Source organism: Variovorax ginsengisoli (assembly GCF_030811835.1).
GTDB classification, from domain to species: domain Bacteria; phylum Pseudomonadota; class Gammaproteobacteria; order Burkholderiales; family Burkholderiaceae_C; genus Variovorax; species Variovorax ginsengisoli_C.
In genome coordinates this window covers 113,585-227,128 of sequence record NZ_JAUSRO010000009.1, presented here as the reverse complement: position 1 = coordinate 227,128, position 113,544 = coordinate 113,585, and the positions used below count along the sequence as shown (strand labels likewise).

General features: G+C 66.3%; 104 protein-coding genes and 1 riboswitch (2 of these 105 only partly in view). Of the genes, 57 read left to right on the top strand and 47 right to left on the bottom strand.

Annotated features, from left to right (window positions below):
• Window positions 1-151 carry the 3' portion of an alpha/beta fold hydrolase gene (locus J2W36_RS15800; protein WP_307690701.1) on the top strand. The gene continues 884 nt to the left of window position 1, outside the view, so only the last 151 of its 1,035 coding nucleotides appear in the window; its start codon lies off the left edge, out of view; it ends in the stop codon at window positions 149-151.
• Here the strand turns inward: J2W36_RS15800 and J2W36_RS15795 are convergent.
• The 7 genes from J2W36_RS15795 to J2W36_RS15765 all read right to left on the bottom strand — a co-directional run bounded on the left by J2W36_RS15795 (window position 114) and on the right by J2W36_RS15765 (window position 8,834).
• Window positions 114-908, bottom strand: a complete 795-nt coding sequence (locus J2W36_RS15795) for an enoyl-CoA hydratase/isomerase family protein (RefSeq protein WP_307690700.1) — start codon at window positions 906-908, stop codon at window positions 114-116. The two genes, J2W36_RS15800 and J2W36_RS15795, sit on opposite strands and share 38 nt — an antisense overlap.
• 30 nt (window positions 909-938) lie before the next feature.
• Window positions 939-2,930 carry an acetyl/propionyl/methylcrotonyl-CoA carboxylase subunit alpha gene (locus J2W36_RS15790; RefSeq protein WP_307690699.1) on the bottom strand — a complete coding sequence of 664 codons (1,992 nt, stop codon included), beginning with the start codon at window positions 2,928-2,930 and terminating at the stop codon, window positions 939-941.
• Window positions 2,931-3,081: 151 nt separating this feature from the next.
• Window positions 3,082-4,230 carry an acyl-CoA dehydrogenase family protein gene (locus J2W36_RS15785; RefSeq protein ID WP_307690698.1) on the bottom strand — a complete coding sequence of 383 codons (1,149 nt, stop codon included), beginning with the start codon at window positions 4,228-4,230 and terminating at the stop codon, window positions 3,082-3,084.
• Between the two features lie 21 nt (window positions 4,231-4,251).
• A complete protein-coding gene (locus J2W36_RS15780) occupies window positions 4,252-5,874 on the bottom strand; it encodes an acyl-CoA carboxylase subunit beta (RefSeq protein ID WP_307690697.1) in 1,623 nt (540 codons plus the stop codon).
• Between the two features lie 87 nt (window positions 5,875-5,961).
• Window positions 5,962-6,831, bottom strand: coding sequence for a phosphatidylglycerol lysyltransferase domain-containing protein (locus tag J2W36_RS15775; protein WP_307690696.1), 870 nt, complete (start codon window positions 6,829-6,831; stop codon window positions 5,962-5,964).
• Window positions 6,828-7,637 (bottom strand): TIGR03084 family metal-binding protein, encoded by an 810-nt coding sequence (locus J2W36_RS15770; RefSeq protein WP_307690695.1) that lies wholly within the window; start codon window positions 7,635-7,637, stop codon window positions 6,828-6,830. Before J2W36_RS15770 ends, J2W36_RS15775 begins: the two co-directional genes overlap by 4 nt.
• Window positions 7,638-7,658: 21 nt before the next feature.
• Window positions 7,659-8,834 (bottom strand): acyl-CoA dehydrogenase family protein, encoded by a 1,176-nt coding sequence (locus J2W36_RS15765; protein ID WP_307690694.1) that lies wholly within the window; start codon window positions 8,832-8,834, stop codon window positions 7,659-7,661.
• 138 nt (window positions 8,835-8,972) lie between these two features.
• On the opposite strand from J2W36_RS15765, the gene J2W36_RS15760 reads away from it, so the two are divergent.
• The 10 genes from J2W36_RS15760 (at window position 8,973) to J2W36_RS15715 (ending at window position 21,750) form a co-directional block, all read left to right on the top strand.
• On the top strand, window positions 8,973-10,556 hold the full coding sequence (locus J2W36_RS15760) for a class I adenylate-forming enzyme family protein (RefSeq protein ID WP_307690693.1): 1,584 nt from the start codon (window positions 8,973-8,975) through the stop codon (window positions 10,554-10,556).
• Window positions 10,553-12,379, top strand: coding sequence for an acyclic terpene utilization AtuA family protein (locus J2W36_RS15755; RefSeq protein ID WP_307690692.1), 1,827 nt, complete (start codon window positions 10,553-10,555; stop codon window positions 12,377-12,379). Before J2W36_RS15760 ends, J2W36_RS15755 begins: the two co-directional genes overlap by 4 nt.
• A gap of 76 nt (window positions 12,380-12,455) precedes the next feature.
• A complete protein-coding gene (locus tag J2W36_RS15750; protein WP_307690691.1) occupies window positions 12,456-13,382 on the top strand; it encodes a LysR substrate-binding domain-containing protein in 927 nt (308 codons plus the stop codon).
• Window positions 13,383-13,459: 77 nt separating this feature from the next.
• Window positions 13,460-14,884 carry an FAD-dependent tricarballylate dehydrogenase TcuA gene (gene tcuA, locus J2W36_RS15745; protein ID WP_307690690.1) on the top strand — a complete coding sequence of 475 codons (1,425 nt, stop codon included), beginning with the start codon at window positions 13,460-13,462 and terminating at the stop codon, window positions 14,882-14,884.
• Window positions 14,871-16,055 (top strand): tricarballylate utilization 4Fe-4S protein TcuB, encoded by a 1,185-nt coding sequence (gene tcuB, locus J2W36_RS15740; protein WP_307690689.1) that lies wholly within the window; start codon window positions 14,871-14,873, stop codon window positions 16,053-16,055. Before tcuA ends, tcuB begins: the two co-directional genes overlap by 14 nt.
• A gap of 44 nt (window positions 16,056-16,099) precedes the next feature.
• Window positions 16,100-17,086, top strand: coding sequence for a Bug family tripartite tricarboxylate transporter substrate binding protein (locus J2W36_RS15735; protein WP_307690688.1), 987 nt, complete (start codon window positions 16,100-16,102; stop codon window positions 17,084-17,086).
• 130 nt (window positions 17,087-17,216) lie between these two features.
• Entirely contained in the window at window positions 17,217-19,361 is a 2,145-nt protein-coding gene (locus J2W36_RS15730; protein ID WP_307690687.1) for a molybdopterin-containing oxidoreductase family protein, read from the top strand.
• Window positions 19,362-19,500: 139 nt separating this feature from the next.
• Complete coding sequence (locus tag J2W36_RS15725; protein ID WP_307690686.1) at window positions 19,501-19,806, top strand: ferredoxin family protein; 306 nt, start codon at window positions 19,501-19,503, stop codon at window positions 19,804-19,806.
• A gap of 4 nt (window positions 19,807-19,810) precedes the next feature.
• A complete protein-coding gene (locus J2W36_RS15720; RefSeq protein WP_307690685.1) occupies window positions 19,811-21,169 on the top strand; it encodes an FAD-dependent oxidoreductase in 1,359 nt (452 codons plus the stop codon).
• Window positions 21,166-21,750, top strand: a complete 585-nt coding sequence (locus tag J2W36_RS15715) for a nitroreductase family protein (RefSeq protein WP_307690684.1) — start codon at window positions 21,166-21,168, stop codon at window positions 21,748-21,750. The genes J2W36_RS15720 and J2W36_RS15715 overlap by 4 nt, the downstream gene beginning before the upstream one ends.
• A 27-nt stretch (window positions 21,751-21,777) precedes the next feature.
• Here J2W36_RS15715 and J2W36_RS15710 read toward each other — a convergent pair whose 3' ends face one another.
• A complete protein-coding gene (locus J2W36_RS15710; RefSeq protein ID WP_307690683.1) occupies window positions 21,778-22,776 on the bottom strand; it encodes a helix-turn-helix domain-containing protein in 999 nt (332 codons plus the stop codon).
• Window positions 22,777-22,925: 149 nt separating this feature from the next.
• Entirely contained in the window at window positions 22,926-23,942 is a 1,017-nt protein-coding gene (locus J2W36_RS15705) for a helix-turn-helix domain-containing protein (protein ID WP_307690682.1), read from the bottom strand.
• 232 nt (window positions 23,943-24,174) lie between these two features.
• Here J2W36_RS15705 and J2W36_RS15700 point away from each other — a divergent pair, with 232 nt between their 5' ends.
• On the top strand, window positions 24,175-25,167 hold the full coding sequence (locus J2W36_RS15700; protein ID WP_307690681.1) for a SphA family protein: 993 nt from the start codon (window positions 24,175-24,177) through the stop codon (window positions 25,165-25,167).
• 76 nt (window positions 25,168-25,243) lie between these two features.
• Entirely contained in the window at window positions 25,244-26,506 is a 1,263-nt protein-coding gene (locus J2W36_RS15695; RefSeq protein WP_307690680.1) for an MFS transporter, read from the top strand.
• A 19-nt stretch (window positions 26,507-26,525) separates the two neighbouring features.
• On the opposite strand, the gene J2W36_RS15690 is transcribed toward J2W36_RS15695, so the two are convergent.
• The gene (locus tag J2W36_RS15690; RefSeq protein ID WP_307690679.1) at window positions 26,526-27,125 is read right to left on the bottom strand and encodes a TetR/AcrR family transcriptional regulator; all 600 of its coding nucleotides are present in this window, start codon (window positions 27,123-27,125) and stop codon (window positions 26,526-26,528) included.
• A gap of 170 nt (window positions 27,126-27,295) precedes the next feature.
• Between J2W36_RS15690 and J2W36_RS15685 the strand changes: the two genes are divergently transcribed.
• Genes J2W36_RS15685 through J2W36_RS15670 form a run of 4 tightly spaced genes read left to right on the top strand, consistent with a single transcriptional unit; the run spans window position 27,296 to window position 33,686 of the window.
• Entirely contained in the window at window positions 27,296-28,438 is a 1,143-nt protein-coding gene (locus J2W36_RS15685) for an efflux RND transporter periplasmic adaptor subunit (RefSeq protein WP_307690678.1), read from the top strand.
• Between the two features lie 3 nt (window positions 28,439-28,441).
• Window positions 28,442-31,600 (top strand): efflux RND transporter permease subunit, encoded by a 3,159-nt coding sequence (locus J2W36_RS15680; protein WP_307690677.1) that lies wholly within the window; start codon window positions 28,442-28,444, stop codon window positions 31,598-31,600.
• A gap of 2 nt (window positions 31,601-31,602) precedes the next feature.
• The gene (locus J2W36_RS15675) at window positions 31,603-33,015 is read left to right on the top strand and encodes an efflux transporter outer membrane subunit (RefSeq protein WP_307690676.1); all 1,413 of its coding nucleotides are present in this window, start codon (window positions 31,603-31,605) and stop codon (window positions 33,013-33,015) included.
• Window positions 33,016-33,062: 47 nt separating this feature from the next.
• The gene (locus J2W36_RS15670; protein WP_307690675.1) at window positions 33,063-33,686 is read left to right on the top strand and encodes a TetR family transcriptional regulator; all 624 of its coding nucleotides are present in this window, start codon (window positions 33,063-33,065) and stop codon (window positions 33,684-33,686) included.
• A 20-nt stretch (window positions 33,687-33,706) separates the two neighbouring features.
• Here the strand turns inward: J2W36_RS15670 and J2W36_RS15665 are convergent, their stop codons facing one another.
• From J2W36_RS15665 to J2W36_RS15650, 4 genes are all read right to left on the bottom strand, one after another.
• A complete protein-coding gene (locus J2W36_RS15665; protein ID WP_307690674.1) occupies window positions 33,707-34,135 on the bottom strand; it encodes a nuclear transport factor 2 family protein in 429 nt (142 codons plus the stop codon).
• 26 nt (window positions 34,136-34,161) lie between these two features.
• Window positions 34,162-35,655, bottom strand: coding sequence for a carbohydrate porin (locus J2W36_RS15660; protein ID WP_307690673.1), 1,494 nt, complete (start codon window positions 35,653-35,655; stop codon window positions 34,162-34,164).
• Window positions 35,656-35,716: 61 nt separating this feature from the next.
• Complete coding sequence (locus tag J2W36_RS15655; protein ID WP_307690672.1) at window positions 35,717-37,000, bottom strand: MFS transporter; 1,284 nt, start codon at window positions 36,998-37,000, stop codon at window positions 35,717-35,719.
• Between the two features lie 76 nt (window positions 37,001-37,076).
• Window positions 37,077-38,381 carry an acyl-CoA dehydrogenase family protein gene (locus J2W36_RS15650; protein ID WP_307690671.1) on the bottom strand — a complete coding sequence of 435 codons (1,305 nt, stop codon included), beginning with the start codon at window positions 38,379-38,381 and terminating at the stop codon, window positions 37,077-37,079.
• A 228-nt stretch (window positions 38,382-38,609) separates the two neighbouring features.
• Between J2W36_RS15650 and J2W36_RS15645 the strand changes: the two genes are divergently transcribed.
• Window positions 38,610-39,140, top strand: coding sequence for a flavin reductase family protein (locus tag J2W36_RS15645; RefSeq protein WP_307690670.1), 531 nt, complete (start codon window positions 38,610-38,612; stop codon window positions 39,138-39,140).
• Window positions 39,141-39,185: 45 nt separating this feature from the next.
• Here J2W36_RS15645 and J2W36_RS15640 read toward each other — a convergent pair whose 3' ends face one another.
• A complete protein-coding gene (locus J2W36_RS15640; RefSeq protein ID WP_307690669.1) occupies window positions 39,186-40,961 on the bottom strand; it encodes a tetratricopeptide repeat protein in 1,776 nt (591 codons plus the stop codon).
• Between the two features lie 114 nt (window positions 40,962-41,075).
• On the opposite strand from J2W36_RS15640, the gene J2W36_RS15635 reads away from it, so the two are divergent.
• Window positions 41,076-41,669 (top strand): malonic semialdehyde reductase, encoded by a 594-nt coding sequence (locus tag J2W36_RS15635; RefSeq protein WP_307690668.1) that lies wholly within the window; start codon window positions 41,076-41,078, stop codon window positions 41,667-41,669.
• A 32-nt stretch (window positions 41,670-41,701) separates the two neighbouring features.
• Here J2W36_RS15635 and J2W36_RS15630 read toward each other — a convergent pair whose 3' ends face one another.
• The 8 genes from J2W36_RS15630 to J2W36_RS15595 all read right to left on the bottom strand — a co-directional run bounded on the left by J2W36_RS15630 (window position 41,702) and on the right by J2W36_RS15595 (window position 50,045).
• Complete coding sequence (locus J2W36_RS15630) at window positions 41,702-42,088, bottom strand: YybH family protein (protein WP_307690667.1); 387 nt, start codon at window positions 42,086-42,088, stop codon at window positions 41,702-41,704.
• The gene (gene mhpA / locus J2W36_RS15625; protein WP_307690666.1) at window positions 42,085-43,698 is read right to left on the bottom strand and encodes a bifunctional 3-(3-hydroxy-phenyl)propionate/3-hydroxycinnamic acid hydroxylase MhpA; all 1,614 of its coding nucleotides are present in this window, start codon (window positions 43,696-43,698) and stop codon (window positions 42,085-42,087) included. Before mhpA ends, J2W36_RS15630 begins: the two co-directional genes overlap by 4 nt.
• Before the next feature lie 64 nt (window positions 43,699-43,762).
• Window positions 43,763-44,749, bottom strand: a complete 987-nt coding sequence (locus J2W36_RS15620; RefSeq protein WP_307690665.1) for a tripartite tricarboxylate transporter substrate binding protein — start codon at window positions 44,747-44,749, stop codon at window positions 43,763-43,765.
• 14 nt (window positions 44,750-44,763) lie between these two features.
• The gene (locus tag J2W36_RS15615) at window positions 44,764-45,654 is read right to left on the bottom strand and encodes an acetoacetate decarboxylase family protein (RefSeq protein WP_307690664.1); all 891 of its coding nucleotides are present in this window, start codon (window positions 45,652-45,654) and stop codon (window positions 44,764-44,766) included.
• A 23-nt stretch (window positions 45,655-45,677) separates the two neighbouring features.
• The gene (locus J2W36_RS15610) at window positions 45,678-47,132 is read right to left on the bottom strand and encodes an aldehyde dehydrogenase (protein WP_307690663.1); all 1,455 of its coding nucleotides are present in this window, start codon (window positions 47,130-47,132) and stop codon (window positions 45,678-45,680) included.
• A 33-nt stretch (window positions 47,133-47,165) separates the two neighbouring features.
• Window positions 47,166-48,161: a tripartite tricarboxylate transporter substrate binding protein gene (locus J2W36_RS15605; RefSeq protein ID WP_307690662.1), complete on the bottom strand. Its 996-nt coding sequence runs from the start codon at window positions 48,159-48,161 to the stop codon at window positions 47,166-47,168.
• Between the two features lie 34 nt (window positions 48,162-48,195).
• Window positions 48,196-49,068 carry a fumarylacetoacetate hydrolase family protein gene (locus J2W36_RS15600; RefSeq protein WP_307690661.1) on the bottom strand — a complete coding sequence of 291 codons (873 nt, stop codon included), beginning with the start codon at window positions 49,066-49,068 and terminating at the stop codon, window positions 48,196-48,198.
• A gap of 44 nt (window positions 49,069-49,112) precedes the next feature.
• Window positions 49,113-50,045: a VOC family protein gene (locus J2W36_RS15595; RefSeq protein ID WP_307690660.1), complete on the bottom strand. Its 933-nt coding sequence runs from the start codon at window positions 50,043-50,045 to the stop codon at window positions 49,113-49,115.
• A 207-nt stretch (window positions 50,046-50,252) separates the two neighbouring features.
• On the opposite strand from J2W36_RS15595, the gene J2W36_RS15590 reads away from it, so the two are divergent.
• On the top strand, window positions 50,253-51,005 hold the full coding sequence (locus tag J2W36_RS15590; RefSeq protein WP_307690659.1) for a GntR family transcriptional regulator: 753 nt from the start codon (window positions 50,253-50,255) through the stop codon (window positions 51,003-51,005).
• Here J2W36_RS15590 and J2W36_RS15585 read toward each other — a convergent pair.
• Together J2W36_RS15585 and J2W36_RS15580 are read right to left on the bottom strand one after the other, a co-directional pair.
• A complete protein-coding gene (locus J2W36_RS15585; RefSeq protein ID WP_307690658.1) occupies window positions 50,981-52,537 on the bottom strand; it encodes an MFS transporter in 1,557 nt (518 codons plus the stop codon). The genes J2W36_RS15590 and J2W36_RS15585 overlap by 25 nt on opposite strands.
• The gene (locus J2W36_RS15580; protein WP_307690657.1) at window positions 52,534-53,742 is read right to left on the bottom strand and encodes an aspartate transaminase; all 1,209 of its coding nucleotides are present in this window, start codon (window positions 53,740-53,742) and stop codon (window positions 52,534-52,536) included. The genes J2W36_RS15585 and J2W36_RS15580 overlap by 4 nt, the downstream gene beginning before the upstream one ends.
• 172 nt (window positions 53,743-53,914) lie before the next feature.
• Between J2W36_RS15580 and nac the strand changes: the two genes are divergently transcribed.
• From nac to J2W36_RS15520, 12 genes are all read left to right on the top strand, one after another.
• Window positions 53,915-54,847 carry a nitrogen assimilation transcriptional regulator NAC gene (gene nac, locus J2W36_RS15575; protein ID WP_307690656.1) on the top strand — a complete coding sequence of 311 codons (933 nt, stop codon included), beginning with the start codon at window positions 53,915-53,917 and terminating at the stop codon, window positions 54,845-54,847.
• A gap of 68 nt (window positions 54,848-54,915) precedes the next feature.
• Window positions 54,916-55,356: an acetyl-CoA carboxylase biotin carboxyl carrier protein gene (locus tag J2W36_RS15570; protein ID WP_307690655.1), complete on the top strand. Its 441-nt coding sequence runs from the start codon at window positions 54,916-54,918 to the stop codon at window positions 55,354-55,356.
• An 18-nt stretch (window positions 55,357-55,374) separates the two neighbouring features.
• The gene (gene accC, locus J2W36_RS15565) at window positions 55,375-56,739 is read left to right on the top strand and encodes an acetyl-CoA carboxylase biotin carboxylase subunit (RefSeq protein WP_307690654.1); all 1,365 of its coding nucleotides are present in this window, start codon (window positions 55,375-55,377) and stop codon (window positions 56,737-56,739) included.
• Window positions 56,736-57,410: a 5-oxoprolinase subunit PxpB gene (gene pxpB, locus J2W36_RS15560; protein ID WP_307690653.1), complete on the top strand. Its 675-nt coding sequence runs from the start codon at window positions 56,736-56,738 to the stop codon at window positions 57,408-57,410. Before accC ends, pxpB begins: the two co-directional genes overlap by 4 nt.
• Window positions 57,407-58,387: a 5-oxoprolinase subunit C family protein gene (locus J2W36_RS15555; protein WP_307690652.1), complete on the top strand. Its 981-nt coding sequence runs from the start codon at window positions 57,407-57,409 to the stop codon at window positions 58,385-58,387. The genes pxpB and J2W36_RS15555 overlap by 4 nt, the downstream gene beginning before the upstream one ends.
• Window positions 58,388-58,390: 3 nt before the next feature.
• Window positions 58,391-58,816 (top strand): acetyl-CoA carboxylase biotin carboxyl carrier protein subunit, encoded by a 426-nt coding sequence (locus tag J2W36_RS15550; protein WP_307690651.1) that lies wholly within the window; start codon window positions 58,391-58,393, stop codon window positions 58,814-58,816.
• A 20-nt stretch (window positions 58,817-58,836) separates the two neighbouring features.
• A complete protein-coding gene (locus J2W36_RS15545) occupies window positions 58,837-59,604 on the top strand; it encodes a LamB/YcsF family protein (RefSeq protein ID WP_307690650.1) in 768 nt (255 codons plus the stop codon).
• Between the two features lie 166 nt (window positions 59,605-59,770).
• Window positions 59,771-60,523 (top strand): SDR family oxidoreductase, encoded by a 753-nt coding sequence (locus tag J2W36_RS15540; RefSeq protein WP_307690649.1) that lies wholly within the window; start codon window positions 59,771-59,773, stop codon window positions 60,521-60,523.
• 32 nt (window positions 60,524-60,555) lie between these two features.
• A complete protein-coding gene (locus J2W36_RS15535; RefSeq protein ID WP_307690648.1) occupies window positions 60,556-61,257 on the top strand; it encodes an amino acid ABC transporter permease in 702 nt (233 codons plus the stop codon).
• 3 nt (window positions 61,258-61,260) lie between these two features.
• Window positions 61,261-62,013: an amino acid ABC transporter permease gene (locus J2W36_RS15530; protein WP_307690647.1), complete on the top strand. Its 753-nt coding sequence runs from the start codon at window positions 61,261-61,263 to the stop codon at window positions 62,011-62,013.
• Window positions 62,014-62,023: 10 nt separating this feature from the next.
• Window positions 62,024-62,758, top strand: a complete 735-nt coding sequence (locus J2W36_RS15525) for an amino acid ABC transporter ATP-binding protein (RefSeq protein ID WP_307690646.1) — start codon at window positions 62,024-62,026, stop codon at window positions 62,756-62,758.
• Between the two features lie 40 nt (window positions 62,759-62,798).
• A complete protein-coding gene (locus J2W36_RS15520) occupies window positions 62,799-63,641 on the top strand; it encodes an ABC transporter substrate-binding protein (protein ID WP_307690645.1) in 843 nt (280 codons plus the stop codon).
• A gap of 56 nt (window positions 63,642-63,697) precedes the next feature.
• On the opposite strand, the gene J2W36_RS15515 is transcribed toward J2W36_RS15520, so the two are convergent.
• The 10 genes from J2W36_RS15515 to J2W36_RS15470 all read right to left on the bottom strand — a co-directional run bounded on the left by J2W36_RS15515 (window position 63,698) and on the right by J2W36_RS15470 (window position 74,151).
• Window positions 63,698-64,750, bottom strand: a complete 1,053-nt coding sequence (locus tag J2W36_RS15515; protein WP_307690644.1) for a Bug family tripartite tricarboxylate transporter substrate binding protein — start codon at window positions 64,748-64,750, stop codon at window positions 63,698-63,700.
• Window positions 64,751-64,999: 249 nt separating this feature from the next.
• Window positions 65,000-66,439: an aldehyde dehydrogenase family protein gene (locus J2W36_RS15510; RefSeq protein ID WP_307690643.1), complete on the bottom strand. Its 1,440-nt coding sequence runs from the start codon at window positions 66,437-66,439 to the stop codon at window positions 65,000-65,002.
• Window positions 66,433-67,221, bottom strand: a complete 789-nt coding sequence (locus tag J2W36_RS15505) for an SDR family NAD(P)-dependent oxidoreductase (RefSeq protein ID WP_307690642.1) — start codon at window positions 67,219-67,221, stop codon at window positions 66,433-66,435. Before J2W36_RS15505 ends, J2W36_RS15510 begins: the two co-directional genes overlap by 7 nt.
• Window positions 67,222-67,291: 70 nt before the next feature.
• Window positions 67,292-67,882, bottom strand: coding sequence for a hypothetical protein (locus tag J2W36_RS15500; RefSeq protein ID WP_307690641.1), 591 nt, complete (start codon window positions 67,880-67,882; stop codon window positions 67,292-67,294).
• 59 nt (window positions 67,883-67,941) lie between these two features.
• The gene (locus J2W36_RS15495) at window positions 67,942-69,426 is read right to left on the bottom strand and encodes an aspartate aminotransferase family protein (RefSeq protein WP_307690640.1); all 1,485 of its coding nucleotides are present in this window, start codon (window positions 69,424-69,426) and stop codon (window positions 67,942-67,944) included.
• A 27-nt stretch (window positions 69,427-69,453) separates the two neighbouring features.
• On the bottom strand, window positions 69,454-70,107 hold the full coding sequence (locus tag J2W36_RS15490) for a class II aldolase/adducin family protein (protein ID WP_307690639.1): 654 nt from the start codon (window positions 70,105-70,107) through the stop codon (window positions 69,454-69,456).
• A 12-nt stretch (window positions 70,108-70,119) separates the two neighbouring features.
• Window positions 70,120-71,706, bottom strand: a complete 1,587-nt coding sequence (locus J2W36_RS15485; protein WP_307690638.1) for a xylulokinase — start codon at window positions 71,704-71,706, stop codon at window positions 70,120-70,122.
• Window positions 71,707-71,713: 7 nt separating this feature from the next.
• Window positions 71,714-72,595, bottom strand: coding sequence for a TorF family putative porin (locus J2W36_RS15480; protein ID WP_307690637.1), 882 nt, complete (start codon window positions 72,593-72,595; stop codon window positions 71,714-71,716).
• A gap of 38 nt (window positions 72,596-72,633) precedes the next feature.
• Window positions 72,634-73,062: a DUF2147 domain-containing protein gene (locus J2W36_RS15475; protein WP_307690636.1), complete on the bottom strand. Its 429-nt coding sequence runs from the start codon at window positions 73,060-73,062 to the stop codon at window positions 72,634-72,636.
• 114 nt (window positions 73,063-73,176) lie between these two features.
• Window positions 73,177-74,151: an AraC family transcriptional regulator gene (locus tag J2W36_RS15470; protein ID WP_307690635.1), complete on the bottom strand. Its 975-nt coding sequence runs from the start codon at window positions 74,149-74,151 to the stop codon at window positions 73,177-73,179.
• 143 nt (window positions 74,152-74,294) lie between these two features.
• On the opposite strand from J2W36_RS15470, the gene J2W36_RS15465 reads away from it, so the two are divergent.
• The gene (locus J2W36_RS15465; protein ID WP_307690740.1) at window positions 74,295-75,344 is read left to right on the top strand and encodes an NAD-dependent epimerase/dehydratase family protein; all 1,050 of its coding nucleotides are present in this window, start codon (window positions 74,295-74,297) and stop codon (window positions 75,342-75,344) included.
• Here J2W36_RS15465 and J2W36_RS15460 read toward each other — a convergent pair.
• Window positions 75,334-75,645: an Mpo1-like protein gene (locus J2W36_RS15460; protein WP_307690634.1), complete on the bottom strand. Its 312-nt coding sequence runs from the start codon at window positions 75,643-75,645 to the stop codon at window positions 75,334-75,336. The two genes, J2W36_RS15465 and J2W36_RS15460, sit on opposite strands and share 11 nt — an antisense overlap.
• Window positions 75,646-75,650: 5 nt before the next feature.
• Window positions 75,651-76,820, bottom strand: a complete 1,170-nt coding sequence (locus J2W36_RS15455; protein WP_307690633.1) for an MFS transporter — start codon at window positions 76,818-76,820, stop codon at window positions 75,651-75,653.
• Between J2W36_RS15455 and J2W36_RS15450 the strand changes: the two genes are divergently transcribed.
• The 5 genes from J2W36_RS15450 to J2W36_RS15430 all read left to right on the top strand — a co-directional run bounded on the left by J2W36_RS15450 (window position 76,806) and on the right by J2W36_RS15430 (window position 81,117).
• The gene (locus tag J2W36_RS15450; RefSeq protein ID WP_307690739.1) at window positions 76,806-77,585 is read left to right on the top strand and encodes a TetR/AcrR family transcriptional regulator; all 780 of its coding nucleotides are present in this window, start codon (window positions 76,806-76,808) and stop codon (window positions 77,583-77,585) included. The genes J2W36_RS15455 and J2W36_RS15450 overlap by 15 nt on opposite strands.
• Before the next feature lie 124 nt (window positions 77,586-77,709).
• Window positions 77,710-78,741: a purine-nucleoside phosphorylase gene (locus J2W36_RS15445; protein WP_307690632.1), complete on the top strand. Its 1,032-nt coding sequence runs from the start codon at window positions 77,710-77,712 to the stop codon at window positions 78,739-78,741.
• Between the two features lie 34 nt (window positions 78,742-78,775).
• Window positions 78,776-79,384, top strand: a complete 609-nt coding sequence (locus J2W36_RS15440; protein ID WP_307690631.1) for a hypothetical protein — start codon at window positions 78,776-78,778, stop codon at window positions 79,382-79,384.
• 95 nt (window positions 79,385-79,479) lie between these two features.
• Window positions 79,480-79,764 (top strand): helix-turn-helix transcriptional regulator, encoded by a 285-nt coding sequence (locus J2W36_RS15435; RefSeq protein WP_307690630.1) that lies wholly within the window; start codon window positions 79,480-79,482, stop codon window positions 79,762-79,764.
• 3 nt (window positions 79,765-79,767) lie between these two features.
• Window positions 79,768-81,117, top strand: coding sequence for a type II toxin-antitoxin system HipA family toxin (locus J2W36_RS15430; RefSeq protein WP_307690629.1), 1,350 nt, complete (start codon window positions 79,768-79,770; stop codon window positions 81,115-81,117).
• Between the two features lie 100 nt (window positions 81,118-81,217).
• Here the strand turns inward: J2W36_RS15430 and J2W36_RS15425 are convergent, their stop codons facing one another.
• Window positions 81,218-81,598, bottom strand: a complete 381-nt coding sequence (locus J2W36_RS15425) for a carboxymuconolactone decarboxylase family protein (protein WP_307690628.1) — start codon at window positions 81,596-81,598, stop codon at window positions 81,218-81,220.
• Between the two features lie 87 nt (window positions 81,599-81,685).
• On the opposite strand from J2W36_RS15425, the gene J2W36_RS15420 reads away from it, so the two are divergent.
• On the top strand, window positions 81,686-82,585 hold the full coding sequence (locus tag J2W36_RS15420; protein ID WP_307690627.1) for a LysR family transcriptional regulator: 900 nt from the start codon (window positions 81,686-81,688) through the stop codon (window positions 82,583-82,585).
• A gap of 54 nt (window positions 82,586-82,639) precedes the next feature.
• Here J2W36_RS15420 and J2W36_RS15415 read toward each other — a convergent pair whose 3' ends face one another.
• On the bottom strand, window positions 82,640-83,983 hold the full coding sequence (locus tag J2W36_RS15415; protein WP_307690626.1) for a replication initiation protein: 1,344 nt from the start codon (window positions 83,981-83,983) through the stop codon (window positions 82,640-82,642).
• A gap of 456 nt (window positions 83,984-84,439) precedes the next feature.
• On the opposite strand from J2W36_RS15415, the gene J2W36_RS15410 reads away from it, so the two are divergent.
• The 8 genes from J2W36_RS15410 to J2W36_RS15375 all read left to right on the top strand — a co-directional run bounded on the left by J2W36_RS15410 (window position 84,440) and on the right by J2W36_RS15375 (window position 92,546).
• Window positions 84,440-85,720: an AAA family ATPase gene (locus J2W36_RS15410; RefSeq protein WP_307690738.1), complete on the top strand. Its 1,281-nt coding sequence runs from the start codon at window positions 84,440-84,442 to the stop codon at window positions 85,718-85,720.
• A gap of 212 nt (window positions 85,721-85,932) precedes the next feature.
• Window positions 85,933-87,084, top strand: a complete 1,152-nt coding sequence (locus J2W36_RS15405; protein ID WP_307690625.1) for a ParB/RepB/Spo0J family partition protein — start codon at window positions 85,933-85,935, stop codon at window positions 87,082-87,084.
• A 190-nt stretch (window positions 87,085-87,274) separates the two neighbouring features.
• Complete coding sequence (locus tag J2W36_RS15400; RefSeq protein WP_307690624.1) at window positions 87,275-89,053, top strand: site-specific integrase; 1,779 nt, start codon at window positions 87,275-87,277, stop codon at window positions 89,051-89,053.
• 104 nt (window positions 89,054-89,157) lie between these two features.
• Window positions 89,158-89,313: riboswitch (FMN riboswitch) on the top strand.
• A gap of 92 nt (window positions 89,314-89,405) precedes the next feature.
• Window positions 89,406-89,918 (top strand): 6,7-dimethyl-8-ribityllumazine synthase, encoded by a 513-nt coding sequence (locus J2W36_RS15395; protein ID WP_307690623.1) that lies wholly within the window; start codon window positions 89,406-89,408, stop codon window positions 89,916-89,918.
• A 165-nt stretch (window positions 89,919-90,083) separates the two neighbouring features.
• Entirely contained in the window at window positions 90,084-90,503 is a 420-nt protein-coding gene (locus J2W36_RS15390) for a DUF2141 domain-containing protein (protein WP_307690622.1), read from the top strand.
• A gap of 10 nt (window positions 90,504-90,513) precedes the next feature.
• The gene (locus tag J2W36_RS15385; protein WP_370869333.1) at window positions 90,514-92,013 is read left to right on the top strand and encodes a carotenoid oxygenase family protein; all 1,500 of its coding nucleotides are present in this window, start codon (window positions 90,514-90,516) and stop codon (window positions 92,011-92,013) included.
• Between the two features lie 54 nt (window positions 92,014-92,067).
• A complete protein-coding gene (locus J2W36_RS15380; RefSeq protein WP_307690620.1) occupies window positions 92,068-92,337 on the top strand; it encodes a hypothetical protein in 270 nt (89 codons plus the stop codon).
• Window positions 92,334-92,546, top strand: a complete 213-nt coding sequence (locus J2W36_RS15375) for a hypothetical protein (protein ID WP_307690619.1) — start codon at window positions 92,334-92,336, stop codon at window positions 92,544-92,546. The genes J2W36_RS15380 and J2W36_RS15375 overlap by 4 nt, the downstream gene beginning before the upstream one ends.
• A gap of 81 nt (window positions 92,547-92,627) precedes the next feature.
• On the opposite strand, the gene ku is transcribed toward J2W36_RS15375, so the two are convergent.
• Entirely contained in the window at window positions 92,628-93,590 is a 963-nt protein-coding gene (ku, locus tag J2W36_RS15370) for a non-homologous end joining protein Ku (protein ID WP_307690618.1), read from the bottom strand.
• Between the two features lie 165 nt (window positions 93,591-93,755).
• On the opposite strand from ku, the gene J2W36_RS15365 reads away from it, so the two are divergent.
• Window positions 93,756-94,172 (top strand): hypothetical protein, encoded by a 417-nt coding sequence (locus J2W36_RS15365; protein ID WP_307690617.1) that lies wholly within the window; start codon window positions 93,756-93,758, stop codon window positions 94,170-94,172.
• A 7-nt stretch (window positions 94,173-94,179) separates the two neighbouring features.
• On the opposite strand, the gene J2W36_RS15360 is transcribed toward J2W36_RS15365, so the two are convergent.
• The 3 genes from J2W36_RS15360 to J2W36_RS15350 all read right to left on the bottom strand — a co-directional run bounded on the left by J2W36_RS15360 (window position 94,180) and on the right by J2W36_RS15350 (window position 98,161).
• The gene (locus J2W36_RS15360; RefSeq protein WP_307690616.1) at window positions 94,180-95,874 is read right to left on the bottom strand and encodes a methyl-accepting chemotaxis protein; all 1,695 of its coding nucleotides are present in this window, start codon (window positions 95,872-95,874) and stop codon (window positions 94,180-94,182) included.
• A 130-nt stretch (window positions 95,875-96,004) separates the two neighbouring features.
• Entirely contained in the window at window positions 96,005-97,537 is a 1,533-nt protein-coding gene (locus J2W36_RS15355; RefSeq protein ID WP_307690615.1) for a diguanylate cyclase domain-containing protein, read from the bottom strand.
• Between the two features lie 144 nt (window positions 97,538-97,681).
• Complete coding sequence (locus tag J2W36_RS15350) at window positions 97,682-98,161, bottom strand: MarR family winged helix-turn-helix transcriptional regulator (RefSeq protein ID WP_307690614.1); 480 nt, start codon at window positions 98,159-98,161, stop codon at window positions 97,682-97,684.
• A 110-nt stretch (window positions 98,162-98,271) separates the two neighbouring features.
• Between J2W36_RS15350 and J2W36_RS15345 the strand changes: the two genes are divergently transcribed.
• The 6 genes from J2W36_RS15345 to J2W36_RS15320 all read left to right on the top strand — a co-directional run bounded on the left by J2W36_RS15345 (window position 98,272) and on the right by J2W36_RS15320 (window position 104,062).
• Window positions 98,272-99,471 (top strand): 3-hydroxybenzoate 6-monooxygenase, encoded by a 1,200-nt coding sequence (locus tag J2W36_RS15345; RefSeq protein WP_307690613.1) that lies wholly within the window; start codon window positions 98,272-98,274, stop codon window positions 99,469-99,471.
• Between the two features lie 50 nt (window positions 99,472-99,521).
• Entirely contained in the window at window positions 99,522-99,932 is a 411-nt protein-coding gene (locus tag J2W36_RS15340) for a fumarylacetoacetate hydrolase family protein (protein WP_307690612.1), read from the top strand.
• 19 nt (window positions 99,933-99,951) lie between these two features.
• Entirely contained in the window at window positions 99,952-101,085 is a 1,134-nt protein-coding gene (locus J2W36_RS15335; RefSeq protein WP_307690611.1) for a cupin domain-containing protein, read from the top strand.
• 56 nt (window positions 101,086-101,141) lie between these two features.
• Window positions 101,142-102,110 carry a Bug family tripartite tricarboxylate transporter substrate binding protein gene (locus tag J2W36_RS15330; protein WP_307690610.1) on the top strand — a complete coding sequence of 323 codons (969 nt, stop codon included), beginning with the start codon at window positions 101,142-101,144 and terminating at the stop codon, window positions 102,108-102,110.
• A gap of 8 nt (window positions 102,111-102,118) precedes the next feature.
• Window positions 102,119-102,361, top strand: coding sequence for a thioredoxin domain-containing protein (locus J2W36_RS15325; RefSeq protein WP_307690609.1), 243 nt, complete (start codon window positions 102,119-102,121; stop codon window positions 102,359-102,361).
• Between the two features lie 345 nt (window positions 102,362-102,706).
• Window positions 102,707-104,062: a hypothetical protein gene (locus J2W36_RS15320; RefSeq protein WP_307690608.1), complete on the top strand. Its 1,356-nt coding sequence runs from the start codon at window positions 102,707-102,709 to the stop codon at window positions 104,060-104,062.
• A 56-nt stretch (window positions 104,063-104,118) separates the two neighbouring features.
• On the opposite strand, the gene J2W36_RS15315 is transcribed toward J2W36_RS15320, so the two are convergent.
• Window positions 104,119-106,002, bottom strand: coding sequence for an ATP-binding response regulator (locus tag J2W36_RS15315; protein WP_307690607.1), 1,884 nt, complete (start codon window positions 106,000-106,002; stop codon window positions 104,119-104,121).
• Between the two features lie 358 nt (window positions 106,003-106,360).
• On the opposite strand from J2W36_RS15315, the gene J2W36_RS15310 reads away from it, so the two are divergent.
• Both J2W36_RS15310 and J2W36_RS15305 read left to right on the top strand, forming a co-directional pair.
• Window positions 106,361-107,275: an OmpA family protein gene (locus tag J2W36_RS15310; RefSeq protein ID WP_307690606.1), complete on the top strand. Its 915-nt coding sequence runs from the start codon at window positions 106,361-106,363 to the stop codon at window positions 107,273-107,275.
• Between the two features lie 73 nt (window positions 107,276-107,348).
• Window positions 107,349-108,032, top strand: coding sequence for a response regulator (locus J2W36_RS15305; protein ID WP_307690605.1), 684 nt, complete (start codon window positions 107,349-107,351; stop codon window positions 108,030-108,032).
• Between the two features lie 25 nt (window positions 108,033-108,057).
• Here J2W36_RS15305 and J2W36_RS15300 read toward each other — a convergent pair whose 3' ends face one another.
• Window positions 108,058-109,959, bottom strand: coding sequence for an alkaline phosphatase D family protein (locus J2W36_RS15300; protein WP_307690604.1), 1,902 nt, complete (start codon window positions 109,957-109,959; stop codon window positions 108,058-108,060).
• Window positions 109,960-110,103: 144 nt separating this feature from the next.
• Here J2W36_RS15300 and J2W36_RS15295 point away from each other — a divergent pair, with 144 nt between their 5' ends.
• A complete protein-coding gene (locus J2W36_RS15295) occupies window positions 110,104-110,469 on the top strand; it encodes a hypothetical protein (protein ID WP_307690603.1) in 366 nt (121 codons plus the stop codon).
• Between the two features lie 4 nt (window positions 110,470-110,473).
• Here J2W36_RS15295 and ligD read toward each other — a convergent pair whose 3' ends face one another.
• Window positions 110,474-113,032 (bottom strand): DNA ligase D, encoded by a 2,559-nt coding sequence (ligD, locus tag J2W36_RS15290; protein WP_307690602.1) that lies wholly within the window; start codon window positions 113,030-113,032, stop codon window positions 110,474-110,476.
• Between the two features lie 299 nt (window positions 113,033-113,331).
• A protein-coding gene (locus J2W36_RS15285; protein ID WP_307690601.1) for a tripartite tricarboxylate transporter substrate binding protein crosses the window boundary here: on the bottom strand, window positions 113,332-113,544 show its final stretch. Its footprint extends 759 nt past the window's final position; 213 of the gene's 972 nt are visible here — the last part of the coding sequence; its start codon lies beyond the right edge, outside the window; the stop codon is at window positions 113,332-113,334.

Here is a 113,544-nt window from a genome sequence, read left to right as displayed (position 1 = left end):
CGACCTGGAGCGCCACACCCTCAGCGACTGCGGCCACTGGACGCAGCAGGAGCAACCCGAGGCGGTCAATGCGCTGCTGCTCGACTGGCTGGCGCGGCGCATGACGCCGGCGCTCAGCGCCCGGTCCACACCGGCCGGCGCCTCTCGTTGAACGACGCCAGCCCCTCGCGCGCGTCCTCGGTCAGGGCGAGCAGCGCGATCTGGCTCTCGGTGTAGGCGATGCCTTCGTCGAAGGACATCGATGCCATGGCCCGCATCGCGTACTTGCCGCGACGCAGCGCAGTCGGCGACTTGTCGGCCAGGCGATCGACCAGCCATTGCGTCCTGGCGTCGAGTTCGTCGGCGGGCACGGCGTAGTTCAGGAGGCCCGCCTCCTTCGCTTCGGCGGCGCCGAAAGGCTCGCCGGTCAGGCACCACTCGCGCAACGTGCGGCGCGGCACGATCGCCTGCAGCAGGCTCAGCACCTGCATCGGGAACAGACCGATCTTCACCTCGGGCAGGCCGAACTGCACATGGTCGGCCGCAACCGCCATGTCGGTCATGCACAGCAGCCCCACGCCACCGGCCATGCAGACGCCGTTGACGCGCGCGATGCTCGGCAGCGTGGCGTTCTGCACCTCGCGCAGCATGTCGGCGTAGTCGATGTTGGGCTGCGACAGGTCGAACGCGAAGCCTGCGCCGGGCTGCAGGTCACCGCCGGCACAGAAGGCCTTGTCGCCTGCGGCGGTCAGCACGATCACGCGCACGTCGGCATCTGCATGCGCGCGCCGCCAGCCATCACGGATGCCGGCCACCACGTCCTTGTTGATCGCGTTGCGCTTGTCGGGCCGGTTGATCGTGACCCACATCGCGTGGCCACGTTTGTCGATCTGCACCGCCGGTTCACCAGTTTGCTGCGTCTGCGTCATCTGCTTCGTCTCCGGGTTCCTGTCGCGCCGTCAGGCAGGCACGGCTTCTGGCTGCGCAATGTCGATCTCCACCACCACGCGGCTGGCCGCGACCTGGTCGCCAGGCTTCACATGCAGCGCGACGACCGTGCCGGCCACCGCCGCCGCGTGGACGTGCTCCATCTTCATGGCCTCCAGCGTGACGACGGGCTGCCCCGCCGCCACGTGGTCGCCGACCTTCGTCATCACCGCGACGACGCGGCCGTTCATCGACGCGCGCACCTTGCCGTCGCCACCGGCCTCGCCCTGGCGCGCGGTTGCGGCACGGGTCTTGTCCTCGATGCGCGACGACACACCGCGGTACTGCAGCAGCAAGGTGGCGCCGTCGCGATGGAAGGCGGCCTGTTCGCCAAGGCCGTCGCAGACGAAGCGGGCCGTGTGATCGCCCACCTCGTCGAGCGCGACCGCGTGCGTCACCTCGCCGATCGACACCTCGTACCGGCCCTGGCCCACCCGCACGACGGCGGCGCTCAACGCACGGCCGTCGACTTCCAAGCGAAGCGAGATCGGCAGGCTGTGCGCCATGCGGCGCCCGGTCGCGGGCGGTCGTGCGCCGTGGGCGGTCTCATGGAGCAGCACGGCTGCGATGGCAGCGGCGCGCGCACGCACGGTGGTGTCGGACGCCAGCAGCGCGTCCTGGTTCTGCGCGATGAAGGCGGTGGTGGCGCCACCGGCCGCGAACACCGCGTGGTCCAGGCAGCGGTGCAGAAAGGCCTGGTTGGTCGTCACGCCCAGCGCCACGGCGTCTTCCAGACCGGCCATCAGCTTGCGGAGCGCCGCGTCGCGCGTGTCGCCGTGGCTGATGATCTTGGCGATCATCGAGTCGTAGTAAGGCGGGATCTCGCCACCGGAACGCATCGCGTGCTCCACACGCAGCTGCGCCGGCATCTCCCACAGCGCCATGGTGCCGCTCTGCGGCATGAAGCCCTTGTCGGCATCCTCGGCGCACAGGCGCACTTCGATGGCATGCCCGCTGAAACGTACCTCGTCCTGGGTGATCGGCAGCGCCTCGCCGGCGGCCACGCGCAGTTGCAGCGCGACCAGGTCGAGCCCGGTGATGGCTTCTGTCACCGGGTGCTCCACCTGAAGCCGCGTGTTCATCTCCATGAAGTAGAAGTTGCCCTCGGCATCGAGCAGGAACTCCAGCGTGCCGGCGCCTTCGTAGCGGATCGCCTTCACTGCGGCCACGGCCGTGGCGCCCATGCGTGCGCGGAGCGCGGCGTCGACGGCGGGCGACGGTGCCTCCTCGATCAGCTTCTGGTGGCGGCGCTGCACCGAGCAGTCGCGCTCGCCGAGGTGGATCGCGTTGCCGTGACGGTCGGCAAAGACCTGGATCTCGATGTGGCGCGGCTCCACGATGGCGCGCTCGAGAATCACCTCGGGGTCGCCGAAGGCGCTCTGCGCCTCGGAGCGCGCGCTGCGCAGCAGGTCGGCAAACTCGCGGGCCGACGGCACCAGCCGCATGCCGCGCCCGCCTCCGCCGGCGGTGGCCTTGATCATGACCGGGAAGCCGATGCGCACGGCCTCGGCCGCGAGCCGCTCTTCGCTCTGGTCGTCGCCCTGGTAGCCGGGAATGCAGGGCACGCCGGCCGCCTGCATGAGGGTCTTGGCGCCGGCCTTGTTGCCCATCGAGACGATGGCCTCGGCCGAGGGGCCGATGAACACCAGGCCCGCGTCTTGACAGGCCTGGGCGAAGTCCTCGTTCTCAGCCAGGAAGCCGTAGCCGGGGTGCACCGCATCCGCACCGCTGAGCCTGGCGGCGTCGACGATGGCGGGGATGCGCAGGTACGACTGCGCCGGCAGCGGCTCGCCGATGCACACCGCCTGGTCGGCCTCGCGCACGTGGCGCGCGCCCGCGTCGGCGGTGGAATACACGGCGACCGTGCGGTAGCCGAGCGCACGTGCGCTGCGGATGATGCGCAAGGCTATCTCGCCGCGGTTGGCGATCAGGATCTTGCGAAAGGGCGTGCTCAGTGCGGTCATATCAGGGGTTTCATTACGCTGCGCGAGGGCATGCATCCAGTGCGGAAAAGAGGCCAGAACACCGCGGAACCGGCTTCGCCGGGCCGCTGGTGTTGCCCCCGGCAGGGGGTAGCCATAGCGACACGAAGTGCGCGAAGTCCGGGGGCGAGCTTCATCTCGGGAAGGTGCCCATGAACTTGCTGAGGATCTGCAGCATCACTTCGTCGGCGCCGCCACCGATCGAGGTGAGCCGGCCGTCGCGGAAGATGCGGGAGATCGGGCTTTCGTCGACGAAGCCCATGCCGCCCCAGAACTGCAGGCAGCCGTCGGCCACTTCGCGGATCAGGCGGCCGGCCTTGAGCTTGGCCATGGTGGCGGTGCGCGTTGCGTCCTGCCCGGCCACGACTTCCTCGACGCCCAGCCAGCACAGCGCGCGCAGCGCGGCGACCTCGGTCTGCAGCTCGGCCAGCGTGTAGTGGACCCACTGGTTGTCGAGGATCGAACGGCCGAAGGCGTGGCGCTCACGGGTGTAGTCAATGGTCGTGTCGATGGCGCGCTGCGCCATGCCGACGCTGTTGAGCGCGCCCCAGAGCCGCTCGATCTGGAACTGCTCCATCTGGTAGATGAAGCCCATGCCCTCCTCGCCGATCCGGTAGCGCTGCGGCACGCGCACCTCGTCGAAGTGGACCTGGGCGGTGTCGGACGCGTGCATGCCCATCTTGCGTAGCTTGCGCGCGACCTCGACGCCCTTGGTCTTCATCGGCACGACGATGAGCGACTTGTTGCGGTGCGTGGCGCCTTCGGAGGTGTTGGCCAGCACGCAGCAGAAGTCGGCCTGCGTCCCGTTGGTGGTCCACATCTTGCCGCCGTTGATGACGTAGTCGTCGCCGTCCCTGCGGGCCGTGGTCTTGATGGACGCCACGTCGGAACCGCTGCCGACCTCCGACACGCCCAGGCAGGCCACGTAGTCGCCGCGGATCGCCGGCGCCAGGAACTCCTGGCGCAGTTCGGCGCTGCCGCGGCGGGCGAGCGCCGGCGTCGCCATGTCGGTCTGCACGCCGATCGCCATCGGCACGCCGCCGCACTGGATGCGCGCCAGCGTCTCGGCCATCACGGCGCCGTAGGAATAGTCGAGCCCCGAGCCGCCGTCCTCCACTGGCTTGGTCAGGCCCAGCATGCCCAGCTCGCCCAGGCGCTTGAACACCTGGTGCGCCGGGAACATCTCGGCGCGCTCCCATTCGTCGACGTGCGGGTTGATCTCCTTGTCGATGAAGCGCTGGAGGGTGTCGCGCAACGTGTCGTGTTCGGGGGTGAGCTGCATGGGGGTCCTTGTTCGAGCGGCCTAGGGGCGCGCGACGGAAAACTGCATCTTCTGTGGCGCGCGCACCTCGGCGTCGCGGCAGATCGAGAGCACCTGGGCGAGCACCTCGCGCGTGTCGCGCGGGTCGATCACCCCGTCGTCGAGCAGGTGCGCGCTGGTGGTGAACACGCTCATCTGGCTGTCGAAGCGGTCGATGATGCGGCGCTCCATTTCAGCGAGCTTTTCGCGGTCGACCTCGGCGCCCTTGCGCTTCATGGCGGCCTCGGTCACGTTGACCATGGTCTGCGCGGCCTGCTCGCCGCCCATCACCGCGGTCTTGGCGTTGGGCCAGGAGAAGCAGAAGCGCGGATGGAAACCGCGCCCGCACATGCCGTAGTTGCCAGCGCCGAAGGACGCGCCGCAGTAGATCGTGATCTGCGGCACGGTGGCGTTGGTCACGGCCTGGATCATCTTGGAGCCATGCTTGATGATGCCCGCCTCCTCGTAGTCCTTGCCGACCATGAAGCCGGTCGTGTTGTTCAGGTAGAGGATCGGCGTCTTCGACTGGCAGCAGGCCTGGATGAAGTGCGTGGCCTTGGTCGCGCCGGCCGGGTCGATCGGGCCGTTGTTGGTGATCACGCCGAGCGGCATGCCTTCGATCTTGATGTGGCCGACCACCGTGGCGCTGCCGTAGTTCTCGCCGAATTCGAGGAACTCGGAGTCGTCGGCGATGCGCGCGATGACCTGCTTCATGTCGACCGGTCGCTTGTGGTCGATCGGCATCACGCCGAGCAGTTCTTCGGTGTCGTAGCGCGGTGGCTTGAAACGGCGCGCAGGCTCCGTCGACATGCCGCGGTTCCAGTCGATGCTGGCGAGGATCTCTCGCGCCAGCCGGATCGCATCGCGGTCGTCCTCGGCCAGGTAGTCACCCAGGCCCGAGATCGACGTGTGCATCAGCGCGCCGCCGAGTTCCTCTTCTGTCGCGATCTCGCCGGTGGCGGCTTTGAGCAACGGCGGCCCCGCAAGAAAGGCCCGCGAGCGGCCCCGCACCATGATGATGTAGTCGGACAGCCCTGTCTGGTAGGCGCCGCCGGCGGTCGACGAACCGTGGGTCACGGTGACAACGGGCAGGCCCGCCGCCGAGATGCGCGCGATGTTGCGAAACAGGTTGCCTCCGGTCACGAACTCCTCGACCTTGTAGGTCATCAGGTTCGCGCCTGCGCTTTCGACCAGTTGCACGTAGGGCAGCTTGTTCTCCAGCGCCAGCTCCTGCATGCGCAGCTGCTTCGGGATGCCCATGGGCTGCAGCGCGCCCGCATCGATGCCGGAGTCGGACGCGTTGATCATCACGCGCACGCCCGACACCCAGCCGATGCCGCCGATCACGCCGCCGCCGGGCACGCTCTTGTCGAGGTCGGGATTGTCCAGGCCCAGGCCGGCGAGCGAGCCGATCTCCAGGAACGGTGTGCCCGGGTCGAGCAGCAGCGACAGCCGCTCGCGCGGCAGCAGTTGTCCGCGCTTGTCGAAGCGGTCGCGGGACTTGCCCGAAGTGGCAATGCTGCGCTGCTCGTAGCCGCGAACGCGCCCGAGCAGCGCCAGCATGCCGGCGCGATTGGCCTCGAAGGCTTCGCTGCCGGGGGAAACGGTCGATTCGATGATGGCCATGGACTGTGGAGTGTTGGTTGACCGTCAGCTTAGGCAAAGGCCCCGGCAGGGTCTTGCGCGAACTGGCTGTCGCGCTATCCGGGGCGCTCAACCGCTCAGCGTCACGCGCCATTTGGGCAGCAGCGCGCTCGGTCGGTACGAACGCTTGCTGCGGCGAAAGCCCGCCAGCCCCATGTCCTGCTCGAAGTTGAGCCAATGCACCGGCCGCGCAAACTGCCGGCAAAAGTGCTGGAACATGAACGGGTAGACGCCGACATGGCTGTCCAGCCCTTTGGCGAAGCGCACGGCGAACACGCCGGGCTGCAGTTCCTGGGCCAGCAGGAAGGCGATGGGCAGCTTGCCGTCGAAGTGCACGAAGCCCTCCAGCCCAAAGCGCGCCGCATGCGCGATGGCTTCGAGGCAGGCGTGCTGGTCAGCCTCGCCCTCGCCCTTGCGCTTGTGCGTCATCCAGCCGCCGAGCACCTGGCGAGCGGCGTCGGCCAACGACGCGTCGAACGGCACCGCCTGCGGCGCATGGCCGGCGAGAAACTGGCGCACCAGGTTGCGCTTCTTCGCGAGCGGCCGGCCGGGGTAATCGCGAAACGTCGCGGCGGCGTAGAGGTAGTCCGCGTCGTTCTCGGACTGGGTGGCCGCGAAGTCCGTGCGCGACAGCGCCTCGACGTGCCGGCTCGCCACCGGGTAGAGACAGCCATGCGCCGCGATCAGCGCACGCAGCACGTCCACCGGTGCGGTGGCAACGTCGAACAGCGGCATGAAATGGCGTGCGCCGTCGTAGGTGCGCCCGGCCACGCCGGGCCAGGCACCGGGCAGGACGCGGTAGTCGTGCGCCGCGCGGAACAGGTACAGGTTGGAGAAGGCATGGTCGGACAGGCAGCGCTCGCCGCTGCCGCGCCGCACGGCCGCCAGCGCCGCATCGATGCCCGGTTGCAGGGCCAGCGTGACAGCCTGGCCGGTCAATCGAGGTACGCCACCTTGCGCACACCGGGCGCGGGTGCATCGGCCGGCTCGCCCGCGAAGCACTGCGCGATCGACAGCCACGCGCGCGCCGCGCCGTCGCTGTAGACCAGCGCCGTGTCGGCCAGGTTGCGGCGCTGCGTGACGAGCAGGCAGAAATCGAGCGCCGTGCCGCGCACGTGTTCCGGCGAGGCCGGGTCGCCCCACGTCCAGGGCGCGCCGCCGCCGGGGGCCTGCAGCTCGACGTACGGCACCACCTCGGGCACCTTCCGCTGTCGATTGACGAAGCTCCAGCCGAAGGTGGTGACGCCGATGTGCGCAATGTGCCGCAGGCGATCGCTCGCGGCCCGGCGGCGGCGCACCACGTCCCACACGTCCTGGCCGTGCGCCCAGGTCTCCATCAGGCGGGCGCTGGCGAACGAACGTGCGCTCATGGTGGGGCCGTACCAGGGCAGGCGCGCCTTCGGGTCGAGTGCGGCCAGCGCATCGACCAGCCGTGCCGACGTGGGCTCCCAGCGGGCCAGCAGCGCGGCACCGTCGAGAGGCCGGTACTTGTCGCGGGCGATCGCGCTGATCTCCTTGCCGCTTGCAAGCTGTGCGTTGAGCACGGCAGTGTCGCGCGCGAACGCCTCGGGGTCGGTCGCCGCGAGCAGCGCGGTCTCGTCGAAGAAGCACAGGTGGGCGATCTCGTCCCAGGCCGTCCAGCCGTAGAAGGCGCTGCGCTCGGCCCATTGGGTGGGCGTCAGCGTGCGGGCCAGTCCGGCGAGTTCGGCGTACTCGGCGCGCAGGTCGTCGATCGTAGGTTTCATCGTAGGTCGTCTCCGTGGGTCTCAAACACCGAACTGGCGTGCTGCCAGGTCCTTCATCACCTCTTCCGAGCCGCCGCCGATCATCATCACCTTGACCTCGCGGTAGATGCGCTCGCTGCGCGTTCCCCGCATGAAGCCCATGCCGCCGAGCAGCTGCACCGCCTGGTCGGCGCAGAACTGCATCGCCTGGGTGGCCTGCACTTTACAGAGGCAGACGCGCGCCACCAACTGCGACGGCTGCGCCAGCCCGTGCTCGATGCGATAGGCCAGGTCGTACAGCAGCGCCCGTGCCGCGTCGATGCGCAGCGTCATGTCCATGAGCTTGTGGCGCACCACCTGGCGCTCGGCCAGCGTACGGCCGCCGAGCGTGCGCTGGCGCGTCCAGGCCAGCGCTTCCTGCAGGCACACCTCGGCATAGCCGCAGGCCAGCGCGGACATGAACAGGCGTTCGCTGTTGAAGTTGTTCATCAGGATCTTGAAGCCCTTGTTCTCTTCGCCCACGAGGTTCGCGACCGGCACGCGGCAGCGGTCGAAATGCAGGTGTGCGGTGTCGGAGCTCCACCAGCCCATCTTCCGGAGCGCCGTGCGCGTGAGGCCCGGCGTGTCGCCGTCGATCACCAGCACCGAGAGGCCACCGGCACCCTTGACCGACGGGTCGGTACGCACGGCGGTGGTGATGAAGTCGGCGCGCATGCCCGAGGTGATGAAGGTCTTCTCGCCGTTGACGACGTAGTGGTCGCCGTCGCGCACCGCGGTCGTGCGCAGGTTGGCGACGTCCGAACCGCCCGAAGGCTCGGTCACGGCCAGCGCCGCGATCTTCTGCCCGGCGAGCACCGGCGGGATGACCCGGCGCTTGATCGCCTCGCTGCCCGCCTTGAGGATCGGCGGCAGCGCGATGCTGTGCGAGTTGAGGGATGCCTGCACGCCACCACCCCCGCAGCGCGCGAACTCCTCGGCCACGACCAGCTGGTAGAACAGGTCGGCCGGCGTGCCGCCGTATTCCTCGGGGTAGCCGAGTCCGTGTACGCCCAGCTCGGCCACCTGTGCGTACAGCGCACGCGGAAAGGTCTCGGCCTCGTCCCATGCATGGACGTGCGGCGTGATCTCGCGCGCAATGAAGTCGCGCAGGCTGGCGCGGAACTGCACGTGCTCGGGCGTGAAATAGAAGGGCAGCGGCGGCGCGTCGAGAAATTCCATGCAGGTTCCTGGGTGCCATGCAAGGCTAGCGCGGGCGGTGCGGCCGGTCTTGCGGGAACTGGTTGCGGACAGCCACTTCGCGCAAGCCATTCCAGTTCGCTTTTCGTAGGCTGTGGGGCCATTCCCAGCGACCGCGCCATGCCCCACGACACCCCTGCCCCCCACACCGTCGCGCTCGCCGAACCGCTGCGGCTACTGCACGCCGCGCTGCGCGATGCCGCAGCCGCCCACCCGGCGGTCGTCGCCTATATCGATGGCGAGCGGCATTTTTCCTTCGCCGCCATGGACGCCGCCAGCGAGCGCCTGGCCACGGCCTTGCTGGCGCTCGGGCTCGCGCGCGGTGACCGCATCGCGGTGCTCGCGCCCAACCAGATCGAATGGCTGCAACTGTTCTTCGCGGCCGCGCGCATCGGCGTGTCGGTGGTGGCACTCAGCCCGCGCTACCGCGACGCCGAGATCGAATTCATGCTGGCCGACAGCCAGGTGAAGGCCGTATTCACCGCCCGCCAGGTCGATGGCTTCGATTTCCTGCCGATGCTCGAGCGCATTGCCGGCAACGTTCCCGAGCTCCACCACCGGGTGGCGATCGACAGTGACGCCTTCGGGGCGATGGTGGATACCCACGTCGACCCCGATGCGTTGGCAAGGGCCACCGCCGCAATGACGCCGGACGACCTCGCCATGGTGATCTACACCTCCGGCACGACTGGCCGGCCCAAGGGCTGTGCGCTCACGCATGCCAGCCTGCTGGCCGCGGCCAGCGGCCAGGCGCGGCACACGCGCATCCGGCCGGGCGATCTGGTGCAGCTCGCCAACCCGTTCAACCACGTGGGCGGCATCACCTGCGGCATCCTGGCGCAACTGCTGGCGGGCGGAAGTTGCGAGCTGGTGCCGGTGTTCAAGGCAAAGACGGTGCTGGACATGATCCGCCGCCACCCGCCCGCCCTCCTGGTGGGCGTGCCGACAATGCTGACGCTGCTCCTGATGCATCCCGAATCGCCGGAGGTCGACCTGGGCTCGGTGCGGCTCGTCATCACCGGCGGCTCGAACGTGGATGCGACGCTGCTCGCCCAGCTGCAGCGGCGCATGCCGCAGGCGACGATCATGAACCTCTACGGCCTGTCGGAGTCCTCTGGCGCGTTGGTGATGACGCCCTGGCAGTGCAGCGACGACGACCTGATGCAGAGCATCGGCACCACGCTCGACGGTGCGGCGGTCCGCGTCACGGGGCCGGACGGACATGTTCTGGCGCCGGGCGAGATCGGCGAACTCCAGTTCAAGGGCCTCGGCTTGACCGGCGACTACATCGGCGCCGCGGCCGGCCAGCGGGCTTTCGAAGGCGGCTGGCTGCACACGGGCGACCTGGGTGCGGTCGATGCACGGGGATTCATCACGCTCAAGGGGCGCATGAAGGACATGTACATCCAGGGCGGCTTCAACGTGTACCCGGCCGAGGTGGAGGCACTGATCGCCACGCATCCCGCCGTGGTGATGGTGGCCGGCGTCGGCGTGCCCGACCCGGTGCTCGGCGAGGTCGGCCGCTACTACGTGGTGGCGAAGGAAGGCAGCGGGCTCAATGCGACAGATGTGCTGGCGCACTGCGCCGGCCGCATCGCGGACTACAAGCTGCCGCGCGAGGTGGTGCTGCGCACCGAGCTGCCACTGACACCGGCCGGCAAGATTCACAAGGCGCAACTGCGCGCGGAAAGCACGAAACCATGACAGACACATCGAACAACGCAGGTCGCACCGTCCGCATCGGCGGCGCATCGGGATTCTGGGGCGACAGCATGGTCGCCGCACCGCAGCTGGTGAAGGGCGGCCGACTCGACTACCTGGTTTTCGACTACCTGGCCGAGACGACGATGTCGATCCTCGCCGCGGCGCGCGCCAAGAACCCTGAGATGGGCTACGCCACCGACTTCGTCGACATCGCGATGAAGCCCGTGCTCGCCGAGATCAAGCGCCAGGGCATCAAGGTGGTGAGCAACGCGGGTGGCATCAACCCGCACGGCTGCGCGGCCGCACTGCGGGCCGTGGCCGAGGCCCAGGGCATTGGGCTGCGCATCGCGGTGATCGAGGGCGACGACGTCAGCGCGCTGATGCCCGCGCTGCGCGAGCGCGGCGTGCGCGACATGTTCACCGACGAGGCGCTGCCCGAGAAGGTGCTGAGCGCCAACGCCTACCTGGGCGCCGCACCCGTGGCCGCGGCGCTGGCCGCCGGTGCCGAGGTGGTGATCACCGGGCGCTGCGTGGACAGCGCCGTCACGCTCGGCCCGCTGATGCACGAATTCGGCTGGCGCAGCGGCGACCACGACCTGCTCGCCTCCGGCAGCCTGGCCGGCCACATCATCGAATGCGGCTGCCAGGCCACCGGCGGCCTGCACACCGATTGGGAAGACATTCCGGACTGGGCGCACATCGGCTACCCGATCGTCGAATGCCACGCCGACGGCAGCTTCGTCGTGACCAAGCCCGAGGGCACCGGCGGCAAGGTGATCGCCGCCAACGTTGCCGAGCAGATGCTCTACGAGATCGGTGACCCCGGCGCCTACCTGCTGCCCGACGTGAGTTGCGACTTCCGCGACGTGACGATCGTGCAGCAGGGCGACAACCGCGTGCGCGTGAGCCCGGCCAGGGGCCGTGCGCCGACGCCGCACTACAAGGTGTCTGCCACGCAGCTCGACGGCTTCCGCTGCGCGGGCAGCATGGTGATGATCGGCATCGACGCCGAGAAGAAGGCACGGCGCACGGCCGAGGCCATCCTCGAGCGCACCAGCGAGATCCTGCGCGACGGCGGGCTGCCGCCTTTCACGTCCACCTACATCGAGGTCATCGGGTCGGAAACACTCTACGGCCCGCACGCCCGCACGCGCCATGGGCGCGAGGTGATGATGCGCGTGGTGGCAAACCATCCCCAGAAGGCTGCGCTCGCCATGTTCGCGCGCGAGATCGCGCCGTCGGGCACCTCCTGGGCACCGGGCACCACGAGCCCCGGCGGCGGGCGCCCTGCCGTATCGCCGCTGGTCAAACCCTTCTCGTTCCTGCTGGACAAGGATGCGCTCCAGCCCAGCTTCGTTCTGGACGGCACGCGGCACCCGGTCGCGGTCGCACCGGGCTCGCCCGACCAGGCGGTGCCACCGGCCACGCCGCCCGACGCATGGCAGGAAACCGGCGAGCCGACCGAGGACGTCCGCCTGATCGACCTGGCCTATGGTCGCAGCGGCGACAAGGGCAATATCTCCAACATCGGCCTGATCGCCCGGCGCCCCGAGTGGCTGCCGCTGCTGTGGGATCAGCTGCAGCCCGCGGTGGTCGAAGCCTATTTCGCACACCTGCCGGCTGGCAAGGTCACGCGTTTCCACCTGCCCGGCACGGCCTCTATGAACCTGCTGGTGCACGACGCGCTCGACGGCGGCGGCCCCTCCTCCATGCGCATGGACCCACTGGGCAAGGGCATGGCGCAGATGCTGCTGGACATCGACATTCGAGTGCCGCAGCGTGTGGCGCAAGAGGCTCGCGCCCTGGCAGCAAAGCGCGCCTGAGATCCGACATCGCCCGTCCCTTACGATCGGCATCCCAACTGCGATGTCCCGCCGCCGGATCCGGTGCGCGCTCTCCATGGAACTCCGCCAACTCCGCTATTTCGTGAAGGTCTGCGAGCTGCGCAGCATGGGCCGCGCCGCCATCGAGCTCGGCGTGGTGACATCCGCGCTGAGCCAGCAGATCAGCCGTCTGGAGAGCGAGCTCAGCACCCGGCTGCTCCAGCGCAGCAGCACCGGCGTGAGCCCCACCGACGCGGGCGTGGCCTTCCTGCAGCAGGCCCAGCTCACGCTGCGGCATGCCGACGAGGCGGTGCGTGCGGCGCAGCAGGCGCGCCTGTCGGGCCATGTGAGTGTGGGCCTGGCGCCGACCACGGCCTCGGTGCTCGGCCTGCCGCTGATGCAGGCCATGCGCGCGCGCTATCCGGACGTGCGGCTGCATCTGGTGGAGTCGCTGTCGGGCAACCTGGCCAGCATGCTGCAGGCCCGCCAACTCGACCTGGCGGTGCTGTTCGAGACCGCCACGCCGCGCCGCTGGAGCATCGAGCCCCTGCTCGACGAGAAACTGTTCGTGCTTGCCGCCGCCTCGCTGGCGCAGCGGCCGGCCGGCGCCAGGGTGCGGCTGGCCCAGCTGGCCGACGTGCCGTTGATCATGCCGAGCGCCGGGCACGGCCTGCGCGCCACGCTCACCGCCGCCTTCGCCCGTGCGCGCATCGCGCCGCGGATCGTGGCCGAGATCGATGGGCTGGCCCTGCTGATGGATGCCGTGCGCGCCGGGCTCGGCGCGACGATCCAGCCCGGAGCCGCCATCGCGCGGCAAGGTGACGACGGCGTGCACAGCAGCCAGATCACCGACGCCCATGTGGGCCGGCGCAGCCTGCTCGTCAGCCTGTCGGACGACGAACTGTCGCCAGCCGCCCTGGCGACCCGGGTGGTGATGGCAGACACCGCGCGCACGCTGGTGCGCGAGGGCCGTTGGGTCGGCGCGCGTCTTCACGAAAACTGAACACCTGTTGCCCGGCACGTCCTTTCGCCTGAAAGGACGACTGCCTAAAGTCTCCTGACCCACAAGGAGACAAAAGAATGAGCGATGAACAGGTCGACGTCCTGGTCATAGGGGGCGGCAATGCCGCGCTCTGCGCCGCGCTGATGGCGCGCGAGACCGGAGCCAGCGTGCTGCTGCTCGAGGCTGCGCCGAAGGCCTGGCGCGGCGGCAATTCGCAGCACACGCGCAACCTGCGCTGCATGCACGATGCGCCGCAGGACGTCCTCGTCGAGGCGTATCCGGAAGAGGAATACTGGCAGGATCTGCTCAAGGTGACCGGTGGCCTGACGGACGAACACCTGGCCCGGCTGGTGATTCGCGCGTCGTCGAACTGCCGCGACTGGATGCGCAGCCATGGCGTGCACTTCCAGCCGCCGCTGTCGGGCGCGCTGCACGTGGCACGCACCAACGCCTTCTTCATGGGCGGCGGCAAGGCACTGGTCAACGCGTACTACCGCAGCGCCGAACGCCTGGGCGTGCGGATCCGCTACGAGACGCCCGTGGCGTCGGTGGCGCTCGACGGCGATCGCTTCATCGCGGTACGCACCGAGGCCGGCGAACGCATCGCCGCCCGAAGCTGCGTGCTCGCCGCCGGCGGCTTCGAATCGAATCGCGCCTGGCTGCGCGAGGCCTGGGGCCAGAACGAGCGCGGCGAATGGCCGGCCGACAACTTCCTGATCCGCGGCACCCGCTTCAACCAGGGCGTGCTGCTCAAGCAGATGATCGACGCCGGGGCCGACGCCATCGGCGACCCGTCGCAGGGCCACATGGTGGCCATCGACGCGCGCGCGCCGCTCTACGACGGCGGCATCTGCACCCGCATCGACTGCGTGTCCCTGGGCGTGGTGGTCAACCGCGAGGCGCGCCGCTTCTACGACGAGGGCGAGGACTTCTGGCCCAAGCGCTATGCCATCTGGGGCCGGCTGGTGGCGCAGCAGCCGGGCCAGCTGGCCTACTCCATCATCGACCAGAAGGCGGTCGGCCGCTTCATGCCGCCGGTCTTCTCCGGCACGGTCGCCGACACGCTGCCCGCGCTGGCACGCCAGCTCGGGCTGGACGAGGCGACCTTCCTGCGCACCGTTGCCGACTACAACGCGGCCTGCCGCGTCGGCCGCTTCGACCACACCGCGCTGGACGACTGCCACACCGAAGGGCTGACACCCGCCAAGACCCATTGGGCGCGGCCCATCGACACCGCGCCCTTCCACGCGTACCCACTGCGCCCCGGCATCACCTTCACCTACCTGGGCCTGAAGGTGGATGACACCGCCGCCGTGCGCTTCGGCGACCGACCCAGCCCCAACCTCTTCGTGGCTGGCGAAATGATGGCCGGCAACGTGCTCGGCAAGGGCTACACCGCCGGCGTCGGCATGAGCATCGGCACGGCCTTCGGCCGCATCGCCGGCACCCAGGCCGCAGCCGCGGCCCTGCAGCAGAAAGAGTCCCACCATGCAATCGCTTGAAGCCCTGACGCGCGAGGCCGCATCGCTCGCCGACGGGCCGCGCCGCGTCATCCCCATCCTGTCGGCCGCCGAGACCGAGGTCGGCCGGCAGATGCAGATCTGCAATGCCTGCCGCTACTGCGAGGGCTTCTGCGCGGTGTTCCCGGCCATGACGCGCCGGCTCGAATTCGGCAAGGCCGACATCCACTTCCTGGCCAACCTCTGCCACAACTGCGGCGCCTGCCTGCATGCCTGCCAGTACGCGCCGCCGCACGAGTTCGGCGTCAACGTGCCGCAGGCCATGGCCGAGGTGCGGGGCCAGACCTACTTGGACTACGCCTGGCCGCCCGCGCTCGGCGTGCTGTACCAGCGCAACGGGCTGACGCTGTCACTGGCGCTGGCGGCGGCGCTGGCGCTGTTCCTGGTGCTCGCTGCGGCGATGAAGGGCAGCCTGTGGGGCGCGGCGCCCGGCGACAACTTCTACAGCGTGTTCCCGCACAACCTGCTGGTCGGCATGTTCGCGCCGGTGTTCCTGTTCGCCGTGCTCGCGCTCGGCATGGGCGTGCGGCGCTTCTGGCGCGACATCACGCCCGCGACCAGCGGTGCGCCGCTGAACCGGCCCGCCGCGGCCGAAGCCGCCGACGCGGTGCTGCGTCTCAAGTACCTCGACGGTGGCCATGGCGACGGGTGCCACAACGACGACGACGCCTACACGCTGGCACGCCGGCGCTTCCACCATCTGACGTTCTACGGGTTCATGCTGTGCTTCGCCGCTACCACCGTGGCGACGCTGTACCACTACGCCTTCGGCTGGGCAGCGCCTTACGCCTTGCCCAGCCTGCCGAAACTGCTGGGCGTGGTGGGTGGCATCAGCCTGATGGCCGGCACGGCTGGCCTGTGGCGGCTGAACCGCAGGCGCCATCCCTTGCATGGCGACCTGGCGCAGAAGCCGATGGACCTGGGCTTCATCGCCCTGCTCTTCCTCACCAGCGCCAGCGGCCTGGCCTTGTGGCTCGGCCGCGGCACGCCCGCACTGGCCCTGCTGCTGTGCCTGCACCTGGGCGCGGTGATGGCCCTGTTCGCCACCATGCCCTACGGCAAGTTCGGGCACGGCATCTTCCGCACCGCCGCGCTGCTGCGCCATGCCGTCGAGAAGCGCCTGCCCAACCCCATCGGCCTCGGCGCGGACTGACGCACCCACCACACCGGCAACGACACAACCCCAAGGAGACCCCGATGAACAAGCGACGACTTCTGCATGCCACGGCCGCGGCCGCCGTGCTCTGCCTGGCAGGGCATGCCCAGGCCCAGGCCCAGACTCAGGACTTCCCGCCGAAGAAACCCGTGACCCTGGTGGTCGGCTTCGCCCCGGGCGGTGCGGCCGACGCGGCCGCGCGCCTGATCGCCCGGAAGCTTGGCGAGGACGTCGGCCAGACGGTGATCATCGACAACAAGGCCGGGGCCGGTGGCAACATCGCGCACCAGTACGTCGCCCACGGGCCGACCGACGGCTCGATGCTGCTGTTCGGCTCCATCGGCCCGCTGACCATCGCGCCCCATGTGATGAAGGTCGGCTACGACCCGTTCAAGGACCTCGCCGCGGTGTCGGGCGGGGTGAACTTCCCCAACGTGCTGGTGGTCCACAAGGGCCTGGGCGTGAAGACGCTGGCCGAGTTCGTGGCCCTCTCGAAGAAGAAGCCCGGCAGCGTCGACTTCGCATCGACCGGTGCCGGGTCGGCGTCCCACCTGGCCGGGGAACTGTTCAACCAGCGCGCCGGCATCGACATGGTGCACGTGCCCTACAAGGGCGGAGCCCCGGCCCTGCAGGACCTGCTGGGCCAGCGCATCGCCTCATACTTCTCGGCACCGCCGACGGCACTGCCCCATGTCGAAGCCGGCAACGTGATCCCCCTGGCCACCACGGGGCTGACCCGTCCGGCCTACATGCCCAACATCCCGACGGTGGCCGAGTCGGGCTACCCGGGCTTCGAGGCGCTGAACTGGTACGCCTTCGTGGCCCCCGGCAAGACGCCCGTGGCCATCCTGGAGCGTTGGAACCAGGCCATCGTCAAGGTGCTGGCCGACCCCGGCGTGAGGGAGGCGCTGAACAAGCACGGCCTGACGCCGCAACCGACCACCCGCGCCGAACTCACCGACTTCATGAAGCAGGAGGACGCCAAGTGGAGCGCCATCGTGCGCGATCGCAAGATCACCGCCAACTGATCGCCAACTGACCGCCGAAAGCCACTTCCGGCGCATCGCACCGGGCGGCTGAATTTGCCGATTTCGGATAACGCGCCGCCGCAAACGGGTGCAAATTCGGTTTCTCCACAGGTGACCCCGGAGAGACCCCATGAACACTCAAACATCCGCAGAAGGCGAAACCACCATCCTGGGCGCCTGCCCCCATGACTGCCCCGACACCTGCTCGATGCTGGTCAAGGTGAAGGACGGCAAGGTCAAGGCGGTGCAGGGCAACCCGAGCCACCCCTTCACCCAGGGCCGGCTGTGCGCCAAGACCAACCACTACCAGGAGCGCGTCTACCACGCCGAACGGCTGCTCTACCCGATGCGCCGCACCGGTGCCAAGGGCTCGGGTCAGTTCGAGCGCATCACCTGGGACGAGGCGCTGAACGAAATTGCCGCGCGCTGGCGCACGACCATCGCCGAAGCCGGCCCCCGGGCGATCCTGCCCTACAGCTACCTGGGCACCCAGGGCCTGGTTAACGGGCTGACCGTCGGCGACCCGTTCTTCAACAAGCTGGGTGCCACGGTGTCCGAGCGCACCTTCTGCGACTCGGGCGCTTCCACCGCGTACATCATGACGGTGGGCCCCACCCCCGGCATGGACCCGGAAAGCTTCCAGCACTCGAAGCTGATCATTCTCTGGGCCTGCAACATGCTGAGCACCAACGCCCACATGTGGCCCTTCGTGGAGAAGGCGCAGCGCAACGGCGCCAAGCTGATCGTGATCGACCCGGTGCGCACCCGCGGCGCCCAGCAGGCCGACCAGCACATCCGCATCAAGCCGGGCACCGACACCGCGTTGGCGCTGGCGATGATGAACGTCATCGTCAACGAGGACCTGATCGACCACGACTACGTGGCGCAGTACACCACCGGCTTCGACGAGCTGAAGGCGCATGTCCAGCAGTACACGCCCGAGTTCGCGGCTGACGTGACCGGCGTGGAGGCCGAGGTGATCCGCACCCTGGCGCGCGAATACGCCTCGACCCAGCCGGCGGCGATCCGCATCGGCGTGGGCATCGAGCGCTCGGCCGGCGGCGGCCAACTGGTGCGTGCGGTCACGAGCCTGCCGGCGCTGGTCGGCGCCTGGCGCAAGCCCGGCGGCGGCATCCTGCAACTGCCGCTGTGGGCCTTCCCGATCAACTGGGACGGGCTGCACCGCGCCGACCTCATTCCCGAGGGCACGCCGGTCGTCAACCAATGGCACCTGGGCCGCGCGCTGACGCATGACCTGGGCCTGGAGACGCCGATCCGGGATCTCTTCGTCTACAACAGCAATCCGCTGGTGGTCGCGCCCGACCAGGCGCGCCTCATCGAAGGTCTGTCGCGCGAAGACCTGTTCACGGTGGTGAGCGAGCATTTCATGACCGACACGGCGCGCTACGCCGACATCCTGCTGCCCGCCACGACCCAGGTCGAACAGGCCGACCTGATGTTCTCGTGGGGCCATTTCTACCTGACGCTCAACCAGCAGGCGGTCGCCCCGATCGGCGAGGCGGTCACCAACTCGGAGCTGTTCCGCCGGCTGGCGCGCGCCATGGATTTCGAGGACCCGTTCTTCTACCGCAACGACGAAGAACTCATGCAGGCCTCCATGCTCTGGGACCACCCCGCCATGCAGGGCATCACGATGGAAGGCCTGCGCGCCACCGGCTATGCGCGGCTGAACATGCCGTCGTCCGACACCTATGCACCCCATGCGCAGGGCGGCTTTCCGACGCCGTCCGGCAAGGTCGAGCTCAAGGCCTCGATGGCGGCCGGCGGCAACTTCGTGCTGCCGGTGTTCCGCCAGGGCTACAACGGCTTCCAGGACGGTGGCCCGGTCGACGCGTTGCCGACCTTCCACGTGCGCCACGAATCCGCCACCAAGGACCCGGCCCTGGCGGCCCGCTTCCCGCTGTCGATGATGTCGCCCAAGAGCCACGCGTTCCTGAACTCCAACTACGGCAATATGCGTCGCCAGGTGGCGCACCAGGGCGAGCAGTACGTGATGATCAACCCGGTGGATGCCTCGGCGCGGGGCATCCAGCAGGATGCGATCGTCACCGTGCAGAACGGGCGCGGCACCTTCAAGGCCCAGGCGCGCGTCACCGACGACGCGATGGCCGGCGTGGTCATCACGCCGCTGGGCTACTGGGTCGACCGCAGCATCGCAGGCGCCACGCCAGCGGCGCTCAACCCGACCGCGTTCGCCGACCTCGGCCGGGCGCCGACCTTCTCCGACAACCTGGTCGAGGTCACCCTCGACTGAGATGAAAACCCACCCCCGATGCGGCGCACTGCGTGTCGCGGCCTCCCCCTCAAGGGGGCGCACCCTGCGGCCTGGCAAAGCCAGTTCCGCGGGTGCCCTGGCCTCGGCCGTGCCGTTTTAAAAAAAGAAAGATCCCACCATGACCCATGTCGTCACCGACAACTGCGAACAATGCCGCTACACCGAATGCGTGACCGTCTGCCCGGTCGCCTGCTTCCGGGGCGACGGCGAGCGACTCTTCATCGACCCGGACCTGTGCGTGGACTGCGGCGCCTGCGTGCCGATGTGCCCGGTGCATGCCATCGTCGACAGCTTCGACCTGGAGGATGACCAGCAGATCTGGATCGGCGTGAACCAACGCCGGGCCAAGGAACTGCCAACCGTGCGCGATCGCAGCGCGCCGCTCCCGACGGCCCCCGACCGGCGCGCCGCCCTCGGCTACTGACGACATGGACAGCTCGGTGAAACCCGGCCCGGTCGTCGCCATCGTCGGCGCCGGCCCCGCCGGCTTCTACGTGGCCGAGGCGCTGCTGCAATCGCTGCCCGATGCCCAGGTCCACATGTTCGAGCGCACCGCCGCACCCCACGGCCTGGTGCGCTACGGCGTCGCGCCGGACCACCAGAAACTCAAGCAGGTCGCGGCCGTCTTCGAGGGCATCGCCAGCAACGAGCGCTTCAGCCTGTACGCGGGCGTCGATATCGGCCGCGACCTGGGCCTGAGCGAGCTGCGCGCGCGCAGCCACGCCGTCGTGCTGACCACTGGCGCGGCACTGGGCCGCCCGCTCGGCGTGCCGGGCGAGTCGCTGCCGCAGGTGTTCAGCTCGGCCGCCTTCGTCGGCTGGTACAACGGCCATGCCGATCACGCCGGGCTGCGGCCGGACCTGACGGCCGACAGCGCGGTGATCGTCGGCAACGGCAATGTCGCGCTCGACGTATGCCGGCTGATGGTGCGCGCCTTCGACGACCTCGCCGCATCAGACATCCCGCAGCCCATGCTTGCGACCTTCCGCCAGCGCGGCATCCGCGAGGTCCACATGTTGGGCCGCGGCGCGCCAGGCGCGGTGAAGTTCACGTTCAAGGAATTCCGCCAGCTGGCCGACCTGCCCAACGTGCGGATCCGGCTGCCGCAGGCGGCCGATTTCACGCCAGCGATGTGGGAGCAGGCGGCCAGCCCCGACGCCCAACGCGTGCTGCAGTGGCTTCGCGCCGAGCAGGAACGACCGGTGGACGCCGCGGACGACAGGCTCACGGTCAACCTCTGGTTCAACGTGGCGCCGACCGCCTTTGTCGGCGAGCAGACGCTGCAGGAAGTGCGGGTGCGCTCGACCGGGGGCGAGGCGTTCGCCATCCCGGCGGGCATCGCGGTCACCTGCGTCGGCTACGCCTGCCGCCCGATCGCCGATGCGCCCGGCTACGACGCGGCGGGCGCCATGCGCCACCGTGCCGGACAGGTGCTGGCCGAGGACGGCCGTGAAGAGGCCGGCCTGTTCGTGGCGGGCTGGGCCAAGCGTGGCCCCACCGGCATCATCGGCACCAACCGCGCCTGCGGCTACGAAACGGCCGCCACGCTGGTCGCGGCCTTGCCAGCGCTGATCAACGCTGCGCCGACGCTGGCGAGCGACTTCGGCACGCTGCTCGACGCACGGGGCATCGTCAGGCTCGGCCATGCCCACTGGCAGCGGCTCGACGCGCACGAGAAGGAGCGGGGCGCCACACTGGGCAAGCCGCGGGAAAAACTGCTGTCGCTGGACGAGGCGCTGCACGTCCTGTCCACCGTGCCGGCGGTGGCGACCGAGTCCGCCTCATGAACACGCTGGCCGCGCCCGAGCTGCCCGCCTGCGCCCCGGTCAGGCGGGCGAGCACTCCCCTGGCACCCTGGCTGACGCGCCGATCGGTCGGCCCCCGTCGGCTGGCGCTGCCCGGCCCGGACACGTCCGAACTCGCCGCGCTGCTGCAGGCCGCCGTCAACGTGTCCGACCACGGCCGCAAGCGCCCCTGCCGCATCGTCGTCGCAGACGCCGCGCAGCGGGAGCGCTACGCCGACGCCTTCCTGGCCTATGCCGCGTCGGTGCGCGGTCTGGCATCGCCGGACCTGCTGGACGCGGACACGCGCGAACACGAGCGCAGCAAGGCGCTCAACGGGCCCTGCCTGCTGAGCCTGGTGGCGCGCATCGCCACCGACGACCCGGAGGTGCCGCCGCACGAGCAATGGATGAGCGTGGGTGCCTCGCTGGGTGCGCTGCTGGCCGCGGCGAATGCCCTGGGCTATGCAGGCAAGGCGCTCAGCGGCGCCCGCATTCATCACCCGGCGGTGCGTTCGGTCGTTTGCCGCGACGGCGAACTGCTGGCCTGCTTCGTCTATCTGGGCAGCAAGCCCGCCAATGGCTGAAAGCGAATCCCGCCCATGCGATCTGCTCTAAGCGGCACGGGCGGGGCGGTGCGCCGCGAGCGATTCGGAAGGACGCTCGCCGAACATTCGGGCGTATTCCTGCGCGAACCGCGGCAGGTGGCTGAAGCCGACGGCCGCCGCCACCTCCTGCACCGTGGTGCCCGGCATTCCGGACGTGAGTTGCCGGCGCGCCGCCGCCAGCCGCAGGGTGCGCAGATAGGCCACCGGTCCGAGGTCGTAGATGCTTTCGAAGGCGTACTGCAACGACCGCCGGGAGCAGCCCAGCTCGTTGCACAGGTCGGTGACCGACAGCGGCTCGCCCAGCCGCTCGAGCATGGCGGCGCGGGCGCGCCTGGCGATGCGCGGATAGCTGTCGATCCGCAGTTTCTGTCCACCGGTCTGCCCGCGCTCGACCACGCTGCCCAGGTAATCGATGGCGAGTTCGCGCAGGTCGAGCAGATCCGCCGCGCCATCGGCCGGATCGCCTGCCGCGCCCACCTGCTGCAGCAGGTGCATGATGCGCGACTGCAGGTCGAACTTCAGGCGTCCGGTCTCCGACCAGCAGTCGTGGTGCGTGAAGAGCTTCTGCCAGTACTCGGGCGGGCGCTCTGGCGAAAGCGATTGCAGCACCGACGGCGCCAGCGAAATGCCGACGCAGACCGAGCGCATCGGGGTGCGAAGTTCGAATTCGCGGCCCGGCGTGAACGCCACGACCGAATCCTGGTCGATGTGCCGCCCGTTCCAGTAGGCCCGCTCGGACAGCTCGCAGGCGGCGGCGATGGTGATGTGCTGGGTGTCGGACACCCCCGTCTGGAACACGCTCTGGTCGAGTGATTCGCGGAAGACGGTGATGTCGTTCGCACTGATGGCGAAAAGGCTGCCCGAGAAAGCGCCCGTGGACAGTTGCTCGTAGGACTGGTGCAGCAACCCGAAGCTGGACGCCTGCTCCTGCGCATCGCGCGTGTGCACGCACAACCGCGAGGTCGCGTGGGGATCTGTGATCGCTTCGAGAGACCGAGAGGACATGGCAAAGTGGTGAGGCAAGCATGCGCCGCCTGCTTGCAGGCATGCAAGAGTCGTACCCAATCCGAAGCGGCGCCCTTCTCGGCGACTCGCCCGCCACCTGCCCGCACGCGTTGCGCGCGGCTGCGCTCTCACACCCGATGGCGCCAGCGTCAGGAGGCCTCACGCCAAGACTTGCACAATCGATGACTGGCGTTGGCCTTGAACTCCCTGGGCGACATACCGAGGTGGGTTTTGAAGACGCGGCTGAAATGCGATGCGTTGGAGAAACCCCAGGAGAGGGCCACATCGGTGATCGAGCGCGTGGCCTCGGCCGGGCTTCGCAGGACCATCGCACACTGCATCACCCGCCGCTGCCAGATGTAGTTCGACACCGAACCGGCAGGATCGGTGGCAAAAGCGCGGTGGACGCTGCGCGGGGACATGCCGCAGCCGTGCGCGATGGCTTCGACCGACAGGTCTGCATCCGAGAGCCGCGTGTCGATCCAGGCCTTGATGCGTGTGCACTGGATATCCCTCGGCTGGTGGGCCGCGGGCAACTCGAGCTGCTCTCGCAGGCCGTTCCACATGGTTGCAACGATGGCGTTCGCAAGCCCCATGGCGCTGTAGGAAGCCAAGCGGTGCATCTGGCCAAAGCCTTCGCCCACCATCGCGTGAAGGACCCGCCCGACACCGATTTTTCCGTCGCAGCGCCGCGCCATGCCGCGCGCGACGAGGTCGCCCAGATCGGCGTCGCTCGGCCGCCCGATGCGCACGATGATCTGTTCGTTTCCGGCCAGGCTGTTCCACTTGAACGGCCAGCGCGTGTCGAGCACGCACCAATCGCTGGGGCTGAGCACGCCGCTGCGTCCGCACTGCTCGAAGTAGCTTGAATTCCTGACCTGGAGGACCAGGATCAATGGATTGGCTGCAGTCGCGGCGTCCTGACGCAAGGCGCGCTGGAAGCGGTGTGGCGTGACCGTCATGCGGCACACGCGAGTGCCGGCCAGGTCGCCATACTCGATGTGGCCGCTGAAAGCCTGGTCTCCGACGGACTGGGTCTGCATGACGTCCTGATGGCGCAGGTCAACGGACATGCGGCTGATGACCGCATGAATCGCGTCTTCCCACATCTGGACAGAGGAAGTGAGTACTTCGCCTTCGCGGGAAACTGTTGTGCTCTTGGTCACGTCTTGCCTTCTGTTTTCTCGTGCGGAGACCATGGGAAATCTTAAGACGCTTTGTGTCCTGGGGCTCGGCGCGCAGACCGGCTAGGGGTTAGTCCGGAGAACGAAACGTCGCATCCAGTCAAGTGTGGCGTTTGAAGCAAAGTCGGTTCGCGGCTGCGCTTCTAAGCTTCACGCCATCGACTCCCGCCGTGATTCCGCACGGTGGGCAGGTCGCGATGGAGACAGACAAAGAATGAAATCGAATCTTGCGCTGCCGCACGTGTCCCGTGTCGCCGGCCTCGTGCTGCTGCCCCTGATGGCCGGGCATGCCCTGGCCCAATCGCCTTCCGTCAGCCAGCCCGGCGGACTGAACCTGGGGGTGACCAGTTTCTACGACGGGTTTTCCGGTTCCGCTGGCTGGACCTGGCAGTCCACCGTCCGCCATTCGAGCGCCAACAAGATCGTGGATTCCAAGGGCAATGCCAGCACCGTCTTTGCAAGGCCCCGGATCGACAGCACGGTGATCCTCAATCAGCTGTCCTACGCCATGCCCACGACGATCAACGGCTGGCGGCCCGCGTTCATGGTGATCCTGCCCGTCGTCGCACTCCGCAGCAGTTTCGGGCCGGGGCCGGCGCTCAAGGACGGCGGCACCGGTGTGGGCGACATGACGCTCGAGGCCTCCCTGCAGTCCGAGCCGGTCCTGAATGCCGGCGGTGCGCCTCTGTTCATCCAGCGGTTCACCGCAGCGGCCATCCTGCCGACCGGCCGCTACGACGAGCACACCGACATCAACCAGGGCTCCGGCTACGCGTCGTTCAATCCCTACTGGGCCGCGACCTTGTTTCCCGCGCCACGCTGGGAAGTGAGCTGGCGGCTCCACTACCTCTACAACTTCAGGAACGACAAGCCAGCCTCCAGCGCGCCTCGCCCGTTCAATGGGGCGCCGGTCACCACCACCCAGGCCGGCGACGCGGGCTGGGTCAACTTCGGCACGTCCTATGCCGTGACACCCGACGTCAGCCTCGGTATCAATGGCTATTACTTCCAGCAGCTCTCGGACAGCCGGGCCAATGGCACGCGGCTGGCCGACTCCCGCGAGCGCGTGCTGGGCATCGGCCCCGGGCTGATGTGGCGAATCAGCCCGGCGCGGGCCTTGTGGGTCAATGCGTACACCGAAAGCATGGTGCGCAACCGCACCGCCTCTTCGTTGAACCTGCAGGTACGTGCCGTCTTCGCGCTCTGAGCGACGACCTGTCGAACGCCGGAGAAAGCATGACACGCGCCCTCGCAACCCCCACCCCGCATCCAAGGAACAAGGCATGAAACACAACGCCTCGTCGCAATTGCCCGTCAGCCCATCTCCATCGTCTTCGCATGAGTGGGGAACGCTGGGGCTGATGGCTCTGGGCTTCGCGTTGGTGAACCTCGATCGGTTCATCATGTACCCGCTGTTTCCCGTCATGGCGCGGGAACTGGGCCTCGACTACCAGGACATCGGCCTCATCTCCGCGGCGGTGGCGCTGACCTGGGGGCTTTCGTCCATGGTGTTCGGCCGCCTGTCCGATCGCCTCGGACGACGCGGCATCCTGATCACCTCGGTGCTGGTCTTCTCGGTGCTGTGCGGCATGACCGGTCTGGCCATGGGCCTGGGCAGCCTGCTGCTGATCCGCGCGGTGATGGGTGTCTTCGAGGGCGCGTTCGTGCCCGTCAGCATCGCCACCGTGGTCGACGCGAGTCCTGCAGCGCACGTCGGGCGCAACACCGGCCTGCAGCAACTGATGGCGCCCCTGGTCGGCAGCGCGCTGGCGCCGGTGCTGGCCATCCTTCTCTTGCAGCTGCTTCCTTCCTGGCGCTGGGTCTTCATCGTCACCGCCGTGCCCGGGCTCTTGTGCGCCTGGCTCATCTTTCGTCGACTGGTGGAGCCCCGCCGTGTGCAACGAACCGCGTCGGGGCCCGCAGCGGTCGCCCCGCTACCGATTCGCGCCGTGCTGACCTATCCCAATGTGGCGTTGTGCAGCGCAGGCTTCTGCTTCTGGCTGGCGCCCGTGGTGGTCTTCGGCTCCCTGATGCCAAGCTATCTCTCGGACCACCTTCACCTGAAGCTCAGCGACATGGGATGGGTGATGTCCACCCTGGGCATCGGCGGCGCAGCAGGCATGCTCCTGTTTCCGACCCTGTCGGATCGCTGGGGCCGCAAGAAGATGATGATCACCTGCCTGGCCCTGGCCATGGTCCCCACCTGGCTGCTGATGCACACGGGCGCCGACCCGCTGCGCCTGTCGCTGTGGATGTTCCTGGCCGCCTTTTTTGTGTCGGGCGTCATTGCCATGGTGCATTCGGTGACCGCCGACAACGTGCCGGTGCAGCATGTCTCCACCGCCACCGGCTTCATCGTCGGCACCGGGGAGATCGTGGGTGGCGCCATCGCGCCTGCCGTGGCCGGCGCACTGGCCAAGGCCTTGGGCATCACCGCGATCCTGCCCTTTGCATTGGGCTGCATGGCGATCGGACTGGTGTTGGCCCTGATGCTTCGCAGCGCGCAACCCCATGCGGCGCCGCGGGGCACCGCCTTGCACGCCTGATGCGTGCCCGGGAGGGTCGCTACCGCTTGCCGGGCGCCGCAGCATCGCCAGGCAGGAGCCGCTCGATGACCTCGCGGTACAGCGTGGCCAGTGCGGCCGTGTCGGCCTGCTGCGCGGTCAGCCGGCGCACGGCAGCCCCATCGATGAGCACCGCGATGAGCTCGACCCGCGCCGACACATCCGCCGCCTGCAGATGCGGATGGTCGCGCCGCACGACGGCAACCGCGTGGGCATGCAGCCGCTCATCGGCCGTGCGGACCATGGCAGCCACGGCGGGGTTCCGGCTGGCTTCGGCCGTGACTTCGAGCATCAGCGCCTGATCGCCCGCATCCTCGTCGGACAGCGCGCGCCGGGCCAGCATGCTGGGCAGATCCTCATGGCCGCCGGTGCTGCCGATCCATACCAGCCGCCTCGACACGATGTGCTCGACGATGGCATGCACGATCGCCTCCTTGTTGGCGAAGTACCGGTAGATCTGGCCGACGCTCATCTGCGCCTGCGACGCGATCTGCCCCATGCTGGCCGCGTGGAAACCGTGCCGCAGCACACAGGCCTGCGCGGCCGTGACGATCTGAAGGCGACGCAGTTCATCTCGCTCTGACTTGGAGGGACGCCGCACCAACGGTGCGGCAGGAGCCGCGGACGGTTTATTCGTAGAGGTCACGCGTCTTTACAAAGCGGAAACTTGGGCGCCCACATTGTATTGAGAATGAACATTCACATTCAAATCGGCCCTGTATGAAAACGCGCATCTTTTTGCCCCTTGTCTTCGGCTCGATATGCCTTTTGTTGACGGCCTGCAACCAGCAGGACAAGCCACCGCAGCGCGGCCCCGTCGAGGTGGGAATCACCACCCTCCAGACCCAGGCCGTGGCGCTGACGACGGAACTCGCCGGCCGGACCACCGCTTCGCTGTCGTCCGATGTCCGCCCGCAGGTGGCCGGCATCATCAAGGCCCGGCGCTTCGAGGAAGGATCGCTGGTGCGCGCCGGCCAGGTGCTCTACCAGATCGATCCGGCCAGCTACCAGGCCACGGTCGACCAGTACGTCGCCTCCCTGGCCAATGCCCAGGCCTCGGTGTCCTCGGCCAAACTCAAGAGCGAGCGCTACGACGATCTCCTCAAGATCGAAGGGGTGGCCAAGCAGGACGCCGACGACGCGCGCACGTCGTACCAGCAGGCGGTGGCCACGGTCGCCCAGCAGAAAGCGTCGCTGGCCTCGGCCCGCATCAACCTCGAATACACCCAGGTCCGCGCACCGATCTCCGGTCGGATCGGCAAGTCCAGCGTGACCCCGGGCGCCCTGGTGACGGCGAGCCAGACCGATGCGCTGGCCACCATCCGCGCGCTCGACCCGATCTATGTCGACGTGACGCAGTCGAGTGCATCGCTGCTGCGGCTGCGCCGCTTGCTGGCATCGGCCCAGGGCATGCAGGCCGGCAGCACGGAGGTCGGCCTGAAGCTCGAGGATGGCTCGGACTACGCGCGCAAGGGGCGGCTGAAGTTCAGCGAGGTGGCGGTGGACGAGGCCACCGGCTCGGTGACGCTGCGCGCGGAATTCCCCAATCCGGACGGCACGCTGCTGCCCGGCATGTACGTGCGGGCGGTGGTCGACGAGGCGGTGGATCCGCAGGGCCTCCTGGTGCCGCAGCAGGGCATCAGCCGCGACGCCAAGGGCGACGCCACCGCGATGGTGGTCGGCAACGACAACAAGGTGCGCAGCGTGACCGTGACGACGCAGCGTTCGATCGGCGACAAGTGGCTCGTGTCCTCGGGCCTCGCGGCGGGCGATCGCGTGGTGGTCCAGGGCAACAACAAGATCAAGGACGGCGACACGGTCAAGCCGGTCGACGCCCAGTCGGCCAGCGGCTCCTCCGACGCTGCGCCCCGCTCTCAGGGTGCGCAGCCGGCGCCTGCCGCTGGAGGGCGTTGAAGCATGCTCGCCCGTTTTTTCGTCAACCGGCCCATCTTCGCCTGGGTCATCGCCATCGTGATCATGCTGACCGGCGCGCTGGCGATCAATTCCCTGCCGGTGGCGCAGTACCCCGACGTGGCACCGCCGACGGTGAAGATCTCGGCCACCTACACCGGCGCGTCTGCCGAGACGGTGGAGAACAGCGTCACCCAGATCCTGGAGCAGCAGCTCACCGGCCTGGACGGGCTGCTGTACTTCTCGTCGACCAGCAGCTCGGCCGGCAGCGCGAGCATCGACGTCACGTTCCAGCAAGGTACCAACCCTGACACCGCGCAGGTGCAGGTGCAAAACAAGGTCCAGCAGGCGTTGTCGCGGCTGCCGCAGACGGTCCAGAACGTCGGCGTGACGGTCACCAAGTCGCAGTCGGACTACCTGGTCATCCTCGCCCTGTACGACAGCACCGACAAGCACACGGCGACCGACATCGCCGACTACATGGTGAGCAACATCCAGGACCCGATCTCGCGCGTGGACGGCGTGGGCGGCGTGCAGGTGTTCGGCGCGCAATACGCGATGCGCATCTGGATGGACCCGAACAAGCTCGCAGCCTACAAGCTGATGCCCTCGGACATCGAAACCGCACTGGAAGCACAGAACACGCAGGTCTCTGCCGGCAAGATCGGCGGCATGCCCGCGGCGGCCGGACAGCAGCTCAACGCCACGGTGACCGCGCAATCCAAGCTGCAGACGCCCGCACAGTTCGAAGAGATCGTGGTCAAGTACGACAGCGCGGGGGCCACCGTGCGCCTGCGCGACGTGGCCCGTGTGGAGCTGGGCAGCGAGAGCTACAACAACGTCACCCGGCTCAACGGCCATCCGGCTTCGGGGATTGCGGTGCAGCTGGCGCCTGGCGCCAATGCGCTGTCGACGGCCAACCGAGTGAAGAGCACCGTCGCGCAACTGCAGCGCAACATGCCCGACGGCTACAAGATCGCCTACCCGCGCGACAGCACCAAGTTCATCCGGGTCTCGATCGAGGAAGTGGTCAAGACGCTGTTTGAAGCGATCGCGCTGGTGATCGTGGTGATGTTCGTGTTCCTGCAGAACTGGCGCGCCACGCTGATCCCGGCCATCGCGGTTCCGGTGGTCTTGCTCGGCACCTTCGGGGTGCTGTCGATATTCGGCTACTCGATCAACACGCTCACCATGTTCGGCATGGTGCTGTCGATCGGCCTGCTGGTCGACGACGCCATCGTGGTGGTCGAGAACGTCGAGCGCCTGATGCGCGAGGAGCGCCTGTCGGCGCGCGACGCCACGATCAAATCCATGGGCGAGATCACCGGCGCGCTGGTGGGCATTGCCACGGTGCTGTCGGCGGTCTTCCTGCCGATGGCCTTCTTCGCCGGCTCCACGGGCGTGATCTACCGGCAGTTCTCCATCACGATCGTGGCCTCCATGGTGCTCTCGGTGCTGATCGCGCTGACGCTCACGCCCGCACTCTGCGCGACGCTGCTCAAGCCGCATGCGGAGCACGCCGGCACCCGGGGGCTGGCCGGCTGGTTCAATCGCAAGTTCGACAGCATGCTCACGCGCTACGAAGGCCGGGTGGCACGCTTGCTGAAGGCGCCTGTGCGCTGGATGCTGTCCTATGGATTGATCGTGGTCGTGCTGGGCGTGCTCTTCCTGCGTCTGCCGTCGGGCTTCCTGCCGACCGAAGACACCGGCGAGGCAATGGTCCAGATGTCCCTGCCGGTCGGTGCATCGGTGCAACGCACGCTGGAGGTGGCCAAGGACGTCGAGAAGCAATTCCTGACGAACGAGAAGGACAACACCGAAGCCATCTTCACGATCGCCGGCTTCAACTTCGCCGGCAGCGGGCAGAACGCCGGCATGGCTTTCGTCTCGCTCAAGGACTGGTCCGAGCGCAAGGGGGTTGCCAACCGTGCCGACACCATCACCGGCCGTGCAACGGGTGCACTGTCGCGTGTGCGCGATGCCCAGATCTTCGCACTCAGCCCGCCGGCCATCCAGGGCCTGGGGCAATCCAACGGTTTCGAATTCCAGCTGCAAGCAAGCGCCGGTACGGACCGCGCGACCCTCAAGACCATGCGCGACAGCCTGATGGCCGAAGCCACCCAGGACCGCCAGCTGAGCGCGGTGCGCAACGGCGGCCTGGACGACACACCGCAGCTGCGCGTGGACGTCGATCAGGCCAAGGCATTCTCGCTGGGCTTGTCGATGTCCGACGTCAACGACACGCTGAGTTCCGCATGGGCGGGGACCTACGTCAATGACTTCATCGACCGCGCGCGCGTCAAAAAGGTGTACATCCAGGCCGACGCACCCTTCCGCTCGCGCCCCGAGGACCTCAACGACTGGCGTGTGCGGGGCAGCTCGGGCAGCATGACGCCCTTCTCCTCCTTTGCCACCACCCGCTGGATCTATGGCCCGGAGAGCCTCACGCGCTACAACGGCCTGGCTGCGTACACCATCCAGGGTGCCGCGGCGTCGGGGGTGAGTTCGGGCAAGGCGATGGACGAAATGGAAGCGCTCGCCGGCAAACTGCCGCAAGGCAGCGCCTTCGCCTGGAGTGGGCTGTCCTACCAGGAGCGGCTGTCCAGCGGCCAGACCGGCAAGCTCTACGCGATCTCCATCCTGGTCGTGTTCCTCTGCCTGGCCGCACTGTATGAAAGCTGGTCGGTGCCCTTCTCGGTGATCCTGGTGATTCCGCTGGGTGTGGTGGGCGCGGTGCTCGCCGCAACGTTGCGTGGCCTGGAGAACGACGTCTACTTCCAGGTGGCCTTGCTGACCACGGTCGGCCTGTCGGCGAAGAACGCGATCCTGATCGTGGAGTTCGCCGAGGCGGCCTACCTGAGCGGCAAGGGGTTGGTCGAATCGGCGATCGAGGGCGCGCGGCTGCGGCTGCGCCCGATCCTGATGACCTCGCTGGCCTTCATCGCAGGCGTCATGCCGTTGGCCTTGTCGACGGGCGCAGGCGCCAACAGCCGTGTCTCCATCGGCACTGGGATTGTCGGCGGCACGCTCACGGCCACGGTGCTGGCGATCTTCTTCGTGCCGCTCTTCTTCGTGCTGGTGCGCAAGACGTTCAGCCGCTCCGGACGCGGTGGTCCCCCTCGTGGAGATGCGTCTGCACCTTCCGAACTCGCGCCAGGGGCCTGAACATGAACCGAAGACTTCTTCCCCTGGCAATGGCCACCGCACTGCTGAGCGCCTGCTCGTCGATGGCACCGCCTTACCAGCAGCCGGCAGCCCCTGTGCCCACGTCCTGGCCGCAGGGCACCGCCTATGCCCCCACGAGCGAAGGCAGCGCGGCCGACATCCCGTGGCAATCGTTCGTGATGGACGAGCGGCTGCGCCAGGTCATCGCCCAGGCGCTGGCCAACAGCCGCGACCTGCGCGAAACCGTGGCCAGCATCGAGTCCGCCCGCGCCCAGTACCAATCGCAACGGGCGGCTTCCGTCCCGACGGTGAACGCCGGTGTGAGCGGCACCAAGTCGCGAAGCACGACCTCCGACGGCAATGGCGGGCTGACCACCGTGCGCAGCCAGAGCACGAGCGCCGAGCTGAGCATCAGCTCCTACGAACTCGACCTGTTCGGCAAGGTGCGCAGCCAGACCAACGCCGCACTGGAAACCTACCTGAAGAGCGAAGAGGCTTCGCGCGCCACCCGCATCAGCCTGATTGCCGAAACCATCAACGCCTGGATGACACTGGGGTCGGACCGCAGCCTTCTGGCCATCGCACGGCAGACGCAGGAGAGTTCGCAACGTTCGATGGACGTCGCACGAAAGCGCCTCGAGTTGGGCGTCACGTCGCGCGTCGACCTGCGCCAGGCCGAGACCGTCTACCAGCAGGCGCGCGCGGATGTGGCCAGCAGCCTCACCCAGATCGCCCAGGACCGCAATGCGCTCGAACTGCTGACCGGCTCGCCGGTCGCCGATGCGCTGCTGCCGGATGATCTGCCCGAAAGCGCGGTCGTCCTGGCCGACGTGCCCGCCGGCCTGTCGTCGGACGTCCTGCTCCAGCGCCCCGATGTGCTGGAGGCGGAGCACCAGCTCAAGTCGGCCAACGCCAACATCGGCGCGGCGCGCGCGGCGTTTTTCCCCTCGCTGACCCTGACCGCCAGCGGCGGCTTGAGCAGCGCTGCGCTGGCGGGGCTCTTCAGCGGCGGCGCGGCTGGCGTCTGGTCGCTGGCACCGTCCTTGAGCGTGCCCATTTTCGACGGCGGCGCGAATCGCGCCAACCTGGCGTACTACGAGGCGCAGCAGAAATACTATCTTTCGGCCTATGAGCTCGCGATACAGACCGCGTTCAAGGAAGTGGCCGATGCACTCGCGCAACGCGGCACCATGGCCGAGCAATTGGCGGCCCAGGCTGCGCTGGTGGAGGCCTCTTCCGACAGTTACAAGCTGGCCGACGCGCGCTACCGCAGCGGCGTGGACACCTTCCTCAATTCGCTGGATTCGCAACGCACGCTCTACAGCGCGCAGAAGACACTCACCAGCCTGCGGCTGACAGCGCTTGAAAACCGGGTCACGCTCTACCGCGTGCTGGGCGGTGGCATCGCCGGTTGACCGCATGCGCAGGCACCCCGTATCCCCGGCCAAGGGACCCTGACGCCATGCGCCACACGCGGGCCGAGGCCTTGCTCACGCGCGCCCGATTGGTCGACGCCGCTCTGGCGGCGTTCTGCGACAACGGGGTCCACGCCACGACACTGGGCGACGTGGCGATGCGTGCCGGCTTCACCCGTGGCGCGGTGTACTGGCACTTTGCGAACAAGGACGCACTGTTGAACGAGATCATCGCCGGGCTCCAGTGGCCACTGGACATCGGCAGCGACCTGGCGCCCTACCGCACGCACCCACGGCCGCTGGATCGGCTGCGCCGGCAACTCTGGCTGCAGATTCAACGTTGCACACAGGACCCCGCGCAATGGCAACGGGTGCGGCTCATGCTCAGGCATGGCGCAGGCCCCGACTTGCCAGTCGATGCGAGGATGCACATCGAGCACGCCACGTCCGCAGCCATCTCGCGCCTGGTCCAGGTCATGGACATCGCCCATGCCAGAGGACAGCTGCGCCAAGGCCTGGAACCGGCGACCGCTGCGAACTGCCTGCATTCCGTCGGCATCGGGGTGCTGTCCGCGCACGCCGTCGATCCCCTGCAACCCGGCCAGCGATCGACCTGGCCGTTGTGCGTCGATGTTTTCATGGCCGGCCTCTGCGCCGCTCCCAATGGGTAGCGACGCCCACCGCGGTGCGGTCAGCCGTGCTTGGGCGGCGCTATCTTGTTGATGCTGCTCCAGTGCTCGGCCAGACGCCCGTCGCGCACACGGTAGGTGTCGACGATGAAGTAGTCGTAGAACTCGCCCGGCCGGTCCGGGTCGGGCTGGGGCAGGCCGCCGCCGATGGCCACCATGTCCCCTTCGGCGATCAGAAAAGCCGGCGGGTTGGCCATCTCGGGCTGCACCGGCAGCGGTGGCCGGCCGCCCGCGACCCGCGCCACGAACGCCTCCAGGCCGACGCGCCCCTGCGGCATGTGACGGCAGTGCTGGTGATAGTCCTCCAGCACGAAATCTTTCACCGCCGACGGATCGAGGGCGTCGAAGACATGGCGGTAGAAGTCGATGACCAGCTGCTTGTTGGCCTCGGCGCGCTCGAAGCGCTCGTTCAGGTTGTGGGCTGCATCCATGCGTGTTGCTCCAATCAATAACGGTTTCAGAAAATCTTGTCGCCAGGCATGCGGGACAGGCCCGACAGCACGCCGAAGTCGGCTACCAGCATCAGGCTGAACATGTAGCCGTTGCGCGAACGCTGGTAGGTGGCCGGGATCAACGAATTGGGGTTCTTCAGGTACTGGACGCTGGCCTCCAGGAACACGCCGGGCATCAGGCCCACCCGTCCATGCACGTCGAACAGGAACATGTTCCGCGGCACCTGTTCATCGACCACCGCGACGGCACCGCCGGTCATGGCGTTCATTGCCGCCGTGTAGCCAAAGCGGGTCTGCTGCTCGTAGAGTGCGCGGCGCTCGCCCAGGCGCAGGTAGCGCACGTTGAAGCCGACCATCGCCAGCGGATTGCTCTTGGAGAAGCCGCTCCACTCGCTGCCCGCATAGGCTTCGAAGGGGTATTCCTGCGCGGACCCGGCGGTGTACGCGAAGCCACTGTAGGCCGCCAGGTTTTCCGGCACGCCGGGGCGGTCGCCATCGCGGGTCCAGTAGACCTTGCGGCCCTGCGCGTAGAGGCCGGAGCGGCCCTTGTGTTCCAGCGGCGTGCCGCTCGAGTTCTGGACCTTGGAACTGCCGTCGGTGTTGTAAAGCGGGTCGTCGTAGCGCGCCGAGTTGTGATACACGCCGGCTTCCAGCTTGTACGGATACGCCGAGTCCTCGAAGCCCTTGCGCTGGGTGTAGTTCATCATCGCGATGTACCCGTCCGTCTTGCCACGGCCCCAGTCCCAACCGTTGGTGTTCTGCCAGTTGTCGCTGTTGTCCTGCAGCATGGCGAAGCCGACGGTGCGGTCCTTGTCGAGCGAATAGCGCGCCGAACCGCCCCAGACCGACTTGGTCAACCCGGGCTGATTGAGCACCGTGGCCTGGGTGCTCATGATGCAGCCGCTGCACATGTTGCCCACCATGTATTCCTGGGTGAGGTTCATGCGGCCGAACTCCAGCTTGAGCCGGTCGTCCATCGCGCGCTGGCGGATGGTGAAGTTCGCCAGGTCGGTGGCCGTGGTGATCACCGGGTACGGCGTGAAGCCCGACCCGGTCTTGAACAGATAGGTGTCCGTGTTCCTCGAGGGTCGGTTCACGATTTGGGTCAGGTTGATTTCGGTGCCGCGCAGCCCGGCGATCTTCCCCAGGTCCAGTCCGAGGTCGAAGACCATGTTGCCGTAGTTGGCAGAGTTGCCGGGCTGGATGCCGGTCGACGGGTTGCTGAAGTACATGTCGACGAAAGTCATGCCCAGCGAGACGCCGTTGTCGCGCAGACGGTCGCCGACGTCCTTCAGCGGCCCCTGCGGCAACGCGAACTCCGGGCCCACCGGCACCGCCTTGCTGCCCAGGACTTCGCTGCCCAGCACCGCACCGCTGTCCGTGCGGCTGGTGGCCTTGGGCTGGTCCTGCGATGCGGGCGTGGCGCTCTGCGCCGCGGCGCCCAAGGCCACCGACGCCAGGCCGCATGCGGCCCACTTGTGCAGATTGGATTTCTTCATTTCTGTTGTCTCGTTGTCGTTGTGTGTTGGTGTGGTCGCGTTGTCGTCTCGTTTACAGCGCCTACTGCGCCGCTGCATCGCCGCGAGGCGGTGACGCCAGCGCGATCGCCACGGTGGCGAACACGCTGAGCGCCGCGCAGACGTAGAACACGGGGCCGTAGGTATGGATCGCCTCGAAGGTCACACCGGCTCCAGCGGCCAGCGCAGCGGCCGCGGCCGTACCGGCCGCCAGCAGCGCGCCGAAAACCGCGGGAAAGGCGCGCGCACCGAAGTAGTTGCCCAGCATGGCCATCAGGCAGACCTGCGATGCGCCATAGCCGAGGCCCATCGGCAGCGCGAAGAACCACAGGCCATCGGAGCCCTGGGGATGCGCGGCAAGCACCAGCCCGACCGCCATCAGCGCCATGGCGACCACGCCGATGCGGTGCGGTGGAATCCGGTCGCCCAGCGCGCCCGCGGCGAGGTTGCCGACCAACGAGGCACTCACCATCACAGCCACCGCACGGGCGGCCTGTTCGGCGGTGTAGCCCACATCGCGCAGGTGGATCACGCCATGGGCCATGAACAGGATCCAGTCGATCCCCACCGCGGTCGAGAAGACGGCGATGCACCAGAAGGCCGGCGTGCGCACCGCCTGCCTGAAGGTCCATGCACGATGGGTCTTGTGCACGCGGCCCTGCGTCGGGCGCTCGTGAATGGGCGGCGCACCGACGTCCTGGCCACCGTCGCGGCGCAACGTGAAGGTGATCGCCAGCAGACCGACGCCGGCCAGCGCCGCGATCAGCATCCAACCGCTGCGCCAGTCATGGCCGGCCACCACGCCTTCCAGCGCTGGCGCCGCGACGATCCCGCCGATGTCCACGGCCGACAGCACGATGGACACCGCCAGCGCCCGCTTGTCGTGGAACCAGTAGGTGACGGCGGCCTGCGCCGGCAGCACGCCCGCGGTGGCCACGCCGCCACCGATCAGCACACCGAAACACAGCGCGAACTGCCAGCCGTGCTGCACCACCGTGGCGATCAGCAGCGCGCCCGCCAGCACCATGGCACAGCCCGTGAGCATCACCGGCCGCACGCCGAAGCGGCGCACCGCGGCGGCCACCAGCGGACCGGGCACGCCCATCATCATCACGAACACGCCGAAGGCCAGGCCATACACGCCCCGGTCCATCTGCAGTTCCTGAACCATGTGGGCATTGAGCACGCCGCCGCCCACGCTCGGCAGCGCCACCACGACGGCCACCACGAACCACAGCGCGGCCAGCAGCCGCCAGCGGTAGCCCGGCGCGGACCGCGCCACGTCGAGCGCCGGGCGCCCGACCATCCCATGTACTTCAAGGGTCATTTCTTTGTCTCCAACAGGTATTTCTTATGCGGCACGGTTGCGGGCCCGTGCCATGCCCGATGCGCAGGCTGCGGGGTCAGGGGCGCGGCGGCATGCCGGGCATGCCCGGGCCGCCCGGGGGTTGGGTCGCCACATCGGGCAGGCCGCCAGCGAACATGGCGAACGGCGGCAGGCCCAGCAGGTGACGGCCATGCAACTCGGCCGTGGGATCGACGCGCACGGCACCGTGCGTGTTGGCCACCCGGATGTCGCGCACGAAGCGCTGGATCGGGTTGCCCTCGCCCACCGTCGATGAGCCCAGGCACAGCTGCAGCATGCTGACAGCGTCGTCGCAGAGCTGGCGGCCATAGACGGAGTTCATCTGCATCTGCGACTCCTGGTCCAGCGAGAGGCCGGCGCCATCGATCGCCGAGCGGTCGACGATCTCGGCCATCTCGTGCAGCACGGCGCGCGTCAGGTCGATCATGGCGGCGGCCTTGGCCGCCACCATCTGCGTGGACGCGGCATCGGCGATGGTCGGGTACGGCAGGTTGAAGGGCTTGAGCTTCTTGGCCTGCTCGATGAAGCAGTCCAGCGCGCCGCGCGCCATGCCATAGGTCACCGCCATGTTGGTGAGGTTGGTGACCATCATCAGGCCGCGCGCATCGACCCGGTAGGCCAGGCCTTCGTAACGGCCGTTCAGCGCGTCCATGCGGGCGGGAAGCTCGGCCATGTCGACGAAGCGATGCTGCGGCACGAAGGTTTCATCCGTGGTGCGCAGGCTGTTGCTGCAGGTGCCGCGCATGCCCATGACCTTCCAGTCGTCGAGGATCTCGTACTGCTTGCGCTCGAGCAGCACCATGCCACGCCGCGGGCCTTGCGGGCCCATCAGCTCGACACCGACCGCTGCCCACGCCGCATGCTTGCAGCCGCTGCCGAAGTGCCAGGTGCCCTTGACCATCAGACCACCGTCGACGCTGCGCGCCTCGCCCACCTTGGTCGAGAAGATCGATGCACCGACCGCCCAGGGGCCGATGGCGTTGCGGCCAGTCTCGGCCAGCTCCTGCAGCGCCAGCTCCGGGAAGCCCAGCAGGTTGCGCACGCCGCCAGCGACGAAGCCCAGCCAGCCGGCCGCGCCGTCGCCACGGCCCATCTCGGCCACGATGTCGACCACGTCGCGAATGCCCAGCGCATGTCCGCCCAATTCCACCGGCGTCGTCAGCATGAAGGCGCCAGTGGCGTGCAGCGCTTCCAGCGTCTCCTGCGGCATGGCGCCGATGCGCTCGCCTTCGAGCGCATGGCGCCGCATCAGGGGGATCAGCGCGCTCACCTGTTCTCGGATGCGCGCACCCGTCTCGGTCACCAGGGGCACGCCCTTGTAGGTCGGCGTAAAGGAAGTCATCGAGGTGTCTCCAGAATATTCATCGGTCAGGCATATGGAACCCGCCGCCGCGATGCCGGCAGCGATGCGATGGCGGCAGTGTGGAAGCCACGCGGCGCCGCGCGAAGTGACGACACGTCACACGCAACGTCGCGCCGGCCACGCCACGCCGGCCGCAACGTGGCGAGACTTCTGCCGCCGCGACGCCGGGCGCACAGTGCGGCGATCCGTCACTGGCCTGGAGTCCTCGTGCCCATCGCATCCACCCCGTTCATCGCTTCTGCCTCGTCCTTCGATCCGCTCTTCCTGCGCCGTGTACTCGGCAGCTTTGCCACCGGCGTGACCATCGTCACCACGCGCGATGCGCACGGTCGGCCGGTCGGGCTGACGGCCAACAGCTTCAGCTCGGTGTCGCTCACGCCACCCCTGGTGCTGTGGAGCCTGGGCCGCGGCTCCGGCTCGATCGACGCCTTCCGCAACGCCGCGCACTGGGCCGTGCACATCCTCGCGGCCGACCAGCAGCCGCTGTCGGAGCGCTTTGCCCGGCGCAGCGAAGACCGCTTCGCCGGTCTGGACGTGGGGCACGGCGTGGGCGGCGTGCCGCTGCTCGGCGGCTGCGCGGCCGTGCTGCAGTGCAGCGCCGTCGCGCAGCATGTCGGCGGCGACCACCTCATCTTCATCGGCGACATCCAGTCCTGCGACCATCGGCCGGACGCCACGCCCCTGCTCTTCCACGCAGGGCGCTATGCGCAGCTGACGGGCGAAGCCTGCGCAGCATGAAGCCCGCCATGGCCACCTTGGCGACTTCGCCTATCTCACTGGCGCTCAGGCCGCGGCCGGCAGCGCCATGCGCTCGATCAGCTGGACGAAGCGGGCGTCGCGCCGCAGGCCGTCGTAGCGCGGCGCGGAACGCAGCAGCAGCAGGTCGGGCAGGATGCGCTGGCCGACTGCCTGGTTGAGTTCAGCCAGCGCCGCGTCGCGCTCGCCCAGGCCCAGATGGATGTCCGCGATCGCCGCATGCGCGGACGCCTCGCCCACGCAGGTCTGCTGCAGTTCGCCGAGCAGTGTGCGTGCCAGATGCTCGCGCCCGTTGAGCGCATAGGCGTGGCCCAGGCGACCCATGAGCACCGGCCAGCGACCGCTCCAGCTGCGCGCGCGCTGCAGGATGGCGATGCCTTCGTCGAACTGGCCGCCGCTGAGTTCGCTGTCGGCCAACAACACGGCGGCCGGCTCGCAGTGCGCGTCGAGCGACAGGGCGTGCCGCGCGGCGCTGGCCGCCTGCGGGAACCGGTGCTGATGGAAATGCAGCATCCCCAGCGTGGCAAAGGCCAGGGGCGACTGCCCGTCGGTGCGGCAGGCCAGCTCCAGCTCATGCTGTGCGGACACGGCGTCGCCCAGATGCAGCGCACACAGGCCGCGCACCACGCGTGCGTCCGAGCAGTCGGGCTCCGCCAGCACGGCGGCGTCGAGCAGCGCCACGGCGCCGTGCCAGTCGAAGTCGACCATGGAAGCCAGCCCGAGCGCCACCAGGGCATCGACCGAGGGCGATGGCGCGCTCAACAGGTCACGGGCACAGCGCTGGCGCAGCGGCACGAACTCGCTGCGGAAGGCCGGCGCCGCGCAGATGTTCCAGGCCAACAGGGTCGCCAGCTGGGACTTGGCCGCGCCGTCCTCTGGATGGTGCAGCAGCCAGGCCTCGATGCGCCGCACCTGGCGCCTGACGCGCTCGAGGTCACCGGCCATGCGCTCGAAGCCGGAACTGAGGATGCTGCGCGCGAAGCTGCCCCGGATGCCGTCAAAGGGCCGTGGGCGGTTCAGGCCCATCGACACCGCGATGGGGCTGGTGATCAATGCCCGGACGATGTCGCGTGCCAGCACGCGCGGCAGGTCGACCATCTCCTGCGGCCGATGCTCGAAGCCCTGAGACCAGAGCTGCTCCTGCCCGTCGGGGCGCACCAGGTGCACGACCGTGCGCAGCGTGGGGCCCACGAGACGCACGCTGCCGCGCAGCAGCCAGTCGGCCTGGCTGGAAGCGGCGAAGTCCGTGCTCGACGGCACATGGACCAGCCGCAGCGCCGGATGGTCGCTGAGTTCCAGCGCCAGTTCGTCCACCACGCACAGCCCGAGGCCTGCGATGTCCGCACCCCCCTCCGGTGACTCCCTAAAGGCCTGCAGCGCAAGAACGATCTGCGACGCTGGTGCCGAGGCAGGCACCACGACCAGCGTGTCGTCCGCGGGCTTGGCGGCCACGCTGCGCAGCACGGGCACGAAGGTGCGCCGAGGCAGCTCGATGCGGTGCGGATTGCCAGCGCCCTCGCCCATGTAGTAGCGCTGCAGCCGTTCACGCAGTCTCCAGGCCTCGGTACGCACGTTGGTGTCGATCCGGGGATCGAAGTCTTCCGAGCACTTGAGCACCTCCACGCCGATGACGTATTCCTTCAGGCGTGCGCCCCGGCCGGCGAGCGTCTCGTCAACCACGAACTGCAGCAGGGTGCTGATGCGGTTGGCACCAGCGAAACAGTCGCTGTCCAGGATGCGGACCAGCTCGCTGCGCCAGGCGTCGTGCTCGGCGATCTCGGGGGAAGATGTGGGACCGGACATGGTGTGGACACGGGGGCCGCTGGTCACTCAGGGCGCCAGACGAGACGTGACGTGACGTTCCCGGCGAAGGATTCTTTCTACACTGGCGCGGCTTTCCATTCCAGACAGGACTTCATGAACACACCGCTTTCCGACCAGACCCTGGCCCGACTCTTCACCGAAGCCCGGACCTTCTCGACCTTCCTCGATCGCCCGGTTCCGGACGACGTCCTGCATCGTCTGTACGAGACCGCGAAGTGGGGCCCGACCTCGATGAACTGCCAGCCGGCGCGCTGGGTTTTCGTGCGCAGCGAAGCGGAGAAAGCGCGCCTGGTGTCGGTCGTTGCGCCGGGCAACCAGGACAAGGTGCGCGCAGCGCCGGTCACGCTCATCGTCGCCTCCGACCGGCAGTTCCATCGGAAGCTTGCGAGCCAGTTCCCGGTCAACCCGGCCGCCGCGCAGATGTTCGAGAGCAATGCCGATCTCGCGCGCGACACGGCGCTGCGCAACAGTTCGCTGCAGGGCGCCTACCTGATCCTTGCGGCGCGCGCGCTGGGGCTGGATGCGGGCCCGATGAGCGGCTTCAACCCCGCCGCGCTCAACGAGGCCTTCTTCCCGGACGGCCAATGGCAGGCCAACTTCCTGGTCAACCTCGGCTGGGGCGGTGCGGCCTCGCTGCGTCCCCGCCTGCCGCGTCTGGCCGACGAAGAGGTCGTGAAGATCCTCTGAGGCGCGCGCGGCGCCGGTGAGCCGCCGCACCGTCACCCTTGCCCCTGCGCTGGCGCAGGCAGCGCGGTGGACTGGGCATGGACCAGACGCCACGCGCCGCCGACATCGCGCCAGAGTTCGCTGAAATAGGCCCGCGCCTGGATGCTGCGGCCCGGCTCGCGCCGCAGCTGGGCGTCCAGTGTCTGCTCGAAACCGAGGCAGACGAAGCCCTCGCCCGCGGACTCGAAGCGCAGGATGCGCTGCAAGCCGGTGACCTGCAGCACCTCGGCGAAGAAGGCCCGCACCCCTTCCTTGCCCTGCACCAGGCCGGTCGAATGCACATAGACCAGTGCATCGTCCAGCGGCTCGGCCATGCCCGCGAGATTGCCCGCGAGCAGGTGCGCAACACGTCGATCGGACAGTGCCCGCACGTCGTTCATGCCAGCGCCTCCTCGCCAACGGCATAGGTCTCGGCCCACGACGCCATCAGCGCACCGACCAGTTCATCGGCCTCGCCTGCGCCATAGACATAGAAGTCCGGGCGCACGAGCACCGCGCTGCATTGCAGCGCGTCGAACCAGCGCCGGTACGTGCCATCGACGTCCTGCGCCGGGCAACCCGGCCCCACGCCGATGCTGCGGATGCCAAGTTCCTCCAGGAACGCGCGCTGGTCCGGACGCAACCGGCTGGCCGGATCGTGGCCTTGGCCGATCAGCACGAAGCCGTTGCCCAGCAGGTCATCGAAGCGCCCGGTGCGGCCGAAGCAGCGGATGCGCCCCTGCGCGCCCAGGCCTCCGGCGTGGGGGTCGCCCGCACGCAGCAGCGGCGAGTCGCCCAGCCGCGGCGCGGGCATGCCGCCCGGCTCTTCCTTGCGTGTTTCGCGCAGTTGCCGGTCGCGCGCCTGGGCAGCCTGCGGGTCGAGCAGGCAGATGATCTTGCCGAGCTCGACTGCGAACTCGACGAGCGCCCGGGCATGCACGCGGCGTTCGTCCGAGTAGCCATCGAGCAGCGCTTCGTTCGCGCGGCCTCGTAACACCAGGTCGAGCCGCCACGCCAGCGACGCGACGTCGCGCAGCCCGGCGCACAGCCCCTGGGCTGCAAAGGGCGGCGTCAGATGGGCGGCATCGCCGGCGATCATCAGCCGGCCGCGGCGCCAGGTCTGCGCCACGGCGGCGCGGAAGGTGTAGACCGCGTGCCGCTCCAGCACGGCGTTCGACGGATTCCAGCCCAGGGGCGCCAGCAGCGACCAGGCCGCCGCAGCGTTGTTGAAGTCCTCCTTGCGCTCACCTTCGAGCATCATGAATTCGAAGCGGCGACGGCCTGGCCCACCCGAGACCATCGTGGTCGGGCGACGCGGGTCGCAGATCTGGATCAGGTCGTCGTTGCACTGCGAGGCGTCCTTGGGCTGCAGGTCGACCACCAGCCAGTCCGCCGCGAAGGCCAGGTCTTCCATGGTCGTGCCCAAGGCACTGCGCACGACGCTGCCGGCGCCGTCGCAACCGACCACGTAGCGCGCGGCGATGCGTTCGACATCGCCCTCGCCTTCCGGTCCGGCGCCGCGGCGTGTTTCCAGCACGACGTGCCCGGGCCGTTCCTGCAGGCCGACGACCGCGCGCCCTTGCAACAGCCGCACCTGGCCCGCATGCTCGGTGCGCACGCGCTCGTCGAGGATGCGCTCGAGCACCGGCTGGCTGAAGCTCGCGCCTCTCGACCAGCCGGAAATCGCCATTTCATGCAGGCCCGGAAAGGCCAGCAGGACCTCGCCTTGCGCATTGCGCCATTCGTAGACCTTGCTCAGGCTGGTGCGCGGCTCGAACTCGGCCATGATGCCCAGCGCCTGCAGCGTGCGCAGCGCCTCGTGGTCGAGCCCCACGGCCCGTGGCAGGCCGAAGAGCGCGGGCCAGCGCTCGATGACGACGACGCGATGTCCATGCTGCGCCAGCCGCAGCGCCATGGCCTGGCCGACCGGCCCGTAGCCCACGATCGCGACGTCGGCAACCTCGGCGGTCACGCCGCCGAGTTTCGGGTTGATGTCTCCGTGCATCTGCATACGCAGTGGTCTCCCAGTATCTTCTTGAAAAATGAAATGTGTGTCGATGACGCGGCTTTGCCGCTCACTGCGGTTGCAGGGCCAACTCGCGGGCCAGGCCCTGGTACAGACGGGCCTGGCCCGCATAGAACTGTTCCAGCTGTTCGAGCGACATCGCCTCGGCGACGTCAACGCCATTGCTCTGCGAGTAGCTCACGACCTCGGGGTCGCGCAGCACGGTCGCCACAGCCGCATGCAGCCGGCGCGTCGGCGCATCGGGCAACCCGCGCGCCACGAACACCGCGGCCCAGGTGCTGTAGACGAAGTCCGCCAGGCGCTTGTCGCCCTGCTTCACCGTCGGCACGCCGGGCAATCGCGGCGAGACGGTCTCGGCAGTCAGACCATAGGCCTTGACCTTGCCCGTCTCGATCAGGGTGGGGATGTTGCCGCCCAGCGGCAGGAAGCTCAGGTCGATCTGCCCGCCCATCAGGTCCTGCAGCATCGGCGGCAGGCCCTTGTAGGGCACCGGCGTGATGGCCAACGCGCTTTTGCGTGCCCACTGCTCGCCCAGCAGATGGATCATCGAGCCGTAGCCGATGTGCCCCAGGGTCAACTCCTTGCCCGCTGACTGGCGCGCCAGCGCCATCAGCTCGCTCAGGTTGGCCGCGTGAAGACCAGGCCGCCCGACCAGCACATAGGGCGTGGTACCGACCAGCCCGATCATGCGCAGGTCCTCAGGCTTGTAGCGCGCACCGAGCATCGCCAGCGGCGTGAGGATGGGTTCGGTCTGGGAACCGATGAGCAGGGGCGTCGTCTCCGGCGCAGCCGTCAGCAGCCGGCGCACGCCCAGCGAGCCGCCCGCGCCCGGCAGGTTCTCGACGATCAGCGTCGCGCCCAGCTCTTTCTGCATCGCCGGCTGCATCTTGCGTGCCTGGGCATCGGTGGGGTTGCCAGCCGGCTGAGGCACGATGAAGCTGACGGTGGGGCCCGGCTGCGCGCCGGCCAGCCCCGGCAGCAGCGCCAACGCCGCTCCGCCGATCACCAGGTCTCTTCTACGGATCGAGGGGCTCATGTCGCGGCACCCGCTCAAGCCGGTTCCAGCACGCGCTGGCCGTTGGTGGCAACCGCCACGCCCGGCGCGCTGAACTCGATCATCTCGGCGCTCAGGTACTCCAGGATCGGCAGGTCGGCAACACCGTTGACCACATGGAAGGTGGTGGGCAGTTGCTCGAAGCTGGCCCGATTCCACGTGACGGAGCCACCCGTCGCACGCCACTTGCGGTACGTGGCATCACCGAACTTGATGGTCTGGGCGCTGCTTTCGTCGCCTGGCTTCGGATGCGAGCAGGTCACGTAGGTCACGTCGCTGCCGCCCGAGCCGAACGGCCCGGTGCGCGGCATGTACTTGTAGAAGATCGGTCCGCCCTTGGGGCCGAGCAGGCGCTTCTCCTGCACCTCCACTTCTTCGAGGCCGTGCATCTCCAGCTCGAAGAACTTGTGATCGAACCAGGACGCCTGGCCGGCCACCTTGCCCGTCTCGGGCTGCAGGCGGACATCGGGGATGTCGGCAAAGAGCTTCGGAAAACCCAGCTCCTCGCGACCCGTGGTGATCGCATCGGGACGGCCTTCCCAGAGCACCAGGCACAGCGCGCCTTCGATGCGCTGGTCCTTGCCGGTGTAGGTGACCGGCACTTCGACATTGACGATGCCGTAGCCACGGCCGGCCAGCCAGTACAGGTTGCGGAAGAAGCCCAGCGTGACGTGGACTTCCGGTGCGGTCAGCTCGAAACCCGGTGGTAACAGGGCCTCCAGCTTGGTGCGGTCCGATCGGTAGGCGACGGTTGCCCATTGCACATTGGCGGTGCCGCTCTCCTCGGCAGTCCAGGGCGTGCCGTCCGCTTTCTGCCGCGGGCCGGGCGCCGGACCGAAGACCACGGGCATGCGGTAGCGCACATTGGGTTTGAATTCGAATGTCATGAGGGCTCCAGGCTTTCAGGGATTCAGAAGGGATAGTGGCGTTCGGTCGTCTGCACGGTCAGCCAGCGCAGCTCGGTGAACTCATGCACGCCAGCCCGGCCGCCGAAGCGGCCGACGCCGCTGGCCTTGACACCGCCAAAGGGCATCTGGGCTTCGTCATGCACGGTGGGTCCGTTGATGTGGCAAATGCCGGACTCGATGCGCTTGGCGACTTCCATCGCACGCGCGATGTCGCGGCCGAACACGGCCGAGGCCAGGCCGTACGCGTTGTCGTTGGCGCAGGCAATGGCCGCCTCGACGCCGTCCACGCGCACGATGGCCTTGACCGGACCGAAGGATTCCTCGCCATAGATCTTCATCGCAGGCGTCACATGGTCGATCAAGGTCGCGGGGAACAGCGTGTCACTGGCCTTGCCGCCACAGACCAGGGTCGCGCCCTTGGCCAGTGCGTCGTCGATCAGGTCGTTGCAGCGCGCCACGGTGTTCATGTCGACCACCGAGCCCAGCACCACGGGTGCCGGTCCGCGCGGATCGCCGTGCGGCAAGGACTTCGCCTTGACGGCCAGCTTGGCCACGAACGCGTCGGCCACTTTCGTGTCCACGATGATGCGTTCGGTCGACATGCAGATCTGGCCCGAATTCGCGAAGGCGCCGAAGGCGGTGCCGCTGACGGCCGCGTCCAAGTCGGCATCGTCGAGCACCAGCAGCGGCGCCTTGCCGCCCAGCTCGAGCACGGCCGGCTTGAGATGGGTCGCGCACAGCTGCGCGATGATGCGGCCGACGCGGGTCGAGCCGGTGAAGTTCACGCGGCGCACGGCGGGGTGGGCGATCATGGCTTCGACCACCGCGCCGGCATCGGCCGGCGCGTTCGTCACGAAGTTCACGACCCCATCGGGCAGGCCGGCTTCCTGCAGCACTTCGATGATCAGTTGGTGCGTGCGGGGGCACAGCTCCGAGCCCTTGAGCACGACGGTGTTGCCGCAGGCCAGCGGCGTGGCAATCGCGCGCACGCCCAGGATCACCGGCGCATTCCAGGGCGCCATGCCCAGCACCACGCCGGCCGGCTGCCGCACCGCAAGGGCCAGGCTGCCCGGTGTGTCCGAGGGGATGACCTCGCCGCTGATCTGCGTGGTCAGCGAAGCGGCCTCCTGGAACATGCCCACGGCCAGGTGGGTGTTGAAGCCGCCCCACAGACCGGTCGCGCCGGTCTCGGCGGACATTGCCTCGATGAACTCGGGCGTACGGGCTTCCAACACCTCGGCCGCCTTCAGCAGCAGCCCGCGGCGCTCGCTCGGGCCCATCGCTGCCCAGGCAGGGAAAGCCGCAGCAGCCGCATCGACGGCAGCCAGGGCATCGGCCACGGTGGCCGCGGCCGCACGCGACACGACCTGTTCGGACATCGGGTTGCGGCGCTCGAAGGAGGCGCCGCCGGCGGCCGCGCGGGACTGACCACCGATCAATAGTTCAACGTCAAACATGCATCATTCCTTGGATAGAAAAAGAGAGGAAATTCATTGCGGCACCAGCTTGACCGCCTGGGCCACGCGCCGGTAGCGAGCCGTCTGCTCGGTCAACATGCGCTCGCCGTCGTCGAGCGTCATCGGGCTGCCGGCCACAGCACCACCCATGGCCACCTGCTGGCGAAACTCCGCGTCCTGAACGGCCTGGCTGATCGCGCCATTCAGGCGCTGCGCCACGTCCAGCGGCACGGTGCGCGGCACGAACAGTCCGCCCCAGATCTCGTAGACGAAGTCCTTGAAGCCCAGCACTTGGGCAAAGGTCGGCACCGCGGGCAGGCGGTCGAGCCGCCGGGTGTCGGTGACGGCGTAGGCGCGCAGCTTGCCCTGCAGCACCAGGTCGACGACATTGCCCGCGGCGGGAAGGATGGCCAGGTCGACCTGGCCGCCCATCAGGTCCTGCACCAGCGGCGAGACGCCCTTGTAGGGGGCGTGGGTCAATGTCAGCTTCGCGCGGATCGCGAAGTCCTCCATGACCAGGTGGTAGAGCGAGCCCAGGCCGATGCTGCCGTAGGTCAGGCCTGCGGCCTGCGCCCCTTGCGGCTTGCGCGCCAGGGCCACGACATCTTCCAGCCTGGCCGCCGGCAACTGCGGGCCGCTGACCAGGAGCAGGGGGGCCGTCGACGCCAGCCCCAGCATGCGCAGCTGCTCGGGCCGGTGCTTGACCGAGGCCATCGCCAGCGGGCTGAGGATCACGTCGCTGGGCGTGCCCATCAACAGCTGCTGGCCGTCCGGCGGTGCGGCCAGCAGCTTCTGGATGCCGATCGAGCCGCCCGCGCCGGCGACGTTGTCGATCACCAACGTGCGGCCCAGGACCTTGCTCAGCGGCGCTTCCAGTTGGCGCGCGGTCACGTCCGCCGGGCCACCCGCAGGGTACGGGACGATGAAACTCATCGGGCGGGAGGACGCAAACAATCCTTGGGCATGGACCCCGCTGCAGGCCAGTGCGGCGGCACTCAGGAAAATACGACGGTCGATGGGTAGCGTCATGGCAGGCTCCGAAGCTTCTGGGGCGGCGCTCGATTCAGGCGGAGGCCGGCTCCGCCAGCACGCGGTTCTCGATGTGCCCGAGCCCGTCGATGGCCACCTTGACCACGTCGCCCGGCTGCAGGAACTTGTCCAGCGCAATGCCGACATTGGCGCAGGTGCCAGTGGCGATGAGGTCGCCCGGCTCCAGGGTCATGACCTGCGACAGCTCGTGGATCTGCTGCCAGATGTTGTAGATCATCCCGCCGGTGCTCGCGCTCTGGCGCTGCTCGCCGTTGACCCACAGCGTCATCTGCAGCGCATGCGGATCGGCGATCTCGTCGGCCGTCGTGATCCAGGGGCCGATCGGCCCGTGGCTGTCGAAGGACTTGCCCAGGGTATAGGTAGGGCTCTTGAACTGCCAGTCGCGTGCGGTCACGTCGTTGCAGACGAAATAGCCGCCCACCACGCTGGGTGCGTCGGCCTCGCTCACGTAGCGGCAGCGCTTGCCGATGACGACGCCCATCTCTGCCTCGTAGTCCATCTTCTCGGAGACGCGCGGCTTGAAGATCGGATCGAAGGGGCCGGTGATGCAACTGACCTGCTTGTTGAACCAGAGCTGGTTCTTGGGCACCGCGATGCCGGCACGTGCGGCCTCCTCCGCATGGTCGTGGTAGTTCATGCCGATGGCCATGTACTTTTGCGCATCGGGGATCGGTGCTTCGAGCTTGACGTCGGCCAGCGCAATGCCGGGGTGCTGCCGGCGGGCCAGCGCTTCACCCAGGCGCTGGATCAGCGCGGGGCCGGCGGCCAGGACCTCGCGGATGGTGGCTGGCGCGGCGGGGTCGAGCGCGGCAAGCGGGACGATGCGATCGTCGAGGACGGCGCCGATGGCGGTGCGGTGGTCGAGGGTGTAGCGGGCGAGTTTCATGCTGCGATTGCTTGGGTCAGGAGAGAAGGAAGGCGAGGAAAGGCTCAGGCGAAGAATTCGGGGGACAGGGCCGGTGCCCATTGCCGCAGTTCGTCGTTGTTGATCTCTGCCGTACCGACCGGCGTGTGGTCGTTGACCAGGTCGCCATCGGTCCAGTGCTCGATCTTGTTGCCGAAGGGGTCGCGCCAGTAGTCGAAGAGCTGGCTGCCTTGCACGTGGCGGCCGACCCCCCAGGAGTGCTGCCAGCCGCAGGCCTTGAGGTGCTCGCCGCCCTGCACGACGTCGTCCAGGTCGAGCACCTCGAAGGCGCTGTGGTCGAAGCGCGCCGGGCCATCGGGCGAGGCGATCAGTGCCACGGTGTGATGGTCGGTCCACTGCTCGCCCAGACCGCAGTGCATGAAGGCGGCGATGACGTTCTCCTCCCGGCCCGCCCAGTACGTATCGGACACGCGCAGTCCGAGCACATCGCGGTAGAAGGCCAGCGTCCTGGCGAAATCGGGCACGAGCAGGGCCAGATGGCCCAGCCGCATCACCGCGCTCGGCGCCGGCTTCAGGCGGATCGCCTTGCCGAGCCGGCGACGTTCGCTCGCCGAGTTCATCGCGTTCGGCGCGCGTGTGGGCAAGGGGGTGTGCTGCGCCTGGCCATGGATCACATCCACCAGAAAACCGGCAGGATCGGTAAAGCGGACACGCTGCCCGCCGCCCGGCTCGGAATTGTCTTCAACCGGGCGGTTGATCCTTTCTGCAAGGCGCGCGAGATCCTCTGCGCTGGCCACACGCAGCCCAAAACCGACGGTGGCGTTCTCGGCGCCAAGCTCGCTCACGTGCACGTGATGTGCCGGGCCGGCTGCGCGCATGTACAGGGCGGTGGTCGTCCGGGCGGCAACCTGCAGGCCGAAGTCGTTCAGAAAGCGCTCCATCCGCTCCAGGTCCATGACCTGGTATCGGACAAAGGCGATGTCGCTGACGGCAATCATTTAGTGAACACTCCTTCCAAAAACAATGAAACGGCCGAGGTGCCCAGACGGCAAGCCAGACCACTGCTGAAGGCTAACCTCAAAATTATCGATAAAAACTAGTAAAAACCATTATTCATGCAAGCAGCGACCAAGTTTGTTTTCAGCCATCATCTGTCCGTGCCAAGATGGCGGACCGTCGCCCTTACTGCAGCATTGACATCACACATGGATCCCGTCACTACCGCCCCCAGCGCGAAGAGCCTGGCAACCCAGGCCTTCGAACGCCTGCGCTCCGACATCCTCGGGGGACAATTGCGACCCGAGGCACGGCTGCGCATCCAGGCGCTGTCCGAGCGCTATGGCATCGGTGCCACCGCCATCCGAGAGGCCTTGTCTCGCCTGGTGACCGATGGGTTTGTGGAGTTGGAAGACCAAAGAGGTTTCTGCGTTGCCCGCGTGTCCCGCGAGGAACTGATGGACCTCACCCGCACCCGGATCGAGGTGGAATCGCTCGCGCTGCGCAGCGCCATCGAGAGTGGCGACCTGGAATGGGAGTCGGGCATCCTGTCGGCGTTTCACCGACTGTCGAAAACACCGCCCCCGTCCACGCCCGAGTTGCACATCCCGTGGGCCGCGGCGCACCAGCAGTTCCACGAAGCGCTGGTTGCCGGCTGCTCGTCACCCTGGACACGGCGTCTGTGCCGACTGCTCTATGACCAGTCCGAGCGCTACCGCAACCTCGCCGAGCGCTATACCTCGCAGCAAAAGCGCGATCCGGCCATCGAGCACCGCGAGATGATGGATGCAGCCATTGCCCGGCAGGCCGACAAGGCGGTGGCGCTGTTGCACGCCCATTTCTGGGAAACCACGCAGATCATCTTGCAGGCGGTCTTCGGCGACGGTGGGCAGACGCCGGCCAAGCCTGCACGCAAGGCCAGGAAGGCGCCCGATCATCAGGCGCGTGGCGTGGCGGTGTGAAGGTCGACGGTCGGAAGACGGCGCAGGTGCCACAGTGCCAGCAGCGCGAGCACAGCGCACCCTCCGATCCCGATGTCGATGGAGCGCACCAGCGCATCGCGCGCGCCGTCCAGCAGCATCGCCGCATCGTGCCCCGCTGCGGCCATCTGCCGAAGGGGCACCAGGCGTGCCTGGGCGTCGAGCAGCAGGCGCGGATCGGAAAACGCCTGCACATGCGCCTGGGCGCCGTGCACGGAGAACAGGCCTGTCACGGCACTGCGATAGAGCCCGCTCACCAGCGAGCCGGCGATCGCCGTCCCCAGCAACCCGCCGACCAGCCGGAGTGACTGCAGCAGCGCGGTCGCGATGCCCAGGTGGGCGCGCGCAGCCAGCGTCTGCGTGAACAGCGTGAGGTTCATGAAGATGAAGCCAAAGCCCAGGCCACCGCTGAACATCAGCGCCAGCATCCAGCCGAAGGAGGCGTGGCGGCCGCAGGCGGCCAGGCCAAGGCAGGTCAGCAGCAGCAGCGCGAAGCCGATCTGCGGCAGCCGGTTCGGGTTGACCAGCCGCGCCACGATGCGGCCGTTGACGATGGCGCCCAGCGTGATGCACAGCACCAGCGGCGTGATCAGCAGCCCGGCCTCCTTGGGCGAATAGCCGTAGCCGCCCTGGAACAGCAGCGGCAGGTAGAACAGCAGCACGAACATCACCGCGCCCGACAGCACCGAGAGCACGAACAGGCAGCGCAGCGCCGGATCGTGGAACAGCGCAGGCGGCAGCAGCGGATCGGCAATGCGCCGCTCCCACCACCAGAGCCCCGCGAAGGCCGCAAGCGCCAGCGAGCCAATCGCCAGGCTGGCCAAAGCCATGTCGGCATGCGGCAGCCATTCGACAAACAGCTGCAACCCGCCGAGCGCGAGCGCGATCAGCAGCGCACCCGGCCAGTCGAGCCGGCCGTGCAGGCGCTGCGGCGGCTTGAAGTGCGGCAGGTAGCGCCACACGCAGAAGAAGGCGACCGCGCCCAGCGGCAGGTTCAGGTAGAACACCGCGCGCCAGCCCCAGGTCTCGGTCAGCACGCCGCCGAGCGTCGGCCCCGCCGCGTTCACCACGCTGAAGGCGGCCGACAGCAGCATCTGCCAGCGCAGGCGCTGGCGCGTGTCGGGAAAGAGCTCGGGCACGCAGGCGAAGGCGGTGCCGATCAGGATGCCGCCGCCCACGCCCTGCGCGCCGCGGCCGATCACCAGCCAGAGCATGCTCGGCGCTGCGGCACAGAGCAGCGAGGCCAGCGTGAACACGGCGGCCGCCACCAGCACGAAGGGCTTGCGGCCGTAGTAGTCGCCCAGCCGTCCGAAGATCGGGATGGTGACCACCGAGGCCAGCAGGTAGCCGGTGGCGACCCAGGCATAGAGCTCGAAGCCGTGCAGGTCCGCGACGATGCTGGGCAGCGCGTTGCCAATCACCGTCTGGTCCAGCGCCGACAGCATCAGGACCAGCGAGATGCCGAGCATCGCCAGCAGCGACTCGCGCCACGGCCGGTCGGCCGGCGCACTCATTGCAGTGCGGCGACGGCGCGGGCGATGCGGGTGCAGCCCTCCTCCAGGATGTCGATCGAGGTCGCAATCGACATGCGGAAGAAGGGTGACAGGCCATAGGCGGTGCCGGCCACCAGCGCCACACCCTCGCTCTCGAGCAGGTACATCACGAGGTCGCCGTCCTCGGCGAGCGTCCTGCCCTGCGGGGTGGTCTTGCCGATCAGGCCGGCGCAGTTGATGTAGAGGTAGAAGGCGCCGGCCGGCGGCAGGCAGCTCAGGCCGGGGATGGCGTTGATGCGCGCGAGGGTCGCGTCGCGTCGCTGCTTGTAGATCTCGACGCTGTGCGCGACGAAGCTCTGGTCGCCATTGAGCGCTTCCACCGCGGCGGCCTGGCTGATCGAGCAGGGGTTGCCGGTCGACTGCGAGAGCATGGTGTCGAAGGCCTTGATCAGATCGCGCGGGCCGGCCACGTAGCTGATGCGCCAGCCGGTCATCGCATAGGTCTTCGACAGGCTGTTGATGACCAGCGTGCGCTCACGCAGTTCCGGCGCGGCTTCGAGGAAATGCGGCGTGCGCTGGCCATCGTAGCGAATGTGCTCGTAAATATCGTCGGTCATCACCATCACCTGCGGATGCCGCACCAGCACATCGGCCAGCGCGCGGTATTCCTCGACGGTGTAGGCGGCGCCGGTCGGATTGCTTGGCGAATTGAGCAGCAGCCAGCGCGTGCGCGGCGTGATGGCCGCCGCGAGCTGCGCGCCGGTGAGCTTGAAACCGTTGGCTTCCGGGCAGGCGACCGGCACCGGCTGGCCGTCGCAGGCCAGCACCATGTCGGGGTACGACACCCAGTACGGTGCGGGCACGATCACCTCGTCGCCCTGCGCCAGCGTGATGGCGAAAGCGGTGTAGATGGTGTTCTTGCCGCCGGCGGTGGCCATGATCTCGTCGATGGCATAGCTCAGGCGGCTGTCACGCAGCAGCTTGGCCGCGATGGCCTCGCGCAGTTTCACGGTGCCGGCCATCAGCGTGTAGCGGGTCTCGCCCCGGTCCATGGCGGCGGCGGCGGCCTGGCGGATGTGCTGTGGCGTATCGAAGTCGGGTTCGCCCACCACCAGATTCACGATCGACTTGCCCTGACGGCGCAGCTCGTTGGCGCGGTCGGAGGCGGAACTGCTGGGCGAGGGCTTGATGCGCTGTACGCGGGCAGCGATGCGGGAGGTGGTCACTGGGGGTCCTGTGGAGACATCGGAAGAAGGCTCCAAAGGTATGCGCAGGCTCCGGATCGGCCAAGACGACTTCGGTCTGGTTCTATAGGCAACGCTTATGGTGCGCGCGCTGGCGCGGTCGAATGCACGCCGATGGTGCACCGGCTGGCTTGGGACTTGCACTGTGCCCAGGGTGAACCTGCGCCGCCTCAAATACTTCGTGAAGATCGTCGACATCGGCAGCCTGACCCAGGCCGCCGACGTGCTCTATATTGCCCAGCCCGCACTGAGCCAGCAGCTCGCCACGCTCGAAGGCGAGGTGCGCCAACAGCTGCTGGTGCGCACCAAACGCGGCGTGACGCCCACCGAGGCCGGCAAGGCGCTGTACCGCCATGCGCAGATCATCCTGCGCCAGTGCGAGCAGGCGCAAAGCGACATGGACGCGGCAGGACGCGGGCTGTCGGGCCAGGTCTCGGTGGGCCTGGCGCCCGGCACCGCAGCCGCCACGCTGGGCATGCCGTTGCTTCGCACGGTGCGCGCACGCCATCCGGGCGTGCTGCTCTACCTCAACGAGAGCTACGGCACGCTGTTGAGCGAGCTGATCATGAACGGCCGCATGGACATGGCCGTGCTCTACGGCGACAAGAAGGTGCACGGCCTGACCTTCGTGCCGCTGCTGCAGGAGGAGCTGTTCCTGGTCGGCCCATCGAGCCTGCCGCGGCCCGGCGAGTCGGTGCGGCTGGAGGACCTGGCGCGCACCGAGCTGTTCCTGCCGCGCCCCTACAACACGGTGCGCAAGCTGGTGAACGAGGCTTTCCAGCGCGCCGGGCTGGCCGCACCGAACGTGGTGGCCGAGATCGAGTCCGCCATCACGCTGAACGCAGTCGTCGATGGCGGGTTGGGCATGACCATCCTGCCGTCGTCAATGGCACGCGAGATGGTGGGCGCCGGCACCGCCTGGCTGAGCCGCATCGTCGAGCCCGGCATCGAGGCGCCGCTGGCGCTGTGCCAGTCGGACCACCTGCCGCTGTCGGAGCCGGCGCAGGCGGTCAAGGAAATCCTGCTCGAACTGGTCGGCGACCTGCTCGGCCAGGCGCAATCGAGCGACACAGCGGCGCAGCCATAAGGCGCCCTTATCGTGGCACAGCCATTCCGTCTTGGCGTGTGGGGCCGGCTCTGGATACCTTCGAACCCATGGAACCCCAGCTCATCAAGTCCTTCATCGATGCCATGGCGCATTCAGATCTGTCCGAACTCGAGTTCAGCCAGGACGGCTGGACCTTGCGCCTCGCGCGCCACGGCGCCGCCGCATCCACGGTAGCCGCGGCATCCAAGGCGACCGCCGTTGTCGGCGCCGCGCCGCCAACTGCGACTGCGACTGCGGCTGCTGCATCACCCGCACCGAGCGACCTCGTCGCACCGCTGTACGGCGTGGTGCACCTGCGCCCGTCGCCGCAGGAGCCGCTGTTCGCCGAGGCCGGCCAGGCCGTGCGCGCCGGGCAGACGCTGTGCGTGATAGAGGCAATGAAGGTCTTCAACGAAGTGCGGGCCGAACGCGACGCGGCCATCGCAGCGGTGCTCGTGACATCCGGCCAGGAAGTCGACGCTGGCCAGCCGCTGTTCCACTTCGCCTGATCGAACACAGGTCCAACCATGTTCGACAAGGTCCTGATCGCCAATCGCGGCGAAATCGCATTGCGCATCCAGCGCGCCTGCCGAGGCCTCGGCCTGCGCACCGTCGCCGTGTATTCCGAAGCCGACCGCGATGCGGTCTACGTGCAGCAAGCCGACGAAGCGCTGTGCATCGGCCCGGCCTCGCCGGCGCTGAGTTACCTCAACCAGACGGCGCTGCTGTTCGCGGCCGAGCTCAGCGGCGCGCAGGCGATCCATCCGGGCTACGGCTTCCTCTCGGAGAACGCGGGCTTCGCGGCCCGCGTCGAGGACGCCGGCCTGACCTTCATCGGCCCGAGCGCCGCCTGCATCCGCACCATGGGTGACAAGGTCGCTGCCAAGCGCGCGATGCGGTTGGCCGGTGTGCCGTGCGTGCCCGGGCCAGACGACTCGCTGCCTGAGGACGGCGCAGCGATCGAAGCGATCGCTCGCGAGATCGGCTACCCCGTGATCGTGAAGGCGGCCGGCGGTGGCGGCGGTCGTGGCATGCGCGTGGTGCAGGCCGCGCCCGAACTGCTCGATGCGATCGCGCTGACGCGTGAGGAAGCCAGGCGCGCCTTCGGCAATGCCGAGGTCTACATCGAAAAGTTTCTCGGCCATCCGCGGCACATCGAGATCCAGGTGCTGTGCGACAGCCAGGGCCACGCGCTGTGGCTGGGCAGCCGCGACTGCTCGCTGCAGCGACGCCACCAGAAGGTGTTGGAAGAAGCGCCGGCACCAGGCATCGACCCCGCGCTGATCGCGCGCGTCGGCGCGCGTTGCGCCGAGGCGTGCCGGCAGATCGGCTACTGCGGCGTGGGTACCTTCGAGTTCCTCTACGAGGACGGCGAGTTCTTCTTCATCGAGATGAACACGCGGCTGCAGGTCGAGCATCCGGTGACCGAGATGACGTCGGGCATCGACATCGTGCAGCAGCAGATCCGCGTGGCCCGCGGCGAGCGGCTGGCCTTGACGCAGGCCGAGGTCGGCTGCCACGGGCACTCGCTCGAATGCCGCATCAATGCCGAGAACCCCGACACCTTTGCGCCCGCCCCGGGCCGCATCACGCGCTGGCAGGTACCGGGCGGCTTCGGCGTGCGTTTCGATTCCCATGCGAGCGCCGGCTACCGCGTGCCGCCCTACTACGACTCGATGATCGCCAAGCTGATCGTGCATGGCGCCACCCGCGCCGATGCACTGGACCGCATGCGACTGGCGCTGGCCGAGCTGCAGATCGAAGGCATCGCGACCAACGTGCCCCTGCACCGAGCGATCCTGCAGGATACAGGCTTCGCTGCGGGCGGCGTGGACATCCATCACCTCGAGCGCTGGCTGCGGCAGCGCGAAATGCAACGGAGCGCGACATGAACGCGGCCGACACCCTTGCCCGCATCACGCCGCTGGGCACCACCGCCTTGCTGCTGGAGACGCCCGGCGCGCTCGACCTGGCGCCGCAGCAGCGCATCTGGGCCCTCGCGCGCACCGTTCAGCAATGGCCGCAGGTGCGCGAGGCGGTGCCGGGCATGAACAATCTGATGTTGAGCTTCGCGCAACCGCCCGCCGACCAGGCTGCTTGGGACGCGCTCGAAGCGCAACTGCAGGCTGCATGGATCGCGGCCGAACCGCTGGCCCTGAAGGGCCGCGTGGTCGAGCTGCCAGTGGTCTATGGCGGCGGGGACGGCCCGCACATGGCGGACGTCATCGCCCACACCGGGCTCACCATCGACCAGGTGGTCGAACTGCACAGCGCGCCACTCTATCCCGTGTATGCACTGGGCAGCCACCCCGGCTACTGCTACCTGGGCGGCATGGACCCGCGCATCGCGACGCCGCGCCGCCAGGTGCCCGTGCTCAGCGTGCCGGCCGGATCGGTCTCGATCGGCGGGGTGCAGACCGGCGTGTCGGCCTCGGCCGGGCCGAGCGGCTGGCACACCATCGGCCGCACCGGCATGGCGTTCTTCGACCCGCAGCGCGATCCGCCAGCGGTGCTGAGTCCGGGCGACATGATCCGCTTCCGGGTCGAGAAGGTGATCCGATGATCGAACTGCTTTCCACCGCCGCCCTCGCCACCGTGCAGGACCACGGCCGCATGGGCAGCCTGCGCCATGGCGTCGGCACCTCGGGCTGCATGGACCAGCTCGCGCTGGCTGCGGGCAACCTGCTGCTGGGCAACGACGAGAACGCGGCAGGCATCGAGATTCCGGTGTTCCCGTTCCAGGTCCGCTTCACGCACGACTGCGCCTTCGCGCTGACCGGTGCCGATGGCCAGGCCACGCTCGACGGCATGACACTGCCGCCCTGGTGGGTGGCACAGGCACGCGAAGGCCAGGTGCTGAGCCTGGGCCTGCCGGCCGCACGCAGCGGCAGCCGCGCCTATCTCACGCTGGCTGGCGGCGTCGACGTGCCGCAGGTGCTGGGCTCGCGCAGCACCCAGTTGCGCGGCGCCTTCGGCGGCCACGAAGGCAGGTCGCTGCGCCAGGGCGACCGGCTGAACGCAGCCGCGCCAGGTACCTTGCGCACCACCGACTTTGGCCTTGTACCACCCGCGCTGGCGCTCCCGCTCGCGGTCGATGGCTGCGCCGCGATGCGTGTGCTGCCGGCCGCCGAGTACCTGCGCTATCGCGAGGACTCGCGCGCGGCCTTCTGGGCCGGCGAATGGAAGATCACCGCACAAAGCGACCGCTATGGCTATCGGCTGGCCGGCGAGCCATTGGTGCCGATCGCGCCCATGGAGATGCGCTCGCACGGCATCGTGCCCGGCGTGATCCAGGTGCCGCCCGGCGGCCAGCCGATCGTGCAGATGCGCGATGCGCAACCCTCCGGCGGCTATCCGAAGTTCGGCACCGTGATCGAGGCCGACCTGTGGCGCCTCGGCCAGGCGCCGATCGGCAGCCGTGTGCGCTTCATCGAGACGACCTACGACGCTGCCGTGGCGGCGCTGGCCGAACTGCAAGCCTGGCTGCACGAAGCCGCACGGCTTGTGGCATTGCATCGCGCCGCGGCGTGGAGGAACTGAACCATGGACGCATCCCGCATCGACCTGCTCGCCGGCTGGCTCGCCGGAACCGACATCGACCTGCTCGAACTGCGTTCGCCGACCAGGCTGATGCGCCTGCAGCGCGGCGGTGCGAAGGCGGGCGGTGCGCCCGCAGCACCTGCCGCCGTCGCCGAAGCAGCCGCACCTGCGGTGCCGGCAGGCACGAGCGTCACCGCCTGGACGGTGGGCGTCTTCCTCGACCGCCATCCGCTGCGCGCGCAGCCTTTCGTGCAGGCGGGCGAGGCCGTGACCGAAGGCCGGCTGCTCGGCCTGCTGCAGATCGGCTCGCTGCTGCTGCCCGTCGTCGCGCCCTGCGCCGGCATCGCTGGCACATTGCAGGTGGCATCTGGGAGCACCGTCGACTACGGCACGCCGCTGCTGGCCATCGCGCCCTCCGTATCCGCCTGACCACGCCAAGGACTCCCGACATGGACATCGATCTCAACGCGGACCTCGGCGAAGGCTTCGGCCCCTGGCGCATGGGCGAGGACGAGGCCTTGCTCGACGTGCTCTCGTCGGCCAACGTGGCCTGCGGCTTTCACGCCGGCGACCCGGTCATCATGGACCGCACCGTGCGGCAGGCGCTGGCGCGGGGTGTGGACATCGGCGCGCATGTCGGCTTTCCCGATCTGCAGGGCTTCGGCCGCCGTCCCATGCAGATCGACGTGCAGGAACTCGCGGCCCACGTGGTCTACCAGCTCGGCGCGCTGGCTGGCTTGGCGCATGCCGCGGGCCATCGCATGACGCACATGAGCTTCCACGGCGCGCTGGGCAACATGGCAGCGGCCGATGCCGCGCTGGCCGAGCCGCTGGTGGCTGCGGTTGCCGCCTTCGATCCGACACTGATCGTCAGCACCTCGGCCAGCCGGGCCATCGAGGGTGCCGCGACGAAACACAGACTGCGCACCGGCATCACTTTCCTGGCCGACCGCGCCTGCGGCGATGACGGACTGTTGGTGCCGCGCAAGCTGCCCGACGCGGTGATCCACGACAAGGCCCGGGTGCTGGGACGTGTGCGGCAATTGCTGGAGGACGGCACGGTGACCAGCTACAGCGGCCGCAGGCTGCAGATGCGCGTGAACTCCATCCTGCTGCACGGCGATACGCCCGGCGCGCTTGAACTGGCGCGCACGGTGCGTGCAGCGATCCTGGCGAGTTCGGCACGCGTGGTGCCGCTGTCGAGGCAGCTCGCATGAACACACGGACCATCGCAGCGCACCAGGCACAGCGCTGGTGCGCACGGAACGAGGCATAAGTCGCCCTTATCGCCACACAGCCAATCCGTCTTGGCGCTCCCCAGGGCGGCTCGACAGAATCCATTCACACAGGCGCCAGACGCCCGGCTTTCTCCAGGACCCGACCATGCCTTTCTCCGACTACAAGACCGCCCTCGTGACCGGTGCCTCCTCCGGCATCGGCGCTGCCACGGTCGAGCGCCTGTGCCGCGAAGGCCTGCAGGTGCATGCGTTGGCGCGCAGCGCCGCCGGCCTCGATGCGCTGGCCGCACGCACCGGCTGCATCCCGCATGCGATGGATGTGACCGACCTCGAAGGCATCACCCGACTCGCGCAGGAAGTACCCTTCGACGTGTTGGTGAACAATGCCGGCGTCGACCGTCCCGGCTCCATCCTCAAGGCCGATGCCGCAGGCATCGATGCGCTGGTCGACGTGAACCTGCGCGCCGTGCTGCACCTGGTGCGCCTGGTGGTGCCGGGCATGGTGGCACGCGACCGCGGCCACGTGGTGAACATCAGTTCGATCGCCGGCCACTACCACTTCGGCGGCAACACCACCTACCACGCGACCAAGTCGGCGGTCCACATGCTCTCGCGCCAGTTGCGCATCGACGTCTTCGGCAAGCGCGTGCGCGTGACCGAGATCTGCCCGGGCCGCGTGGCGACCGACATCTTCGCCCACGTGCACGGCGATTCCGAAGAGATCCGCCAGCGCTTCATCGAGGGCTTCGAACTGCCGCAGGCGAACGACATCGCCGATGCGATCGCCTTCGCCATCGCGGCGCCGATCGCCGTCAATGTCGGTCTGATGGAAATCATGCCGACATTGCAGGTGCCCGGTGGCCTGTCGACCGCGCGCCCCGAAGCGCCACAGGCCTGACGGGCCGGACGACCTCGACCCCGACGCAGCGCATGAAAGACTTCGACCTCTTGGCCGTCCTGCTCAAGCCCGAGTTCAGCGCCATGCTGCTCAAGGGCATCCAGATGACGCTGGCCGTGGCCGCCGCCGCCTGGTTGCTAGCGATGGCGCTCGCGCTGCTGCTGCTGACCATCCGCCTGACGGCACGCCCGGTCGCCGAGCGCTTCGTGGCAGCCTACGTGTCTTACCACCGCAACGTGCCGACATTGGTGCAGCTGATGCTGTGGTACTTCGGTATCGGCAACCTGCTGCCCGAAGGCCTGCAGGGCTGGCTGTCGGAACACCACGGCGAGGCCGTGTTCGCGGTGCTCTCGCTGGGCCTGTGCCAGGCAGCCTTCTTCTGCGAGGACATGCGCTCGGGCATGCGCTCGATCCCTGCCGGCCAGACCGAGGCGGCCCGCGCCCTCGGCCACAGCTACGTCGGCTCGATGCGCCACGTGATCCTGCCGCAGGCGGTACGCAATGCGGTGCCGGCGCTGGTCAACCACACGGTCTCTCTCTTCAAGAACAGCAGCCTGGCCATGGCCATCGGCGTGGCGGAGCTGACTTACACGGTGCGCGAGGTCGAGAGCCAGAGCTTCCGCACCTTCGAGTCCTACCTGATCGCCACCGTGCTCTACCTCGGCTTCTCGCTGCTACTCATGGGCTGCGGTGCCTGGGTCGGCAAGCGCTACAGCATTGCGATCGCGAGGTAAGCCATGCTCGACATCCTTCACATCCTGCGCGACAACTGGCTGCTGCTGCTGATCGGCCAGTACCCCAATGGGCCGCTGGGCGGCATCGCCTGCACGCTGATCGTGTCGGTGCTCGGCATCGTGCTGGCCTTTCCGCTCAGCGTGCTGTTGGCGCTGGCGCGGCTGTCACCCTGGGCCGTGCTGCGCTGGCCGGTGACGGTGCTGGTCTACGTGACGCGTGGTGTGCCGCTGCTCATGATCATCCTGTGGGTCTACTTCCTGTTGCCGCTGCTGATCGGCCACAACGTGTCGGGTCTGGTCACCATGCTGTGCACGCTGGTACTTTACGAGGCGGCCTACCTGTCGGAGGTGGTACGCGCCGGCATCCAGGCGCTGCCACGCGGCCAGATGGAAGCCGCCCGCGCGCTGGGCCACAGCCACCTGGGTGCAATGCGCCACATCATCCTGCCGCAGGCGCTCTACAACATGCTGCCAAGCATGCTGAGTCAGTTCGTCGCGACCATCCAGGAGACGACGCTGGGCTACGTGATCAACGTGCCGGAACTCACCTTCGCGGCCAACCAGATCAACAACCAGTTGCTGACCAAGCCGTTTCAGGTCTTCTTCATCCTGGCGGCCACCTACTACGTCGTCTGCTTCAGCCTGACCGAGCTCGCCCACTGGCTGGAACGCCGCGTTGCGCGCCGCCGGCGCGGTGCCGCCGGCGGCCCCACCACCGCGGCCGCCAGCAACGTGACGCTCGCCGCCGAGCATTGAGGCACACCCCATGATCCTGTTCAACGACATCAACAAGTGGTACGGCGACTACCAGGCGCTGACCAGCGTCAGCGCCGAAGTGAAGAAGGGTGAGGTCGTCGTGGTCTGCGGCCCCTCGGGCTCGGGCAAGTCGACGTTGATCCGCACCGTGAACCGGCTGGAGGAAATCCAGTCAGGCCAGCTGCTCTTCAACGGCCACGACATCCACGCGCCGATGAGCAGCGTCGAGCTCAACCGGCTGCGCAGCCGCATCGGCTTCGTGTTCCAGAGCTTCAACCTGTTTCCGCACCTCTCGGTTCTCGACAACATCGTGCTGTCGCCGCTGCGCGTGCTCGGCGTCAAACGCAGCGACGCGAAGGAGCGCGCGATGGCGCTGCTCGAACGCGTGGGCTTGCCGCACAAGGCGAGCGCCTTTCCGGCGCAGCTCTCGGGCGGCCAGCAGCAGCGGGTGGCGATCGCGCGCGCACTGGCGATGGAGCCGCCGGCCATGCTGTTCGACGAGCCGACCAGCGCGCTCGACCCCGAGATGGTCGGCGAGGTGCTGGCCGTGATGCGTGGCCTGGCCAACGACGGCATGACCATGATGTGCGTGACGCATGAGATGAACTTCGCACGCGACGTGGCCGACCGCGTTTGGTTCATGGACGCCGGCCAGATCCTCGAGAAGGCCGAGCCGGAGACCTTCTTCCGCAGCCCCCAGCATCCGCGCACGCAGCGCTTCCTCTCGGACCTGCGCTCCCATTGAGTTCGACCCGTTTTCTTCCTATTCACCCTCAGGAGTTTCCATGTCCGCCAAGATCCCTCTGCCCCGCTGGACGGCCCTCGCCGGCCTGATCGCTCTTTCCGTGTGCGCCCATGCCGACCAGTGGCAGGACATGAGCCAGCGCAAGGAACTCAAATGCGGCACCTTCGCCGACGTGCCGCCCTTCGCTGCACCCGACCCGAAAACCCGCGAGATGGTCGGCTTCGACGTGGACCTGTGCGGCGCGCTGGCCAAGGAACTGGGCCTGGCACCGAAGATCACCCCGCTTTCGGTCGAGGCCCGTGTGCCCGAGGTCAAGCTCGGCCGTGTCGACGTGACGGTCGCCAACCTGGCCTACACCAAGAGCCGCGGCGAGCAAATACAGTTCTCCGATCCGTATTACGTCGCCAAGGAAATGCTGGCAGTGAAGGCGTCGGACCCTGGAACGACGAAGGCCGATTTCAAGGGCAAGCGCCTGAGCTCGACCAAGGGCTCGACCTCGGAGCTGTCGATCAAGATGAACGGCTCCGATCCCGTCACCTTCCAGGACACAGGCTCGGCCTACATGGCGGTGCAGCAGAACAAGTCGGTCGGCATGGTGGCCAACACCATGACCATCACCAAGCTGGTGAATCAGTCGAAGACCGAGGGCGTGGCGCTCAAGATGATCAAGGACCCGATGGTGCTGCAGCCGATCGGCATCGGCATGAAGAAGGACGAACCGGTGCTGCTGGCCAAGGTCAACGCCGCGCTGGTCGCGCTCGACAAGGCAGGCGAGATCGACCGGCTGTGGGCCAAATGGCTCGGTCCGAACACGGAGTACAAGCTGACGCGCGATGAGAAGGTCACGCCGCTTTCAGAGCTCAAGTTCGAGTTGCTCCCCTGAGCGGCCCACGGACGGTCGTTGATCGGGGCGACGGCCAGTCCATCCCCTGCGACACGTCAATACCTGAAGCCGCACTCGCATCTTCGAGGTCGCGGAGAACGCCTCGCACTGCGGGAGACGACGGTGTAGATGTCTCCATAGGACAACACTTCGCTCTCGATGAACTGGCCAAAATCCGTGCTGCTCATAGGCGTCTCCAGCGTGCTGCCCTCCTCGCGCCTTGCTGCCTGAAACTCGGGATCGCTCAGGACTTCGTTGGCAACCTGGTTGATTCGAGCAACGACGGACTTCGGCAACCCCGGCGGGCCTGCGAGCCCCAGCCAGGCCTTCATCGAGACGCCCCATTTCGGATAGGTTTCCGACAGCGTAGGGAATTCGGGCGCTACGGCCAGACGGTCCGGTGCCATCACGCCGACCACATGGACCTTGCCGGCTCGCGCATGCCGCAGGACTTCCGGCAAAGTGAGCACCGCCAAATCGACCCGGCCGCACGACAGATCTTCCAACAGGGAATGGCTCCCACGGTAGGGCATCAGCGTCATTTCCACACCAGTGGCACGCAGGAAGGCCGATGCAGCCAGGGACGGCAACGAACGCTCGTAGGTCGCGCCAATGGTCAAGGTCTGAGGACGAGTTTTCGCCGTGGCCATCGCCTCGTTGAAGGCCCGGCCCCACAATCGGGGGCGGGCAACCAGCACCAGGGGTGCGCTGCTGATTTTGGCGATCGGGGTGAAATCGCCTGGCTGATAGCCTGCTTGAGGCCCGCTCAATGGCGCCGCCACCATGTCGCTCGTACCGCCAAAGAGAAGGGTCTGGCCATCGGGTTCGGCTGCAAGCACCTTCTGTGCGGCCTGGACACCATTGGCCCCGACGACGTTCTCCACGACCACGGGATGACGCAGCCGCCGGCTCATCTGGTCGGCCAGCGCACGTGCCAGATTGTCGGTCTCATCCCCTGGGGAGCTACCGACCAGCAACTTGATGGGTTCGTTTCCCGGCCACCAACCCGCTGCGCTTGCCGAGACCAAGAACACAGATGCGATCGCCATCGGCCACAGCCGCCGAAGCATCCAACATGTGGCCATTCGCCCCGCCCACTTGTTCTTCATTTCCTCTTCCGTCAGTTTCTTCGCTCGGTTCCTGCGCATCATGGCAGGTACTGGTGTTAACCCTATTTTCCGCGAATCGGTCTCATTGTGATTCGGGAGCGGTCGGCATGGAGGGGCATGCCGATCCCGCAGTCTGCGGAATGGGTCGGGAGCAGGAAAGAAGGGGCGTCGAGGATGACGCCTAGAAAGGCCGTACGAAGACCGAGCAAGATGTCGGGGTCGAGGTAAAAAGCCTCATCGACCCCATGCTCATGTTCTCGCGATCAGCGAAACAAGGCGTCGCGCAAGGCTGTTCTTGCCTTTTGAGTAGGGAGGGAAGAACAGGCGAAGTCCATTGAAAGGACCGTTGTACAGGCAGGCTCTTTCGTGGGAGAACGCGCGAAAGCCATAGAAGCCGTGCGAATTGCCCATCCCGGAATGGTGGACACCTCCGAAGGGCAGCTTGGCATGCGCGTACTGCTGAATGCACAGGTTCACCCCAAGGCTGCCGGAACTGGTTTGCGTCTGCAACTGCGTCACGAACTTCGGGTTTCGCGCGAAGAGATACAACGCCAGGGGTTTGGGGGCCGCATTGATGCGCACCACCACATCGTCCACACGGTCGAAGACATGCAGTGGCAGCACAGGACCGAAGATTTCTTCCGACTCGATGCGAGCATCGCCTGAGATGTTGCCCAGCAGCGTGGGGGCGACATAACGCGCCTCGGTGTTGTGCTCTCCGCCGTCGAGCCGTGTCGCCCCTTTGGCGACTGCGTCTTCGATCAGCCCTGCCACGCGTTCGGCGTGGCGAACGGTCACCATGCGGCCCAGGTCGGCGCTGTGTGCCACCGCGGGCGGATTTCGTCCGTATCGCTCGGCCACGACGCGGCGCCAGCATTCGACGAAACGCGCTTCCACGCTGCGATGAACGTACACGTGGTCGGGTGCAACGCAGGTTTGCCCGGCGTTCGTGAGTTTTCCCCAGGCAAGCATGCGCACCGCGGCTTCGACGTCTGCGCTGGCATCGACGATCGCCGGGGACTTGCCGCCGAGTTCGAGCGTCACTGACGTCAGGTGGCGGGCGGCGGCGGCCATCACGATCTTCCCGACGCCGGGGGAACCGGTGAAGAAGATGTGGTCGAAAGGCAATGCCAACAGACGTTCGGACGTCTTCGCGGCGCCTTGCACCAGAGTGACTTCCGCCGGGTCAAACACCTCTGCAACCACCTCCGCAAGAAGTGCGTTGACGTGGGGCGTGAATTCAGACGGCTTGATGATTGCCGTGTTTCCCGCGGCCACCGCCGACACCAGAGGCGCGAGCACCGTGTTCAGCGGGTAGTTCCAGGGCCCGATGATCAGGCAGCGTCCGCGTGGTTGGTACTGTACGCGCGCGCGGGTCCCCAGCGTGGTCAGCGTGGGGCCGACGCGATGCAGCCGCATCCATCGCTTGAGATGGCCCATGGCATGGCTCGCCTCGTCCAGTACCGGGAGCAATTCGGTCAGTTCCACCTCGATCCGGGGCTTTCCCAAGTCGGCGTGAAAGGCAGCGTACCAGCTCTCTCTGCGCGCAAGCACGGCATGGCTGAGCCGGCGCAACTTTTCGCGGCGCTGGGATACCGTCGAGTTGCGCAGCGCCAGCGCTGTCGCGGTCTGCGCATCGAACAGGGCGCCAAGGGTCGCGCCGTCCGGCTCCTGCGCTTCGTTCACCATGATTGCGGCTCGCTGCTCAGCTTGGGGACATCGCGACGCAGGATGCGCACAACCAGGCGCTTCGGCAACATATTGGCCAGCCGGACAAGCGCGGCCATCGGCCACGGGAATGCATAGTCCATGTACCGTCCTCGAAGCGCCCGAAGAAGGTGATCGACTGCACGGTCTTCCGACATCTGCAAAGGGGCCGGCATGCCATCGCCCGCAGTGGCTTGGGTGGAGATGAATCCCGGATAGACGGAGACAAAACGGATGCCGAACTCTGCAAACTCCACGCGGCACGTATCGATCAACAGTTTGAGGGCGCCTTTGGCAGCGCTGTAAGGGCCCTGCAACGGCACGCCCAGCAGGCCGGCCAGCGAGTTAGTCACGGCCACCACGCCGCTGCGCTGCCCGCGCATGACGTTCAAAACCGGAAAGAGCACGTTCACCGCGACGTCGTAGTTCGAACGCATGTACGCGAGAACGTCGGTGGCGTCCATGCAGCGCATGTCGATGGCCGGAGCGCCCCCAGCGTTGAGTATCAACAAGTCGATGCGACCGTGCTCGGCCACCACGCCGTGCACCGCACGCAGGGCGGCGGCAGGGTCTTGTGCGTCTGCAGCCTGAATGCTGCAACACCCTCCCTGTGCAGTGATCTGGTCGCGCAAATGCTTCAACTTGTCTTCTCGCCGGGCCATGGCCACCACTTGGGCACCCCTGCCTGCCAGACGCAGCGCGAGCGTGCGACCGATGCCAGACGAGGCGCCGACGATCATCACCACTTTGTCCTTGTATTCCATGTTCACTCCTTCGGTTCCCGGCGCAAGCCGTTCATCAGCCGCCCTCACCCCACGGCGCACGGCAATGTCGTCAGTACCCCTTGCTCTCCTCGGGCAAGAGGCCCTGGCGAACCCGCAGACAGGCGCGGTGCTCGTCTTTCATGAGACGACGGTTGGCCACATACCGCACCACCCAGGGCAAGGAGCGAACCTGACCGTTGGCAGTGGCTGCGACGGCGAGCAGATAGGCCTTGGCGCACTTTTCGAACAACTCCGCATTGAGGGCCAGCCTAGCACCGGTCATGCCCAGCACGATGGGCTGCCCCTGCACCAGCAGTGCGTTGCCACCCAGACTCAAGGCCCTGTCGACCGCCATGCGCGATGGCACCGGCACCATGCGCCCGAGGTGGCGCACCTGTTCGTCAAACACACCCGGCATGGCGCCACCGAAATCGGCCAGCCCCCTCGCGAATGTTCCACCTCCGGAGGCCACGGCGCAAACGTCGTCGCGCGCCCCCAGGACATGCGCGTGGAGCTGCGCCTGGGAAGAATCTGCCTTCAAGGCACGCCAGCTTCTGCGTTGCGGCGTTTCCGCGTGCGCCGCTCCAAACCACATGGCGTCGGTTCCAGGAATGCGCAACGAAAGCGCTGCTGTCGACCCTTGCAGCAGCTGCTTGGCCATCAGGCGGTCACGCAGTTGGAGCCACTGGGACACCAGGTTCGCGTCCACGTTCACCGCCGTCATACCAGTGCAAACACGTCGTCGAAGCGATTCAGCGCGTCGTCGATCACCGCATCGGTGTCGGCGAGACTCGTGTAGACGCGACTGCCGGCGAGCGTGATCAGTCCATGTGCCGTGTAGGCCGCGCCCATCTCCTCCATCATGTGCTTTCGCTGCTTGGCCTCGTTCCTGACCTTGAACAGTTTCCACATGCTGCTGGTGTCCAGCAGCAGCACCCCGGATGTCTGCAAGTGAACGATGGACCCCATGTTGTAGGTGACGTAGGGAAGCCTGCGGCGACGAATGATCTCTTCGAGACCTCGGCACAGACGGTCGCCGGCCTGGCCTGCGACCACCGCAGCATTGCTTCGATGCGCTTCCTGCAGTGCGTAGTAGCCCGCAACACACGACAGCGGATTGGCCGTCAGCGTCCCGCCGACGAAGGCGCGGCGCGACGTGGTGCCAATGCCTCCAACCAACGACATCATGATGTCCCTCTTGCCGCCGATGGCACCGGCCATCGGATACCCACCCGTCAGGCATTTGCCGAGGACGGTGATGTCCGGCGTGACGCCGAAGTAGGACTGCGCACCGCCCATGCCAATGCGAAACCCCGTCACGACCTCGTCGAAGATCAGCAGCGTGTCGAATTCGTCGCACAGCTTGCGCACTTGCTCGTTGTAGTTCTTGTGCACGGGCCGCGTACCACTCTCAGGGCCCAGAGGCTCGAGCAGCACGGCCGCCGTGCCGCCACGCAGCCGGTTGATCTGCAGCTTGCGGCGCAGCGCCTCCAGGTCATTGGGAAGGCACTCCTGCGTGTGGCCTGTCGCACCACGCGGAATGCCGGTGGCCTCCATCCGACCCGTGTTCGGCAAGCGCATGCCGTAAACCAATTGGTCGCTCCAGCCGTGGTACGCACCGCCGATCTTGATGATCCATTTTTTCTTCGTGTAGGTTCGTGCGAGCCGCACGGCACCCATGACCGCTTCAGTGCCCGACCCCAGCAGCCGCAGCATGTCCACACCGGGCATGTGCTTGCACACCAGTTCCGCCAGCTTCACTTCATATTCGTGCAACAGGCCAGTGACGGGTCCGCACGCATCGAGGAGCGCGTGGACCTTCTGTCGAATCACAGGATGGTTGCTGCCCAGGAGCGTCGGGCCACCAGCCTGAAGGAAGTCGATGTACCGGTTGCCGTCCACATCGGTCAGATGAGCCCCTTCGGCATGGGAGATGGCAAGGGCGAAGGGGTGATTGAAGGCCAGATTGTGCTGGATTCCACCGGGGATGACGGCCTTGGCCTGTTCGGCCAGCCGCTTGGAGCCCCCACATTTGTCGTCGAACCAGCGCAGGATCTTGGGCATGGCGTCCGCCCGGATCGGTCGCATGGGTTGCGCCACAAGATCAGACAGGCGCCGATAGAGCGAAGGGGTGTCGGGCCAGGACGAGATGGCGGTCTGCGACGTGGTCGTGGCGGGGGCGTCGATGGCGGCGGGGTTGCTCATGGGGAGATGCTCTTGAGGGGAAGGGGTTCAGGAGATGGGGCGATCGTTCAAGGCGTCACGCGTGCGCTGCAGCGCGTGTTCCAGGTCAGCAGGTGCACCGGTCACGCGCTGGTCAATGCGCTGGTTCAGAAGCGCCCGCGCCAGGGCTTCAAGATCGTCCACGGCCTGCATGGCTGCAGCACTGTCGCGGCCACAGCACAAGATGCCGTGGTTGTGCATCAGATAGGCGTTGACGTCGCCGCGCACCTTTCGGCTGAACTTCCTTGCCAGCCAGCCGCTGCCCGAAGGCGCATAGCCCACCACGGGAAGACAAGGCCCCAGCGTGGCTTGCCACCGCGGGGGAACGACGATCTCTTCACCGAGCAGCGCAAGCGCGCTGGCCACGGGTTGATGCGTATGAATGCTGCAACCCATTTCGGGCCGCTCGCGCAGCACGCCCGCATGAAGACTGGCTTCCACGGAGGGTGCGCATGCACCGTCGACTTGCCGCAGGTCGGACAGGTGCAGTACAGACACGTCCTCTGGCTTCATGACCTGATAGTCGATGGCGGACGGCGTGACGGCCACCAGGTGTGCATCGATGCGCAGCATGATGTTCCCCCCCGTTCCGGCGAAATAGCCACGACGAGAGAGTTCGAGGCAAAGGTCGACAACATGCTGGCGTTGGGATTCGTGCTTCATGGGTTCGTGCTGTCAAGGAAGGGCCGGCGCATTCAGCCGGTGGTACAGCGGCGCAAGACGCGAGTGAACCTCTTTGAATGTTCCAAATTTCTCGTCGTACAGATTCCGCAGCGACCGGGCCGGTTCGTACACCCGGCGGATTCGACGCAGCTGGTTCAAGTCGGCAAACGACAAGGCACCAATGCCCACGCCGGCGATGAACGTGGCACCAATCGCGTTGGCCTGGATCGGGCTTTCGGGTTGCCGAATGGGCTGGCCCGTGACGTCAGCCATGATCTGGCACCAGACTTCGCTTTGTGCCCCACCCCCCACCGCCGTGATGACGCCCGGGTTTCGCCCGATCAGCCTGGCAAAAGGCTCCAGCATCCATCGGGTGTTCAACGCGACACCTTCGAGGAAGGCGCGAAAGATGTCTTCGCGCGAATGCTCCAGCGACATGTTGAGGAGCCCGGCGCGCAGCCGGGGGTTGTCCACGGGGGTGCGCTCACCGTACAGCCACGGGGTGTAGATCAGCCCCCGGGCGCCCGGCGGGACGCGCGCGGCAATGCGGTTGAGTGCTTCGTAGACTTCAGGATGCTCTTCGTCGCTGGCAAGCTCGTCGGGGTGGTACAGAATGCGATCGCGCAGGAACGACAGGTTGGCGCCGGCGGTGGACTGCAGCGCCATCGCAAGGTAGCGGCCAGCCACTGCACAGGGCACCGCGGCAATTTTCCGGAAGATGTCGGTCTTCATGAACGGCACGTGTGCGCCGAGCCAGGACGAGGTTCCCAGATACAGGTGCGTTTCGAAATCGTCGACGGCTGCGCCCACCGCGACCGCGGAGTTGTCGACCGCGCCAGCCACCACCACCGTGCCAGGGTCCAGTCCGAGCGCTTGGGCGACCTCAGGCAACAAGGTGCCGATCACATCGGTGGATTTGACGATCTCGGGCAGCTTTTCTGCATTTACGCCGAGCAGGCGCAACAGCCGCGCGTCATAGCGCACGTTGTGGGGATCGCGATTGTCCGTGACCCACGCGGTCAAGATGGAGTCCTGCGTGGCGCACAGGCGGCCACACAGGCGAAAGTTCATGTAGTCCAGCGCATTGAGGAACTTGTGTGTCTTCTCGTAGACCTCGGGGCACTCGTCGCGCACATAGGCGATGTGGCCGGCGCTGTCGCGGCCCGTGATCGACGGGGCGCCGCCGGTCAGGCGCAACCACTGCCAGAGTTTCAGCGGCCCGTAACCCTCGATGCTGCCGAACCGACCGCGCGCGCGCCGGGCGATGGCAGGCGCGCCCCGGGCATCCAGCCAGCTGATGGCGCGTCCGATGGGATCACCGGCGCGGTCCACGCAGACAGTGACTTCCGTCTGCGTTGAGCAACACACTGCGACGACGCGTGCCCGCCGCTGTGCATCCACATTCAGCAACTCGCCTGCGGCCTCCATCAACGCCTGCCACCAATGGGCAGGGTCCTGTTCGGCCGTGACACCCTGCACGTCCAGGGTCACCGACCTGAATGCCCAGGCGTGCACCGTTCCGTCCAGCGTGACCAGTGCACACTTGCATCCAGACGTGCCGAGGTCAATGGCGAGCACCAGGCGTTGATCAAGACTCATCGAGACCTCAGAACTTCCGCGCGACGGCCAGCACGAGCCGGTTGCCGTCGACCTCGCGGACCTTGGTGCCATCGACCACCTGGAACAGCTCGCGCGTCCTGGTTTTGGGCATGACGTACTCCGCAGTCCAGTCGAAGCCCCATCGCTTGTGCAGCACGCCGATGGAATAGTCGCTGGCGTTGGCTTCCTTGAAGTTCCGGATTCGCTGAATGCCGGCATGCAGCTTCAGGGTGGTCTTGCCGTCCAGGGGAATCCTGTAGTCGAGGTCGGCCAGCCAGCTGCCTCGCGCGTCGTGGTCGCCGCGCGCATAGCATTCGAGCGCCTTGGTGGGGTCGGCCGACACGGCCAGCATCTGGCCGCACACGCCGCCTGTGCCGGCGCCCCGGTAGTTCTTAGACAGGACGTTCAGAAAACGCGCGTCAAGTGCGCCCCAACCCAACTCAAGCACACCATAGGACGTGTTGTATTTGGTGGTTCGGACGTCTGTGGGCGTGCCTGTACTGACGTCGAAGCCATAGGGCGAATCGAACTTGGCTCCAGGAAAGAACTCGCTGGCAAGACCGACGCCGTAGTGCCAGCCATCCGGATCGCCGAAGCGCCAGCCGGTGGCCAGAAGCACGTTGTATCCCTCGCTGCCTGTGTAGACCTTGCTGCTGATGGTCGACAGCTGCGCCAACGCAATCAGGCCGCTTTCGTGGGCGAACTGCACGGCCAGCTGCACGCCAGGCCGGTTCAGCGAATCGGAAAGGCCGCGCGTGCGCTGGTCAGTGAGCAGCTTGACTTCGGTTTCAACGGAGTAGCTGGCTGTTTCATCGGCCTGCGCGCGCGCGGCGAAGCCTCCGAACAGTGCACCGGTGGACACCAGAAAGACCAGGGGGCCTTTGTTCATGCGATTTCCTTTCGCTGGTTGGGTTGAACGTGACGGGATCAGGGCTTGCACACAGGGGAGACAGGCAGCGCGGCGACGCGCTGCAGTCGCTCGGTCTGCCCCAGGATTTCGGTCCCAAGGAATGCGCGGATCTGCAACTCGCCGGCCTTGACCCGCAGAGCACCTTTGTATTTCTTGCCATCACGCGGGTCATAGACCCAGCCATCGCGCCAAGCCTCGTTTTCATACCGCTCCAGCCGTGCGATCGGCACGCCGCAGGTGTCCGTGGCCTGCCCTGCGTCCTTGTCCCACACAATGTGCCCACACAGCGCCGTGGGCGCGTCCGCACAGGGCTTGAATTCCAGGACCGCATCTTTCTCTGCGCCCATCCACAGGCCTTTCGCGTCGTCGGGACCCGCTGCCCATGCAGGTCGAACCAACGTTACCAACAAGACGGCAGCCCGAAGGCAAGTTGCGAATGAGGTCATCACGGTGACTTGGTTGTTAGATAGTGATGACTATTCTATAGTTATGACTACTGTTTTGAAAAGTCCAATTTCGTGTGGAAAACCCTCATAGGGTCGGAAACCAGAGGGAGGACCTCAGCGCTGGCGCAGGGCACTGGGCCGAGTGCCAGTCCACCGCTTGAATGCGCGGCGAAAGGCGCGTGGGTCGTCAAAGCCGGTGGCGGACGCGACTTCATGGATGGGCAGTCCCGCACGTTGCAGCAAGGCCAGTGCGTGATCGCGACGCACCTGGTCATGCAATCCCCGCCATGACACGCCCAAGGCGTCGAGGCGCCTGCGCAACGTGCGTTCGCCGAGGTTCAGATGGCGTGCGAGGCCGGTCATGGACGGCGCACTGCCCAAGTTGCCGCGCAACCACGTCAGTGCGCTTTCATGAAAATCGTTCCGGATTTCGGGACCCTTGAGCAGGGACGCCAGATTTCCGCGCAGCGCATCGCAAGCGTAGGGATCCCAGCCGGCCAGCTCGCGCGCGAGCCACCTCTGCGACGTCCACATGCGGTGTGACGGCATGTTGTATTGCACGTCGCAGCCAAAGACACGTCGATGAACATGGGCGTGCGCAGGCGCAGGCAAGGCCAGCTCTACCCTCTCGGGCATGAAGTCCGCGCCGACCAGCGCTCGCACCACGGTCAGCATGGACGCAAAGGCCTCATCGATCAGCAAGGGCTCGAGTTCCGGATCGTGGTAGCGGGGCTCCACCTCGATCAGGAACAGGCCATCCTGTCGCTCGAGATGGAGCGACACGAGTGCACCCGCCTCGTCTTGATGGACTGCGCAAAATGCGATGGCCTCGCCCAGCGTTTGGCACGTCAACATGACCAGGCCGGGCAGCCCCCATGAGAGTGGTGTCTGTGCCTGGCCGGCGAGCAGGCCGAGCGACGGTTCGTTCAGCTGAACCTGGAGACGCTTGCACAGCGCCCGTGTCTGCCGGTAGGACACCCGCAACACGGGATCTCGCAGATCGTCGGGATCGAAGCCCAGGCCGAGGCACAGGCGTGCAGGCGAAAGGTGGCGCGACTGCGCGACGCGCAGCAGCGCTCGAATGAGCATGGGCGGAACACTGGCGCGATTCTGGAGCGCGGCTTCGGCCTGCGTCATGGCACCCCGGCCGAAACGGCCCCACACTTGTCCGTTAGGAGCACCGCGTGTCTTGCCCTGCGCGATACGCTAACCCCAGCAAATGGAGCTTGTTGATGCGAACTGCTTTGGTAACGGGGGGCTCGGGCTATGTGGCCGGCCATCTGGTGAAGTTGCTTCTGGAAAACAATTGGACCGTGCATGCGACCGTTCGCGATCCGGGCAAGGCGCACAAACTGCGCGCGCTGGTCGATCTGCAAACGCGTTTCCCTGGCCGGCTGCAACTGTTTGGCGCCGACTTGTTGCGCGAGGGATCCTTTGACGACGCCATGAGCGGCTGCGACACGGTGTTCCATGTCGCGTCCCCTTTCTTTCTGCCCGAGCAGATCGAGAATCCACGCGTCGAACTGCTGGAGCCCGCTCTCGCGGGAACGCGCAACGTGCTCGGTGCGGTCAACCGCTGTGCCTCGGTCGACAAGGTCGTTCTGACATCGACCGTCGGCGCGATGTTCGGCGACTACGCTGATGTCCTGGAGATGAGCGGGCATGTACTCACCGAAGACCAGTTCAACCGCAGCAGCACTCTGGAAAACAACCCGTATCACTACTCGAAAGTGGTTGCCGAACAGGAGGCCTGGCGCATCGTCAATGGCCAGAAGCGCTGGCGCATGGTGGCGATCAACCCGGGTCTGGTTCTGGGGCCAGCGCTGACGCCCGACTCGGATTCCGGCAGCCTCTTCCTGCTCGACGAACTGATGCGGGGCGTTTTCTTCTACGGGGTACCAGACTTCAGTTTTGCCACGGTGGACGTACGTGACGTGGCGCAGGCACACCTGGCCGGGGCGTTGAACGATGACGCCCACGGCCGCTACATCGTCGCTGCGCGCGAAATGACGCGTTTCGTTGAAATGTCGCGCATTGTGCGGCGCGTGCACGATCGGCCCTGGTTGCTGCCACGGCACCAGTTGCCCGACGCGCTGGTGCGTTTGATTGGGCCGCTGTTCGGCCTGTCGCAGTCCTACATCCGCAATCATCTGGGCATCCGGTTCACGCTCGACAACCAGCGCAGCATCGACGAACTGGGGCTGCGCTATCGCCCCATCGACGAGACACTCTCGGCGCATGCCGACGCGTGGCAGACATGGCGCAAGGCGGTCAAAGCCTGATCCGGCCGGTCAGCATCTGCCACCACAGGCACCAGTCGCCCATGAAGCTCATGATCGGATAGCGAAAGGTGGCAGGCTTGTTGCGCTCGAAGAAAAAATGCCCCACCCAGGCGAATGCGTAGCCCTGGAGCAGTGCCAGGCCCAGCAGCCACCCGTTCTGGTGCCACAAGGCCGCTGCAACCAGGAGCACGGCAATGCAGCTGCCTACAAAGTGCAGGCGACGTGAAACCCGGTTCGAATGCTCGCTGAGATAGTACGGATAGAACTCTCGGAAGGTGCGGTACGTTTGCTGTGAAGGCATGCCTTCTACCTTTCCAGTCGTTGGTCAAAGCGCAATTGGCGTTGCGCGACGAAACGCAGGCACAGGGTCAGCACAGCTGCCGCGCCAAAAGCGGCGCTGACCACCGGCACGGCGTGCGCCTGTTCTCCCTGAACAAAAGCCGAGGCGATCAGCGGTCCGCACGCGATCCCAAAGATCTGGGCGGCAGGAATCAGGGACGCCACGCGGCCACTGGTGTCTGCACTGAAGGCGAACCGCATCTGAAACGGTGTGATGAACAGCCAGATGAACGCGAACAGACCACACAGCGCGGCGAACATCGGTGTGACGCCAACGCCGGTGTAGAAAATGCCAATGGCAACGCCACACAACAACGCCGACCCCACGAGCAATGCCCTGGGCGCGTCCAGTGAACGCACCAGCACCGAGCCGCACAGCCCGCCCACCACCTGGATGCCCAAGCATGCAGCAATCAGCGTCTGCACAGCCGTCCCAGAAAAACCCACCTCGATGCCCAGGGGTTCGATATATGCCCACAGAGCGCCCAATGCCGACAGTTGCAGGAACACGGTGATGAGCGGCATCGCTTTCTCCCAACTCCAGGCGAAGACGCCCGTGGACGGTGTGGAAAGCGGTTGCAGGTTGCGCGGGAGCGCAGGCGCCAGAAGCACAGGCACCACCAACAGCGACGCGAGCAACGTAAACGCCCCAGCCCAGCCGTGGGCCGGGATGACGACATGAGCGAGCGCCAGCCCGACGACCGCCTGGGCCACGGTCTGGAGCACAAAGAAGATCCCTGCAATCCGGTCGGGACTCGCGCTGCGCACGATCACCGCCGTTGCGCCCCATACCAGGACGCCTTCGGCCAGCCCAGCCGCCGCGCGGCACGCGGCGAAACCTGCATCGCCCATGGCATAGAGCGTCCCCAGATTCAAAGCGGCGGTGGCTGCCGCGGCAACGGCGGTGGCCAGGCGAAGATGAGCCAACGGCAGCGCGAGGTCGCCGAGCAATGCGCCCAGGCCCAGGGCCACAATCTCGGCCATTGCCACCAGTCCCAAGCCTTCCAGACTGACTTTCTTGGCCTCCAGCAGCTCACCCAGCAAAATGGGCTGCAAACCGAGGACGAGCAGGGCCATCGAACCCACCACCAGGGCGGTCACCAACGCGGCCGCGTGAATTTCATGGCGTTGTGTCATGTGGCGTTCTTAAAAACTAGTTATTGCTATCGTATAGTTATAGCTACTGAATTGCCATATTTTTTTATGCTGGGAGAATCCCGAACAACCATGAAAAAAGCCGTTTTGCCCAGGACTCGTCGCGTTCAGCCTGATCTCGCCACCAAGGTGCAGCCTGCGCAACAGCGCGCCACAGACACGTTCGAGCGGATCCTCGAAGCAGCTGCGTTCACGCTGGACGAGGTGGGCATCGAGCGACTGTCGACCAACCTGGTTTGCACGCGTGCCGGGATGACGCCACCGGCGCTGTACCGCTACTTCCCGAACAAATATGCGTTGCTGTCTGAACTGGGGCAGCGGCTGATGGTGCGCCAGAACGAATGCGTCGGACGCTGGATACAGCCGGAGGTTTTCTTGAAAGGCGCACCGTGCCTGGAACGGGCGTTGGAAGGGCTCCTGCTCGATACGCACCAAGTCACACGCGACACGCCGGCAGGCGTGTGGATCATGCGAGCGATGCGCGCCGTGCCTGCCTTGCAGCAGGTCCGGATCGCGTCCCATGCCGAGGTCACGCAGGCGCAGATGCCCTTGCTGATCCAGGTGCTTCCCCATGTCAGCCCCGCGGAGTTGCGGCTGGTCATACGCATCGTGGTGGAAATGCTCTATTCGGCCGTAGAGATGCTGTTCGACGAGAGCATCGACCCTGCAGCGGTGGCACCCGTCGTCGCACGGATGATGGCCAGCGAGCTTGATCGGTTGTCCCCTGCGGTCAAGCGCTCGCGTTGAACGCTGCCTCGGCGACGAAAATGAAGGCGGTCGTCGGCCGGCAGCGAGCACGGTCGCAATACCTTTGTGGCCTTCGTGACCTTCGTGGCGCCCGCACCTTGTTCGATCCTTCCTCCCGAGCTTCATGACACACTTCTCTCCACGCCGCCGGCTCGCGTTCGCAGCCGGCCTGCTCTCTGGCATCGTCGCGCTCAGCGGCTGCACAACGGTGGCGCCCTCGCCACCGCCCCCCATCCAGGTCAAGGTCTTCGTGGCGGCAATGTTCGAGATCGGCCAGAACACCGGCGACCGCGCTGGCGAATTCCAGCACTGGTACGAGCGCTACTGGAAGGGGGCAGCCCCCATCACCGTGCCGGGCGCCTTGCAGCCGGTGTACTGCAACGCAGACGGCGTGTGTGGCGCCGTCCTGGGCATGGGTAAGGTGAACTCCTCCTCGTCGATGCAGGCGATCCTGCTGAATTCAAGGTTCGATTTCTCCCAGGCCTATTACGTCATCTCCGGCGTGGCCGGCACGCCGCCCCAACGCGGGACCATCGGCGAGGTGAGCTGGGGCACCTGGCTGGTCGACTACGACCTGGGACACCGCTGGGCACCGGAGGAGAACAAAGCGGGTGAGCCGACATTCATGCCCCGCAAAGGCTACGAGGACTACCGCCGCTTCCAGCTCAACCCTGCGCTGGTCGGGTGGGCGATGAAGCTCTCGGCCGACACGCCGCTGAAGGATTCCCAGGCGGCCCGGACCTACCGCCTGCGCTATCCGGACGAGGCCGCCCGGCGTGCGCCCTTCGTCGGCACCGGCACGCACATGACCGGCGACACCTTCTTCCACGGCCCGGGCATGTCGCGGCAGGCCCAGTACATCGCCAAGCTCTACGGTGCGGACGATTACGTCATCACCGAAATGGAGGCCGCTGCCATCACGCTGGTGATCAAGCGCACCCACGGCACCGACCGGGTGATGAGCCTGCGCGGCGCGGTCAATTTCGATCAGGGCCACCCCGGGGAGAGCACGCTGGCCCACCTGGACCCCGCACCGGGCGAAACCGCAGGCGGCTTTAGCGAGACCGTGGAGAACGTCGCACTGGTTGGCAGCCGTGTGGTCGACCACATCGTGTTGAACTGGCCGCAGTGGCGCGACGGCGTTCCGGCGCGTTGACATGATGGCCCATCTCCTGCTCTGCCTCCCCACCGTGACGTCGACCGCTCTGGCGCCAGCGCCTGCCGGTGCGCTGCCGGGCCGCGACGTACGCATGCTGAACACCGTCGGCCGATGGGCCGTGCACGGCACGGCGCAGTCGCCCTTGCTGGTCTGGCCTTGCGCGCAGGCCCCTGCAGCCCAGGCGGCGGCCGCGCGCGCCACCCAGGCTCGCGGACAGACCGTCCTCGTCGTCACCCGTGGGGACGACGACTGGATCGAAGGACGAGACTTCCAAGCCTTCAGCGACGCGTTCGAGCCCGCACTGCACGCCCCTGCCCCCCAGAGTGAAGCCCGGGCGCGCCGGCTGCGCACCGAGGCCGACAAGCTCGAGGCGTTCTGCCTGGTCGTGCGCGCGGCGTCTGCGGCGGCGGACCAGGCAGCCTTCGCCGAAGTCGGCCGGGCGGCATCGAAGGCCCTGCGTGCCAAGTTCGGCGGCGGATCAATCACGTCGGCCTTCGCCTGGCTGGCCGGCCGCCACGGGCAGGAAGCGCTGGAGAGCGTGCTCACTGGCGAAGTCGAACTTGCCGGCGGATGGTCGCTGCAGCAGGTCGCCGATGCCGTTGAACTGGCGCGCCATGCGGAGCGTTTGCAAGGCGGCTGAATCGAGGGTGGTTGTATTTCAGTTTTACAAATCTTGAGTTGTAAAATCAATTAACAGCTTATGATGCGTGAAACTCACGGACAGGGTCGACAACCATGAGCGATTTCATTGTGCGCACGTCGGCGCAGCTGCCCGCACTGCTTCACGCGTTCCGCAAGCAAGAGGGCCTGACCCAGGCCGAAGCGGCCCTGCGCCTGGGCGTGACCCAACAGACGATGTCCGCGCTCGAGCGCAATGCCGAGAAGGTGAGCGCCGAACGACTCATGAAACTGCTGGGCATCCTGGGGGTCGAGCTGGTGCTGCGCAAGGTCGACCCGCTCGGTATCGAACCGTCGGCAAGCGCCGACCTGCCCGGCCAACCCGCCGGACCCGCCTGGTAGGCCATGGGACGACGTTCCCACACCCAGGCACTCGCCCTCTGGATGAACGGAGAGCGCGTGGGGACCTGGCACCTCCATCCGCAGTCTGGCGACCTGCTGACCTACGACCCCGGCTGGATGGCCGCCGCGCACGGCCGCCCCCTGTCGCTGTCGCTGCCCTTCATGCCGGGCGGCGCACCGCACCGTGGCGAAACAGTCCGGAGGTATTTCGAGAACCTGCTGCCCGACAGCGACGACATCCGCGCGCGGATCGCACGGCGTTACCAGACCACGTCGACCGATGCCTTTCCCCTCCTCGCAGAGATCGGGCGCGACTGCGTCGGTGCACTCCAGCTGCTGCCTGAAGGCGATGTGCCAGCGGCATCGCACCCCGTCCAGGCGACGCCCCTGGACGCACACGAGGTCGCGCAGGTGCTGCGCAATGCGGTCTCCCCCGTGGTCCAGAGCCAGGCCGATGACGATGCGAGCTTTCGCATCTCGATTGCCGGTGCCCAGGAGAAAACCGCGCTGCTACGCTTGAACGACCGGTGGTGCCTGCCGCACGGGGACACGCCGACCACGCACATCTTCAAGCTTCCATTGGGTTTGATCGGCGGCATGCAGTACGACATGCGCGAATCGGTGGACAACGAGTGGCTGTGCGCACTGATCCTGAAGGCCTACGGACTGCCGGTCGCGCCCTGCGAACCGCTGCAGTTCGAGGACCTCAAGGTGCTGGCCGTGGAACGCTTTGACCGCCGCTGGTGGCAGAGCCCCGCGGGCGACGCACGGCTCGTCCGGCTCCCGCAGGAGGACATGTGCCAGGCCAGGGCTGTCTCACCGCACGCCAAATACGAGGTCGATGGCGGCCCCGGCATCGACAGCATCATGGAGGTGCTGGAGGGCTCGATCGACCGCAGCAACGACCGCCGCACCTTCTTCGAGGCCCAGCTCGTCTTCTGGCTGCTTTGCGCGACGGACGGGCATGCCAAGAATTTCAGCCTGTTCCTCCATCCCGGCGGCCGCTATCGACTCACCCCGCTCTACGACGTGCTCTCCGCCTACCCGATCCTGGGCGAGGGACCGGGAAAGCTCTCGCCCTTCAAGGCGCGGATGGCCATGGCCGTGCGCTCGAAGAGTGCGCACTGGAAGATGCGGGAGATCTTGCGCAGGCACTGGGTGACGGTGGGCGAGCGCCACGGCGTGACCACCCGTGCCGGGAGAGACGCGCGCTTCGTGATCGACGAGCTGGTCGAGCGGACACCCCAGGTGATCCGGGATGTGCGCGCACAACTGCCGCCGGCGTTTCCGCCCGCGCTGGCGCAGGCCATCTTCAGCGGGCTTCAACAGGCGGCACACCGGCTCGCGGACTGATCTTCCAGGCGCTTGCCGTTTTCTACCGATCAACTGCCGCTCGTGGATCCCTAAGTGGTGGCTGAAAACGGTGATGATGCGTGCCGCAGGCCGCGCTGCATCATTGCGGTCCTTCGAGCGCGAACATTTCCTTGGCGGCGAAGAGGCCGTTGAGTGCAGCGGGAAAGCCGGCGTAGACCGCCATCTGCATGATGACCTCCACGATCTCCTGCTGCGTGCAGCCCACGTTGCGCGCGCCGTGAATGTGAACCCTCAGCTGAGGCGCGGCATTTCCCATGGCAGTGAGCGCAGCCACCACGGCGAGTTCCCGCGTCCGGAGGTCGAGCCCCGGCCTCGAATAGATGTCGCCGAAAGGAAATTCGATGAGCAGGCGCGCAAAGTCGGGCGCGATGTCTTTCAGGCCATCGATCACGTTCTGGCCTGCCTGGCCATCGACCTCCTTGAGCTTGGCCCAGCCGCGCACATACCGTTCATCATTCATCGATTTGCTTTCATGAGTGTTCATGGCCGCGACTCTAGGGCGAGCATCCTGATCCATCCAATACCGTTTTCGTGATACCTTTTTGGCATGAACAACGCGATCGACCTGCGGCAGTTTCGCTACTTCCTGGCAGTGAGCGAAGAGCTCAACGTGGGGCGGGCCGCGGCGCGTCTGCACATCTCCCAGCCACCGTTGAGCAGGCAAATCCAGCAGTTGGAGGATCAGATGGGCGTCGCACTGTTCGTGCGCACCCAAGCCGGCATGGCGCTGACCAAGGCGGGGATGGCCTTCGTGCCGGAAGTCCGGCGCACCCTGGCGCAGGCCGCGAAAGCCGTGGCGACCGCGAAGGCGGCGAGCGATGTGCAGGCCGACAGGTTCGTCGTTGGCTACACGACGGTGTTCGATCGAAGCGCCATCCCCGACGTGCTGGATCGTCTGCAGGCGCATTTTCCGGGCGCGCGGATATCGACCAAGGGCAAGCATTCGATCAACCTCGTGCGCGACGTCAAGAACGGCGCGATGGAGGTTGCATTCATCGGTTTGCACACCCAGGCGCCAGGGCTCGAAGTGCAACCACTGCTGCAGCAGCCCTTGATGGCCGCCCTGCCCTCTGTGCACCCTCTGGCGCGCAAGCGCCGGATTGGATTCGACGACCTGCGCGACGCGACGCTGTTCCGGTTCGAGCGCCGGCTCAACCCGGGCTTCTACGACCACTGCCAGGCGTTCTTCGAGCGCATCGACTTCAAGCCCCGCACGATTCCCGAACCCAACGACCATCACATCCTGCTCGGCCTCATTTCCGAAGGACGGGGCATCGCGTTGATCCCGTCATCGCTGCAACATGTCAAGCGGCGGGGCGTGGCTTTCCGCCCTCTGGAGAACAGGGCCGACGGACTGTCCAGCGGCATTGCCGTTGCTTACCGGCCAGGCAACCCCTCTCACGTCCTGGCGCGGTTCCTTGAACTCGTGGGCCTGCCCCCACCCTGATTGGCACCTGGATTGTTCCCCTGAAATGTAGGGTGGCAAGCGCCGGTCGCGGCCTCAGTCGTGCGCGCCGGACGCGATCGCGAGGAGTTGCTTGTCAGAGGGCTTGTCCCAATCCGGACCGTACGCCCCTGCGGCGTAGAAGCTCACCATTTCGTGGCGCACCATCGGATGCGTCCAGCCTTTTCCAGCCAGGCGTTGAATGACCGCGGGATGGACCCGGCGCTCGGTCAGATGATCCTGCAGGCTGCGGCTGAGCTCGGCCTGGCGTGATGCCGGCAGCGCGGCGATTTCCTTGACGATGGCTTCGATGCGCTCGGCCAGCCACCGGGTGCTCCATTGGGCGAGCTTGTCGCTCGGCAGCGCCGGCGCGGTCTCCTGGGCCTTGATGGCATCGGCTTTTTGCTGCGCTTCGGCCTGGGCGGCGACATGACCGGGCAGCACGCTCTTGAGATAGCGCAGTGGATCACGCAGCGGCTCGGGAAACGCACTGGCGGCACGCTTTTCCACGGCCTCCAGTCCGGTGGCGACCGCGGTATCGCCGTACTCGTCGATCAGCCGCTCGACGCGCGCATGATCGATGCCCAGGCGCTCCGCGGTGGCGAGCACACCCACATCCACGGGCTCCGCCGCACTGCGCTGCTGGAGCGCAAGAATCCGTTGCGGTTTCTTGCGAACGGTGAATTGCAGGTCGGCGACGAACCTTCCCGACTTGAACTCCAGCATTTCGACTTCGATGTCAGCCAGTGCGTTGATCTCTGCGATAGCGGGCCGAAGGGTATCGCGCTTGAAGATGCGGTACTCGAGCTTTTGAAGGCGTTCATCGTCGGGCCGTCCGAGCAGCACGGGACGCCACCAGCCCCAGGCTTTGCGCGCCGTCTGCCCGACCCCCAGGTAGCGCGAACAGATCTCGTAGAGTGCAATCGAGGGATGTGAACCTAACTGTGAGATCACATCCAAGGACAGCTTGGCGAAGATTTCCGGATCCAGGAGCTCGTTTCGCATGTTCACTGCATACGACCATTCAACAAAGATCTGGCCTCTTTGCTTGCGCAACGCTGCATGGGAAAGCATGCCGCAAGCGTCCCAATCCTGCCACTCGCCTGCCGTCGGTGATTGCCATTCGACGAGCGTGGTGAGCATCGATCGCAGGTGTGACTTGATGATCTTCATGTCCCCGCTGTTGTAGTCGAGGCCCTTGACGATGTCGGTCAACGCGGCGCTGAACGTTTCGCGCTCCAGGCCCTGGTCCTGCGCCAGGTGCAGCAGCACGTTCCATGTCCGGCGACCCAGCGCCGTGATCTTGCTGTTCTGGGGAACGAGCGCAAGCGCAAAAACAGGCTTGCGCAACTGACCCGGTTTGGCGGGGCGGGTGATGTCAAGGGGTGGCGCGGACGGCATGAAGCGACTTTAACCCGTGACGAGGCACATGTGAAACCAGGATTCACGTGTAGAAAACGTGTCCGCATCCTGCACATTCACTGTAAAAGCTCCACCGATACGACGTCTTGGACGTGGATTCGGCAGCGGCAGTTACTGAAAAAGCTCCGAAAAGGAGCTTCTGCAGTGAGGCAAACGGTGAGAAAACAACCCAAAACGGGCATCGATGGCCAGTGAGGGGTCCGTACTGTGTCCACTCACCGATGCGACTGTCGAGGCTCCACAGGGTCCTGTATCCACTCGGGATGCACCTGCAAAGGCTCCATAAGTCACTGATTGTTCTCCAAAATCGAGGATAACCTATTGATTTATAACAAGAAAATCCACCTAAAGTCTTAAAGGTATTCAAGGTGTTTGACTTTATAAATACCCGTAGGGAAGGGTTATGGAGCTTTTTCAGGAGAGATACAGTTGGCTGTGGACGAAAGTTTGACGGTTTGCGCAAAACACGTCCAAGACGCACAATCAAGCTATCAATCACTAGAGCAACCAACGATGGAAATACGACCGCAGATCACATTGGCTGGCGTTCACCAGCAAGCAGAAGAGGCTGCGGCAATGTTGTCGAGCATCCGAGCTGCGATGCTGGCCCCGATGATCCGAAAGGCCCCCCCGACATTCAGTGCCGATCAAGTGGCAACCTTGTGCGAAGCATCCTCACGTGGATCGTTCGCGCACAAGGTGGCAAGCCGCAAGGATATGCCTTCAGGAACGCTGGTGTCCAATGGGCGCAAGCGGATTTTTGAACTCGCAGAGGCTCGGCAATGGGTTCGGGAATACAGGAAGGATGTGCTCCGGCCGGAAGGCGCGGAGGCCATCACCATCTCGATCGCCAACTTTAAGGGTGGCACCACAAAGACAACCACGGCGATGACGCTCGCCCAAGGATTGAGCCTGATGGGGCACAAGGTCCTGGTGATCGATACCGATCCGCAAGCCTCGCTGACCACGCTGTTCGGGATTCTTCCGGACGTGGAGATCGGTCCACAGGACACGATCATGTCGCTGGCCGACGGATCGTCCACCACCGTTCGTCCTTTGATCCGACCCACCTATTGGGATGGACTGGACCTGGTGCCGGCTGCCTCGTCGTTGTTCGATGCAGAGTTCATGTTGCCGTCGCGGCAAGGCAAGGAAGGTCTTTCGGGATTCGAGTTCTACAAAGTGCTCGATCTGGGCATTGACGATGTCCGTGCTGATTACGACGTCATCATCATCGACAGCCCCCCTGCCCTTTCCTATCTGACGATCAACGCGCTGATGGCGGCGAACGGGATCATCATGCCATTGCCGCCCGAGACGCTCGACTTTGCGTCGTCTACGCAGTTCTGGTCCCTCTTCTCCGATCTCACGGAATCCATGCTCGAGGCACGAGGACAAACCAAGAGCTTCGACTTTATCAATGTCCTGTTGTCCAGAGTGCCACCCAAGGCAGGCCGTGGCGCGTCGACGACGGCGGATGCGGTCCGTGAGTGGATTTCCGCCACTTACAAAGAAAAAGTCCTTCCACTGGAGATTCCACGGACTTCCATCGCATCTCAGAAATCGTCTGGCTTCGGAACCGTGTACGACAGCGAAGCGGGCGATGCCAAGGACAAGACGTACAAGCGCGCGCGGGACGCTTACGATATGTTCGTGCAGCACATTGAAGTGTCGATCCGAAACGCTTGGGCGCGCCAGCTCAGCGGCGCGTTATGAGGGGGTTTGCACGGTGCAAACCCTCGGGTCGTCCTGCTCATTGACCACTTCTCGGCCCTTGCCGAACGCTTCATGCCTGGGGGTTTGCACGGTGCAAACCCCCCTGCCACCGATTCAGATGGGTAGTCATCGAGACCATCCAACTCTGGCCGCCTATCGCTTCTTTTCCCGACGGCGAGGCGGGCCAGAAGTACACGCATCAAGGAGAGCCCATGGCTAACAAGAATTTGATCAAACGCGCATTCAGCGTGACTGCGGGGCTTCCACCCGCGCACGCGGCTGCAGGTAGCACACCCAGTGCAGAGATTGCCGTGGCGGCTCCGATCACGGAGACACCGTCCGTACAGCAGAACCCTGGCTCGGAAGTACTGCCTTCACCTGTCGAAGGCGGCGGTGCGCCGACCCGTGACGTTCCGGCAGGAGCCAAACCGTTAACGCCGCCAAGGACAGGTCCGGGTTCGATGCTGGCATTCATGGCGCAGGAATCGGTCGTCCACAAAGAGGTGCTCCAACTGAGGGAGCGCGTTGCCGCTTTCGATGGTGCGGAGATCGCCAGACGTCTGGATCCGACGACGATCGCCGCGTCGCGCTGGGCCAATCGTGAGGAGGCGCATTTTGCGACCGATGCATTCGCCAAACTCAAAGACGAGATTGCGACAGCGGGCGGCAATGTGCAGCCCATCAAGGTTCGACCCATCGCCGATCGACCCACAGGTGATGCGGCCCCTGTATTTGAAATCGTCTATGGACATCGCCGCCACCGTGCGTGCCTGGAGCTGGGCATTCCTGTGCTTGCGCTCGTCCAGCAGGTGATGGAAGACGTCGATCTGTTCGTCGAAATGGAGCGTGAGAATCGTAACCGCGAAGACCTCTCAGCGTGGGAGCAGGGTGTCATGTACATGCGTGCGCTCGAGCAGGGACTGTTCCCCTCTGCCAAGCAGTTGGGTATTGCGATTGATCGGGACATGAGCAACATCAGCCGTGCGATGGCACTGGCCAAACTCCCCGCGGAAGTGGTGCGCGCCTTCGGCTCGCCGCTCAATCTCCAGTTCCGCTGGGCCACTCTGTTGAAGGATGCCCACCAGCGTGATCCTGAAGGCCTGCTCTCCATGGCCCGCGACATTGCTTCGCGTCAGCCCCGTCCAGCACCTGCCGAAGTGTTCGCCATCCTCACAGGAAGCACCACCCGAAAAGCGAATGGGGGTACATCGCAGGAATGGACCGATGCCGCTGGAAAGCCGCTTGCCTCGTTGACTGTGGACAAGCGGGGCAGGGTGACGGTGGTCTTTGACCAGGTGCTGGACGACGCGCAACGGCGGCGACTTTCAAAGATGCTGGACACTTTTGTGGGGTCTAAAACCTGACAGAAGACCAGCGACGGCCCGGGTCGACCCATCTGCTGTAACTATCACTTCAAGTTAGTGGTTGCTCTCGAAATGAACAGCATAATTCCTCACTTTCCAGATGCCTTGAGATGGGAAGTGTTAATCAAGAACGAATCGACACTCAAAAAAGCATTGATGATTATGCAAAGTGGGGTCGATAATCCCGGGCTTGAAACAGCCGCCGACTTCACGCAAGCTGGACTCTCGTCATTTCGCCTTCATGCGTGCCGTCGCGCAAGGCTTGGACGAGCGCGCGAGTTGGAACCGTTATCTGCGCGTGGAGGGCGAGCATGGAGATGCACGCGCGGTTCGCAAGACCATCGCGTGGATTCGCAATGAGTTTGCCGCCGCCGCCAAACGCGAGCGCCGCCCCGGCCTTGCACGGCTGATTCACCTTGATCCGGATCGGATCGCCGGGCTGCCCACTGTGCCTGGGCTGGCGGAATTCGCGGTTCAACGGGGTCTGGAAGATTTCTCCGAGGCCGAGCAGCTCGAAGCCTATGCGCTCGAGTACCCGCGTGAGGACGCCTTTGCGCGCTGTCAGCGCCCCCGCGAGCTGCGCCGGGCCAGACTCATCACGCGCCAGCTTGAAGCCATTCAGTGGCTGCAGGATCTGGTCGCTCAGGACCCGGCTCCCGACGACAGCGTTTCCGCATGGTTCCACCCCTTGCTCGCCGTTCGGCTGGAAGCTGCAGGGTTGGCCACGCTGCGCAGTGTGGTCGAGCGGATCAATGCCGTGGGCGCACGCTGGTGGCGCCACGCGCCGGCCATCGGTCCCGTCAAAGCCACGCGCATCGCGGAGTGGCTCCAGGACCACAGCGAAGCCCTGGGCCTGGTCGTCGCCCCTACCGCCACGGCACCCAGCGGTACGCAGAGGGCGGACCTACCCGAAGCGAGTCGGGCGTCGGACACCGGCATCGTGCCGTTCGAGAAGTTCTTGCTTCCCCTGGCCATGGACGGACGTCACGGACGTTTTCGCGCACCGTTGGCCGATAACCTGCTAGCCGCAACGAACGACCATCAAGCCATCGGCGAATGGCTGGCCTCCAAAGCCGGCGACGCGGCGCAGCCTGGATCGCCGTCGACCCAACGTTCCTACCGAAAAGAGGCGGAACGACTGCTCCTCTGGGGCATCCTGGAACGGCAGTTGCCGCTGTCCTCCATCGACGAAGAAGACGTGCGCGCGTTCTGCCTATTTCTGCGCAATCCGCCGCCTGGCTGGTGCGGGCCGCGTCATTGCCACCGCTGGTCGCCGCAGTGGCGTCCGCTCGAAGGACCGCTGTCGGATGCAGCGATGCGCCAGGCCCTGATCATCCTTCGCAGTCTCTTCACTTTCCTTGTCGAGAACAGGTATGTCACGTGCAACCCGTTTTCCACCGTTGCGCTTCCGCAGGATCGCCAACGTTTGACGAGCGCCGCCCGAGTCTTCAGCGACGCCGAATGGAAGCACCTTGTCGCGCGGATGCGGTCCCGCGGCGCCACGGCCGCCGACCGGCGTCTGGCGCGCGGCCTTCACTGGATCTATGAGACCGGCCTCGGACTCTCCGAGTTGGTCCACGCGCGATGCAGCGATCTGCGTCTTTGTGCGGACGCCGCCAATCCATCACGAGCAGATTGGCAATTGACAGTCAAAGGCAGGGGAGGGCGCCGCCGCAGTGTGGCGGTACCCCAACCGCTTGTGGATGAGCTCGCTGAAGAAATGGCCCGCTGCGGCCTGGGTCTGCCTCTCGATCCCACACGCCATCACGACATCCCTGTGCTCGGCCGCTTTGCGGCAGGGGAGGGGCCGCCCCGGCCGTGGTCGACGTCCGGCCTGTACCAGGCGGTGAAGGCGTTCCTCGCCGACGCTGCCGAAGGGCTGCCCCCGAACGACGCAGCGCATCTGCGTGCGGCGAGCACCCATTGGCTCAGGCACACACATCGCTTGCGCAGTGACCTGGCGGGTTAGATGGAAAGCTTCCATCCTTCAACGAAAACCGCGTAAGCGCTGCCTGGCAAGGGCTTCGAAGTTTCCCTAGAATAATCGCCTGCTCGGGCCGCGGCCTGAGCAACAAGCGTTCTCAGGGCGGGGTGCAACTCCCCACCGGCGGTGATGGCGACTCGTTCGCACAAGCCCGCGAGCGCCTGCTGCATGCATGTGCAGCAGGGTCAGCAGACTCGGTGCGACTCCGGGGCCGACGGTCACAGTCCGGATGAAAGAGAGCGCGTCGCCGTGGGTGGCACTGCGCGTTGTTTCGCGTGGCGCCGCGCATGGCCGCGTGCGCCCTGATTCAGGAAACCTGCTTTTGCATAGGCACACCATGAGTCAGATCAACGACCTTCCCCTTTCCGCCATGCCGGCATCGGAATCATCCGAAGCCCGGCGCGTTGCCTTCATCGAGGCGCAGTGGCATTCCGACATCGTCCATCAGGCACGCGATGCCTTCCTCGCCGAGATGGAGCGCCAAGGCTTTGCACGCGAACGCATCGACATCATCGATGTACCTGGCGCCTTCGAGATACCGCTGCATGCCAAGCGGCTCGCAAGGTCGGGGCGTTATGCGGCCATCGTCGGTTGCGCGCTGGTGGTCGACGGCGGCATCTATCGCCACGAGTTCGTCGCCAACACGGTTGTCAGCACGCTGATGTCGCTGCAGTTGGAGACCGGTGTGCCGATTCTGTCGGCCGTGCTCACACCGCACCACTTCCACGAACATGTGGAGCATCGCAAGTACTTCCATCGTCACTTCGCAATCAAGGGCACCGAGGCCGCCGACGCCTGCATCCGCACCATCGACAGCCTGCAGCGCGTGGACGCCATGCTGGCGACCTGAACGGCTCTTGGCGTCGTTGGCAGCCGCCTACTGGCGACGTCTGGAGTTACTTGGCGCCGCCTTTCCGACACTTCGCGATCTTCAGGCGCCTTACATCGCGTGCCGCTGTCATCGGCAATCTCTTTGTGCGAACTTCAGGCCATCATTTTCCCCTGGAGCCTCGCCATGAACTTCTCCCGAGCACTGACCGTCCTCGCCGCTGCGCTCTTGCTACCACTGGCGGCTAACGCGGCCGATCTTCGCGTCACAGTCAGCGATGGCCCAGTGGCCTCAGCCACTCTCTATGTGGCACTGTTTGCCACCGCTGAAGCCATGGCTGCAGACAAGCCGCTGGCCTCGCAGACGCTTCCAATGCGCGACGGCACCGCACAGTTGGTGTTCATCGGCTTGCCGCAGGGGCACTATGCGCTCAAGTCCTTCGCCGACGAGAACGGCAACGGCAAGCTCGACACGAATCTGGTCGGTCTGCCGACCGAGCGCTATGGGTTCTCGAACGACGCCAAAGGCCGCATGGGGCCACCGGGATTCGACGCGGCTGCGGTGCAGCTCGATGCCGACAGCAGCATTGCCTTTCGTCTTCATTGAGCGTCAGTTCATGGACCGCCGTGAACTTTTGCGCCGGCTGGCCGCGGCCGGCAGCGCGCTCGTGCTCCCGTCACTGTCTGCACGCGCCAACGACGACGAGAACTGGCAGGCTCAATTCGAGGCCTCGACGACACCCTGGAAATCCGCGTTTGCCACGGTCGCAGGCGATATACCGTTGACCGCAGCCACAGTGCGCGGACGCTTTCCCGATGCGGTGGCCGGCACGTTGTATCGGATCGGCCCGGCGGGCCACGACCTCGGCGGCCAACGCTATCACCACTGGTTCGACGGCGATGGCATGGCGCATCGATTCGTGATCGAGGGCAACGAAGTCCATCACCAAGGCCGCTATGTCGCAACCGCCAAGCGCGTGGCTGAAGTACGCGCCGGTCGCCTGTTGGTCGAGGGGTTCGGCACGATGTTCCCGGGTACCGAACCGGTGAGCGCACCAGACAGCATGAACGTCGCCAACATCAACGTGCTGCTCATCGGCGGTGACTTGCTGGCGTTATGGGAAGGTGGCTCGGCGACCCGAATGGACCCGCGTACGCTGGAGACGCGCGGCCTCAAGACGTGGCGTGCGGATCTCGCAGGCGTGCCGTTCTCGGCGCATCCGAGGATTGACATCGACGGCACGGTATGGAATTTCGGTGTCAGTTCGAGCAGCGGGTTGTTGGTGCTCTACGAGATCGCGCCCGATGGCACGCTGCGTCGCGCGGATGCGCTGCCCGTTTCCGAGCTGCCAATGATTCACGATTTCGCGGTGACTCCCCGACATCTCGTGTTCCTGATGCCGCCCCTGGTCTATGACGTCCAGCGCAAAGCGGCGGGCATGAGCTTTCTCGACGCGCATGTGTGGCGCCCCGAACTGGGCATGCGCGCGCTGGTGATCGATAAGAAGGACTGGACGCGGCGACGGATGCTGGCACTGCCTTCCGGCTTCTTATTTCACCTCGGCAATGCCTGGGAAGAAGAGACGGCGAGCGGTACGGTGGTCCACGTTGACTACGTGCGATCGCCTGATGCATCGAGCGTCTTCACGCGCACCCGCGAGGTCATGCGGGCGCGTCTCTTGCGTGGTCCCGGGCCTCGTCTGACCGTGGCCAGCCTGAATCTCGGGACCGGCAAGGCAACGCAAGTCGAATTGCCCGTCGAAGCCGAATTCCCGCGCATGGACCCTCGTCTGGTCGGCCTGCGACACCGGCAGGTGGTTCATGCCGCTCAACTGCGCGATGGCCTGCCCTTGTGGGGCGCCATCGCGCGCACCGACGTCGAATCGGGAGCCACCCAACGTTTCAGCTACGGATCGCAGACGCTGGTCGAAGAGCATCTCTTCGTGCCTGATGGAAACGGACCCGGCTGGGTGCTCGGAACCGCATTGGACGCGGGGCAGCGAAAAACCGTCCTGTCGTGCTTCGCTGCCGACGCACTGGCCGACGGGCCGGTGGCACAGGCGACGTTGCCATACGCGCTGCCGTTGGGCTTGCATGGAAATTTTGTGGCGGCGTGACACCCTTCCAGCAAGGCAGTCCGGACCCACTGGGGCGTCTGTTGCGCTCCCAGCATGCCGTTCGTTCCGCCTTTCGGCTCATTCGGCTATATCCAACTGAGATTTGATTCGTTCCTTGTTTCACATGGGCAAAGGAGAATTCGGTCATCGTTTGTGATGCGAGTAAAACTGGATTCCATTCCCATGTCACCTATTTCAGAAAACGACCTGTGGGTCGAAACCGAACCTGGCTTTGGTTGGCAATCCTTGCGCGACCTGGCGTTGAGTGTGCTGGTCGTTGCAGCGATCTCGCTGATCGTGAGCTTTCTGGTGAGGACGTCATGAGCCGGTTCGACACCTCGCTCGTGCCGGCCGAGCACGCCGTGCGCGTGATCGGCATCACGACCAGGGCATGGCGCATTGCGCCCGAGTCGGCGCATGCGATCGCCCGCCGTGCACCGCACGGCCATGTGCCGTTCCGCTCGCTGCGGCGCATCCACCATGCGGCGTGCGAAGCGCTGGGCAAACCGCAGTTCCTGGCGCACACCTGGTAATTGCGCCGCCTGTCAGCTTTCGGGCGCAAGGTCGGTACTGGTGATCGCGCGCGAAGCCAAAATCAGCGGGCGGTCCTGCCTTCAGGCTGCCTTTCTCAGGTCGCCCGACGCACCGGCTTTCTTTGCGGCGGCGCGTTTGGATGCGGACTTGGCGGGTGCCTTGCGTGCGACCCCGCTGGACCTGGAGGATGATTTCGGCCCGGCCTTCCTGGCGTCGGCGGCGCGCGTCCTGGGTGTGCTTGCGCCCTTGAGGCTGCGTGCCAGCAGCTCGGTCAGATCGATCACCTCGGCGCCTCCTCCGGAAGGCGCTTCCTCCTCCGGCTGGAGCACGGTCTCGGTGTCGCCGGCCTTGACCTTCTTGTCGATGATCTTCATGACCGCCTGCTTGAACTCGTTCTTGAACTCGTCCGGTTGCCATGTGCCCGCCATGTCCTTGACCAACTGCTCGGCCATTTTCATTTCTGCGGGCGTCACGTGAGCCCCTTGGGTGCCGGCTGCGGGCAGGTCGAGCCCTTCGAGCGTCTTGACCTCGTCACCCCACCGCAACAGGTTCAGCACCAGCGCCGGGCCTGAAGGCACGAGCACCGCCAGATGCTGCTTGGTGGCGAGCACCACCTTCGCGAGCCCCACCTTGCCTGTCTTGATCAATACCTCACGCAGCAGCGCGTAGACCTTCTGGCCCTTGTTGATGGGTGCGACGTAATAGGGCCGCTCCAGGTACACGAACGGAATCTCGTTGGCATCGATGAAGCACTGCAGTTCGATGGTCTGCGTGGTGCGCGGATACACCTCTTCGATCTCCTCGGCAGAGATCACCACGTACTTGCCGTCTTCGTACGCCACGCCTTTGACGATATCGTCCTTGTCGATCTCCTTGCCCGTCTTCTTGTTGATGCGCTTGTAGCCCACCGGGTCCATGGTGCGCCTGTCGAGCCAGTCGAAGTCGACACCCTGGTCCGTGCTCGCGGTGTGCAGGCCGACGGGGATATGGATGAGGCCGAAGGTGATCGCACCTTTCCAGAGGGTTCTGCTGCCGGTGGCCATGGCGTTGCCTTTCCAGGGAATTCGTTCGAAGCAAGAAGGGGTTCGCTTGCAAGTCTGGCCCGCACAAACCCGCACCCATGTCGGACGTTGCCAACGCAAACCCCAGGATGAAGCCGCACGGCCAGGCGCCTGCGCCGGCATGCGTCTATGCTACCGGTGACATCCATGACGACACACCCGACCTTCCCCCTTCGCACCGAATGCCCGCCAGGCGCCTGTGTCTGCGCACGCAAGGCCTTGCTGCAGGCCACCGATGGTGACCTGCGCGTGCTGCAGCTCACCCGCGAGCAGGAAAAGCGACTGATCGAGCGGCTCGAGAACGTCCGCAGCCTGGCCGAGTTGCGGCATGTCGAGGCACGAATGGCCGACCAGCTGGGCATCCGGTTGCGGATCACGGCCAGCCCGAACGAGGTGCGTACGCTCAAGGGCATCGCGATCCTGGTGCTCGAACAGCCGGGGCTGTGCAAGAAGAGCCGCCAAGCCATCCCCGCGGCCATCCGCAAGAGCATGGACAGGCATCCGCAGATTGCTTACGACCTGCTCGACGAGGACGGGTTGTTCGCTTTCGCGCCGCAGCCGTAGCCGTTTTTCAGAAGGAATCCCACTCGTCCTTGGCGGACGCCACGACCTCGCGGCGGGCGGCCATCGGAGGATGTGGGCGTGGTGCGGCGACGAGGGCACGCCTGGGGGCGGGCGTCTGGACCGACGGGGCAGGGCGGCGCGCAGGTGCATGGCTGCTGTCGAGCGTGAACACGCTGACGACCTGCGAGAGGCTCCCGGCCTGCTCCTGCAACGAGGATGCCGCTGCCGCCGCTTCCTCCACCAGTGCGGCATTCTGCTGGGTGACCTGGTCCATCTGCGTGATCGCCTGGTTGATCTGCTCGATGCCGGTGGTCTGTTCCTGGCTCGCTGCGGTGATCTCGCCCATGATGTCGGTGACACGGCTCACGCTGGAGACGATCTCTTCCATCGTCTGGCCGGCTACGGCCACCTGGCGGCTGCCCACCGCCACCTTGCCGACCGAATCGTCGATCAGGCTCTTGATCTCCTTGGCTGCGGCGGCAGAACGTTGGGCCAAGGTGCGGACTTCCGATGCCACGACCGCGAAGCCACGCCCCTGCTCGCCGGCGCGCGCCGCTTCCACGGCGGCGTTCAGCGCCAGGATGTTGGTCTGGAACGCAATGCCGTCGATGACCGCGATGATGTCGACGATCTTGCGTGAGGACGCATGGATGGCGTCCATGGTCTCGACCACCTCGCTCACGACGCTGCCGCCACGCACGGCCACTTCCGAGGCCGACACGGCGAGCTGGTTGGCCTGGCGCGCGTTTTCCGCGTTTTGCTTGACGGTCGATGTGAGCTCTTCCATCGAGGCCGCCGTCTGTTCGAGCGAGCTGGCTTGCTCTTCGGTGCGCGAGGACAGGTCCTGATTGCCCGATGCGATCTGGCTCGAGGCGGTCGCGATGGTCTCGGTGCCTTGTCGGACCTGGCCCACCACCCGGGCCAGGTTGTCGTTCATCGCCCTGAGCGCGCCCAGCAGCATGCCGGTCTCGTCGGTCGTGGTGGCTTCGATGCGGCTGCTCAGGTCACCTGCGGCGACCGTCTGCGCGATCTGCACCGCGTGGCGCAGCGGCGTGGCGATGATGCGGGCGATCCAGAGAGCCAGTGCGAGGCCCAGGGCGATGGTGCCCATGAGCACGCCGACGACCCACGTGCGCGCCGACAGAAAGACCGCCTTGGCTGCGTCGCTGGCCTCCTTGCCGCCTGCAAGGTCGAGCGCCACCACCTTGTCCAACACCTCGGTGATCGCCTGGTAAGCCTGCAGCGCCTCACCACGCATCAGCGTGCGGGCTTGCGTATCCTGCTGCGCATTGGACAGGCTGATGACCTTGGCATGCTGGGCCTTGTAGGCCGTCATCGACGCCACGAGTTGCTCGGCGAGCTGCTTTTCCTGCGCGTCGGCGGGCAGCGCCTGGTAGCTCGCGATGTCCTTTTGCAGCTTGTCCCAGATGGTGTTCATCAGCTTGTCGTATGCGGCGCGATCTTCGTCGGTATCCGACATGATGTGCTGCAGCTCATTGATGCGGTAGCGCGACATCTGCGCCTTGAGTTCCAGCAACGCACGGGTGCTGGGCATCCAGTTCTCAGCCAGGTCGGCGGACTTCTCGTTGAGGCTGGACAGTTGGGTGATCGCGAAGATGCCCAGGCCGGCCGTCAGCGTCAGGATGGCGATGAACGAAAGAAGCAGTTTGTTCGCGAGCTTGAGGTTGTCGAATGCTTTCATGGCGCTTTTTCTTTGCGAGCTCGCGGTGGCGAAACTTAGGCGGTGTGGGAAGGGTTCAGCCGGGCTCGGCGCCCGTACCTCTGATCCGCCATCGGCAGGAATTCCGTTTTCTGTAGGGCCGCCCCACAGGTCAACCCAAGAGGGGCGCCATGGCATGGCGGCCGCGGCCATTCTGCTTGGCGACGTACATCGCCTTGTCCGCCGCTGCCAGCAACTGGTCGGGCGTCGCACGGCCGTGCGTGATGGCAATGCCGATCGACACACCGATGGCGGTATCGGCAGCGCCCAGGCTGAGCGGTTGAGCGATCGCTGCGATGCACTGCTCGGCCAGCCTGAACGCAGCACAGTGCACCGGCGCGTCGAAGCCCACCGCCAGCAACACGAACTCGTCACCACCGATGCGTGCGACGGTATCGGTGGGCCGGACCAGTCCGCGCAGCCGGTAGGCGATCTCACGCAGGGCCTGATCGCCGGCCTCGTGCCCGAGCGTGTCGTTGATTTGCTTGAATCCGTCGAGGTCTAGGTAGAGGACCGAGACCGGCATGGCGTGGCGTTCGGCCTGTGCGAGGGCCTGCCGCAGTCGGTCCGTCAGAAGTTGCCGGTTGGGCAGGCCGGTCAGGTGGTCGTGGCTGGCCAGGCGCTGGAGCGCGGCCTGGTTGTCTGCCAGCCTGGACAGCAGTCGGTTGAAGGCGCGCGTCAGATGCCCGATCTCGTCGTTGCGCACCACGGGCAACGGCGCCAGATCCGCTTCGCCCTGGGCCATTTTCTCAGCCTGCTCGGCTGCCCGTAACAACGGGCGCAGGAGCCAGGCCACGACGAAGCCGATGGCAACCAGCACGCCTACCATGGCGGGCGCGCGTCGCTGCAGGATGAACGACTGCATGTGCGTCACCGGCATGAGCGCCTGCTCGGCAGGCAGCCGTGCGACCACGTACCAGCCGGTGCTGGGGACCGAGGCGATGGAGGCGATCTCGTCGATGCCCTGGGCGTTGCGGAAGATGCCGCTGCCGGGGAATCCGTCCATTGCGCGGTCGTGCGGCATGGGCTGGAGCGACAGCGTGGCATCGGTAGAGGCCACGATCAGGCGGTCGTGCGGCGACACCAGCAGGATGTCACCTGCCTGTTCGCCATTGCCGCGCTGCAGGTGGTCGAGCAGGCTGGCGCTCGACAGGTCTGCCGTGCCAACCAGCACGGCGATGACCTGCTTCGCACTGTTGTGCACTGGCACGGCCACGGACAAGCCCGTGCGCAACCCTATCGCCATAGGCTTGCCGAACGTCGCTCGACCGGCCAGTGCGCCCCTGAATTCGGCGCTGTCGGCGGCGAGCGCACCCTCGCCGCCGACCCGTTGGCCCGACGTGTCGGCCACTGTCAGCCCAAGCGGAAACGCCGGGCTGAGGCGGCTGCGCTCAAGTAGCCATGCGTGGAGCGGGCCGGGTCGGGTCAGCAACTCGGCGGGCAGACTGTCGGCGAGCCGTTGAAGGAATGACAGCCTTTCGCTCAGGTACTGGTCGACATCGCTGGCGACGTAACTGGCCAGGGCCGCTTGCTGTGTCTGTGCCGAGGCCGTCAGGTCCGCCCGCAGAAAACGGCTCAGCTGGAAATAACTGGCGGCCGTGCCCACGATCGCCATCACCAGACCCATCAAAAGCAAGCGGGTCAACAGGCTGTTGGCGGATTTCCTGAGGATCACGTCCCGAGCTTCGCGCTGGCCTTGACCGAATGCACCTGCAACATGCCGCTGTCCCTCGGTATCCAAGAAAACGCGCAGCTTAAACCACGGTGGCCGCAGACGGTGCGATGTTGCTCAGTCCCGAGGGTCGCTGGGCGCGCGGCTCAGGTCGTTGTTGGTCGCCACAAGGATGCGCAGCATGCGCATGAATTCGACCTGGTCGGCCTTGGGCAGCGGACCCAGGATCCGCTCTTGCGCGCGCAACATCGAAGGGATGACCGCACGCAGCGTCTTGCGACCTTCTTCGGTCAGCGTGAGCAGCCGAACGCGTTTGTCCGAAGGGGAGGCGTTGCGCAGCACCAGGCCGCGTGACTCCAGCCGATCGATCACGCTGCCGATGGTCGACGTGTCGAACCCGATCGTGCGGGCCAGCGTGCGCTGGTCGACGCCGGGGCTGTTCATGATGCCTTGCAGCGCCGAGTACTGGACAGGGGTGAGCCCATGCGAGTCGGTCTCCTGCAGGAAGATGGCCACTGCAATCTGCTGCAGCCGCCGGATGTAGTAACCGGGCAGGTTCTCCAGTTCGAGCTTCGAGGTGCTGGCTGTCGCTTTCATCGCGTTCCGGATGGTCCTAGGGGCTAACCCTGATTTTGAATTTTCCATACTATCACTACACTTATACTCAGCATACTGACGATCAGTATGCTTTGATTGAAGGCTGTACCGTGAATGCAGGTTCCTCTTGTCCGCCGGTGTTGGTCGCCGGGGGTGGTATTGGTGGCATTGCCGCAGCGCTGGCGTTGGCGCGCCGTGGCTTCGCCGTCAAGGTGCTCGAACAGGCGTCGCAGCTCGGCGAGATCGGCGCTGGCATCCAGTTCGGGCCGAACGCCTTTGCCGCGCTGGACGCGTTGGGCATCGGCGACATTGCCCGTCAACGTGCCGTGTACACCGACGAGATGGTCATGCACGACGCCATCGATGAAGCCTGCGTCGGCCGCATTCCCACCGGCGAGGCGTTTCGCCGGCGCTTTGGCAACCCGTATGCCGTGATCCATCGCGCGGACATCCACGGCGCGCTCCTCGAAGGCGCCCAGCGTGCCGGGCAGATCGAGATCGTGACGGGTACGGCGGTGCAGCGTGTCGAGCACGAGGGCGACGGCGTGGTGGTGCACGATGCGCGCGGCCACACCCATCGCGGCCTGGCCGTGATCGGCGCCGACGGCGTCAAGTCGGCGGTTCGGCGCCAGTTCGTGGGCGATGAACCCCGCGTGTCGGGTCACGTCGTGTACCGCGCGGTGGTCGACAGGCAGGAATTTCCGGAGAACCTGCGCTGGAACGCGGCCAGCATCTGGGTCGGGCCCCACTGTCACCTGGTGCACTACCCTCTGCGCGGCGGGGAACAGTACAACGTCGTCGTGACCTTCCACAGCCGCGAGACGGAGGAGTGGAGCGTGCGCGAAGGCAGCCGTGACGAAGTGCTGAGCTACTTCGACGGCATCTGTGCCAAGGCGCGCCAGCTGATCGAACTGCCCAAGGACTGGAAGCGCTGGGCGACCGCCGACCGTGAGCCCATCGGGCAGTGGGTGTACGGCCGCGCGGTCCTGCTCGGCGACGCGGCGCATCCGACCCTGCAATACCTGGCGCAAGGCGCCTGCATGGCGATGGAAGACGCCGTGACCCTGGGCGAGGCGCTGCGCCGGACCGACAACGACATTGCGCAAGCCTTCGCTCTGTATCAGCGATCGCGCGTCGCGCGAACGGCGCGCGTCGTGCTCTCGGCGCGGGAGATGGGCCGCATCTTCCATGCCCGAGGCGTGGAACGCCTCGTTCGCAACGACCTCTGGCGCGACCGTGCGCCCGAGCGCTACTACGACGCGATGGAATGGCTCTACGGCTGGAACGTCGACAACTGCATTGCCGCCTGACCCCGAAGCCCGATGCGCAATTCACCTCTCACTCTCAGGAACCCCCACGCATGACTGCCTACCTCTGGAATCCACCCGCGACGCCGTCGCTGCCTGTGCGCCGGCTGAGCGAACGCTTTCCCATCCATCGCCCGTTCTTCGCCGGCCAAAATGACCACGCCCATGCGGTCGAGATGGGCCGTTCTGTCGACAAATCCGTGGAGGTGCCGTTCTATTTCACCAAGAGCGCGTCGACGCTCCACGTCAATGAGAAGGAACGGCAGACATCGGGCCTGGACAAGCTGATCTGGAATGTGCCCGAATTGACCGCCGACCTGTCGAAGTGCCACCACCTGCAGCCTGGCGACCTCATCTTCACCGGAACGCCGGAGGGGGTGGGCGCCGTGCTGCCGGGAGATCGCATCGAGTGCTACATCGAAGGCGTCGGCACCATTGCCCTGCCGATCGGCGCGGCCGAGTGATTCTCGTAAGGAGCACCCCATGACAACCCTGAACGTTCAACCATCGCCCGTGCGCCTGCAAGCCGTTGTGGCCCCCGGCCAGCCCGAGCCCACGCCGGCCCTCGATGCCCTGTACCGCGGCTTCGAACGCGAATTGCTGGTGCCGCTGTGGACGGAGATCGGTGACCTGATGCCGGCGGCGCCACGCAGCAAGGCCGTGCCGCACCTGTGGCGCTGGGACCGGCTGGTCGATCTGGCCGGGCAGGCTGGTCGCATCGTGCCGGTCGGGCGGGGCGGCGAGCGCCGCGCCATCGCGCTGGCCAACCCGGCCCTGGGCGGAAAGCCCTACGCGACGCCCACGCTATGGGCCGCCATCCAGTACCTCATGCCGGGAGAAGATGCGCCCGAGCATCGGCACAGCCAGCATGCCTTTCGTTTCGTGGTCGAAGGCGAGGGCGTCTGGACGGTGGTCAACGGCGATCCCGTGCGCATGTCGCGTGGTGACTTCCTGCCGCAGGCCGGCGGGAACTGGCATGCGCATCACAACGCGGCCACCGAGCCCATGGCCTGGATCGACGGCCTCGACATTCCGTTTTCGTACTACACCGAGTCGCAGTTTTTCGAGGCGGGGCGCATGCACATCGACGCCAGCGAAATGACCACGCCGGAGCGCTCGCGTTCCGAGCGGCTGTGGGGGCATCCGGGCCTACGGCCCCTGTCCCAACCTGAGGCGCCCGTGGCCACGCCGCTGCTGGCCTACCGCTGGGTCGATACCGATCGCGCGCTGGCCGATCAACTCGCGCTGGAGGCCGAGGGCCACGCGGGCGCCACGCTTGGCAACGGGCACGCGGCCGTGCGCTTCACCAACCCCAGCAACGGGCGCGATGTGCTGCCGACCCTGCGCACCGAGATGCACCGTGTGCGTGCTGGCGCATCGACACGCGTGCGCCGTGAAGTCGGTTCGTCCGTGTACCAGGTGTTCGACGGCACCGGGCAGATCACCGTGGGTGAGCACCAATGGCGGGTGAGCCGCGGCGACCTGTTCGTGGTGCCTTCCTGGCAACGGTTCTCGGCCCACGCTGATGGGGGCGGCGCGCTCGACCTCTTTCGCTTTGGCGATGCGCCGATCTTCGAGGCCCTGCATACCTTCCGTGAAGAGGTCGAACCGGCCTGACCTGGTTCCCGCGGCTTGTCCTGGCCTTCAAAAAAACCAACCGGAGACGACATCCCATGCGACGCACTCTCACCTTGCTGCTGGCCGCGCTGGCCCTGCCAGGCGCCTTTGCCCAAAGCCCCGACTTCCCGGCCAAGCCCGTCAACATCATCACGCCTTTCGCTGCGGGGAGCGGGCCGGATGCCGTGCTGCGGATGGTCGGCGACAAGCTCGGCCGGCTGTGGAACCAACGCGTCACCATCGACAACAGGCCCGGCGGTGGCGGGTTCATCGCCATCGACCAGGCGCGACGCGCGGCGCCCGACGGCTACACCTTGCTGCAGCTCGACAGCGAGCACATCGCCGCGCTGCCGCACCTCTACAAATCGAGAAACTTCGTGCCGCTGCAGCACTTCGATCCGGTGGCCTCGCTGTTTCGCACCCCGTTCTTCGTGGCCGTCAGCACAGAGTCGAAATGGAAGAACATGAGCGACCTGATTGCCGACGCGAAGGCCAGGCCCGGGCAGATCGCCTACGGCTCCTGGGGCGTGGGAAGTCCTGGGCATCTCGGTGGCCAGCAGCTCGATGCGCTGGTCGGCACGCACATGAATCACGCGCCTTTCCGTGAAGTCTCGCAACTGTTCACCAATGTCGCGACGGGCGAAGTGCCTTGGAGTTTTGCCAGCATTCCGTCGAGCCAGGGCATCTACAAGGCCGGCAAATTGCGCTACATCGCAGTGGCCGCGCGCCAACGCGTGCCTCAGTTGCCGGACGTCCCCACCATGGCGGAGTCCGGCGGACCTGCGGCGCTGGAGGTCAACTCGTTCGTGTCGCTGCTCGCGCCCAAGGGCGTGCCGGATGCGATCCGCAAAAAGATCAACGCCGACGTGGCCAAGGCCATCGCGGACCCGGAGATCCAGGCCCGCTTCGATGCCTTTGCATTCGAGCCGCTCACGTGGTCGCCCGAGGAGATCGTCAGGCAGTCCGAGATCAAGTCGAAGGTGTATGGCGACCTGGTGCGGCGGGGCAACATCAGCCTGGAGTGACAACGCCCGTGGAGCTGTACACCTTCTTCAACAGTTCCGCGTCCTACCGCGTCCGTATCGCGATGGCCCTCAAGGATGAGGCCATCCTGGCACGCAACCCCTTCGGACTGGTGCCTACGCTGGTCGACGAGAGCGTGCACCGGTCCGCCAATGCCCAGCGGATGAAGGTCGCTGTTTCCGTCTGCTTCGCTTCGATTCTTTTTGACTCACATTCCCCCGCGATTCTCTCCCCCAATGAGATAGCCCGATGACTTTCGGCACTTGGCGGCCGGATTGACGATCGTTAGTCTGCGCCTGGGCAATTCCTGCCATTTGTCTACCAAATCGTCAGCTAACTCAGAGGGAATCAAGTGAAAAGAAACACATGGAAAAAGTATGCGATCGTGGCCGCCGCCGCAGCCAGTCTGGCCGCTTGTGGCGGTGGGGGCGGCGGCGGCGAAGAATTGTTGAACCCCTCACCCGCACCCTCTCCGGAGCCGTCTCCGTCCCCTTCGCCGGCTCCCTCGCCCGCGCCGTCTCCGGCCCCGACGCCCGCCCCCTCCCCGGCACCGTCTCCATCCCCTGCACCGTCCCCTGCGCCGGCCCCGGCACCCGCGGTGGGTGCATGGGCTGCGCCGCAACTGGCTGAGGCCGACGCAGCAGGCGTTACCGATCACCGCATGGTGGTGGCGCCGAACGGAACCGCGGTTGCGGTATGGCGCGAGGACCGGGGAACCAACTCACAACCGTTGTCGAGCGTGCATGCGCGAGCCTACTCGCCCGACACCGGTTGGGGTGCGAGCGTGGTGTTCAATGACACGGGCACCTATGATGCCGGCGAACCGCGTGTCGCGATCAATGCCAACGGCGATGCGATCGTGGTCTGGATCCAACTGAGCGAGCTCGTCGCCGGCACGTCACGCGGCTACAACATCGCGTCAGTGCGCTACAAGGCCGGCGTTTGGGATACCGTACCGGTGAACCTGCTGGGCGCTACCGACATTCCGACCGCCTCTATCTCCAGTGAATTGAACAGCCAGAGCATTGCCCTGGACAACGCCGGCAACGCAATCTTCGCTTTCAGCGTCGGCTCAGGAATCTTCACCGAACCCAATGGCGCCTGGGTCAAGCGCTATCGCAATGGGGTCTGGGAGGCGGCGAAGCGTTTCCTGCCCGGCGCATCCACGAACGCGCGCGACGTCCAGATGGTGGCGACGCCCGACGGCACCAAGGCCACCGCCATCTGGCGGCAGTACGAAAACAACGCTGGCAAGTACCGTGTGCTGGCCAGCGAGTACGCCGAAGCGTCGGGCTGGAGCGCAGGCCACGAAGTCGATGGCAACCTCGCGCTGGGCGACTATAGCAACCCGCGGCTCGCCATTGCCGCCAATGGCGACACCACCGCTGTCTGGGAAGCCAGTACCACGGGGGGGACGCGCACCGATGCCTATGCGAGCCGGTTCGCCGGCGGCAGCTGGAGCACGCCGGCCATCGTGACGAGCATCTCCATCGGCCGCTCGGATGGTTTCATCGCCGATCTGTGCAGCGACGCCAGTGGCAATGCCGTGTTGGTGACGAAGCCGTTCGATCTCGGTCAGATCGCAGCGACGCGCTTCACGGTGGGTACGGGTTGGGCGGCGCCGGTGCAGATGCCGCCGGACGGGCAGTCCTTCATCGTTCCGCAAGCCTCCGTCGGCTGCAACACCAAGGGCGACGCGATGGTGTCGTGGCGTGCGGCGGTGGCCTCGCCGGACAACAGTTACCAGCTGTGGGCCCGGCCTTACGCGCCGGCGACCGGATGGGGCACGCCCGCACAGATTGTGTCGCTGTCTGGGAGCTCCGGGTTCACGTTGACCGGTCCGATCACCGGGCTGGACGACAGCGCAAGGGCACTGACCGTGTGGCGCCAGGACAACCAGGCCGGCATTGCGCTCAACAAGCCGCAAAGCCTGTGGAGCTCGACCTTCAAGTAGTCGCAAGGCGGACCCAGGGCCTGCACGCACCACCACCCGTGCATGCAGGCCCTGCTTCAGCGCAAGGGGCGCGCGCGTGACACGACGGAGATGACGTGCCGCAGCGCGCTGGCTTCCACCGGTTTGGCAATCAGGGGTATGCCCAATTCGTGAACCCGCCGCAGCCGGTCAGGTGCGGTCTCGCCGCTGATCAGGAGAAAGGGCAGGTCGGCATCGAAATCGGCTCGAAGCCGCAGGCCGACCGCCGCGCCGTCCGTCGCCTCCGACAGGCGATAGTCACAGACCAGCAAATCGAAGGGCTTGCCGCTCGTCCTGGCTTCTTCCATGGCATGGACGGCCTCTGCTTCATTGCCAACAGCGGTCAGCTGGATGCCCCAGGTGCCAAGGAGTTCGGCCATGGCTTCCCGGATGTCGGCTTCATCATCGAGAAGCAGCACACGTTCGGGCATTGCCTCGGCGGACAGCGCATCCTGCGCGTCTGCGTGCGCATCGGCGCGCCCCGCGAGTGGCGCCGGATCGTGCGGTAGCGAGATCCGGAAAGAGGTTCCGCGCCCCGGGCGGGAGCGCATCTCGACGGGATGGTCCAGGATCTTCGACAGACGCTTGACGATCGACAACCCGATGCCCAGACCCAGAGAGCGGTCGCGGCCTGGATTGCCTATCTGATAGAACTCATCGAAAATGCGCTCGTGTTGCGCTTGCGCAATGCCCGTGCCGGTGTCACGCACATCGATCCACACACGCTTGCCGCGAACGCGGGCAGCCACGACGACACCGCCCTCGGTGGTGTACTTCAACGCGTTGTCGATCAGGTTCGCCAGCATGCGCGACAGCAACTGCGGATCGGTTCGCACATGCAACCCACTGGCGCGCATGCGCAACTGCAAGGACTTCTGCTCGGCCAGGGGACCGAACACATGGTTCAGAGAAATGAGCAGGGGATCGATCGGCACCGACTGGAGGGCGGGTTTGACCACGCCCGCGTCGATACGGGAGATATCGAGCATCGTTTCGAGCGAATGGCTCAGTGCATTCACCGCCTTCATCAGCCGCTGTGCGTTGATGCCTTCCCGGGTGCCACGCAACTGGCTTTCCAGCGCGGCGCCAAAGAGGGAAATGGCGTGCAAAGGCTGCCGCAGATCGTGGCTGGCGGTCGTGAGAAAGCGTGTCTTTTCGCGGCTGATGCGCTCGGTCTCCAGCACCTGTTCATGCAGTCTGGTCGCCAGCTGTTCGTTTTCAAAGCGAAGGGTGAGCGCTGCCGTGAGTTCGTTGTTCTCCTGCATGCCCGCGCGAACGAGCATGGCCAGGTGGACGGTCGCAAAGGCGGCGAGAAAGTAGTAGTAGGTGCCGCCTTCGTGGATCAGTGCGGCGATCAGGCTCAACATCACGGCGACCACATGACCGACGAGCGCGACCTTGAAGGGCCGCAGCGATTGCGCCGCGCGTGCGCAGTTTGCCATCAGGACCACCATGAGGACGGCCGTCAAGGGCACATGACCCGGCTGTACGAAGAGCCATGGCGCAATGCCATCGGCCACGCCGGCGAGCAACACGCACACGGTGATCGTTCGCAACCAGCGCGGGCTTTCGCAGACGGGTGTCTGCGACGTCCATCGTGGAATCAGCAAGATCGTGAGCGATAGCAGGAAGTGCGCGACGGTATAGACAATGACGGCGCGCGTGGGTATCTCCGCATACATGATCGCGCCGATGACCAGCACGAACGCCATTCGCGACCGAAAGATCGTGTTGTAGATCTGATAGAAAGATGCGATCTGCTCACGCAGCACCCGTTGGTCGAGTGGCGTTTCGGACGGTGGTGTACCCATTCTCTTGTTCTGTTTGATTCTGCGGTTGACTGCCGCCAATGCTGTTTGGACCCGGTCTGAACGGCACGATTGCGTTGGCCATGAGGGGCGGCTCGGTGGCCGGGCGGCCAAAGAGGGGGCTGAGGATAGTGGAGCGAAGCGATGCGCATCAAGGGCGAAATGCGACTGCGCGCAACAAAGCGCAGGTGGCGATGTCGGTGATCAGGACCTTCTTTGCGTGTGTTTGCAAGGCTTTCTCCTGCAATTGATGGGCATTGGGATTGGCTGCATTTATTTGCATTTCATGCAAAGCGTTTCACTTTCGTCGTGGGCAAGTCGATGACCAAAGTCACACGCGAATCAGAGTCCGTACTCCTAGAATTTTCTGGAGTGCTCGCATGGCGGCACCACGCTTCGTTCACTTTTTGGAGTTCTTCAGCCCATGCATTTGATTTGCCGCACCTTCGTCGCCTTATGCACCGCGCACGCCATGCTTGCAAGTCTGCCCGCCGCTGCGGCAGATGTATCCGGTGCCGCTGACCATCCGCTGCTCAGTCGCTTCAAAGGCGCGAAGATCGCCGACTACAAGGTCAGTGCGTTCGATGAAGCCACGGTACCGGTCAAGGCCATTGCCGGGCGGGACAACATGGCGCCAGACGATTTGAAGCAGCTCGAAGGAAAGGTCACGCGCATTGGCTATGTCATCGAGGGCGACAAGACCGCTTTGGAGGTGATGCGCAACTATGAGCAGGCACTGGCTCGTGGCGGATTCCAGGTCGTGTTCCAGTGTGCCGCGCAACGCTGCGGCCAGGACATGGGCGGCTTCCTTGCCAACAGCGGCAAGGTCATGCCAGCGGGCTTCAACGCCAGCTTCGACGATAAGAATCACTACCTGCTCACCCGTCGTACGGGTGCAGATGGCGATGTGCATGTGCTGCTCTGGGTGGTCGAGGACCCGGCCAACAAGCGGGTCCTGGCCTACGAGCAGGTCATCGAAGGCCGTCCGATGGACACGGGACAAGTCAGCGTGCTCACGGCGGCGGAACTCGGCAAGAAGATCGAGGCCGAGGGGCGGGTCGCGATCTATGGCGTGTACTTCGACACGGCCCAGGCAGACGTCAAGCCAGCGTCGCGGCCTTCGCTGGACGAAATGGCCCGCCTGCTCACCTCGAATCCGGCGCTGCGGGTCTACGTGGTGGGCCACACCGACAACGTCGGCGGCCTCGCACCCAACGTGGATCTATCGCAGCGGCGCGCCGATGCAGTGGTGAAGGCCTTGACGGCGCTCAAGATCGATCCGCAGCGGATGACGGCCAAGGGCGTGGGGCCCCTGGCGCCGCTCGCTACGAACACGAGCGACGCAGGTCGAACACGGAATCGACGGGTCGAGCTGGTTCGCCAGTAGCCGCGCGGTGGCGCGCGTCACGAGTGACTTTCGTCACCATGATGGACCCGCGCCTGGCTCTACCATTGCAGTAATGAAAATCATTGCGACCCCGAGGCGCTTTGCCATCCTGGTGGTCGATGACCATGAACTGGTGCGTCTGGGTGTGCGTGCGTTGCTGCAGTCCCAGGAATCGCCGTCGGGCGCCACGGTGGAGGTGCTGGAGGCCGGCACCTTGGCCGAGGCGTTGACGCTCTATGCGATTCACGAAGAAGCCATCGATCTCGTCCTGCTCGATATCGCACTGCCCGACACCCAAGGCCTCAACGGCGTCGTGCAATTCCGTGCCCGTCATCCGCATGCACGCATCGTGGTCATCACCGGGGCAGGCGCGTCGGCGGCGGCGCAGGATGGGTTGGCGCAGAGTGCATTGGCCTTGGGCGCGAGTGCATTCCTGCCGAAGTCGGCCAACCTCAGGGAAGTGGTGAGCTTCATCCGCGCCTGCGGCGTGCTCGGCAGCGATGCGCTCGACCGTCTGCCGCCGTCATCGTCGAACGGCGGACCCCCGGTCGCGCGCAACAGCATGTCCGAACGTGCCCTTCAGACGCTGTCGCCGCGCCACGTGCCTATTCTTCAGCTGATCCTCGAAGGCAAGAACAACCGCGAGATTGCCGAGGCCGTGCATTTGAGCGAAGGCACGGTCAAGAACTATGTGTCCACGATCCTGCTGCGCTTTGGCGTGCGCTCGCGTGCCCAGTTGATCAGCAGCCTGCGTTGAAGACCGCGTACGTGGTGGGTCTGGCTCAGGCGATTACGGGTGCTGCCGTGCCGCTGGCCGTGGCTGCGATCGTGATGCTTCGGCCCACGGTGGCCTTGTACGTGGGCTGCTTGACGCTGCTCACGAACACATACTCCCCCTTGACGGCCGCCGCGGTGATGGTCATCAGCAGGTAGCCACGCTGCGTCGTGTCGCAGTAGCTCACGTCATCGATCAGACCCAGCCCGGCGCCGATGGCTGCGTTGCCCAGTTGCGGCACCAGCGCGCTGCCGTCGATCGAACTGGCCAGCGCGCCCAGCCCTGCGCTCTCGAAGCCGGTGGAGGTGACGGAGGTGCCGGCGAATTCCACGCCCACCTTGTCGCCTGTAAAGGTCGTCAGTTGCGTGAACCAGCCGTCGTGCGAGTCGCCCGAGAGCGTGATCAGGCGCTTGCCCTGTGTCTTCACGGCCTGCAGGATCGCCTCGCGCTGGGCGGGATACCCATCCCAGGAATCCAGGTTGTAAGGCAGTCGCGGGTTCGTGGACGGGTTGAGCAGTGCGGCCTGCGTGGGGGTGAGGGCCGCCGTACCCCCGGCCGCGCGTGTGGCCTTCGCTGTCAGATAGGCGCTGATGGCCGATGTCACGCCGGCAGGGTTGTCCGTGAAGGTGGTCAGTACGGACGCTGGAAACCACATGCGCGCCATGATGGTCTGGTTGCCGAAGAGCTGCCACGTGGCGTTCGATGCACGCATGCCGCTGGTCAGCCAGTTCTGCTGCTCGACGCTCATCATCTGGCGCGACGCATCAGGGCGAATGCCGGCCGCATTGGGTGTCACGCCCGCCAGATAGCGGGCAATGCCGCCGTCGGCATCGCCGAAATTGTCGTACTGGCGGTCGCGCCCTTCAATGCGGGTGTCCAGCATGTGCAGGGTGAATAGGCTACCGAAATCGAAGCGGCGGTAGATCTTCAACAGGTTGGATGCGTCCGGCGTGCGGATCGGCATCCACTCGTGATAAACCCTGGCTGCAATGTTCTTGCGCGTGACCCAATCGCCCTGTGTGGCGGGGTCGTGGTTCTCCGCGCCGTTCACATAGCTGTTGTTGGCGAATTCATGATCGTCCCAGATGGTGATCCAGGGCATCTTGGCGTGCGCGGCCTGCAGGTTCAGGTCCGATTTGTACAGCGCATGGCGAAGGCGGTAGTCGTTCATCGTCACGATGTCGTTCGCCGGGCTGGCCACGCGGTTTCCGGGAATGCTGCTGTTGCCGTACTTCTTCGGGTCCGAGCCGTACTCGTAGATGTAGTCGCCCACGTGCAGCGCATACAGGGCGTCCGACTTGGCTGCGGCGTCATAGGCGTGGAAGTAGCCTTCCGAATACAGCGCGCACGAGAACACGGCGAACTTCACCGACGTGGCGCTGCTGGCGGGCAGCGTGCGTGTGGTACCGACCGTGGACGAAGCGCCGGTGGCGTCGAGGAAGCGGTAGAAATAGCTCGCACCGGCGGTCAGCCCGGTCACATCGACCTTGGCCGTGAAGGAGGACGCTTCGGTCGCAATCAGTGTGCCGCTTTGCACGATCTGGGTGAAGGCCGCATCGTTGGCGACCTGCCAGCGCAACGCAACGTCGGCCGTGCTCGCCGGGACTTTGGCATGTGTCCAGAGGATCACCCGGTCGCTCAGAGGGTCGCCGCTCGCCACGCCGAAGGCGAACGCAGCGGCCACCTGTTGGGCCGGTGCAGGTGCAGGTGCCGGGGCTGGCGCCGACGTCGCGCTGGCGCCCGTGTCGTTGCCACCGCCGCAGGCGGCCAGCGAGCCGATGCTGGCGAGGGCCACGGCACTGGAGGACGACTTGACCAGAAAATCGAGGAAGTCGCGGCGACGGCCGTTGAGGGCTTCGCGCGGATCGACCAGGGCGTGCGCAGGGGCGGATGTATTTTTGCGGGACATGGGAACTCCGTGGGGGAGTCCGCATTGAAAGCAGCCCACATGACACGCTCATGAAGCTTTCGGCATCGCACTCGCCCCCTGCGCCGCGTCGCCCCGACGAGCCCCAAAGACTAAGATGCCATGGTTTGAAGAATGGCATTCGACATGCGACCAGCTCCAAGACCTACGGCCATCGTCGGCCTGCTGTGCTCACCGGTGGCCATGGCTGCCGACCCGCACGGTCTGCTCACCCTGGTGGTCGGCATTCCGCTGATGCTCGGTGCCTGCGTCGTGCTGGGGATCATGCTGTTCTTGCCCAAGAACCGGATCGTCAAGCGCGTGACGGCCGTGCTTTTCTTGCCGGTGTTGATCTACAGCGGGTACGTTGCGCTCGATGCGGTCACCTTGCTGCGGGACCTGGGGTCCGAGAATTCCATGATCGGGCTGACCTTCTTGGGTCTGCTGGCCGTGGATTGCCTTTTGTTCGTGACCCTGCTGCGTTGGCGCGCGCGCAGTGACCCGGTCCGGTAAACGGTCAGGCCTCAAATCCCAGTTTCTTCATCGCCGACGTGATCGACCTCGCGGCCCTGGCATAGCCTGCCCAGGGGTCGTTGCCCGCATCGAGGCGCGTGTGCACGTTGCCGACTGTCCAATGGTCGCCGCCGCGCAGTCGCGGCAGTTCCGACCAGTCCACCGGCACCGAAATTCCCAGGCCAGGGCGTGCCCGCGCGGACCAGGCACAGACGGTCGTTGCGCCCAGGCCATTGCGCAGGTAGTCGATGAAGATCTTGCCGACCCGGTTCTTCGGCCCGCTCTTGGCCACGAACATGTGGGGCAGGGTGCGCGCCAGATGGGTGACGACGGCCTGCGAGAAGCCTTTGACGGTGTCCCAGTCGTGCGCCTTGCGGATCGGCACCACCACATGCAGCCCCTTGCCGCCGCTGGTCTTGAGGAACGCAGGCAATCCGAGTTGCTCGAGGAAGACGTGCAGGACCCGCGCTCCCTCCTGGATCGCCTTCCACTGCACGCCCTTGCCAGGGTCCAGGTCGAAGACGATCCGGTCCGCATGCTCGAAGGAAGTCGTGGACGTGTTGAGGGTGTGGATTTCCACCATGTTCCATTGCGCGGCGGAGACCAGGCCAACCTTGCTCGCGACCTCCAGCATGGGCGGATGGCTGGCGTAGAGCGCGGGGTCGAGTTGGCGGATGCCCGGCATCTTCTCGACCTCCGCGTGCTTCTGGAAGAACAACTGCCCGCCCACGCCCGTCGGCGCCCGGACCAGGGAGATCGGCCGGCCCTTCAGGTGCGCCATCATCAGGTCGCCCACCAGGGCGTAGTAGCGCACGAGTTCGATCTTGGTCGTGCCGGTGCTCGTGTCGATGACGCGATCGCCATGGGTGATGCGCAGCCGGGTCGACAGCGCATGCGACGCGGTGCTGTCGGCCTTTGCGGCCTTTGCGGTCTTGGCGGACGGGGCTGGTGTCTTGCCCTTGGCGGGCACGCTCACCGCCTTTTCACGAACGATCGATTTCGCGGGCTTGTCCGTTCGCAATCCGTGGAACACGGCGTGGCGGATGTGGTTGTCGCGGGTCCATTCCGCGAAGGTGACCTCCGCCACCATCGTGGGCTTGACCCAATGCGGTCGACCTGCCATGGCGACCTTTCCGGCAAAAGGGCTGCGCGTGGCCGGCACCTGATCGAGCTGGCTGCGAATCTCATGCAGCGTTTCTTGGTTGAAGCCGGTGCCCACATTGCCGGCGTGAATGAGTTGGCCGTTTTCATCGTGCACACCCAGTATCAAGGCGCCGAGGCCCGATCGCCCACCCTTCGGGTCGGTCCATCCGCCGATCACGAATTCCTGCCGATGGCTGCATTTGAGCTTGATCCATGCGGCTGAGCGCGACGACGCATAGCGCGAATCCTTGCGCTTGCCGATCAGGCCCTCCAGGCCGAGCTGGCACGCGGACTTGACCAAGCTCGCGGGCGAAGCGTCGAAGGCCTCGCTGAACCTGACGGTGTCAGCCCCAGCACCCAACACCGTGGCCAGGTACTGACGGCGCACTTCCAGCGGCACGCCGCGCAGGTCGAACCCGTTGAGGTAGGGAACATCGAAAAGAAAGTAGACGATGTCTTTGGTCGCCGCGGTGTCGAAGGCGTTCTGCAGCGCGCCGAAGCTCGGAATGCCATTCGCGTCCATCACGACGATCTCGCCGTCGTACCAGCCTGCCGGCAACTTCAGTTTCTGGATGGCGGCGTGCAGCGGCTTGAGCCTGGCCGTCCAGTCGTTGCCGTTGCGTGTGAAGAGCTGCACATCGCCACCATCGATGCGGCTGAGCAGGCGATAGCCATCGAACTTCGATTCCCAGATCCACGTGTCGTGCTGGGGCGGCGGAGCGTCCACCAGGGTCGCGAGCTGGGGCGAGAGCTTGGCGGGCAGGCGGGCCTTGACCGCGTCCGGGTGCGGCCCAGCGGATGCAGCAGCTCGCTTGCGGCCTCTCGTCGGCGCCCGCGAAGCCTCAGGAGTCCCGCCCTCACGCGTGGGCAACGCCATGCCCTGGACACTGTCCGGAAACGCGTCGACCACGCTGAATTCGGAGGCGCTTTTGACGAACGCGTCCTTCTCCTTGATGAGCAGCCAGGCGTCCTGCCGGCCTTTCGGGCGCTGAATGCGGATCAGCGCCCACTTGCCACGCATCTTCAAGCCGATCAGCTCGAACTTGAGATGACCGTCTTTGTAGCCCTGGTGGGGGTCGCCGATGGGCACCCAGAGGCCCTTGTCCCAGATGATGACTTTGCCAGCCCCATATTGTTTGGCCGGAATCGTTCCCTCGAAAGAGGAATAGGAGACCGGGTGGTCCTCCACGTGCACCGCCATGCGCTTGTCCGTCGGGTCGTAGCTCGGCCCCTTCGGCACGGCCCAGCTTTTCATCGTCCCATCCAGCTCCAGTCGGAAGTCGTAATGAAGACGGCTGGCCCAATGCTTCTGGATGACGAAGCCAAGCTGATCGCCATCGGGGGCGTCGTCGTCACCTGGCTCCGAGGTGACCGAAAAATCGCGCTTTGCCTTGTAGCGCGCAAGCTTGTCGTCGGCCATGCGTTTTCTCCTGGAAGGCTAGGACCGCGCGGAAGCGTTCATTTGACATTCATACGGGGCTGGCCGGCCTGAGAAGGAACCATAGGAGCAGTGCCAGGGCTAAGGTCCCCAACCCCCAAAGGAACACAGTCATCCAACGAAGAGGGCGTTTTTCAATGCGTTTGCTTTCAGTCATGCAGCAGATGCTGCAGCGCGGGCCTCGTGCGGTTTGTCAGACGAGACTGCTGATGAGGGTGCGCCTAAGCCGCCCTGCGCGCGCCACGCTATGTAGACCTTCCACGGTGCTTGCCGAAGCTTTATCACTCCGGACGAATGTCGGCTTCCCTGATGATGCGCGCGTAGTTGGCCGTCTCCTTGTCGAGGAAGGCCGAGAACGCTGCAGGCGTACTTGAAGCAGAAACGAAGCTCTGGGGCTTGAGCCGCTCGCCCACGAACAAGGAGTTCATGGCAGTCTCTACCTCCGATGCCAGTCGGGAGGTGATGGCCCCAGGCAATCTGGCAGGAGCCCACAG

Excerpts from the sequence above, each read along its gene's own strand:
- J2W36_RS15795 (WP_307690700.1), bottom strand. The coding sequence starts at position 908 with ATGACGCAGACGCAGCAAACTGGTGAACCGGCGGTGCAGATCGACAAA.
- J2W36_RS15790 (WP_307690699.1), bottom strand. The coding sequence starts at position 2,930 with ATGACCGCACTGAGCACGCCCTTTCGCAAGATCCTGATCGCCAACCGC.
- J2W36_RS15785 (WP_307690698.1), bottom strand. The coding sequence starts at position 4,230 with ATGCAGCTCACCCCCGAACACGACACGTTGCGCGACACCCTCCAGCGC.
- J2W36_RS15780 (WP_307690697.1), bottom strand. The coding sequence starts at position 5,874 with ATGGCCATCATCGAATCGACCGTTTCCCCCGGCAGCGAAGCCTTCGAG.
- J2W36_RS15770 (WP_307690695.1), bottom strand. The coding sequence starts at position 7,637 with ATGAAACCTACGATCGACGACCTGCGCGCCGAGTACGCCGAACTCGCC.
- J2W36_RS15765 (WP_307690694.1), bottom strand. The coding sequence starts at position 8,834 with ATGGAATTTCTCGACGCGCCGCCGCTGCCCTTCTATTTCACGCCCGAG.
- J2W36_RS15760 (WP_307690693.1), top strand. The coding sequence starts at position 8,973 with ATGCCCCACGACACCCCTGCCCCCCACACCGTCGCGCTCGCCGAACCG.
- J2W36_RS15755 (WP_307690692.1), top strand. The coding sequence starts at position 10,553 with ATGACAGACACATCGAACAACGCAGGTCGCACCGTCCGCATCGGCGGC.
- J2W36_RS15750 (WP_307690691.1), top strand. The coding sequence starts at position 12,456 with ATGGAACTCCGCCAACTCCGCTATTTCGTGAAGGTCTGCGAGCTGCGC.
- tcuA (WP_307690690.1), top strand. The coding sequence starts at position 13,460 with ATGAGCGATGAACAGGTCGACGTCCTGGTCATAGGGGGCGGCAATGCC.
- tcuB (WP_307690689.1), top strand. The coding sequence starts at position 14,871 with ATGCAATCGCTTGAAGCCCTGACGCGCGAGGCCGCATCGCTCGCCGAC.
- J2W36_RS15735 (WP_307690688.1), top strand. The coding sequence starts at position 16,100 with ATGAACAAGCGACGACTTCTGCATGCCACGGCCGCGGCCGCCGTGCTC.
- J2W36_RS15730 (WP_307690687.1), top strand. The coding sequence starts at position 17,217 with ATGAACACTCAAACATCCGCAGAAGGCGAAACCACCATCCTGGGCGCC.
- J2W36_RS15725 (WP_307690686.1), top strand. The coding sequence starts at position 19,501 with ATGACCCATGTCGTCACCGACAACTGCGAACAATGCCGCTACACCGAA.
- J2W36_RS15720 (WP_307690685.1), top strand. The coding sequence starts at position 19,811 with ATGGACAGCTCGGTGAAACCCGGCCCGGTCGTCGCCATCGTCGGCGCC.
- J2W36_RS15715 (WP_307690684.1), top strand. The coding sequence starts at position 21,166 with ATGAACACGCTGGCCGCGCCCGAGCTGCCCGCCTGCGCCCCGGTCAGG.
- J2W36_RS15710 (WP_307690683.1), bottom strand. The coding sequence starts at position 22,776 with ATGTCCTCTCGGTCTCTCGAAGCGATCACAGATCCCCACGCGACCTCG.
- J2W36_RS15700 (WP_307690681.1), top strand. The coding sequence starts at position 24,175 with ATGAAATCGAATCTTGCGCTGCCGCACGTGTCCCGTGTCGCCGGCCTC.
- J2W36_RS15695 (WP_307690680.1), top strand. The coding sequence starts at position 25,244 with ATGAAACACAACGCCTCGTCGCAATTGCCCGTCAGCCCATCTCCATCG.
- J2W36_RS15680 (WP_307690677.1), top strand. The coding sequence starts at position 28,442 with ATGCTCGCCCGTTTTTTCGTCAACCGGCCCATCTTCGCCTGGGTCATC.
- J2W36_RS15675 (WP_307690676.1), top strand. The coding sequence starts at position 31,603 with ATGAACCGAAGACTTCTTCCCCTGGCAATGGCCACCGCACTGCTGAGC.
- J2W36_RS15670 (WP_307690675.1), top strand. The coding sequence starts at position 33,063 with ATGCGCCACACGCGGGCCGAGGCCTTGCTCACGCGCGCCCGATTGGTC.
- J2W36_RS15665 (WP_307690674.1), bottom strand. The coding sequence starts at position 34,135 with ATGGATGCAGCCCACAACCTGAACGAGCGCTTCGAGCGCGCCGAGGCC.
- J2W36_RS15660 (WP_307690673.1), bottom strand. The coding sequence starts at position 35,655 with ATGAAGAAATCCAATCTGCACAAGTGGGCCGCATGCGGCCTGGCGTCG.
- J2W36_RS15655 (WP_307690672.1), bottom strand. The coding sequence starts at position 37,000 with ATGACCCTTGAAGTACATGGGATGGTCGGGCGCCCGGCGCTCGACGTG.
- J2W36_RS15650 (WP_307690671.1), bottom strand. The coding sequence starts at position 38,381 with ATGACTTCCTTTACGCCGACCTACAAGGGCGTGCCCCTGGTGACCGAG.
- J2W36_RS15640 (WP_307690669.1), bottom strand. The coding sequence starts at position 40,961 with ATGTCCGGTCCCACATCTTCCCCCGAGATCGCCGAGCACGACGCCTGG.
- J2W36_RS15635 (WP_307690668.1), top strand. The coding sequence starts at position 41,076 with ATGAACACACCGCTTTCCGACCAGACCCTGGCCCGACTCTTCACCGAA.
- J2W36_RS15630 (WP_307690667.1), bottom strand. The coding sequence starts at position 42,088 with ATGAACGACGTGCGGGCACTGTCCGATCGACGTGTTGCGCACCTGCTC.
- mhpA (WP_307690666.1), bottom strand. The coding sequence starts at position 43,698 with ATGCAGATGCACGGAGACATCAACCCGAAACTCGGCGGCGTGACCGCC.
- J2W36_RS15620 (WP_307690665.1), bottom strand. The coding sequence starts at position 44,749 with ATGAGCCCCTCGATCCGTAGAAGAGACCTGGTGATCGGCGGAGCGGCG.
- J2W36_RS15615 (WP_307690664.1), bottom strand. The coding sequence starts at position 45,654 with ATGACATTCGAATTCAAACCCAATGTGCGCTACCGCATGCCCGTGGTC.
- J2W36_RS15610 (WP_307690663.1), bottom strand. The coding sequence starts at position 47,132 with ATGTTTGACGTTGAACTATTGATCGGTGGTCAGTCCCGCGCGGCCGCC.
- J2W36_RS15605 (WP_307690662.1), bottom strand. The coding sequence starts at position 48,161 with ATGACGCTACCCATCGACCGTCGTATTTTCCTGAGTGCCGCCGCACTG.
- J2W36_RS15600 (WP_307690661.1), bottom strand. The coding sequence starts at position 49,068 with ATGAAACTCGCCCGCTACACCCTCGACCACCGCACCGCCATCGGCGCC.
- J2W36_RS15595 (WP_307690660.1), bottom strand. The coding sequence starts at position 50,045 with ATGATTGCCGTCAGCGACATCGCCTTTGTCCGATACCAGGTCATGGAC.
- J2W36_RS15590 (WP_307690659.1), top strand. The coding sequence starts at position 50,253 with ATGGATCCCGTCACTACCGCCCCCAGCGCGAAGAGCCTGGCAACCCAG.
- J2W36_RS15585 (WP_307690658.1), bottom strand. The coding sequence starts at position 52,537 with ATGAGTGCGCCGGCCGACCGGCCGTGGCGCGAGTCGCTGCTGGCGATG.
- J2W36_RS15570 (WP_307690655.1), top strand. The coding sequence starts at position 54,916 with ATGGAACCCCAGCTCATCAAGTCCTTCATCGATGCCATGGCGCATTCA.
- accC (WP_307690654.1), top strand. The coding sequence starts at position 55,375 with ATGTTCGACAAGGTCCTGATCGCCAATCGCGGCGAAATCGCATTGCGC.
- pxpB (WP_307690653.1), top strand. The coding sequence starts at position 56,736 with ATGAACGCGGCCGACACCCTTGCCCGCATCACGCCGCTGGGCACCACC.
- J2W36_RS15555 (WP_307690652.1), top strand. The coding sequence starts at position 57,407 with ATGATCGAACTGCTTTCCACCGCCGCCCTCGCCACCGTGCAGGACCAC.
- J2W36_RS15550 (WP_307690651.1), top strand. The coding sequence starts at position 58,391 with ATGGACGCATCCCGCATCGACCTGCTCGCCGGCTGGCTCGCCGGAACC.
- J2W36_RS15545 (WP_307690650.1), top strand. The coding sequence starts at position 58,837 with ATGGACATCGATCTCAACGCGGACCTCGGCGAAGGCTTCGGCCCCTGG.
- J2W36_RS15540 (WP_307690649.1), top strand. The coding sequence starts at position 59,771 with ATGCCTTTCTCCGACTACAAGACCGCCCTCGTGACCGGTGCCTCCTCC.
- J2W36_RS15535 (WP_307690648.1), top strand. The coding sequence starts at position 60,556 with ATGAAAGACTTCGACCTCTTGGCCGTCCTGCTCAAGCCCGAGTTCAGC.
- J2W36_RS15530 (WP_307690647.1), top strand. The coding sequence starts at position 61,261 with ATGCTCGACATCCTTCACATCCTGCGCGACAACTGGCTGCTGCTGCTG.
- J2W36_RS15525 (WP_307690646.1), top strand. The coding sequence starts at position 62,024 with ATGATCCTGTTCAACGACATCAACAAGTGGTACGGCGACTACCAGGCG.
- J2W36_RS15520 (WP_307690645.1), top strand. The coding sequence starts at position 62,799 with ATGTCCGCCAAGATCCCTCTGCCCCGCTGGACGGCCCTCGCCGGCCTG.
- J2W36_RS15515 (WP_307690644.1), bottom strand. The coding sequence starts at position 64,750 with ATGAAGAACAAGTGGGCGGGGCGAATGGCCACATGTTGGATGCTTCGG.
- J2W36_RS15510 (WP_307690643.1), bottom strand. The coding sequence starts at position 66,439 with ATGGTGAACGAAGCGCAGGAGCCGGACGGCGCGACCCTTGGCGCCCTG.
- J2W36_RS15505 (WP_307690642.1), bottom strand. The coding sequence starts at position 67,221 with ATGGAATACAAGGACAAAGTGGTGATGATCGTCGGCGCCTCGTCTGGC.
- J2W36_RS15500 (WP_307690641.1), bottom strand. The coding sequence starts at position 67,882 with ATGGCCAAGCAGCTGCTGCAAGGGTCGACAGCAGCGCTTTCGTTGCGC.
- J2W36_RS15495 (WP_307690640.1), bottom strand. The coding sequence starts at position 69,426 with ATGAGCAACCCCGCCGCCATCGACGCCCCCGCCACGACCACGTCGCAG.
- J2W36_RS15490 (WP_307690639.1), bottom strand. The coding sequence starts at position 70,107 with ATGAAGCACGAATCCCAACGCCAGCATGTTGTCGACCTTTGCCTCGAA.
- J2W36_RS15485 (WP_307690638.1), bottom strand. The coding sequence starts at position 71,706 with ATGAGTCTTGATCAACGCCTGGTGCTCGCCATTGACCTCGGCACGTCT.
- J2W36_RS15480 (WP_307690637.1), bottom strand. The coding sequence starts at position 72,595 with ATGAACAAAGGCCCCCTGGTCTTTCTGGTGTCCACCGGTGCACTGTTC.
- J2W36_RS15475 (WP_307690636.1), bottom strand. The coding sequence starts at position 73,062 with ATGACCTCATTCGCAACTTGCCTTCGGGCTGCCGTCTTGTTGGTAACG.
- J2W36_RS15470 (WP_307690635.1), bottom strand. The coding sequence starts at position 74,151 with ATGCTCATTCGAGCGCTGCTGCGCGTCGCGCAGTCGCGCCACCTTTCG.
- J2W36_RS15465 (WP_307690740.1), top strand. The coding sequence starts at position 74,295 with ATGCGAACTGCTTTGGTAACGGGGGGCTCGGGCTATGTGGCCGGCCAT.
- J2W36_RS15460 (WP_307690634.1), bottom strand. The coding sequence starts at position 75,645 with ATGCCTTCACAGCAAACGTACCGCACCTTCCGAGAGTTCTATCCGTAC.
- J2W36_RS15450 (WP_307690739.1), top strand. The coding sequence starts at position 76,806 with ATGGCGTTGTGTCATGTGGCGTTCTTAAAAACTAGTTATTGCTATCGT.
- J2W36_RS15455 (WP_307690633.1), bottom strand. The coding sequence starts at position 76,820 with ATGACACAACGCCATGAAATTCACGCGGCCGCGTTGGTGACCGCCCTG.
- J2W36_RS15445 (WP_307690632.1), top strand. The coding sequence starts at position 77,710 with ATGACACACTTCTCTCCACGCCGCCGGCTCGCGTTCGCAGCCGGCCTG.
- J2W36_RS15435 (WP_307690630.1), top strand. The coding sequence starts at position 79,480 with ATGAGCGATTTCATTGTGCGCACGTCGGCGCAGCTGCCCGCACTGCTT.
- J2W36_RS15430 (WP_307690629.1), top strand. The coding sequence starts at position 79,768 with ATGGGACGACGTTCCCACACCCAGGCACTCGCCCTCTGGATGAACGGA.
- J2W36_RS15425 (WP_307690628.1), bottom strand. The coding sequence starts at position 81,598 with ATGAATGATGAACGGTATGTGCGCGGCTGGGCCAAGCTCAAGGAGGTC.
- J2W36_RS15420 (WP_307690627.1), top strand. The coding sequence starts at position 81,686 with ATGAACAACGCGATCGACCTGCGGCAGTTTCGCTACTTCCTGGCAGTG.
- J2W36_RS15415 (WP_307690626.1), bottom strand. The coding sequence starts at position 83,983 with ATGCCGTCCGCGCCACCCCTTGACATCACCCGCCCCGCCAAACCGGGT.
- J2W36_RS15405 (WP_307690625.1), top strand. The coding sequence starts at position 85,933 with ATGGCTAACAAGAATTTGATCAAACGCGCATTCAGCGTGACTGCGGGG.
- J2W36_RS15395 (WP_307690623.1), top strand. The coding sequence starts at position 89,406 with ATGAGTCAGATCAACGACCTTCCCCTTTCCGCCATGCCGGCATCGGAA.
- J2W36_RS15390 (WP_307690622.1), top strand. The coding sequence starts at position 90,084 with ATGAACTTCTCCCGAGCACTGACCGTCCTCGCCGCTGCGCTCTTGCTA.
- J2W36_RS15385 (WP_370869333.1), top strand. The coding sequence starts at position 90,514 with ATGGACCGCCGTGAACTTTTGCGCCGGCTGGCCGCGGCCGGCAGCGCG.
- J2W36_RS15380 (WP_307690620.1), top strand. The coding sequence starts at position 92,068 with ATGCCGTTCGTTCCGCCTTTCGGCTCATTCGGCTATATCCAACTGAGA.
- J2W36_RS15375 (WP_307690619.1), top strand. The coding sequence starts at position 92,334 with ATGAGCCGGTTCGACACCTCGCTCGTGCCGGCCGAGCACGCCGTGCGC.
- ku (WP_307690618.1), bottom strand. The coding sequence starts at position 93,590 with ATGGCCACCGGCAGCAGAACCCTCTGGAAAGGTGCGATCACCTTCGGC.
- J2W36_RS15365 (WP_307690617.1), top strand. The coding sequence starts at position 93,756 with ATGACGACACACCCGACCTTCCCCCTTCGCACCGAATGCCCGCCAGGC.
- J2W36_RS15360 (WP_307690616.1), bottom strand. The coding sequence starts at position 95,874 with ATGAAAGCATTCGACAACCTCAAGCTCGCGAACAAACTGCTTCTTTCG.
- J2W36_RS15350 (WP_307690614.1), bottom strand. The coding sequence starts at position 98,161 with ATGAAAGCGACAGCCAGCACCTCGAAGCTCGAACTGGAGAACCTGCCC.
- J2W36_RS15340 (WP_307690612.1), top strand. The coding sequence starts at position 99,522 with ATGACTGCCTACCTCTGGAATCCACCCGCGACGCCGTCGCTGCCTGTG.
- J2W36_RS15335 (WP_307690611.1), top strand. The coding sequence starts at position 99,952 with ATGACAACCCTGAACGTTCAACCATCGCCCGTGCGCCTGCAAGCCGTT.
- J2W36_RS15330 (WP_307690610.1), top strand. The coding sequence starts at position 101,142 with ATGCGACGCACTCTCACCTTGCTGCTGGCCGCGCTGGCCCTGCCAGGC.
- J2W36_RS15310 (WP_307690606.1), top strand. The coding sequence starts at position 106,361 with ATGCTTGCAAGTCTGCCCGCCGCTGCGGCAGATGTATCCGGTGCCGCT.
- J2W36_RS15305 (WP_307690605.1), top strand. The coding sequence starts at position 107,349 with ATGAAAATCATTGCGACCCCGAGGCGCTTTGCCATCCTGGTGGTCGAT.
- J2W36_RS15300 (WP_307690604.1), bottom strand. The coding sequence starts at position 109,959 with ATGTCCCGCAAAAATACATCCGCCCCTGCGCACGCCCTGGTCGATCCG.
- J2W36_RS15295 (WP_307690603.1), top strand. The coding sequence starts at position 110,104 with ATGCGACCAGCTCCAAGACCTACGGCCATCGTCGGCCTGCTGTGCTCA.
- ligD (WP_307690602.1), bottom strand. The coding sequence starts at position 113,032 with ATGGCCGACGACAAGCTTGCGCGCTACAAGGCAAAGCGCGATTTTTCG.